Source organism: Planktotalea sp. (assembly GCF_965659345.1).
In the GTDB taxonomy this organism is placed as follows: Bacteria; Pseudomonadota; Alphaproteobacteria; order Rhodobacterales; family Rhodobacteraceae; genus Planktotalea.
Map to the genome: position 1 here is coordinate 115,344 of NZ_CBFHVK010000004.1, position 100,510 is coordinate 215,853.

The following is a 100,510-nucleotide window of genomic DNA, read 5'->3' on the forward strand; positions in this document are numbered from 1 at the left end:
AGGATGCCGCTAAAGCGATGATCACCGCCGCAGCGATGAGAATAATGATAATCCAAGCCAGTGCAGACATGATTTGGCCTCCTTTAAGATGACAGCCCGTGCATGTCGCACAGGATGTTTGATGACATACCGCCGTCGGCGGGGATATTGGTGCCTCGGATCCATGCCGTCATATCTGACAGCAAGAACGCAACGACGGGTGCAACGTCTTGTGGTGTTCCGGGGCGGTCCATAATGCGCGCATCTTCTTTGGCGCGCGCACCAAGCGTTTCAAGAAAATCACCCAAGATGGGGGTGTCGACTGGCCCCGGGCTCACCGTGTTCATACGGATACTGCGATCGCGCCACGTCCAGCGATTTTGCATGGTCCAAGCGATCAACGCTTCTTTGGAAAAGAAGTAGCTGCGCCCGCCCTCGTTTGTGATCTGGTTGTCAGCAGCAAAGCGGGCGGCATCATCAACGTGGATGTTTTCACTAGCGCGGATGGCCGAAATGGCCTCTGGCCAACCGAATCCCGCAAGTGAGGCCAAATTCACAATGCTGGCCCCGTCGTTGAGCTTTGGCATTAAGCCAAGCGTCAGGTGTTTGAGGCCAAAGAGGTTGACCGCGAGTACTTTATCCGCGGGTGCTGTCGGCGGCAGGCCCGCGATATTTGCGATCCCGTCAATACCCTTGGGCAGCACATCAATCAGGGCATCGATCGTTGCCCCGTCCGTCAGATCAGCGCGGTAGAACTCCTCAACATGATCAAACTGTTTGGTCACATCAACGCCAAGAACCTTAGCGCCCAACGCGGTGCAAAGCCGTGCCGTTTCCATACCAATGCCCGAGGCAGAACCGGTCACCAGAATGGTTTTTCCCTTCAGCAAGGGTGCGCGTTCCCAACTCATCTTAAAACACTCCCATCAAAACACCGGCGGGTAGGGACGCTCGCCACGATCCAGCGTGATCCAGCGCGTTTCGGTAAAGGTTTCCATCGACCATTTTCCTCCGTGTTTGCCCACACCAGAGGCTTTGCTGCCCCCGAATGGCACATGCGGTTCATCATTCACGGACGAGCAATTCACATGGCACATCCCCGTTTCTAGCTTGCGCGACATCTCTAGGGCGCGGTTTTCGTCTGCGGTGATGATCCCCGAACTCAGCCCGTATTCCGTGTCATTGTTCAGCGCGATGGCTTCGGCGTCAGCCTTGAAAGGCACCACGACCGCGACAGGACCAAAGGTTTCATCCTGCCAGACCGCCATATCAGGGGTAACGTTGGTCAGGATCGTGGGTTCTACAAAGCGATCCCAAACGCGTCCGCCCAGCACGGCCTTTGCCCCTTTTGCCAGCGCGTCTTCGATTTGGAACTTCACACGCTCGACCTGACGGTCATTGATCAGCGGGCCGATCACATTGGCCTGATCTGCCGTATCGCCGGTTTTCAGCTTGGCGGCACGTGCCACGAACTGGCGAAGGAAATCAGGGTAGATGCTTTCGTGGACTAGCACTTTTTCAACGGACATACAAATCTGGCCTTGGTGCATAAAACTGCCAAAACTGGCGGCCGAGGTGGCGCGCTCCATATCCGCGTCCTCAAGCACAATCAGGCTGTCCTTGCCGCCAAGTTCCACGCAGGCTTTCTTCAGATGTGCGCCTGCCTTGGCCGCGATCTGACGGCCTACAGGTGTGGAGCCGGTGAAGGATATGCCCTTCACCATCGGGTTCTCGACCAGCTCATCCCCCATCTCGGCAACCCGGTCGCGCGAACAGGTCACGACATTGAACGCGCCTTTGGGAATGCCCGCCTCTTCCATGATTTCAGCAAAGAACAACCCGCCAGCATATGGCGTATCCTCAGACGGTTTCAGAACGATTGTGTTGCCCGCAGCCAGCGGAAAGGCAAAGCCCCGCGCGGTTAGAATACCCGGCATATTCCACGGGCTGATCACACTGACAACACCCATGGGAACGCGTTCAACCATCGACACTTTGCCATGTTGCGAGGGTAGCATTTCACCGACCGCATTGTAACACATCGCAGCTGCCGCACGGAACACTTCTGGCACATAGCCCGCCTCGAACATGCCCTTGCCAAACCAGCCGCCCCCTTCGGCTTGGGCAGCGGCAACATAGTCCATCTTGCGGGCCTCCCAGACATCGGCGGCTTTCAGCAGGATTTTGGCACGGTCCTGAAAATGCAAAGCCGACCACGCCGGAAAGGCAGTTTGCCCCGCTGCAATCGCTTCGCGCGCTTCGGTACGGCCGCCATCGGGAACGCGGGCCCAAACCGCCCCCGTTGATGGATTGATGTCTTCAAATGTAGGACCTGAAGTCACCCAATTCCCACCAATAAACATGCCTTTGATCTGTATCGTCGTATCAAGCATCCTATTTCCTTTCAAACCCGCTGCCATCTGGCTGGCGGCGGTACACTTCGACGCGCGGGGCGCGGTAGACTTCGATGACGGGGCGCGGCTTTGCCTCTGGTTTGGGGTCAGGGGCAGGCGGCAGCGCGTTGCGCATTTGCAATGGCTTGAGCTTTGGGCGGTTTCGCGCATTCACCGCACTGCGCTCAATCTCGGCCAGTGCGGCGGCAAGACGGTCTTGCGGGATTTCAGCGTGTGGGGTCGGCGTCGGTGGGGGACGCCTTTGCACGCTTTGACCGGCAGCTGCAGCAACTAGATCATCCACGGACCGGCCAAGGATCGCATCTGCTGACCGTGTTTTCTGACTGCGTGGTTTGATCGCGAAAGCCTCTGCCACGGTTTCAGGCATTTCGGGCATGGGTGCTGGCGCGGCTTCATCCTTGCTGCCGACGCCCAGATAAGCCGCCTGCACCGCCGGATCCAGCATCAGGTTTTCGGCGCTGTCCTCATGCACAACATGAGCGTTTTCAATCAGATAGCCCCGATCCGCAATCGCCAAAGATTGCTTGGCGTTTTGTTCGACCATCAGCACACCGATGCCAAGATCACGGACACGTGCAAGGTTTTGGAACAGTTCCTTTGACAGCAGGGGCGACAGCCCGAGCGAGGGTTCATCCAGCGTCAGGATCGTTGGGTTTGACATCATCGCGCGGCCAATGGCGACCATTTGCTGCTCGCCACCCGACATGGTGCCGACGATCTGTTTGGCGCGCTCGGCCAACTTAGGAAACAGACTATAGACACGGTCAAGGGTTGACGCCTCGTCGCCGCGTGCCCGCGCGGCATAGGCCCCAAGGGTCAGGTTTTCACGCACTGTCAGTTCGGGAAATACACCGCGCCCTTCGGGTACGAGCGCAAGTCCCGCATCGACGATCTTGTTGGCGGAAAGCCCCGTAAGATTGGTGCCTTCAAGACGGATTTCACCCGTTACGTCGCCTTCGCAAATGCCGCTGGCGGCCTTGAGCAGTGTTGATTTTCCGGCCCCGTTGGCCCCGAGGATGACAACGATTTCCCCTTTGTCCACTTTGACCGAGGCGTTTTCCAAGGCAGGGTGTTGGCCATAGCGGACGGATATGTTCGAGAGTTCAAGCATCGTCGTCCCCCAAATAGGCCCGAATGACCTCTTTGTCGGACAACACCTTAGTGGGCGTGCCTTCAGCAATTTTGGTGCCTGCCGCCATCACCACACAACGATCACACAAGGACCGGATCGCATCCATGACATGTTCGACCAGAATGATTGTGCGGCCCTCGTCGCGCAGGGATTTAATCAATGTGATCCCGATTTGCAGCTCAGTCGGGTTCAGACCCGCCAGCCATTCATCCAGCAGTAAAACCTTGGGGTCGCTGGCGAGCGTGCGGGCCAGTTCAACCCGCTTGGTGTCGATATAGGTAAGCTGGCCCAAAGCCATATCGCCTTTGCCGCCAAGGCCAACCCTTTCCAACAACTGTTCTGCGTGGTCCTGTGCATCCTGTCCCCATCGACGCCGATGTCCAAAAACGGCACCCGCAACAACGTTTTCGCGCGCATTCATCGACGGCAATAGCCGAACCAGTTGGAACGTCCGGCTGACGCCTTTGCGGTTGATCGTTTGCGCAGGTAGGCCGGAAATCCGGTTGCCCCAAAGCGAGATGTTCCCAGAAGACAGCGGTAGTGCGCCGGAAACAAGGTTCAATGTGGTCGATTTGCCGGACCCGTTGGGGCCAAGAAGGCCCACGACTTCACGCTCAACCACATCGAAATCCATCGCATTGACGGCAACCAGCCCGCCAAAACGTTTGGTCACTCCGCGTAATGACAAAACAGGCGTTGCCATACTATGACCCCTCCCTTGTGTTGATGCGGCGCGTGATTTTGCCAATCAATCCGACAAAGCCACCCGGCAGCAGATAAACGATAACCAAGAAGGCGACCCCGATGACCAGAGTGGTCTGGTTTGGGAAATTGGAGGACACGGCCTCTAGCAGGAACGTAAATGGAATTACCCCGACCAATGGCCCCCAAAGCCGCGACGCCCCGCCCAGAAGAGCCATGATGACGACTTGGAACGACAGGATTGGCGCAAAGGCAAGCGATGGTTCAATATACACATATCGCGGCGCGAGGATTGCGCCTGTCATGGCGGCCACAGCGCCGGGTACCATAAACAGTAGCACCTTGGCGCGGGCCGTATTGATGCCTGAATGGGCGGCAACTGTTTCATCATCACCGATGATCCGCAATGCAAAACCAAGGCGGGAACGCCCAATCAGCCAGCCTACAAGGAAGACCATTGTGCAAAGGCCCAGAAGCCACCAATAGATACCTGCTTCATCCAGATCCGTCAGGACATACAACCCTTTCTGGCCTGTATTATTTTGAACCCATGTGATGACTTGGCGGACCAGTTCTGCCAGCCCAAGGGTGAAAATCACGAAATAGACCCCCGATAGGCGCAGCGTTGCAAGACCGACAAGCGCAGCAAGAATAGCTCCGATCAAACCAGCAAGGCCGACCAAGGACCAGAATGGGAGGTAGTCGATGCCAAGGCCTGTCGCATAGGTTCCGACGCCAAAGAAGGCGGCAGTGGCAAGGCTGATGTAATGGGTTGGCCCCGAGAACAACGCCCATGACGTCGCAAGGGCCGTGAACATCGCAATGGTTACACCAAGCCCAAGCCAATAGCCGTTGTCGCCCAACGGTAGTAGAGCGCATATCGCAAGTGCCAAAGCGGCAAAGCAAAGGTTGCGGATATCTGTTCCAGTCAGACTCATGTCGGTTTCTTTCCGAACAAGCCTTGGGGACGGAACAATAAGATGCCAAGGAACATAACATAGGCCGCAGCAAGCGTCAGGCCGGGGTCAAGCAGGCTGGCCACAACCGTTTCTAGGATGCCCAGCAACAAAGCCGCAACAATCGTGCCGCGCACGTCGCCAACACCGCCCATGATGACGATAATCAGGGCCTTGAGTGTGAACACAACTCCCGTCGAAGCATCCAGCGTCAGATAGGTCGATATCAGCGCTCCGCCCACTGCGGTCACTGCGCCACCGAGGGCGAAGGCCAGCGCGGAAAGGTGTTTAACATCGATCCCGACCAACCGAGCCGACGCTGGGGCCGTTGCAATCGCGCGGATCGAAAGACCTGCGCGCGACCAATTGAGCCATACATAAAGCGCCCCGCAAATCAGGACCGCCATGACAAAAGACAGCACGCGGTTCGCGCCGTAAGTACTGCCAAGTAATTCAACAGGGACGGCCATAAAACTGTACGAAAAGTAGTCTCCACCAAAAAAGCTCAGCATCAGGCCAACGCCGATGAAAGACAGTCCAAAAGTGGCAAGAATACTGTCCGTCTCCAACTGCCCGCGGTTTTTGGCACGGTTGACCAAAGGTTGAAGCATCACGCGGTAAATCAGCCAGTTCAGCGCGAAGGCCAGAGGGGCGACCAGAAAGATCGTCAGGATCGGACTAAGCTGGGTCGCGGTATAGGCGATAAAGGCAAAATACCCGCCGGCCACCAGAATTTCGCCGTTGGCCAGATTCATGATCCGCGCAACGCCGTATTGCAGGTTTAGACCCATCGCAATCAGCGCATAGGTGCCGCCAAGCAAGATACCTGTGATCAGAATGTCCAAGGGGGTGGTTCCTTTGTCGTATGGATTGGGGCGGCAGGTATGCCGCCCCGTTTGAGATTACTCCCAGCCGTCTTTCAAGATGACAGGCACCGTGCCGTCGCGGCCGCGAGATGCGACACCTTTGAACACGCCACCTTGCCATTGACCCACGGTCCAGAAATCAGCGTTGGAATTGTTTTCGTCAAAGCTGATCGGGCCCAGAATCGTCTCAAAGGTGCTTTCCTTGAGATGCGCCGTTACATCTGCTCGGTCCAGACCGACGGCTTCGATTGATTGGGCGAGGATTTCAAGTGACGCGTAGGTCGTCGCAGACGCCCAATAGTCGGGCTTAGATGCTGTGACGGCCTCATGTGCCGCTGCATATTCCATGAAAGCGGGGCTTTCAGGGTTTACGCCACCGGCACCCAACACGCCCTCAGCCGCAGCACCAAAGCGGGCACCATAGCCAGGGAATGGCGTGGCAACGGCTGTATAGAACGCTTTGACGTCGAGGTTTTCAATCATCGCTTGTTCGGTCAGACCAAACGTATCGGGCGGATAGGACCATGCCACGAAGGCATCAGGTTCAGCCGCCGCCGCCCCTTTGATCACAGGCGACAAGTCCTGCGTGCCAAGTGGATAGGATGTTTCATAAACGATTTCGAATCCGGCTCCTTCGAACAGAGGTTTTGCAGCAGTTGCCAGTTCGATCCCAAAGGCATCCGCCACGTTTACCATGGCAACTTTATCGCCCATCTGGCCCGCATCGCGCATGTCGCTCAAAACTTTGACGACATCGGCAGCAAGCGCTGTCGTTGTGCCCAGCGTGAAGAACATATTCGGGAATTTGTCAGATAGATCGGCCTGCTGATCGGTGATCGCAGACACCGCGATCTGGGGATAGCCATAGCGATCAAACAAGGGCGCCGCAGCAAGGTTCAGGCCCGTGCCATAGGGGGCGATGATAAAGTGCGCGTCGTCTTGCGTTGCCAGGCGCTGCACGGCTTTGATCGTTTCACCAGGGTTGGTCTGATCGTCATATTCGATCAGTTCAATCATCATCTGTTCGCCATCAACGGTCAGGCCGCCAGCCGCGTTAACCTGCTCTACCCAAAGATAAATCGACGGCCACTGCGTGACTGTCGCACCGCCAGCAAGCGGGCCGGTCTTGGGTGCAACCGCACCGATGCGGATTGTATCGGCGCTGGCAGCACTTACTGCCAAGGCGCTTGCGACTGTCAAAGCACTGACAAGTTTCAAAAATGGTCTGCGGTTCATTGCGTATCCTCCATTTTGCAATTGATCGTTTGGGCAGATGCCCGTCTAGTTTCAAAGCGTTGGTGTGTGTCCCGTCTGATGGGTTGCGATCCAACGCAGTTCGGTAAACTCATTGATGGCCTGTTCGCCGCCAAAGCGCCCATAGCCGCTGTTCTTCATGCCGCCAAAGGGCATCGAAGGGTCATCATGGACTGTCGGTCCATTGATCTGCACGACGCCGTATTCCAGCCGATCAGCGATGGCTTGGGCGCAATCCAGATCGCGGGTGAACACGGCGGCGTTCAAGCCAAATTCAGAATCATTGGCGATGGAAACTGCCTCATCGGCATCATGAACCCGCATGATACTGGCCAGCGGCCCAAATGTTTCTTCGCGGTAAATCCGCATATTGGCGGCAATACCGTCCAGCAAAGCGGGTTGCATCACGCAGCCGTCGATTTGGCCGCCAACCAGCAGATGCGCACCTTTTGACACCGCATCTTCGATAAGCCCGTTGACGCGCAGCGCCGCATCTTTTGATATCATGCGTCCCAACGTAGAGATTTCCACGACAGGGTCTGCGGCCCTGATTTGTGCGGTGCGGGCCTGCAATTTAGCGACAAATGCGTCAGCTATGGATTTCACAACAATAATCCAATCGGTCGACATGCAGATCTGGCCTTGGTTGAAAAAGGCCCCGAAACAGGCCGCCTCTACAGCCGCATCCAGATCGGCATCGTCCAAAACGATCAACGGAGCCTTACCGGACAATTCAAGTAACACGGGTTTCAGGTAACGGGCCGCTTCCAATGCAACATCGCGGCCAACGCGGGTAGAGCCGGTAAAGTTGATCCGGCGAATGCAAGGATGTGCAATCAGCTGCACCATAGTATCGTGCGCTTTTTCTGGATCGCTGACCACACAAGTGAGCACACCATCGGGCAGACCCGCACTGTTCAAGACATCAACCAGATGCTGATGCGTTTTGGGACAATGTTCCGACCCTTTCATAACAACGGTATTGCCGCACATCAAACCACCCGCGATAGCCCGAACGCCGAGAACAATCGGTGCGTTCCAAGGCACCATGCCTAAAATGACACCAGCAGGTTGACGGCGGATAATGGAGCGTTTGCCAGTCCGGGGATCAACGACTTCGCTATCTTCCAGCGCAGGGGCAAGGCCTGCAACATGAGCAAGCATACCTATCGCCAGATCAATGTTAAACGACGTCCATGACGATGACGCGCCAACTTCTTTTGCGGCAAGATCAAAGAATTCCTCGCGATGGGCATCCAATGCAACCATCATGTCTTGCAAAATTACAACGCGGTCTGCGACCGGCATGCGCGACCAGAACGGGAACGCCGATGCCGCAGTGTTTACCGCAGCATCGACCACACCGGCCGACGTGTCAGTTTCGACAATCAGACCAAATTTGAACGCCTGACGTTGCAACAATTATTCCCTCCAAACCCGCGTAGGCGACCCTTGGATCGTCCACGTAGTCGGCGCACTGATGCGACCGTCCGATCAGTTTAGAGAAAAAAATTCGCGAAAAAATATTGATATCTGGGTTTTTAATGTCAAAATCCGGCCATGAAGAAGGGCTTGGACAACTTTCTATTGTTAACTCCACATCAAACGACGGTCCATGCGGATGTTTTTCGCAGTGGTTTAGACGACCGTTTCGTGGGCGGGCTGGTCAATTTTCCCGGCCGAACAGTGCAGTGCATCATGGTGCTGTCTGGCTGTGCTCTGCGGCTCAAGCCTGAAAGCGAGGAGACGATCGTCGGACCCGCAATCAGTTGGGGGCCCAAATCGCTTGATACACGCATAAAAGCAAAAGCTGGCAGCAACGGCATCATTATGACCATTGGTGAAGCGACACTCAGCAATGCCATCGGGCACAAACCAGAGGCAGCAGCGTTGCGCCTTATGTCTGCGCGTGAATTCACGCTTGGCCTGACCGAAAAACCTGACATCGCAAAATCAGTTACAGCCTGTTTCGATGCGATTTTCAAAGAATTGGAAGCGGAGCAGACAGGCATGGAGACCGTGATCGAGGCGCAAATCAGGATCATGCTTGTGTCACTTTGGCGTGCAGGTGTGAACGAGATGATCGAAGATCAAAGCTATAAGTCTGCAAACTCAACGCTTGAACGCTTCCGTCACCTTGTCGAAGCACATTTGCGCGAACGCTGGCCCGTCCATCGATTTGCGAAAGAGTTAGACGTCTTGCCGGATCGACTACATGACATTTGCACGCGCACTTTGGGAAAACCCCCACAGCGCCTTATCCGGGACCGCCTAACCCTTGAAGCGCAGGCCTTGCTCCTGCGTTCCCACCAAACACTTGATCAGATCTCGGACCATTTGGGGTTTCGCAGCACCTCACAATTTAGCGCTTTCTTCAAAGCTGAAGTTGGGGTTCCACCTGGATCGTTCCGGCGCGCAAGCAAACAACCAGGATGGGATGAAAAGGCTGCACAGGCAGGAAGCTATGCAGATTGGCCGTAGTTACTGCCCTATCGCGGGACGTATGGCCGATATCGTTCGCAGCCAGAAAGAACCAAAAACCATTTCGAATGAATTCATGCCAAAACCAACACAGCGGACATTTGGACAAGGCGCAACAAAATGTAAAATGGGCTCGTTGCGGCCCAATGCGCTCGCAGAAACACCACTTGCTAGCGACTTCGGACACCAGCCGTTCAACAGGATGCTATGCTCTTGTTGTCAGCGCCGTGCTGATGTTTGGGTTTGGAGGGAGGATTGGAGGGCATATTATGCCAAGAGTCCAACTACCCGCGGTCACCCCAAAACGCAGAGCCTGGAACAAGGGTCGGATCATCGGTCAGAAACGACCGTTGCTTCCCAAACAGGTGTGGGCCATTCGTGCCCGGCTCGAACTTGCGGGCTACCTACGCGATCTTGCACTGTTCAACGTTGCCATCGATAGCAAGCTGCGCGGCTGTGATCTGGTCAAACTCGCCGTCACGGATTTGGTCAAAGACGACCGCGTTCGTGAACGGGTTGCAATAATCCAGAGTAAAACCAAGAAGCCAGTTCAGTTTGAACTGACTGAAAACACGCAAGATACCGTCATTGCGTGGGTACGATCACCTGAGATGATTGGGTGCCGCTACATGTTTCCAAGCCGTTTCCATGACCGCCCACATATCTCAACACGTCAATACGGGCGACTTGTGCATGACTGGGTGACCGCGATTGGTCTGGAACCCAGCGGATACGGAACACACTCGATGCGCCGCACCAAAGCTGCGGAGATTTACCGCAAAACGGGCAACCTTCGTGCCGTGCAACTTCTGCTCGGCCACACGAAGGTCGATAGCACAGTGCGTTATTTGGGCGTCGAGCTAGAAGATGCGCTAAGCATCGCGGAACGGATCGACATCTGAACGTCGTTGGCGGGCGGTTGCTGCCGTTCGCCAACCCAGAACGGACCTAGGAATTTCATGCCGCGGTCGGCAGTAGCGAGCCCATATGGACTGATGCTGCACCTCTCATTAAGGTCTGCCTTTCAGCAGCAAATAACGCCCGGAGCGGACGAATGGGGTCACCAGAAGAAAAAAGAGTGCATTGCAATCAGCATGGTTCAACAAAACCAGCTTACGCTTGTTGTCACTCCATCGTGTCATTGCGCGATAACAGCAAACGAGGCCTAATATTCGTTCGAGATGAAGACGGGCAGTACAATGGGTGGTGTGATGACTGCGACAAGTTTCTCATGAGTCACGGTGAAAAGTGGAACGACGAAACGGAAGGATTTGCCAAGATTAACCTTCTCTGTGAGGTCTGTTTTGAGCGACTAATTGAGATGAACAAAGATTCCTAAGAACGGACCTTGGCGCAACTGCAGCGAAAGTCCGCACAGCCGACTTTCGTGGCGTTCAGACGCTTCAAATCCTTCACCAACAAATGCTGCACCTGCACAACTTGAGATTTCCTCGCACCACTGCTAAACCCATTGAACCCAGCACCGGGGCAGAATCGGTGTGTCTTTTTGGAGGGCAGTGTTCTGTCTGTTAACACCGATGCGGCAGCGGCCGCGGATCAAGGGTCTGCTACGATGACGGGCCCTAGCGATACCAGCAGCGACGCGCTTCTGGCTTTTATCCTGAACTCGCTTGAAGAAGACAAAGCCGAAGACATCGTGCAGATCGATCTGCGCGGGAAAACGGCGATTGGCGATTACATGATCGTCTGCTCTGGTCGCTCCACGCGTCAGGTCGTGTCGATCTCTGAAAAGCTCTCGGATCGGATGAAGCAAGAGCTTGGCCGTGCGTCCAAGCTTGAAGGTAAAGGCAGCGGTGATTGGGTGCTGGTCGACACTGGTGATATCATCGTGCATGTGTTCCGCCCTGAAGTGCGCGAGTTTTACCAGATCGAAAAGATGTGGATGGATGGCGAAGAGCCGATGCCAAGGCCAACGGTCTAGCATTCGAGTTCAACCCGAAAAGTGGGCAACGGTTTTCGGACCAAGTTGAGCATAAACAAAAGTCATTAATGCAATGCGATTGAAATCAAAAAGTCAGGAATTGCTTTAATGAAAGTCCATATCTGTGCCGTTGGGCGTATGCGCGCAGGCCCGGAAAAGGTTCTTTTTGACGACTATCAAACGCGGTTTGATCGAACAGGTCGGGGCTTAGGTCTCGGCCCTTTGTCCGTTATAGAGGTCGAGGACAAAAAGAGCCTTGGCATGAGCGCGGAAGCCGCTCTGCTTGAGCGGGTTATTCCCAAAGGCGCTGTGATCTGCGCGTTGGATGAGCGCGGCACGGTTATGACCTCCCCCAAGTTCGCAAGCAAACTTGGCGATTGGCGCGATGCGGGGCGCTCTGACCTTGCACTCATTATTGGCGGTGCAGATGGGATTGATCCAGAACTGCGCAAACGCGCTGATTTCAAACTTAGCTTTGGATCTATGGTCTGGCCCCACATGCTCGCGCGCGTCATGCTAGCGGAACAGTTATATAGGGCGGCATCAATCCTCTCAGGTAGCCCTTATCATCGGGTTTAGCTTTACCTTGGTCCCTTGCTTCTTCTAAACAAAGAAAAAGCCAAGGAAATTACTCGTTATGACCACCCCAAAACCCGTTGTTCTGTGTATCCTTGATGGCTGGGGTTTGAGTGATGATACGACGGCCAACGCCCCTGCTATGGCACACACGCCAAACTTTGATCGCATCATGCGTGACGGACCTTCTGCGCAGCTGATCACCCACGGACCTGATGCAGGCTTACCAAGCGGACAAATGGGTAATTCAGAAGTGGGCCATACCAATATTGGTGCGGGGCGCGTGGTTGCGATGGACCTTGGCCAGATTGATCTCGCAATTGAGGATGGCAGCTACTTTGAAGCGGAAGCTTTGATTGAGTTTATTGGAAAAATGAAGATGAGCGGTGGCACTGCACATGTGATGGGCTTGCTCTCTGATGGCGGTGTGCACGGGATGCTGACCCATATGATCGCATCAATCGATGTGATCGCCAAAGCAGGCGTTCCCGTTGCGCTTCACCTGATCACCGATGGCCGCGACGTCGCGCCCTCTTCCGCGCTTGGCTATTTAGAAACGCTGGAAGCCGTTTTGCCTGCTGGCGCTAAAATCGCAACTGTTTGTGGCCGCTACTATGCACTGGACCGCGACCACCGTTGGGAACGAGTGAGCACTGCATTCGAGGCGATTGTGAATGCCAAAGGCGACGCGCAGCCAAATGCCAAAGCGACCATCGACGCGGCCTATTCAACAGACATCACAGACGAATTCATCAAAGCCACGGTCATCAATGACTACGCAGGTGCTAAAGATGGCGACGGCCTCTTTTGCCTGAACTTTCGCGCTGATCGCGCACGTGAAATCTTGGCCGCGCTCGCGCAACCAGACTTCACCGCGTTCGAGACTGGCCCGCGCCCCGACTGGGCAACAGCGCTGGGAATGGTCGAATACTCTCAATCGCATAACAGCTACCTGCAAACAGTCTTCCCCCCCCGCGATATTCCAAACACGCTGGGCGCATGGGTCGCCAAACAAGGCAAAAGCCAATTCCGCTGCGCTGAAACCGAAAAATACCCCCATGTCACCTTCTTTATGAATGGTGGGATCGAAGTTCCTGAAAAGGGCGAAGACCGCTACATGGCCCCCTCCCCCAAAGTCGCAACTTATGATCTGCAGCCCGAGATGAGCGCCCCAGAGGTCACTGATGCTTTCGTCGGTGCGATCACTGATGGGTATGATTTGATTATCACCAATTACGCTAATCCTGATATGGTGGGTCACACAGGCGATCTTGCTGCTGCCATCAAAGCCTGCGAAGCTGTAGACGCAGGTCTTGGCCGTGTTTTGGACGCCCTTGAAACTGCTGGGGGCGCGATGATCGTCACAGCTGATCATGGCAATTGCGAACAAATGCTCGATCCCGAAACAGGCGGCCCACACACCGCGCACACGACCAACCCTGTACCTGTCGCGCTTGTCGGCGGACCTGTCAGCGCAACACTTTCAAACGGACGTCTTGCTGATCTTGCTCCGACACTGCTGCACCTGATGGATTTAGAACAACCCGCTGAAATGACGGGCGAAAGCCTGATCAAATAATGCAAATGCTGCGCGCCCTTTTGATGGCTCTTACGTTGGCTACACCTACGCTGGCGCAAGACAATCCTGGCGCAACGGCGCAAGCGGCAGCGGATCGTTTGCGCGCAGCATCCGCGCAGCTAGAGCAAGCAAAATCGGCGCGCGACCGTGTCAAAGCGCTGACAGCAACGATCCAAGCATTTGAAACTGGGCTTGATGCCATGCGCGAGGGACTACGCCTTGCTGCGACGCGCGAAAGCGTGTTGACCCGTCAGCTTGCCGCGCGCGATGGTGAGGTCGCAGAGTTGCTCGCTGTTTTGCAAACTATTTCACGCGCCCCCGCGCCTGTGCTCATGGCGCATCCTGATGGTCCTTCCGGCGCGGTGCGATCTGGCATGTTGGTCGCGGAATTGACCCCCGCGCTGACAGCGCGTGCCAATGCTTTGCGCCGCGATGTCGAAGAGATGACACTCTTGCGTACGCTTCAAGAAACCGCAACAGAAGAGCTGCGCACGGCCCTTTCTGGCGTTCAAGACGCGCGCACCTCCTTGAGCCAAGCGATGGCTGATCGCACAGACTTGCCACAGAAGTTTAGCGCAGACCCAGTGCGCACCGCCATCCTCATTGCGTCGACAGAGACACTTGATGCCTTCGCAGGCGGCCTGAGCAAGATCACCACGTCAGAGGCACTTGGCCCGCTTCCCGACATTTCCACGCTTAAGGGTGCACTGCCTTTTCCCGTTGAAGGCCGCATTCTGCGCCGCGCGGGTGAAGCTGATGCTGCTGGAATTGAACGCCCCGGCATTCTTGTGGCGACGCGTCCGCGCGCGCTCGTGACAACGCCGACAACCGCGACGATCCGCTATCACGGCCCGCTTCTTGACCTCGGAAATGTTGTCATCCTTGAGCCGCAAGCTAACTTGCTGTTCATATTGGCGGGACTAGACACGTTGTACGGTGAAATCGGTCAGGTGCTTCCTGCAGGCTTCCCTGTAGGCCTAATGGGCGGAAATAGTGACCAAATTGATCAGATCGTCTCACAAGGCAGTGATGGGGCTGGAAACACCCGCTCAGAAACGCTCTATATAGACGTAAGAGAGAATAACACATCTGTGGACCCGCTTTCGTGGTTCGCGGCAAACAAGGAATGAGCAAATGAAGAAATTCATCATGGCCGCAGTGGGGGGCACATTGGCTGGGGTCATTATGACCACTCAAGTTGCCGCCCCACTTCTGGCACAAGAAGCTGACAAGAAGGTCAATGTTTACGAACAACTTGATCTCTTCGGCGATATTTTTGAGCGCATCCGTGCGCAGTATGTTGAAGAAGTCGATGAGGGTGATCTGATCGAAGCGGCCATCAACGGCATGCTCACCTCTCTTGATCCGCATTCTTCTTATCTGTCGCCCGATGATGCGAACGACATGCGCGTGCAAACCCGTGGTGAATTTGGTGGTCTCGGTATCGAAGTCACGCAGGAAGAGGGCTTTGTCAAAGTCGTCTCGCCCATTGATGGCACACCTGCTGACGAAGCTGGTATCGAAGCCGGCGATTTCATCACACACGTTGACGGCGAAAGCATCCTTGGTTTCGCGCTTGATGAAGCCGTTGAATTGATGCGCGGCCCCGTTGGTTCAGAAATCATCGTGACCATCGTGCGCGAAGGCGAAGACGAACCATTTGACGTTTCAATCGTACGCGACACGATCAAACTTACTGCAGTGCGTTCACGCACAGAGGGTGAAACAGTCGTTCTGCGCGTCACAACGTTTAATGATCAAACAACTCCCAATCTGGAAGCGAAGCTCGCAGAGGAAGTCGAAGAGCTGGGCGGCATCGACAACGTCAACGGCTTTGTTATCGACCTGCGCAACAACCCCGGCGGCCTTTTGACCCAAGCGATCCGTGTTTCTGATGCCTTCCTCGAGAAGGGTGAAATCGTGTCCACCCGTGGCCGCGATCCGGCTGATGGGGATCGTTTCAACGCTACACCTGGTGATTTGGCCTTGGGCAAACCTATCGTTGTCCTGATCAACGGCGGCTCTGCCTCCGCGTCTGAAATCGTTGCAGGTGCGTTGCAAGACCACCGTCGCGCGATTGTGATCGGCACAAAGAGCTTTGGTAAAGGATCGGTCCAAACGGTTATGCCATTGCGCTCCAACGGTGCAATGCGTTTGACCACAGCGCGCTATTACACGCCGTCAGGTCGTTCCATCCAAGCGTTGGGCGTTTCGCCTGACATCATCGTGGAACAGCCACGCCGCGCACCAGACGCAGAGGACGAAGCAGAGGATGAAAGCATCTCCAACCGTCGTCGTTCTGAGAGCGATCTACGCGGCTCGTTGAACAACGACAGCTTGTCTGAGGATGAAATCCGCCAGATCGAAGCTGACCGTGAGAAAGCAGAAAATGCGGCAAAGCTGCGTGAGGATGATTATCAACTGGCCTATGCCATCGACATCCTCAAAGGTCTCAGCGCCTTGGGTCCTAACGAGTAAGTTTCGGTCACATCAAAATCTGCAAGGGCAGTTCTGAAACGAGCTGCCCTTTTGCATTTGCGCCCAGTTACGGTATGGTTTTTCGAAACCATTAATACTGGAGCTTCCCATGAGACTTGCCGCCCTCGCGCTTATCGCGCTCATTGCGTTGCTGCATTTCTATATTGCTTGGTTTGAAATCTTTGCATGGACAACAATTGGCGCGCGCGTCTTCGATATGTTCCCGCCCGATCTCTTCGCGCAAACCACCCAACTCGCGGCCAACCAGGGAATCTACAACGCGTTCCTCGCCGTGGGCCTTGTCTGGGCACTCCTCATCAAAGACCCAAGCTGGCAAAAGAACGTCGCGAACTGCTTCCTTGGCTTCGTCCTCGTTGCAGGTGTATTTGCCAGCATCACCGTCGCCTTCAAATCCGGCCTGCCGCAAATGGTACCCTCCGCGATTGCACTCGTGCTTCTCAATTTAAATAAATCATCGAAAGACACATAAACTCATGCGCAGACTTATCACATTCCTCACCACTCACGCTATCGCCGTTGCAATCGGTTTCGCACTTGGTGTTTACCTTCTTCCCATTCTCACCGCGCCTAGCAGCCCGGACGCCGCAATGCTCGAAGAAAAGGCGCAAAGCGCTTTGTTCACAGCTGAACTTACCCGCGATCTCAAAGGCAGCGATTTTCTACATTGGGGTGAAGGCACCATCAGTGTGAGCGCAGGCGAAATTGTCCATGAGGGCAAACTCGCACCCGGTCCGGACTACATGGTCTACCTTACGAATGAATTTGTCGAGGACGAGGCTGGATTTGAAGCAATCAAAGACCAAGCACGCCTTATTGGGCCAGTCAAAACCTTCAGTGGCTTTTTGCTCAACGTACCAGAGGGTGTTGACGTCAACGCATATACCTCTGTCATCGTTTGGTGCGAGAGCTTTGGTGAATTTATCACCGCTGCAAAATATCGCTAAACACGGTCTTTCAAGCGGCCCTGCGCCTCGCTCAAGGTCCCATCTGCGGGCAGCAATTCTCCCACACGGCCAAGCCCGTGAGGGGGCATTCCTGAATAGACGTTTTCATATTCTCCCGCGCGCACCAGATAGGTCTCATGCCAGATGCCTATATCACCGCGGGTCTGCTTCATATTTTTGTTAAAGGCGCGCCAAGCCGGAAAATGCGCGTGCTCTTGCGACTTGGCGTAGGTCTCCAAATGCTCAAAGCTGCGCCAATATTGCACGATCAAACCAGGGCCAGCGTTGGTATGACCCAGAAACCCAGTCTCTTCTCTTGGTTGAACGGACAACTCTTTCAACATCCTCAGCATCGCCATGACAACAGGAAGCCACTTGTGAACCTTCCACCAAGCGTTGATTTTTATGCCTATGAGAAAAACGACAAAATCGCCGTCAAGTTTCGCTGTAACGCGTTTGTCTATGATCTTTGACATTTCACCCACTCGCTGTGTTCTGTGAAGACCCTAGTACACCGCGCCGCCAACAGATACACAAAGCCTAACGTATATCTAAAAGGCTTCTAACATGACCCCCGAGCAAATCAACGCCCTGCCATATCGCCCTTGCGTTGGCATCATGCTGGTCAACGCAGCCAATGAAGTTTTCACCGCCCAGCGCCTCGATAGCAGTGCAAATGCATGGCAAATGCCCCAAGGCGGTATCGACAAAGGCGAAGCACCAGACGTTGCGGCCCTGCGCGAGCTAGAGGAAGAAACAGGCGTCACCCCTGATCTCGTCACAGTTCTGGGTGAAACACAGGGCTGGTTTCCCTATGACTTGCCTCACGCACTTGTGCCAAAACTTTGGAAAGGGCGCTACAAAGGTCAGGAGCAAAAATGGTTTCTCATGAAGTTTCACGGCACCGATGCGGACATCAACATCGACACGGAAATCCCAGAATTTTCCAAATGGCGCTGGACACCGTCCGATCAACTGGTTGCCAATATCGTGCCTTTCAAGCGCGACGTCTACGCGCGGGTCTTGCAGGAATTTGCGCCGCTCTTATAACCACATCGCCACTACACGCCTTGTCTTGTATCCCTTACGGAATTCCGGACGCACTCGATGAAGTCATTAACGCGCAAGAGGGCTATGTCGCCGCTACCGGCACGCTCAGACTGAATGAGGATGATCTGCCATGGCCTGATCCTGACACGATGATCGGGCCCGACCTCACTAAAGTCAAAGCGCGCATCAACGGCAAAGCCCTGTCGCGTGCTGGCTTCAAAAACAAATTCAAAACAGATCTAACACTCGAAGTCGCGTGCCTTGGGCAATGGTGCGCGCGGGCCAAGGATAAGTCTCGCGTACTCGTTTTCCTCAAACAAACCCCACAAGGCTATACGCTCGGTCTCAACCCCTGTGGTGATCACCTATTCTTTGAGCCCACGAAGGCAGACCTCAAACAGGTCGAGCAATGCTACCTCAAAGGTGATTGTCCGAAACCAGAGCTGCGCTAAGCGCTTCCTCTCTCTAAAAATATCCCCGCCGGAGGCTCTTCAACCCGCAATCAGCGCAAACGGTTGAGCAGGTTCAGCGATGCATATCCATCAGGGATCAACCCATTGGCTTTTTGAAAGCCTCTTATCGCGGCAACTGTATTCGGCCCGATTTTCCCATCCACACCACGTGTGTTAAATCCAGCAGCACTCAAAAGCCGCTGCATTTGCTGGCGCTCCTTGAAGGTCAAAGCGCGGTCCTCACGTGGCCACTCAGTCTTGAAAGGACCAGATCCGCGTATGCGATCACTCAGGTGCCCTACTCCAATCACATAAGCATCCGCAGCGTTGTAGCGCTCTATGACCGAAAAGTTCTTAAACACCATAAACGCGACGCCCTTTGCGCCCGCAGGCAGCAAAATAGAGCCAGACCCATGATTTGGCACCACGGTGCCATCAATCCCTAACACCCCGAGCGCCGCCCAATCGCTTGGGGCTTTCTTAATCTTGCGGCTGGCCAATCCATAGTCGAACCCCTCAGGCAGCTTCACTTCCACTCCCCAAGGTTGCCCTGTGACCCAGCCAAACCGGCTCAGATAAGCGGCGGTAGAAGCTAATGCATCCGCAGGATCATCGCTCCAGATATCGCGACGCCCATCGCCTGTGAAATCAACGGCATAATCAAGATAAGAGGTCGGAATAAACTGCGTGTGCCCCATCGCGCCGGCCCAACTGCCCGTCATGTTCTCGGGTGTCGTATCTCCAGCTTGCAAGATCTTCAAAGCAGCGATCAACTGGCTTTCAAAGAACCGCCCGCGTCGTCCATCATAGGACAGTGTCGCCAAGGCCGAGACGATAGGGGTTTCGCCGCGAAACTCACCATATGCGCTCTCAAGGCCCCAAACAGCGGTCACAACCTCTTTTTCAACCCCGTATTTGGCTTCAATCGCTTCCAACTTGCTCATCTGCTCTGCCATGGCAGCCTTGCCATTCGCGATCCGCGTATCGGATGCAGCACTGTCCAAATACTCCCAAATCGTCTTGGTGAACTCAGATTGATTGCGATCCCGCTCAATCACTTTGGGCAGATATTGTACGCCCCGGAAAGAGCGTTCAAAGACCGCAGGGCTAATCCCAGCACTCACGGCGCGGCTGCGAAATCCTGATACCCACCGCTTGAACCCCGCATCCGAGGTCGCCGCGAGGATCGCAGCGGGGGTTACCGCACGTTCTTTCTTGATGATCACAGGTCGCGCATTGGGTCTTATCTTCGACGTCACCGCCGCCGTTTTCACAGGGGCCACCGCTTCACTATTTGGACGCACTTCTGGTCGGATCGAACGTTCGACGGCCTGTGCCAACACAATCTCTGGCAGAGGTAAGGCGCAACAAACAACAAAGGACAGCACACGCATAGGGAAACCTTTTGAAATCAATAGGGGTAATCTTAGCCTGATTGTTTCCAATTCAAAAGAAATCACACGAAGGGATTGCGAGTATTCGCCGATGCAAAAGGATCGCTGCGAATGCGTTCTATGAATTCTCGCAGCATCGGCACACGTTTCGGACGGAAACTATCATCGCTCACCACAAGGTCACGCATACGATCCAAGCGGAACGCGCGGTAGTCCTGACGCAGATGACAATAACCGAGCAAGCATTGCACCTCGTCCAGTGCAGTAATCCCAAGTGGATCGACGCTGCGTTTCGTTGCGAAACCCTCTTTGTCCACATACGCAAAGGCCACGCTGAATTCATCCCAAGCCGCTTGCCTCAACGCGCGCGGGTCAACGCCTGGTTTAACGCGCTCTCTAAATCGCCTTGTTGACAAGACAGCATGTTGCAAACGATGCGATTGACTTGGCGGCAAACGACCTTTGAGCTTGCTCAACGCGCGCCCTGCCGCGTCAGACAGTGACGGATCACCCGTTTGCTCAACCTCGCGCAACCCCAAAACCAGCGCTTCAAGTTCCTCATTGTCAAAGCCCAACGGCGGCAGTGTCGCGTCCTCGATCAGCGTATAGCCAAACCCTGCTTCGCCATCGATCACAGCGCCCAGCGCGCGCAGGCTATCTATGTCGCGGTAAATGGTTCGCAGCGAAACCTGCATCTCACCTGCCAAATGTTCCGCCCGCACAGGCGGCGCAGATTGGCGAAGGGCTTGCATCAATTGGAACAGGCGGGCGGTACGGGACATGGGGTCACTCTAGTGTGCTCTACTGACAATAACTGTCAGCAGGCGGTGTTAGCAAGAGTGTAGCAAAACAGGAGAAAACCTATGCTCACCCTACTCACCTTTCCCGGCAGCTTTAACGCGCCAAGCCACAGCCCTTATTGTGTTAAAGCGATGTGTTTGTTGCAAATGTCAGGCTTTGATTGGCAACCAGAATATCTACATGACCCGCGAAAAATGCCACTTTCGCGTTTGCCCGTCTTGCGCGACGCGGGACAGCTGATCCCCGACAGCGCTCATATTCAAATCCATTTGGAACGCAAAGGCGCTGACTTTGGCACTGGTCTGAGCACGGAACAAAAGGCACAGTCCCACGCGCTTATTCAGATGAGCGAAGCAGGGCTTTATAACATTCTCGTCCATGACCGCTGGCTCATCGATGAAAGCTGGGCGCACACGCGCGCGGCTTTCTTCAGCGGTATTCCATTTCTTATTCGTGGTCCTCTGACCCGCAAACTTCGCAAATCCGTGCGCAACAAGATGATCGCCCAAGGCACAGCGCAATTTTCTGAAGAAGAGCGGCTTGCTCGGATGACGCGCGATCTAGATGCGCTGAGTGTTCAGCTTGGGGATCAACCCTTCCTCTTTGGGACACACCCTACCGCCGCTGATGCAGCGATAGCGCCGGTTCTGGATATGATATTGAACCTGCCTGTCGCCACGGGTGCGCGCGAGCTCCTGAAAGGATGGGATGGCTTGCCTGAATATGTCGCCCGCCTGCGCGCTGCGGCATATCCAGCATTCTAACGGCTGCGCTTTACTTTACGCTTCACCTTATCCGCTTTGCGCTTGGCGCTTACCACCTTGCGTCGAGCGGGTTTGCCGCGCCCTTTATAGCCACCACCGCCACCCTTTGGCATTTCTTTGCCATCAAGCGTCAATAGCTCCAGCTCAACCCCGCCAGTTTGTGGCGTGGCTGACGCCAATTTGACCGTTACACGTTGACCAAGACCAATCATCAGACCCGAATCCGTGCCCATCAAAGTCGAGCTGTCTGCATCAAAATGGAAAAACTCACGTCCCAAAGAACGCACGGGAATAAGCCCGTCCGCCCCTGTCGCATCAAGCTTAACAAAGACTCCAAATTTCACGACGCCACTGATGCGGCCACCCAACTCTTCGCCAACATATTCGCTTAGGAAAGCCGCAAGATAGCGGTCTGTCGTATCACGTTCGGCTATCATCGAACGACGCTCTGTCTGCGAAATATGCTCACCCGTTTCCTTGAGACCATCCGCATCCTTTTGGGTCAAACCATCCTTACCCCAGCCATGCGCTGTGACCAGCGCACGGTGCACGATCAGGTCAGCATAGCGACGGATAGGCGAAGTAAAATGACCGTAGTTACGCAGTGCCAAGCCAAAGTGACCAAAATTCTCGGGCGCATAATAGGCTTGCGTCATGGAGCGCAGAGTTGAGATGTTGATCAACTCCGCCTCGTCTGTATCGGCCGCTTGTTTCAGCAACTGATTAAGATGACGTGTTTGCAGCACTTGCCCTTTGGCCATATTTAAACCCGCGCTTTGCGCCGTTTCACGCAGAGCATTGAGTTTTTCTTGTGTGGGCTCTTCATGCACGCGAAACAAAAGCGGCTGCTTCTTTTCGATCAAGGTTTCAGCGGCGCAGACGTTCGCAAGAACCATAAATTCTTCGATCAAGCGGTGCGCATCAAAGCGTTCCGCAAAGGCAACAGAGGTAACCTTGCCATCCTTATCCAGAATGATCTTGCGTTCTGGCAGGTCCAATTCAAGCGGCTGGCGTACTGCACGCGCCTTTTTCAGCGCTGCATAAGCTGCGTAGAGAGGTCGCAAAACAGGACTAACAAAGGGCTCCGTCTTCTCGTTTGGATTGCCATCCATGGCCTGTTGCACTTCGGTATAATTGAGCGATGCGGGGGATTTCATCAAACCGCGCATGAATTCATGGCTTATCTTTTGGCCCTCGCTGTCAATGACAATGCGCACAGCGATACAGGCGCGCGACACTCCCTCATGGAGCGAACAGAGATCACCAGACAAGCGATCGGGTAACATCGGCACAACGCGATCAGGGAAATAGCTAGAGTTGCCACGATTGCGTGCCTCGCGGTCTAGCTCTGAGCCGGGCGTCACATAGTGGGCCACATCCGCAATTGCGACCCAGAGGATATGCCCCCCCGCGTTGGCAGGATCAGTATCCGGTTCAGCATAACACGCATCATCATGATCACGCGCATCGCTTGGGTCAATCGTGACAAGCGGCACATCGCGCAGATCAGTGCGACCGTCTAGACCAGCAGGTTCTTTTGCGTCGGCTTCGGCGATCACCTCATCAGGGAAATGATCGGGGATACCATGCTGATGAATCGCGATAAGCGATACAGCTTTCGGCGCAGTCGGGTCGCCAAGTCGCGTAACAATTTGCGCGCGCGGCAGGCCCATGCGGGCTTTCGTTCCGGTTAATTCAGCTTCAACAAGCTCGCCGTCTTTGGCGCCACCTGCAGCGCCTGCAGGCACTTCCCATTCTTTTGATGCGCCTTTGTCGATGGGCAGGATACGCCCGCCTTCGTGGCCTTGTCGGAAGATACCGATAATATGCTCAGGATTTGCGCCGATATGGCGGATCAGGCGTGCTTCATAGAGGTTGCCAGCACCTTTGATTTTGGTGACGCGCGCCAGAATACGATCCCCCGCGCCCAGCGCTTTGTCGCCTTCTTTCGGGATGATCAGGATTTCAGGTTCGGGGCCTGTGCCCTCCCACTCCATCGCTTTGGCGAGAAGATCACCGTCATCATCTGGACCTATGACCTTTAGAACCGACACAGGTGGCAGGCTATCAGGATCGCGGAACGTCTTCTTGCGTTTGGTCAGATGCCCTTCCGCTTCGAGCTCTTTCAAGATCCGCTTGAGGTCAATGCGTTTCGCACCCTTGATCCCGAACGCCTTTGCGATATCACGCTTGGCGGTCTGGGTGGGGTTGTCAGTGATCCACTGTAGGATCGCGGCTTTTGTGGGTAGCTTGCTCATGCGCGGGGCTTAACATGCGTTTGCGCCAAGCTACAGGTGTTTCAGATCATCCGCTGTATCCACATCACGCAACGTAGCAACATGGGCGATGCTCACATTCCCAAGGCTATGGGCGCTATCTGCCAAAGCGTACTTTGACGACCAGCGCACATTGGTGAGAATGTCAGCACGCGGAGGGCGGGCGCGTTTCATGCCGATGAGCCAGTAGCCCCCATCAGGCGCAGGGCCAAAGACAGCTTCATGATTGCCAAGCGCTTTGAAAGCTTCGGCAATGCGAGGACGCGTGATGCCCGGAATATCGGCACCGATGATGCACAGGGGCCCATTGGAAAGACCACGCAAGATGCGCGACATGCGTTGGCCAAGGTCACCGCGACCTTGCGCAACACGAGGAAGATGAGCAGGCCAAGTGCGGCTGTTCAGACCCTCTCGATCAGGGGCAACAGCAAGCACTGTATCCCAACGCGGGCCTTCAATACGACGCAGAAGCGCTTGTGTTTGGTGCCGGAACCACCATGCGGAATTGGTAAGACCAATATCGCGGCCAAGGCGGGTTTTGACACGGCCAGGGCGCGGTTCCTTCACCATAATGACCAGCGTGGGCCTCATAAAATGAGTTCCATATGGCGGTGATCGATGCCAGCATCATTGAACACCTCGCCATAGGCGGTGAAGCCCAATCCTTCGTAAAAGCCAAGCGCATCGAGTTGCGCACCGAGGACTGCACGTGGGTGGCCTTGCGCGCGCGCCCAATCCAAGCAAGCTTTGATCAAGGCTTGGCCCTGATAGGTCCCGCGCGCGCCCTTGAGCACACAAACACGGCCGATTTTAGCAGAGCCATCCTTGATGAACACACGCGCTGTGCCGACGGGTTTGTCGTTCAGGTAGGACAGGAAGTGAACGGAGTGTTCGTCCATACCATCGACCTCGTCGGCGGTGCTGACGCCTTGCTCATCAGTGAAAACTGTTTTGCGGATGGACTGACAGAGCGCGATGTCAGTTGTTTGAACAACGCTCATGCGAAGTAATCTTTGAGGATGCGGGAATAGATATTTTTAAGCTGCTCAATCTGCTCCACGGGCACGTTTTCATCAACTTGGTGCATGGTTTTGCCAACAAGGCCGAACTCAACGACAGGGCAATGGTTCTTGACGAAACGCGCATCCGACGTACCACCCGTTGTAGACATTTCAGGCGTTACACCCGTTTCCGCATGGACCGATTTCGCGACCAGATCAGACAGAGCACCAGGAGGAGTGATGAAACTTTCGCCTGAAATTTTGATTTTAAGCTCAATGGGTGTGTCGAACTCAGCCGCAACCTTGTCAGCTTCCGCTTGGAGCCATTCGCTCAAGCTTGCGCCCGAATGCAAATCGTTGAAGCGGATATTCACCGTGGCGCGGCAGTTTGCTGGGATTACGTTGGTCGCGGGGTTACCTGTGTCGATGGTGACGACAGCAAGAGTAGAGGCATCGAAGTGATCCGTGCCTTGATCCAACTCATGACTGGCGAGACGATCCATTAGACGCGCGATCGCAGGAAGCGGGTTCTTGGCCCGATGTGGATAGGCGGAGTGACCTTGCTTGCCAGTCACCTCGAACCAGCAAGTCAGCGAGCCACGACGGCCAATTTTCATCATTTCGCCCATGGTGTTCGGACACGTCGGTTCGCCTACAAGGCAAACGCTCATCTGTTCATTCTCGCGCGCCATGTAGTCAAGCAGCGCTGTCGTCCCGTCGAGCGCATCACCCTCTTCATCACCTGTTATCGTAAGGATCACGGCACCATCAGGAGGGGTTTCAGAGACGAAGTCGATGGCAGCAGCCGCAAAAGCGGCAACGCCAGATTTCATATCCGTCGTGCCACGTCCATACATTATGCCATCAACAATATCGGCGCTGAAAGGGCCGTGGGTCCATGCGGCTTCGTCCCCCACAGGGACAACGTCCGTGTGGCCATTGAAGCCAAACGTCATGTGAGCACCTTTATCGCCCCAGCGCGCAAAGAGGTTAGAAATGCCGCCACGATCAACGCGCGTACATGCAAATCCCGCGTCGCTCAGCAAGCGTCCCAACAAGAATAAAGCGCCGCCCTCTTCAGGTGTGACCGAGGGGCATTGAATCAAATCGGCGGTAAGTTTGATAGGATCGATTTGGGGCATAAGCTATTCCTCTGGGGCGCGGGTGTTTGCCGTCCTTGCTAGCGTTCTGTGCTAAGTGATGCAATTGGCACGAGAAATTGTGACCAAAAAGGGACGCCCAGATCGCACACATTCTGAGATTTTTGAAAAGGTGGTTCCCGAATACCCCAAGCCCGTGTTAGCGTTTTGTTAATAAATTGACCCGAGGCAGGGCAAACAGCAGTACAGGTCCAACGTGGCCACCCCAAAATGATCCGCAAAAATGCGGGCGTAGAGCAGTTTGAACTGTCTCAATACGAAAGGTATTGAGGCATGCCAGCAACCGGCGCAGAGCTAGGTTACACCACCAATGCATCCGCTTTGGCGATGGCGAACACCATCTTCGGAAGTGGTGTCACCGTAACAAGTGCGAGCTATACAGGCGACAATCGCTCTTCGGCCATCTACTCAAATGGCGATGCTTTATCCCCTGATGCGACACCGGGTGACACAGGCGTTATTTTGTCTACAGGTCGTGCAGATCGTTTTACCCAAAGTAGTGGTGACCCTAACCGCTCTGGCAGTACATCTACGAACACAAGCGGCGTAAACAACGATTCCGACTTCAACGCAGCGGCAGGCGCAAGCACCTATGATGCGTCCTTTCTTGAGGTAGATTTCACCTCAGCAACGGCTGGGTTTATGACGATGCAATTCGTCTTTTCGTCAGAAGAATACCCTGAATACGTAAACTCACTTTATCAGGATATGGTGGGAGTTTGGATAAACGGATCTCAAGTTGATCTGAGTATCGGCAACGGTGACGCAGATCCCGGCAACATCAATGCTGGCGACAACGGCAACTTGTTCATCAACAACACCAATGATGATTACAATACCGAGATGGATGGCTTTACGGTCACCATGTCGATGAAAATACCAATCAATGCCGGTACAAATTCAATCAAGATTGGTGTCGCCGATGTTGCGGATAGCAGCTACGATTCCAACCTTTTGATCGCCGCAGGTTCTATTCAAAGTGCTCTTCTTGCCAACGACGACAGCGCGAATATCAATCCAACCGGCTCTAAAACGATCGACGTTTTGGCCAACGACTCCAACAACACCGGCGGCACGTTGACAGTCACCCACATTAACGGACAGGCCGTTGTCGTGGGTAGTATCGTCACACTGGGCTCTGGTCAGACAGTAGAGCTGAACGCAGATGGTTCGTTCACTGTTGTGGGGGACGGCGATACAGAAAACGTCAGCTTCACCTATGGCATCGAAAGCTCCACAGGCGAGTCGGACACTGGTTTCGTTCTCTTGAACATGGTGCCGTGCTTTGTCGCGGGTACCTTGATTGAAACGAAACTTGGCAAAATGCCAGTCGAGGTGCTTGAAGCAGGCGACATGATACTGACACGCGATCAGGGCTATCAGCCGCTGCGTTGGATTGGACAGCGCGATGTAGCAGCCGTTGGCGCAATGGCTCCGGTTGAAATTGCTGCAAATACATTCGGCGAGCATAGCGTTTTGCGCGTCTCGCCTTTGCACCGTATTTTGCTTCAGAACGAGATGGCGGAATTGCTGTTTGGTGAAACCGAAGTGTTGGTCGCTGCGAAAGAACTGGTGAACGATAAAAGTGTGCGCATACGTGAGGGTGGAGACGTGACTTATGTTCACCTGCTCTTTGATCAGCACCAGATTGTTGTTTCGAACGGCTTAGAGAGCGAGAGCTTTCTACCAGGTGGACAAATCACCAACTTGTTTGAAGAAGACGCCATCGCGGAAATTTGCTCGATCTTTCCGGAACTCGACCCACAGACAGGCGACGGCTACAGTGGATCCGCGCGTCGCATTTTGCGCAAGTTTGAAGCAGAATTGTTGCTAGGGAGTGCCGCCTGATGGGTTGGCTTGCCTATAGCGGCGGCGGTGAGACAACAGATGTTCACGCCTCGATCACACCTGAGAGTTTGATCGAAACAGGCGCTTTGGTAATCGAAGCGCCGCTACCGTCCAATTTGCGCGCGGTTACTTTACTTGAGGTAGCAAGCCTACATCCAACGCCAAGCCTGCTACGCGTACAGTCAATCCCTGGTGAGGGATTTTCGATCCTGATCAGTTCAGGCGGAGATGTCTTTCACGCATTGATTTCACACACTCTTGTGGCCCGCACAGATAGTTTTCGACTAACACTGAATTGGGACTCGATTACAGGCGATGGTCTTTTATCCATTGAACATCCCGGCGATGATGCGCTTTTCACAAGTGAGCTGACCGGATGTATCGCAATGTCCGGCGCACTTATTCTTGGAGCTTTGTCCGAAATGCGTGTGGCTGACGCCCAGAAAGCGCTGGACTACATTGGATTCCACCAAGGTCCGCTAAGTGTTGGACCAACCCCGACACTGGATTACCATACACCAGTTTTGACCGCTCAGGGTTATCGTAAAATCGGGATTATGAAACCGGGTGACACGGTGATAAGCGCAAGCGGTGATATTGTTCCCGTATTGGGCGTATTCAAAAAGGTGACCCCTGCATTTGGCAGCTACGCCCCCGTGCGTTTGCGTGCGCCTTATTTTGGTTTGCAGTCTGACTTGGTCATGGCAGGTACGCAGCGTTTGATCGTTGGTGGTTCGGATGTGGAATATACGTTTGGCTGCGACGAAGTTTTGATCCCAGCACAGCATTTGATCAACGGCACCGCCGCAATTGCACAGCCAGTGGGCGGAACAACAACTTACTACCAACTTTTGCTTCCTGAAAACGAAGCGTTCGTGGCCTCGGAACTTCTGCTTGAGAGCCTGTTCATCGGGCGATTGAGACGACGCAAGGCGATTTTCAAACACACATCGCTCTCTGCTTTGCCAAGAAATTTGCTGCCTGAACATGCGGCAACTGCTAGCCAAGTCCTGAGGCCATATGAAGCTATCACCTTGGCAGCAATGCGCGCAGCGTAATCAGCTAGTGCGCCGGCTTGTCGTCAAAGAGTGGGGTCATCTGCGCGATGATCACCGAGTTTTCATCTAGCGCGCGCTGCATCAGTTCGCGCTCATCCTCTGAAATGTCGTGACCCTCGGCGAGCCGCTCATCCAAAGTACCGTATCCAGTGACATCGAGCGGCGCGACATCGGCCTGCTTCAAAATCGCGACGGTTTCGCGCACGGCTTCCGCTTCATCTACGCCGGATGCGTAAATCATTAGGGCAGCACCACTTGATCCTTCGGGAAAACCGTCGCCATTTGAGCGGCCTGCTTGCACCAATAAGGTGAAGACCTGTTGCTTTTTACGAGGTTTTTTGGGCTTCTCAGTCATAGGTTGCGGCGTATCTGCTGCACTCCGTTGCGTCAAGCATCCCGTTTGGTTGACGACAGGGGGGTAAGTATATCAGAGTTTCGCAACTATCCTCGCATTGGCGGAGCCTACCAAGATGAATATCCTAAAACGTATCGCTCTGGTATTTTTGACCCTTTTGTCGCTGGCACTACCAGCCACTGCGCAATCAGATGACCCTATGGTTTTCGCCACGGTCCATCGCCCCCCGTTTGCTGATACTAAGGGCGATCAGATCACTGGATTTAGCATCGATCTAATGCGCGCCATTGCAGATGAGTTGGGACGCGAAGTTGTCTTCGAACCAAACGAGCGTTTTGGTGATATGCTTGGCTCTGTTCGCGCGGAACGGGTTGATGGGGCAATCGCCAATATTTCCATCACCGCGGACCGTGAACGTGCAATGGACTTTAGCCAGCCGATCTTTGGCAGTGGCATTCAGATCCTGCTACCGAAAGAAGCTGCGCTGAGTGATCAATTCTTGTCACTCATGGGTGGGGACACACTGCTTTACGTGCTTGGTGCTGTTTTATTGGTGGTCATCGGCTGGTTCTTGATGCGTGCAGCGACTGGTGTGTCTGGTGGTGTGATCGGCGTCGTCGCAATGATGGGTGGATTCGCATTGTTGTTGGTGGCTGCGGGCACAATTACAGCAAAAGTGACGGTAACAGCGTTGCAATCGGACGTTCAGACAATTTCTGATCTGCAAGCGCGGATTGTTGGTACGGTTGCTGGTTCAACGAGCGACAGTTTCCTCGACAAACACGGAATCCAGTTTCAAGGGTTCGGTGACCCTGATGCAATGTTACGCGCGTTTGAACGCGATGAAATCAACACTGTTGTGTTTGATGGTCCGATCCTCGCGCATTATCTGCAAACCGACGGCATCGGGTTGGCGCGTTTGATCGACAAGGTCTATCGCCCCGAAAACTACGGAATCCTATTGCCATCTGGCAGCGCCTTGAAAGAGGACATCGACCTTGCGCTTCTCCAATTTCGCGAAGACGGGACGTATGACACAATCTTAACACGATGGTTTGGCAACAGCTTCATCGCAGAATGACATAAACAACTGTTTTTATTCAGTATCCCGACAATTGGGTCTGTTACCTTGTATATCTCTCAAGTACCTCAGCGCAGAACCTGCGCCCAGTTTAGATAGATCATAGGCAACGAAATCATGATTCAGCTCAGATCCCTCTTTTTGTCAGCTTTGCTTCTGATGTCTACGCTTTTGCCGGCGTTTGCACAAAACGCTGACCCGCTCACAATCGCGACTGTGCATCGACCACCCTTTGCCTTTACGGATATACCAGAGCCTCGGGGCTTCAGCATCGATTTGATGCGTGCCATTGGCGCTGACATCAACCGGGAAGTCACCTTTGCACCGCAAGGCTCTTTTTCAGACATGTTCAGCAACGTCATGAACGGCGAGGTGGACGGAGCAATCGCGAATATTTCCATCACAACCGAGCGCGAACGCGAAATGGACTTTAGCCAACCTATCTTTGGCAGCGGTATAAAGATCATGATTCCGAATGAAGGATCAGCCACCAGCATATTCGCCGCATTGTTCACATGGGACATTGCAGTCGTTGTTTTAAGCGGTCTGGCGCTGTTGTTCTTTGGCGGCATGCTGATGTGGGTTTTCGAACGACGCGTGCAACCCTACTTTGACAAAGGTGCGCGCGAAGCATTGTTCCCGTCTTTTTGGTGGGCTTTGAATTTGGTTGTAAATGGCGGCTTTGAAGAACGCGTGCCGCGCTCGGCCTTCGGTCGCATATTTGCTGTTTTATTGGTCGTCTCTAGCTTGTTTATCGTTTCCATCTTCGTCGCTTCAATTACCGCCGCGATGACTGTGAACGCGCTGAGTTCTAACGTGAACGGCCTGCGTGATTTGGAAAACCGCCGCGTGGCAACTGTGACTGGATCAACCAGTGCGGCCTTCCTTGAGGCCAATGGATTGGTGTTTGCGGATTACGCATCGCCTGACGAAATGTTCAACGCATTTGAAGCGGGCGTGGCGAACGCGATTGTTTTCGACAGCCCGATCCTTGCCTATTACCAGCAAACCAAAGCACAAGGCACAGCCCGCGTGTTAGAGCGCACGTATCGTCCAGAAAACTATGGGATTGTGCTTCCAAGTGGCAGTCCACTGAAAGAAGAAATTGATCAGGTTCTGCTGAAGTTTCGCGTCGATGGAACCTACGATGACCTTTTAAGAAAATGGTTCGGCAATATTTTCACGCCGAGATAAGCATGTGCTGGCAAAGGCGCGGATCATACAAGCCTTTGCCAAATTTACTTAGTCGCGCAGCAACTCATTGATACTTGTCTTAGAGCGTGTCTGCGCATCGACGCGCTTCACGATAACAGCACAATAGAGGTTCACACCGTTCTTAGACGGCATAGAGCCGGCAACCACAACCGAGCCTGCTGGGACTTCACCATATGTGAATTCGCCTGTTTCGCGATCAACGATTTTTGTCGACTGGCCAATAAATACACCCATGCCCAGAACAGAGCCTTCGCGCACGATGCAGCCTTCAACCACCTCAGAACGCGCACCGATGAAGCAGTTGTCCTCGATGATTGTTGGACCCGCCTGCATCGGCTCAAGCACACCGCCGATACCAACACCGCCAGAGAGGTGAACATTCTTACCAATCTGCGCGCAGGACCCAACGGTGGCCCATGTGTCAACCATCGTGCCCTCATCGACATATGCGCCAAGGTTCACGAAAGATGGCATCAGGACCGCGCCAGGTGCAATAAACGCGGATTTGCGAACAACACAGTTCGGGACCGCGCGAAAGCCTGCGGCTTTCCACTCAGCATCGCCCCAGCCTTTGAACTTGCTGTCAACCTTGTCCCACCAGCCAGCGCCTTGGGGACCACCCTCGTGCTGTTCCATATCTTTGATACGAAAACCAAGAAGAACGGCCTTTTTCGCCCATTGGTTTACGTGCCAGTCCCCGCTTGCCTGCTTTTCCGCAACGCGCAGCTTGCCGCTGTCGAGGGCGTTAAGCGTGTCTTCAATTGCTTCGCGCTGTTCGCCGGTCGTGGCGGGTGTGATGGTGTCGCGTGCCTCCCAGGCCGCTTCGATGGCAGTTTCTAGCTGTGCATTAGACATGGGATTCCCTCGCTGCGTTGAATTTGCGGCTTTAGACATGAAATAGGCGCGCCGCGCAATCGTGATCGTGACTGGTGTGCTGGCAAATGCCTCGTTAGACATGGGTTAAGCCGCTTTATAGGACGAGAACGATGAAAGACGAAAAGAAAAGCCCGTTTCGCGATGCAGGTACTGATCGTGATGCGACAGAGCATGTGCCTGATACGCCCCAAACACGTGCACCCGCATATAAACTTGCCTTCGCAGATGAGGAATTTCTGTGTCGCGATGAGCTGCGTTCCGTACGTTTGCAATTAGAGCTACTCAAACCTGAGTTGATCATGGACGAGCGCGGGATCGAAAGCACGATTGTGCTGTTTGGTGGTGCACGCATTCCAGAGCCCGCCAAAAAAGCGACGGCGCGTACGAAAACCTTAGCGGATTTGTCAAAGTATTACGATCAAGCCCGTGAATTTGCGCGCTTGATGACCGAAAAATCGATGAAGTCTTATGGCAAGGAAGATGTCATTGTAACTGGTGGTGGACCCGGTGTGATGGAAGCGGGAAACCGTGGTGCGATGGATGCTGGCGGCGCGTCTATCGGGCTGAATATCGTACTGCCCCATGAGCAAGCGCCTAACGAATATGTGACGCCTGATCTGTGCTTTAACTTCCACTACTTTGCGATCCGTAAGATCCACTTCTTGATCCGCGCGAAAGCGATTTGTGTGTTTCCGGGCGGCTTTGGAACATTGGACGAAACTTTCGAAGCGCTGACGTTAATCCAGACCGGCCGCATGCAACGCGTCCCTGTTTTGCTTTTTGGTCGCAAGTTTTGGGAAAGTATCATCAACTGGGATGCGCTCTCCGAAGCAGGAACAATTTCGGCTGAAGATTTGGATTTGTTCCGCTTTGTCGAGACGGCTGAAGAAGCGATTGATGCGATTGAAAACTGGGATGGTGCAGGTGAACGGCGCGGCGAAATTCCAGGGCGGTAAATAACTCTTTGCGAAGAGTTTTTGGAAAGCCCTTTGCAAAGGGCTTTCTCTAAGGAGGAAAGTGTATGTCTGAGAATGGATACGAAACGGGTCGTTTGAACCTGCCATTTGTCGGGATTTCGACGTTTGCCAAAAAACCCTATGTGAGCGATTGGGATTCCATCGATGCTGACGTTGCTGTCTTAGGGGCACCCTTTGATTTTGGCACCCAGTGGCGACCCGGCGCGCGGTTTGGCCCACGCGCCGTGCGAGAGGCGTCAACTTTGTTTAGTTTTGGCCATGCAGGTGCATATGATCACGAAGATGACGCAACCTATTTAGGCGGCGACGTTCGCATCGTAGATCTGGGTGATGCGGATATTATCCACACCAAAACCACACAAAGCCATGATAACATCGAATTTGGCGTGCGCAAAATTTTGGATGCGGGGGCAATTCCAGTAACGATCGGTGGTGATCATTCAATCAACATTCCTTGTATCAACGCTTTCTCCGACGTGTGCGAGCGTGACGGGCCAATCCATGTGGTTCAAATTGATGCCCATCTCGACTTTGTTGATGAGCGCCATGGCGTCACAGAAGGTCACGGCAATCCCATGCGTCGCGCAATTGAGAAACCCTATGTTAGCGGTATGACGCAACTGGGCATTCGCAACGTTTCTTCCACTGCAAAAGAAGGGTACGTCGATGCGCGAGCACGAGGGTCTGATATTTTGTCCGTGCGCCAAGTGCGCAAACTTGGAACAGATGCAGTATTGGATCGTATCCCCGAGGGCGCACGGATTTATGTAACCATAGACATCGATGCTTTTTGTCCGTCTATCGCTGCGGGAACCGGCACCCCCAGTCATGGTGGATTTTTGTACTATGATGTTTTGGAAATTTTGCAGGGCCTGGCCGCGCGCAATGATGTTGTTGGCATCGACCTTGTGGAAGTCGCACCCGCTTACGATCCAACTGAAAGCACACAGATTTTAGCGGCGCAATTGTTACTGAATTTTCTGGGGTTTATCTTCCATGCCAAAGCACAGCGCTGAATGAAACGCAGGATTTGAGTTTATTTAGAAAAATGAAGTTTAGAGCGTTTTGAACATGACCAAAGCGTCGATCATACCATCCTTGGGGTGATTGAAAGCTTTGGGAAGCCGCCCGACGGTATCGAACCCGGCACGCTGCCAGATGTCGATGGCGCGGGCGTTATTGGCAAGCACAAAGTTGAATTGCATCGCTTTGTAGCCCGTCTCTTTTGCCCGTCGCAACGCATCCACGAGCATTGCGCGCGCAACCCCTTTGCCCTGAGCCGTAGGTCCAGTGACAAAACCGCAATTGCAGACATGCGCGCCGCCGCCTTGGGCGTTGGTTTTCAGGTAATATGTGCCGAAAACTGTGCCATCCTCTTCAATGACAAAGCAGCCCGCATCAGCACCAGTCCAATAATTCAGCGCGTCTTTCTCTGATATGTCGGGGTCTATCGCGTAGGTTTCACCAGAGCGGAACACTGGTTTAAGCATTTGCCAAACAGCGGCATGATCTTGATGCGTTGCAGCGCGAATGAGCATTGGGCGAGCCTTTTATCCGATCGAGGGTGCGACATGCTTGATTTACATCGCAAAGGGCGCAAATGTAAACTCATGACAGATCAAACACCTATCCCGTTGCACCCCAAACCCGCACAATTGCAAGTCGCGTTTCATCGCACTGAATTGGGGCCAATCATGTCGCTTTACGGACAAATGGTGGCAGCAGGCGAATGGCGCGATTACGGGATCTCTTGTTTGAAGGATCTGGCCGTTTTTTCAGTGTTCAAACGCACTGCTGAGAACCCGCTCTACAAGATCGAAAAGCGCCCCAAATTGCGCAACAAGCAAGGGCAATATGCGGTCGTTGGCATGGATGGTCAGATATTGAAACGCGGGAATGATCTGAAGGCTGTTCTGCGTGTCTTAGAGCGCAAACTGATCCGAGCCGTTGATTAAAGACGTACGTGACGTGTGACTTCGCCATCACCTTGTTCAGATATCCGCGAAAGCGCCACATCAAGGCCTTCTAGAACAACAGCCATGTGATGCGCATTTGCATGTATCAGTGTCTTCGCATCAGCCAACATCGCAACGTGGCCTTTCCAAAACAACAAATCCCCTGCTTTGGGGTTGCCATTCACACTGCGTCCGAGATTTGCTTCTTGTAGATCACTGTCGCCGTCACATGCGATGCCGCAGGCCGTTAGCGCGGTCTGAATCAGGCCAGAGCAATCGATACCAAACCGCGAATTACCGCCCCACAGATAGGGTGTACCGAGAAAAAGACGCGCGACTTGTGCGGGCGCGCGCTCCACCTCGCCGCTTTCGCGAATATGTTGGCGTGGGACATAGCCGACGGATGTTTGCGCAAACCGAGCGTGCATTTCGATAACGCGCAATTTGCTCCCAAAGCTCAAGGGTGCCAAATCGCGGGATTTGAAATTCGGTTCTGAATAAATGTGACTTGAGGGTGCACTGATCCAGTGGGTCGCCGTTTCAACATCTGCCAGATGCGCACTTTTAACATAGCCGCAATAGCCGTCTTTGTCGGCTTGAATGAACGCCACACCGCCCTGATCCTCAAACACACGAAGGGTTTCGCCCATTAGCAACTGGCGGTCCCGTGGGCCATCCGGCGCGCGCAAGAGTTCCGCAACGGGCACTGACACTTGACGCGCAGCGCCATTCAAATAAGCGTCTGCCGCGATTAAACCGCGCAGGCTTTCACAAGCGACACGGCCATTCGAAGGGGTAAGGCGTGGGTCGCTCATGACTTCAGGATGTCAGGAAGGGCGGCAAGCAAAGCGCGCGTAGCTTGCCCAACACCGCCCTGAGGCCGTGCAGGGGCGGCGCTTGGTTGCCAGCCATAGATGTCAAAGTGCATGTAGTTTGATGTTTCCGTAACGAACCGGCGCAGAAAAAGCGCCGCTGTGATAGAGCCCGCAAACCCACCTTTGGGAGCGTTGTCGAGATCAGCAATGCCCGGTTCTATCATCGCCTCATAAGGGTCCCAGAACGGCAATCGCCAGACAGGGTCTTGCACAGTAGCGGCGGCGATTTCGAGCGCCCGTGCGCTGCTATCGCTTTGCGCATAAAACGGCGCAAGATCAGGGCCTACGGCAACGCGCGCAGCGCCTGTCAGGGTGGCCATAGAAATAATCGCATCTGGGTTTTCTTCGTCTGCGAGCGCGAGTGCATCCGCCAAAACCAAACGACCTTCAGCATCGGTGTTGTTGATTTCAACCGTGAGGCCCTTGCGGGAATTCAAAATATCGCCCGGCCGGAAGGCATCAGCGCTGACAGAGTTTTCAACGGCTGGGATGAGAACACGCAATTGAACAGAGAGGCCAAGCGACATGATCATGCCGGCAAGACCAAGGACGGCAGCGGCACCGCCCATATCCTTCTTCATCAAACCCATTGACGCACCGGGTTTCAAGTTCAAACCACCTGTGTCAAAACACACACCCTTTCCGACCAATGTGAGTTTCGGGCCAGCTTTGCCCCAGCGCATATCTATAAGACGCGGCGCGCGCGATGCAGCACGTCCAACCGCGTGGATCATAGGAAAGTTATGAGTCAACAGGTCGTCACCTTCGATCACCGAGATGTTGGCACTATGTGCGCTGGCCAAATCGCGCGCGGCGTTTTCGAGATCGGGCGGGCCCATATCGGACGCAGGCGTGTTTATTAGATCGCGTGTGAGCCTTTCGCCTTTTGCGATCGCTTCGATCTGGGCAGCATCTACGGAGTCAGAGCAAACCAGCTGCGCCAGTCCGCGCGCGTTCGTTTTATAGCGATCAAACTGATATCCCGCCAAAAGCCAGCCTAAAAGCTCCGCTTTCAAGGCATTATCATCGAGATCACTGACCAAGTAAAACGTCCGCGCAGGCAGAACCGCACGCGCCGCCGCGAGGGCAAAGCGGGTACGAGTGCGCGCTTGTGTCGAACCAAGACCGACGAGCGCACCTGCGGCATCACCATCCTCGGACGGCAAAACAAGGCAGGCTCCAAATCCGGCTGTAAAGCCCGATGTCTTTACCCATTTTTGAACACGTGCAGGCTGGCTTTCTAACCAATCGCTTAGTCCACTTGCATCAAGCAAACTAAGTGGAAGGCTGGCATCATCACGCGCGACAAAGGTGAGGGACATGGGGCATTACTTTCGCAAGTTTCGAATATTGCCAAGCTATAGCCTTCCCTCGGTCCTGCAAGCGCAGAATGCGCCGCGCGCCAAACCTTGCCCATGACGGCGTGGCGTGCATGTTCAGACCGTGATATCTTGCAAATCCCAAATTGCCGTCAGCGATTGATCTGAGCAGCGCACTAAGCGGGCAAAGGTTGCCCCCAGCGAAATCCAATCGCCACGATCAAGACATACCAACACATCACCAGATACACGCGAGACAGTGTGCATTCCCACTTGATCAGCGATCCTGATCAGCGAGCAAATGGTACGTCGCATTTCCAAAGAGCTTCCTGCATCAAAAAGCTTTTCACTTTGTTCGATGCGAAGGGCCATTTCTTCCATTGCACGGCTAAGCACATTATCGGCTTCGACTTCACCCAAGGTGGTATAGAGTCTTTCAAGTTGCTCAGCATCCAAGCGCGCGCTTTCGCGCGGCAACATTGTTGTAATCCGTTCCATTGTTTAACCCCGATTTCGCCCCCACGGCAAAGTCTCTATGGACGAGCGTCCTTCCTAAAAGGTTTACGCGGCGCACTCTTTTCTCTCGAAATTGGTTCAAATTCGGCGTATCCACGGGCACGTACCGAACAGAATGGACCTCTCTTTGCCTTACGTTAAACCTCTGCCCCCGTTTCTCGCCCAGCGTTATCACGGCTGGAAAGCGACGACTTATTCGCAAAACAAAGCTTGGTTTCGCAAACTGGCGACCGAAGGCCAACATCCTAGGGCGATGATCATTTCGTGCTGTGACAGTCGCGTACATGTCGCATCGATCTTTGGTGCTGACGCTGGTGAGTTCTTTATTCATAGAAATGTCGCTAATTTGGTCCCCGCTTTTGCACCTGATGGCGATCATCATGGCACAAGTGCTGCGATTGAATATGCGGTGACCGCACTTCACGTGTCACATATTATCGTGCTGGGTCACTCCCAATGTGGCGGTGTTCAAGGATGTTTGGACATGTGTACCGGCAATGCGCCAGAGCTCGAAGAAAGCAGTAGCTTTGTGGGTCGCTGGATGGATATTTTGCGCCCCGGTTACGAGCGCGTGCGCGACAAGTATGCACCCGAAGATATGGCAGCCGCGCTAGAGAAAGAAAGCGTGATCGTCGCGCTGGAAAATCTGATGACTTTCCCCTTTGTCAACAAAGCTGTTGAAAACGATATGCTTACACTTCATGGCCTTTGGACCGACATTGGCGAAGGTACTTTGGAGTGTCTGGACTCAAAGAGCCGAGAGTTTTATTCAGTTTAATCGTGCGATCCGATATACAAATTTCATCTGACTTAAACTTACTTTAACACCTACTCGTAACATGCATTGGGGGCCTTGTTCATGGACGTCTTTTCTTTGGCGGCTGAAACGCTTGTCACGCCTATCGTTCTTTCGTTTGTGCTTGGTCTTTTTGCAGCTCTGGTCCGGTCCGATCTCAGCATCCCTGAGGCAGTCGCCAAAGGCATGTCGCTCTACTTGCTTTTCGCAATTGGTTTTAAGGGCGGTGTGAGCCTTGCAGATCATGGCATTGATCTTACCCTTGGCCTGACGCTGCTCACGGGTGTTATCTTATCTGCTGCAATTCCGCTGATCGCTTATGTGGTCTTGCGTACGCTCAGCCGTCTTAGCGCGCTCGATGCCGCGGCAGTTGCGGGACATTATGGTTCGATTTCTATTGTGACCTTTGTGGCGGCGAGTTCTGTGCTGGACAGCCAAGGCATAGCATACGATGGCTACATGGTGGCTGTAGCGGCTGCGATGGAAGCACCTGCCATCTTGTCCGCGCTCTGGCTTGTCACGCGCTCAAAAGGTGGCGGCAAGATGGAGCCGGGGCTTTGGCGTGAAATTATGCTCAACGGCTCAATCGTGCTGCTGATCGGCTCATTCCTGATCGGCATGATCACGGGCGAAGAGGGCCTGAAAGAAATCGCGCCCCTCGTGATTGCACCGTTCAAAGGTGTGCTTTGCTTGTTCCTTTTGGACATGGGCATCATCGCGGGTCGCGGGTTGCGCAAGGGGCGTGGTGTGCTGGACGCCGGCGCACTGGCATTCGGTATTATCATGCCGCTACTTGGCAGTCTGCTTGGCCTTGGAGCAGCCGTTGTGCTTGGTCTGCCGCTTGGGTCTGCATTGCTGTTGATGGTACTAAGCGCCTCTGCTTCCTATATCGCGGTGCCTGCCGCGATGCGTGTGGCGCTGCCAGAAGCAAACCCATCCGTTTATCTCACACTCTCCCTTGGTGTGACATTCCCTTTCAACCTAGTCATCGGCATCCCGCTTTATTTAGCGCTTGCCAGTGCCGTGATCGGAGGCTGATCTGATGCAAACCCACAAAGCTAAACGTGTTGTTATAACGATTGAGAAAATAATGCTCTCTCGTCTGACAAATGCAATCGAAAAGGCGGATGTATCCGGTTATTCCATTCTGCCTGTCTTTGGTGGTTCTGGCCGCTCCGGTTCTTGGACGCGCGAAGACAATCTTGGCCGCGGTGATGGCATGGTTCAGGTCATTTGTATTATTAAGCCAGAGCGCTTGGACACACTGCTCGACTCCGCCTTTGAAGTCGTTGACCGCCATATTGGCGTTGTGACGATCACCGATTGCGAAGTGCTGCGAGCAGAGCGGTTCTAGTTGAATTTTAATTGATGTGACTACTTGGCCAAAGTGTAAGCGACGTTCGCATTCAGAGAATGATCCAAACCACCTAAATTGGCCATGATGCTAAAACGACGACACCCGCGCGCGCTGTAATTCCAGCAAGCGAACCGTGCGCGCCAAAGCACGCCGCTCTAGCAAAAGAAGCGCTCGTTTGTCACTGCTGTCTTCCGCAACAATTTTTTGCTCTAGCTCATCAATGCGGTACTGCGTTTCGTTGATTTCATCGGTGTAAGCGTGAAACTCCAAACCAGTCTCATTTGCGGCACGCAAACGAGCGATCTGGCTTGCAGGGCAAACAGGGCGTAGCTCATTGCCCTTCTTTCCTTCTGAATAGGCTTTCGCGGGGACACAATACGCAGGTAAGCCCCGTTGACGCCCCTTTTCCCAAAGACTTTGCACAGGGCGCACGCCGCTTTTTTCGCAAGCTTTCGCGTGGCTTTGCAAATAGTCACTGGTGCGCCCGTTTGTGCCGTCACGAAAGCCAATCTCTTCCCAATTGCCCGCGAGACATTCTTCCTTCGAGAGCGTTGCACAGCCTGAAACTGCGACAGACAACAACAGCATGAAAACAACGCGCATAAAGATATCCCTGAGTATAAAGCGTGATCAAACACTGCACGCGAACAGGATTGTTATGCAATAACACAACCCTTAAACGAAAAACCCCGCCCAAAAAGGACGGGGTTTCATCAGATCTTAGAACAGGGTGTTAGCCTTTTTTCAGCACACGATTGCCTAGCGTTTCCGCAATTTGTACTGCGTTCAAAGCAGCACCTTTTCGCAGGTTGTCAGAAACGCACCACAGGTTGATGCCGTTGTCGATAGTGCTGTCCTGACGGATACGCGAAATGAATGTCGCATAATCACCGACACACTCAACAGGTGTGACGTAGCCACCGTTTTCACGCTTATCAATCACCATAACGCCGGGTGCTTCACGCAAGATATCGCGTGCTTCATCTTCATCAAGGAAGTCTTCGAACTCGATGTTGATCGACTCCGAATGACCGACAAATACTGGTACACGCACACAAGTCGCTGTGACCTTGATTTTTGGATCAACAATCTTCTTGGTTTCCGCGACCATCTTCCATTCTTCTTTGGTCTCGCCGCTATCCATGAACACATCGATGTGCGGGATCACGTTAAACGCGATCTGCTTGGTAAAGGCTTTTGGTGGCTTGTCATCTGTCGGGTTGTAGATCGACTTGGTCTGATCCCACAACTCATCTGCGCCAGCTTTTCCCGCACCAGAAACAGACTGGTAGGTCGAGACGACAACACGCTTGATGCGCGCGCGATCATGCAAAGGCTTCAACGCAACAACCATCTGCGCGGTAGAGCAGTTGGGATTCGCGATAATATTCTTCTTGGCGTAATCATGAACCGCTTCGGGATTCACTTCCGGCACGATAAGCGGCACATCAGGATCATAGCGGTAGAGCGATGAATTATCGATCACAACGCAGCCCGCTTTCGCAGCAATTGGCGCGTATTTCTTGGTTGCCTCAGAGCCAACAGCGAACAACGCCATATCCCATCCCGTGAAGTCAAACGTATCCAAGTCTTTCGTTTTCAACGTTTTTTCACCAAAGCTGACTTCTGTGCCCATGGATTTTCGGCTTGCCAGAACGGCCAGCTCGTCCACTGGGAACTTACGTTCATCCAGGATGTTCAACATTTCACGGCCCACATTACCGGTGGCGCCAACAACGACGACTTTATACCCCATCGGGTTACTCCTTTACGGGTTTGAAAATGTGCGGGCGCACATCAACGCGGCCGCTATACGCCTATCTTGTGCGGTCGAAAAGGGGGACACGCTTTGAGGGCATGTATTTGTGACTTAATCGAGCCGATCTTCGCAAAATGCATAGATCACGAGGCCAAACACCAACAAAGCAGCATAGAGCAGAAAAATTGCATGATAAGAAACAGCGGGGCTCAATGCGTCGACAGATAGGTTGGCGTGCATCCGCCCAGATATCATCTGAACCAGTCCGACGCCCCCAATCCCGAAGAGGTTCATCAGGGTGACGCCGCGACCGGCAAGATGCGGTGGCACGAACGCTCGCCCGTGCGCCATCATCAATGGAAAAGACATGCCAAAGAAACCCACAAGGCTGAACAACAACACGGCCTCCCAATATCCACTGGCAAAACCCAACCCAAGGGCAAGACAGACAAGCGCACCAAAGCTATTGCCGCCAAAAATCGCCCATTTCCGCGTCCCAAGCAGACGATCCAGCGGACCATAACATAGCGTCCCAACAATCATCGCGCTCGCCATGATCAACGACGCGGTGCCAGCATTGCCACCAAAAATCTCCGTTACATATGGCCCGATCCATAATCCCCTTATCGCTCCTGCGGGCGCATAAGCGACAAACATCAGCGGAATAATCAACCATAGTGCAGGCATCTTCAGAAGCGTTAGGACAGAACCACCTGCGTCACTCTTGACCTGCTCAGGGTCTTTAATCGCAAAGAACAATCCTATCGCAATCAAGCCTGTTACACCTGCTAAAACAAACACGGTTTCGCGCCAACCAAACGCATCCACCGCAAGTGCAAGGGGCACGGATCCCGCAAGATTGCCCAATGATCCAACGCCAATCATCACAGATGCAAGCGTGGCAAACATTGCTGCGGAATAGACCCGTGCAAAGACGAAAAAACTCGCCATTAAGACAGGTGCACAGCCAATGCCGATCAACAGCATCGCAATATTAAGATGCAGCGGCGTTGTGGCCATCGCAAAGACCAGCGCGCCCCCAGCCCCACCCAAAAGCAATAGCGATGAAGCCGTGCGCCGTGGTCCCAATGTATCAAGCGCCCAACCAACCGGGATTTGCATCGCTGCAAAAGAGAGAAACCAAAGGCCCGATGCCATGGCAAGATCATCCGGCTTTGCGCCAATATCGGCACCAAGAACATCGGTCATAACAGCTAAAAAAGCGCGGTAAAACTGACTTAGCACATAGGCCAAACACAAAAGAAACAGACCCGCCTTCATAGTATTCTCACTTTTAATATTCAGACGCGTGAGTGTCAGAGAATACAGGCGTCAGCAAGCACGCCGCGCTCAATTCCTCTTTCGAAAAATATCCCGTGGGGGTCCGGGGGAGCAGCGCTCCCCCGGTTAATCGGATTGCGTTCGCAATTCGAAAACACCTTGTCAGTCGTTGTCTTCACCCAATTTCGGTGAAGGCCGATCTAAGGCAAGCTCTGCATTTGAGAATATATAAGGCGCGCGCACACCTGGAATGCCACCCAGCTCGATCTGCATACCCCGCGCTTTGATTTGCGGATCATCCAACATCTCGCCCATATCATTGATCGGACCTGCTGGCACGCCTTGAGCTTCGCAAGCTGCAAGCAACTCAATCTTCGACATTTTTGACGTTTGCTCGGTCAACAACCGTGTCATCTCATCCCGATTGGCAATACGGTCTGCATTTGTCGCAAAGCGTGTTTCAAATCCCATCCCTTCAACACCAAGCAAAGCACATAAACGTTGGTATTGAGGGTCATTGCCCGTCGCGATGATGATGTGACCGTCTTTGCAATCAAACACCTGATAGGGCGTCAAATTCATATGGGCATTGCCCATCATGCCAGGTGCATCACCAGTCGCCAGATAGTTCATCGCCTGGTTCGCAGTTACGGCCGCGGCTACGTCTAGCAAAGCCATATCAATGTGTTGTCCTGTGCCTGTTGTATGCCGCTGATGCACTGCAGCAAGAATACCAGACACAGCGTAAACGCCCGTAAAGATGTCTGTGATGGCAACGCCAGACTTTTGCGGCTGACCTCCGGGTTCACCGGTGATCGACATCAAACCAGACATGCCTTGAATGATGAAATCATACCCTGCGCGGTGCGCATAAGGGCCAGTCTGCCCAAAACCCGTGATCGAGCAATAGATAAGTGCTGGAAACTCATCTTTGAGCGAAGCGTAATCAAGGCCGTATTTCGCCAAGCCACCGACTTTGAAATTCTCAATCAAAATATCTGCATCCGCAATCAGCGCTTTCAGCTGCGCTTGCCCTTCAGCGTTGCGAAAATCAATGGTGACAGATTGTTTGCCACGATTACAGGCATGAAAATAGGCAGCGGATGTGTCGCCCTCACGTTCTATGAACGGAGGACCCCAGCGACGCGTGTCATCACCTGCTGGGGCTTCAACTTTGATCACCTCGGCCCCCAAATCGGAAAGTGTCTGGCCAGCCCAAGGGCCAGCCAAAATACGCGCCAGTTCGACGACTTTCAGACCTTGGAGCGGCGCGCTCATTCGGCCAGTTTTTCGTCAATGATCGCGGAAAAATCTGCGTAGTTCATGTTGGAATATGGTTCACCGTTGATCAAAAATGATGGCGTTGAGCGAATATTATCGCGTTCCGCATTTTCCTGATACCAAGCAACCAGCGCCTGCGCATTGTCGGCGTCCTCTAGGCAGGCATCAAGCGTGTCGTTATCTAGACCACCTTTCAGACCAATCTTGCGCAACTCAGCAACAATCGCCGCAGGATCACCTGCGCGCGACCACAATGATTGCTCTTTGTAGATCAAATCCGTCATGCCAAAAAAGCGATCCGGCCCAGCGCAACGTGCAATCATGGATGCCCAAAGACCAAAGCGGTCGAAATAGACTTCGCGGTAAACAAACTTCACTTTACCCGTATCGATGTAATCTTTCTTTAGATCCTTGTAGGGACCAGCGTGAAACGAAGCACAGTGTGGGCACGTAAAGGATGCGTATTCGATGATCTCGACTTTTGCATCTGCGCTACCTTGAACCATGTCGGGGATTTCGCTCTCTTGAGCGGTGGCCACTGTCAGGCTCATCATGACCGCAACTGCGGCAGAAAATAGGGTACGAAGCATTCGGCTTCTCCTTAGGTTTTTGATTTGGTTAATACGTTTTGTGCAAGTCGCTCAAGAGCCGCGCGTAAGTCATCGCTTTTTACACCGCCCGCTGATTGCGCTGCGGCTTGTTTGATTTCCGGTGTTGGTTCGGGCTTTTTGGGCGTCACTTCACGCTCAAAAACAGCACGACCTTCTGCAAAACCGATAGGTGCGGTTTGTGTGATTTTGATACGGCTGATCGCGTTATATCCATAAACAGCGTTAACTTTGGCGCGAATTTGTTCTTTTTGCATTTCCAAGATCGGCGCGTTCGCGCCGGTCGTAAGAAGCGTCAAGGACGCCCCGAAACCTTGGCGACCGTAGCTGACATTCACAGGACGCGCGATTGCGGCAATGTCCTCACCTACAACTTCTTCCCAATGGGTCAGCAAACGCGATTGTGCAAAACCACGCGATTCAGACGCCTTACGGATACGCTGCGTAAGCAGGCTCGATGTACGAGCGAAACCTTTAGAGGTTGCACGGCGTTGCGCCATAGGGTTTGTCCTGCCTTGCATCTTACGATTCCAGCCTATCTTAGAGCGCGGGGCGAGAGGTGCCAGCGAAACCATCCATTAAGGTATATAAAGATTGCGTGAACCAGTTGATCCTTTAACGCTTTTACAGTGGTACGATCGCCATGCCCGCATGATGCCTTGGCGGGTCAGTCCAAAGGATCGTCGCGCTGGTGTGATGCCAGATCCCTACCGCATTTGGATGTCAGAAGTAATGTTGCAGCAAACGACAGTTGCAGCCGTGAAAGAGTATTTCGTCCGTTTCACGAACCGTTGGCCAACTGTGCGCGATCTGGCTGCTGCAAAAGATGCCGATGTCATGGGTGAATGGGCGGGTTTGGGGTATTATGCGCGCGCGCGCAATTTGCTAAAATGTGCACGTGTTGTTGCAGAAGAATACGACGGCATCTTTCCCAATACACACGATGAACTGCTAAAATTGCCTGGAATTGGCCCCTATACGGCGGCAGCCGTGTCTTCGATTGCTTATGATTTGCCCGAAACGGTTCTTGATGGCAATGTAGAGCGCGTGATGTCGCGACTTTATGACATTCACACTCCTTTGCCCTTATCAAAACCAGAATTGATGGAGCGTGCAGAGGCTTTAACACCTCAGACGCGCGCTGGTGACTATGCTCAGGCCGTGATGGACTTGGGCGCAACCATTTGCACGCCAAAGAACCCCGCTTGCGGGCTATGCCCTTGGCGAGATCCCTGCAAAGGACGCTTGGCCGGAACACATGTAGAATTACCAAAGAAGGTACCAAAGAAGAAAAAACCTATCCGTCTAGGTATCGCTTACGTGGCTCGACGCGTTGATGGCGCCTATCTGCTAGAGACGCGACCAGATCAGGGCCTGCTGGGCGGAATGCTTGGCTGGCCCGGTAGTGAGTGGATCGAAGGGACGCCTGTTGAAGCACCGCCGATGAAAGCGCAGTGGAAAGTGTTGAATGAGGAAGCACGTCATACATTCACTCATTTTCATCTTAGGTTAATTGTAAAAACTGCACTTGTTCCGATGGACCGCGCGGCAGATGTGGGGGAATTTGTGGCGTTAGAGGACTTTCGTCCTTCTGATCTCCCAACTGTGATGCGCAAGGTCTTTGATTTAGCGGCAGGCGGCAATAAAAAGACATCTAAAGAGGCACCAAGGAGCAGAGCAAAATGATTTCATCTGACGCAGCCGCGAAAGTTCAAAGTGCTTTACCGTTTTGGGTGTCGCTTCTCTTGATCCCCGCGATTTGGCTAGCCGCATATGTCGGCGGTTGGTGGGTTCTAATTCTCCCAGTGATAACCTGGTATTTGTTTTCCGCACTCGATGTTGCAGGAGGCTTAAACCTAGAGAATGTAGACCCGGATACCGATGATGAAAATCTGTCGCTTTATATATTGCTCACCAGCCTTTGGGTGCCTGTTCAGTTTCTGACGATCTTTGGCTTGATCTATTATGTTGGTCAGGCCGCGCACTTAGGCACATGGGAAAAAATCGGATTGTTTTTTAGCGTAGGTGTCGGAACTGGGACGATTGGAATTAACTATAGCCACGAATTGATGCACCAAAAGAACAAGCGCGAGCGGTTCTTGGCGGATGCTTTGCTCGCTATGGTTCTTTATTCGCACTTCCGATCAGAACATTTGCTCGTACATCACCGCTACGTCGGAACACCGCGTGACCCTGTTACGGCGCGCTACGGAGAAGGGTTTCATCGCTACTTCCCACGTGTTCTGCGCCAATGCTGGCTGTCTGCGTTCGGTGCAGAAAAAGCAATGCTTGCGCGTAAAGACTTGCCATGGACAGATTTCAGCAATCCGTTCTTTAAATATTGGGCCTTACAAGTTGGGTTCTTAGTTCTTGCGGTTTTACTTGGCGGTCTGACGGGCTTACTGCTATTCATCTTCCAAGCCTTCATCGCAATCTGGCAACTAGAGCTGGTAAATTACGTCGAACACTATGGGTTGACGCGAAAGCACCTAGGCGATGGCAAATACGAGCATGTGCAGCCACGGCATTCTTGGAACGCAGCGCATCAGGCCTCAAATTGGCTCTTGATCAATTTGCAGCGACATTCAGACCATCATTATAAACCAGATCGCCGTTTCCCGCTGTTGCAGACCTACACAGAAGCAGACGCGCCGCAGTTGCCATATGGGTATCCTGTGATGACAATGGCGGCGCTTTATCCGCGTTTATGGAAGCGGATCATGAACCCGCGTGTGCAGCGCTGGCGCGAGATGTATTATCCTGAAATCACCGAGTGGCGCGCGTATAACAAAGCGTTGAATCCATTGCCGAAGTAGGGCTTGCGCCGCGTTCCGCGTCGCTAAGGAAGGGGGCCAGCCCCCTCTTGGCCTTTGGCCAATTCACCCCCGGGATATTTATAGAGAGAGGAAGCTAGGGCGTTTTGCTTTTAATCTCCGGTGGGTTGGGAACAGCGAGATAATCAGCCGCTGGAATCTTTACCAGTGATTTGAGATGAAGCGCAGCTTTGTCTTCCGGCGCAAGGCGCGAAATCGCGTTCTGCACTGCTGAGAAAATTTTTTCAGGGTCGTTGGTTTTGGCAGTGATCAGCGGCAGCCCCGGTGTGGGTGAGGTCCATTCCAGTACACGCAAGTGTTTGGCAAACGCTTCGTATTGCGTAATCAAACGCCACGTCATGCCATCAAGTGCTGCAATATCCGCGCGGCCATCAGCCACAGCGGCTGCAGAGATATTGTGAGAGCCTGTTTGCAAAAGCTTATCAAACCAAACGCCTTTGCTTGTCGCATGTGCATAGGGGGCGGCGTAGCCAGATTGTGAATGGGGTTGGTTAAATGCGAATATCTCGTTTTTGAAATCTGCCAGCTCCTTGCGCGGATCGTCGGCGCGCACGACAAATGGACTGCGATAGTAGCCCGACTCACACGCGGGAAGGCCATAGTCGGGAGTACCAACCAACGTGACCTTGTCTTTCAGATGCAAACGGTAGGGCATGCCGCAGGTTTGACTAAGGACAAGATTGGGGTTTTCCCAAACCTCAAAAGCTGGAGCGTTCTGGGAGAGCGTTTCAGGGGTGTCGATGCCCACGTCTGCAAGTTCTTCGCGGATCAGCGCCCAATAGCGAGAATGTGCACCCTCAAGCTCAGGGCGGGCATACATCATCAGGCTGGCAATCATTGTTGCGACTTTCTTAGACAGGAATCAGTTAGCCGTTTAAGATCAGATCGCTCGCCTTTTCACCAATCATAATTGCAGGCGCATTGGTATTGCCGCTTACGATTTCGGGCATGATGGAGCAATCTGCAACGCGCAGTCCTTCGATGCCATGCACGCGCAATTTATCATCCACAACTGACATCGGATCGCTGCCCATTTTGCAAGTGCCCGTGGGGTGGTAGATTGAAGCCGTGTTGTTGCGCACCCAATCGAGCGTTTCGTCATAATTGTCCATGTCTAGGGAAGCGTGCGGGCGGAACTCTTGCGAGATCTTGGAGGCAAGTGGTTCTTGACGCGCAATTCTGCGTGCAATGTTGACGCCGGCGACAGCTGTGCGGCAATCAGTTTCTGTTGAGAGATAATTGGCGTGGATCTTGGGGTAATCCATCGGGTTAGAACTGGCGAGTTTGATCTCACCCTTTGATTCTGGGCGTAGCTGACAGACCGACATCGTGAAGGCAGAGAACTTATCTGCGCCCTTACCCGGATTTTCGGCTGAAAGCGGTTGAACATGGAACTGGATATCTGGCGTTTCAAGATCATCACGGGTCTTCAGAAAACCAGTCGCAAGGCTGGCAGCCATCGTCATTGGGCCTGAGCGCGACGTGATGTACTTTAGGCCAATCTTGGCTTGGCCAAACATAGAGCCGACTTCATCATTCAGCGTTGGTTCATGACATTTATAAACGAGCCGCGCTTGCAAATGGTCTTGCATATTCTTTCCCACACCTTTGAGCGGCACGACGACCTCGATACCATGTTGCGCGAGTTGCTCAGGATCACCAATGCCGGAAAGCATCAAAAGCTGAGGCGAATTAATTGCGCCACCGGAGATCACAATCTCTTTGCGCGCTTTGACGATCTGATCTTTGCCAGAGCGGTCTTTATACCGAATGCCACTCGCGCGCTTACCCTCGAAGATAATGTTCTGTGCTTGGGCGTGTGTGACTATCGTCAAATTCTCGCGCGACTTCGCAGGACGCAAGAAAGCCGCTGCAGAAGAACAGCGCAGACCGTTCTTGGCTGTCAGCTGAAAAAAGCTGACTCCCTCTTGATCCGCGCCATTGTAGTCAGGGTTGAACTTGTAACCCGCCGCTTGCGCCGCTTCGATCCATGCATCTGTAATCGGGCGTTGAATGCGCATGTTGGAGACAGAGAGCTCGCCGCTATCGTTATGAAACTCGTCTACCCCACGCTCATTGCTCTCTGAGCGCTTGAACAACGGCAGGACATCGTCCCACCCCCATCCAACGTTGCCCATCTGACGCCAGCGGTCATAGTCCTGTGCTTGACCACGGACATAAAGCAATCCGTTAAGCGAAGATGAACCGCCCAAGACTTTGCCACGGGGCCATTCAATCGAGCGTCCATTCAAGCCTTCGTCAGGTTCCGTTTTATAACACCAATCAACTTTAGGATTATGAATGGTTTTGAAGTAGCCCACGGGAATGTGGATCCACGGGTTGTTATCTTTGCCACCCGCTTCGAGCAGAATCACGCGATTCTTAGGGTCTGCGCTGAGGCGATTGGCGAGGACACAACCGGCAGAACCAGCCCCTACGATGATAAAATCAGCCTCCACGACGAGTCCCTTTCAAACTTAATTCAAAAAAACTCTATGCAGATTACAAATTGTAAGCTAGCCTTTTTTTGAAACAAAACGTCTCAATAATCATCAATAGGGAGAAAATGATGGGAACGAGTGATAAAATCAATCACCTGACGCGTCGTGACTTGTTTAAAGTTGCGGGTCAGTACGGCATGAGCTCGACGCTTATGGCGGCGGGTGCATTCGGTGGCGCGATGAGCCTTGCAAACTTGGCTTCTGCAGCTGAGTCCACATATGAAAAGCGCTTTGCGAAAGAGCCTAAGCACACGCTTAAGTTCGGTGCGGCTGGCTTTAACGCTCGCAACCTTCTGATCGAACGCGCTGGCGCTTTGGAATTTGCTCGTGACCTCGAATCACGCTCCGATGGTGAGATTCGTGTTGAGTTCATCGGCGACAACCAAATCTGTGGTCAGGTTTCCTGCGTTGAGAAGTGTCAGCAGGGCATCGTAGACATCTACGCGGCCTCTACACAGAACTCTGCGGGCGGCGCGCCGTACCTCAACGTTCTGGATTATGCGTACCAGTTCCGTACACGTGCGGACCAGTATCACTTCCTCTATCACCCTGAGTCCCAGCGCCTGCTGCGTGACCCATATGAGAAGCGCCACGGTCTGAAGTTCCTCTTCTCTCATGCTGAGCTTCGCGGCATCCAGCTGGGTCTGAAGTGGGAAGATAAAGAGACTGTCACATCTGTTGAGCAGCTTGCTGGCACGAAGAACCGTGTAACAGGTACACAGCTTGGCCGTATCGCCATGACTGCGATGAACTTGAACCCAGTTCCAGTTGCTTGGGAAGAGACGCTTGACGCGCTTAAGACAGGTTTGATTGACGGTGCGGAGACATGGTCTTCTGCGGTTGCTTACGCAAACATGAGCCCTGTTGTGTCTCAGTCTGTTTATCTCGACTTCTTCTGCGGTACAGAGCACACAGCGATGAACGCAGGCGTCTTCGACAGCCTCTCCGGCGAATTGCAGGACGTTGTCATGGAAAGCTCCTACTGGGCGCAGACACATGTTCAGGCAGCAAACGAAGCAGCGCTTGTTAAGACGGTTGGTGTTTCCGATCCGATCTTGCCAAACACAATCTTCGCGAAGAACAACGTGCGTAACGCGTTCCTCTCCAAAGAAGAGAAGCGTAAAGCTGAAGAGATGTGCTCACCTGAGTTCCAGCCTCAGCTTTGGGAAGAGTGGCGCGAGCGTCTTAACGGTTGGTCCGGTGGTCACGACACATACCAGGACATCTACAACATCTCCCGTGAGATCGACGAAGATACGCTTCCAGAGAACGTTGAGCCACGTCGCTGGTGGAAAGCATAAGTCTAAATCGGCTTATCGACTAAACGAGCCGGTCCAAGGAATTTGGGCCGGCTTTCTTGTTCCCAGAGCGCGAAAAAGCGCCATAGTGGGCGAACATAATTCATAAGGGAGGGTGCCAGATGTCAATCTGGTCAGACATGTCGATGATCGTCAGTGCGACGCTCAGTGGCGATATTACATTTAAAACCGTGCAGGCCTATCGCTCTGAAGCAGCTTGGTTTGTGTTCGGGCCTTTGACACTATTAGGTGCCATCGCGTTTTACTATCGCGAGCGTTTCGCCGAGCGCCTCGAAGAGCGGCTTGGCTATTCCGCGACCAAGATCACGCACCCTATCATTTCCGTTCTTATTCTGCTTGGACTGCTAGCTGCATTCTTGCCGCCAATAAACGCATTGTTAGGCACGCTGACTTTGGGTCTTCTCCCGATCTTGGTGGTCTTTGGCCCCATCCTATTGATCATGTTCGAGCGCACACCAGAACGTACAATCGTGATCTACGCCTACATCGTCATGGCGACGATCATCTTTGTTGGTGTGGTCCAGCGTTTTGTCTTTTCCGTGCAGGTGCCTTGGTCCACGACCATTCCACCGCTGCTCTTTATGATCATGGCTTGGTTCGGCGCAACGTTTAACATTCGCCTGCGCACGCACCTGAGCTTTTCCGAATTCCGCACAAAATATGGCCCCAAAGGCCAGCTTTTCTGGCTGACATTCGACAACTTCCTATGGCTCGTTTTCTGCGTCATCTGCGTCACAACAATGTCGCGCGTAACAGTGAACACTTACGACAACTTCGCGATTGTTCTGGGCACAGACGACACAATGCGCTGGTGGTTCTTGGCCACAATGCCTGTGTGCTTCATCTTGCTTGCGACACGCGCAATCGAGAACGTGATTGAGGACCTCGCCAACTACAAAGCAGGTGAGCCACTCATCAAACAAGCTGTTATCGGGGGGGATGTATAATGGCCGATTCAACTATCATTACGATCATTTCATTGGCCTGTACGTTCCTGTTTATGATGGGAACACCGGTATTGTTGGTGATTTTCTACTGGGTCATCGGCTGTAGCTTTGTGATTGAGCTAACGCTGGACAACACAGGCGGCGAACTCTTGAACGTGTTCAAGGACGGTTTTGCCTTGCTTGCGATGCCACTCTTTATTCTAACGGGTGACTTGATCAACAAATCAGGTATCGCCAAACGATTGTCCGACTTCGCATACTCCTGCCTTGGCTGGATCCGCGGTGGTCTGGCGATGGCGGCGATTGGCGCTTGCGGATTGTTCGCGGCGATCTCTGGTTCCAACTCAGCAACGACAGCAACCATCGGTTCCATGTTGCACCCTGAAATGGTCAAAGGCGGCTATGACGAACGCTTCTCGGCAGCGACTGCTGCGGCGGGCGGTACCGTGGGTATCATTATTCCACCGTCGATCATCTTCATCGTTTACGGCTTCCTGATGAACTTGCCGATCTCTGATCTGTTCATCGCGGGTATCGTGCCGGGTTCCTTGATGGTTCTCGCTATGATGGCGACGTGTTTCGTCGTTTGCTCTATCAACGGTTGGGGCATCATCATCGCACTGTCATTCAAGCGCGTCTTGAAAACGGCAGTCGGCGCATGGCTTGGCTTCTTCGCAATCGGTCTGGTTCTTTGGGGGATTTACACAGGTAAATTCTCACCCACGGAAGCGGCGGGTGTGACTGTTGGCTTTGGTATCATCGTGGCCCTTGCCAGTTATCCGCTGAACAAGATCATGGGCACGACTGAGGAAACACCAATCGAGGAACGCTCCATCAGTTCGATGTTCGTTGTTGAAGGCTTCACGCTGAAAGACATTCCATCGGTTGTTGTACGCTCTGCTCAGATCTCTGGCATCTTGGCACCGCTGATTGCTGTGTCTGTTGTGATGCAACAGATTCTGTCGCTTCTTGGTGCACAGGAAGTCATCGGCGGGTTTGTGACCGGCATGGGTGGCTATTACCCTGTTCTGTTCACGGCAATGGCGATTGTTTTCGTGGCTGGTATGGTTCTTGAATCCCTGCCTGTGACGATCATTCTGGCACCGATCTTGGCGCCTATCGCAGCAAGCGTTGGTGTTGATCCGATCCACTTCTCGGTGATCTTCCTTGTCGGAGCCTCCATTGGCTTTATCACGCCACCCTACGGTCTAAACCTTTATGTCGCATCCGGTGTAACTGGGGTTCCGTATTTCAGACTGCTTCGGTACTCTACACTGTATCTTGTGGCATTGATCACCGTTTGGATCACAGTCGCACTTGTCCCAGATTTGGCACTATACTTGGTGCCAAGTAGATAAAGAGTTCTGATGCCTGACGACCTTCAAAAAACGCAAGAGACGCAGATTCCCACGAACCTGCGCCTTTTGCTAGTGGTTGAAGAGATCGCCAAAGCAGGGACACCTTTGAAGCCTATGCAGCTCAGTGCAGCGCTTGGGCTTCCTAAACCAACCATCCACCGGCTTTTGCAAACCGCAGAGGCCGAAGGATTTCTACAACGCGATCTTGATGGGCGTTCTTATGGGCCGGGTCCGCGACTTCGCCAGATCGCAGTGCATACAATGTCGTCCGAACGTCTGCGCACGGGTCGGCTCGCAATTCTGAAATCCGTTGCCGAAGAGATTGGTGAAACTTGCAACCTCGCCACGCCTGATCGCGAAGGGATGACTTATCTTGATCGTGTCGAAACAAAATGGCCCCTGCGCATTCAGCTTCCTATCGGCACGCAAGTACCATTCCATTGCACTGCTAGTGGCAAAATGTATCTCTCGACTCTGCGCGAAAGTACCTTGGATGCTGTTTTGAACTCTCGACCGTTGAAAAGCTTGACCGAGAAAACCATCGTTTCACACGATGGATTGCGACAAGAATTGGCTGACACACGAAAGCGTGGATACTCGCAAGACGATGAAGAGTTTATGTTGGGCATGACAGCTATCGCCGTGCCAGTGAACGACAGCACAGGCCGCTTGATGGCGACTTTATCCGTTCATGCGCCCGAACAACGCCATTCGGTCGCGGATTTGGCGAGGTTTTTGCCGGACCTCGAAAATGCGGCAGAGAAATTGTCAGAATTGCACAGCAATTAACTTACGGGCGCCGCGCCGCCTGCTTCAGTAGCCTTGGCAATGTATTTCTTTAGATCACCAACTGCTTCGCCATCCAGCTTCAAATCATTTGGCTGCGCAAGAATATCCTGCCAGATTCCAGTCGCACGGGTAGTCGCATCAAGTTCACCGCGTTCTTGCCACGTGCCGTAGTTGGAATAATCCGCAACAAGGGGCTCATAAAACTCGGTTTGATACCGCTCCATCGTGTGTGGTGTGCCAAAGAAATGTCCGCTCGGCTGCACTTCGGCTATGGCATCAAGGCCAAAGTCGGCACCCGCAGTCTCGCCCGCAGCGCAAAGCTCTGCCACCATCTGCAGCACTTCCATATCTGTGATCAATTTCTCGTAGGACACGGTCAAACCACCCTCAAGCCAACCCGCGGCATGGATGATCACGGTCGCCCCCGCCATAAGGCACCCCCATGTGCCAAACTGCGTTTCATTGGCCGCCTGAACATCATTGAGGTTCGCCGCACTTCCCGAAGCAGAGCGCCAAGGCAAACCGATCAAACGGGCAAGTTGTCCCGCCGCCAAAGACGCGCGAAAATGTTCGGGCGTGCCAAAAACAGGTGCGCCTGACTTCATATGAACATTAGACGTGAATGTACCGTAACACACAGGTGCCCCCGCATTGCTAAGCTGGGTTAAAGCAATTGCGGCGAGCGCTTCTGTGTGGCTCAGCGTAATCGCCCCTGCTACCGTGATAGGGGCCATCGCACCCATCAACGTAAAGGGCGTCACGATACTGAGCTGACCTGCCTTCGCAAAATCGATCAAGCCTTGCGCCATTGGAATATCAATGGTGCGCGGTGAATTGGTGTTGATGATCGTGTAACATTGCGCACCACTGGCGAATTGAGCATCTGATAATCCACGAAAATTACGCAGCATTTCAAAACTTTGTTCTACTTGCGGGGTGCCACGCGAAAACACGAATGGAACTTTGTCCGTAAGTGTCATCTGCGCTTCCATCGTCGCGTAGTGACGCAAATGGATTGGAATATCCTGCGGTTCAATCAAAGGCGGGATCATGTGCATGACATCGAAATGCTGGGTCAACCGCGTGAGATCTTGGTAGTCTTGCCAAGTGCCTGGGCGACGCCCTTTTACCCGATCCGTTGCGTGGGGTGCACCGGCACCAGGTTGAAAGACCAGACTGCCCAGTTCAAGAACGATATCACGATCCCGCGCACCACCTTCAACTGCGATCGACTTGGGCGCACTTGCGAGAGCTGCCTCGATGATCTCACGACCAATGAAAACCATCTCAGTGCTGTCATCGACCTTCGCGCCACCTGGTCGAAAAATGTCACGCGCCTCGGGTAAGAGTACTTTGATGCCTAGAGTTTCAAGCATGTCCAAAGCCGCATTATGCATTTGCGCAATATGATCGTCGCTGAACGCTTTCATCGGTGGGAAAGGGTTTTTCAAATTGCGATAGTCAACTTTGCGCTTTGGCGTCGCATCAGCAGCACGCCGTGCTTTGCGTCCCTGCCTCACACGCGCATCGCTTTGCCAGCAGGGTCATAAGGCGACGGCGCAATAACTTTTGCCGCGCGCTCAACACCGACAATATGCACACTAAGCTCAGCGCCGATATTAGCACTACCAACATCTACCAACGCCATTGCAAAGGACTTTCCAAGCGTGTGGCCGTAGCCACCAGAGGTCACAAATCCAACCTTCTTGCCCTGATCCCAGATGGGTTCATAGCCACTTGCGTCTGCACCATCCGCGTCCACCTCAAGGGTGACTTGGACCTGTGCAGGGCCATTGCTGTCACGCTCTGCAATCGCAGCGTCGCGGCCTACAAAACCGCCTTTCTCAAAGTCGATCCAACGATCCATCGCGGTCATGCCGGGCGTATAGCCTTGGGTGAATTCCGCAGACCAAACGCCATATGATTTCTCCAAACGCAAACTCATCATCGCGTTAAAGCCGATCTCTTTGATGTTCAGATCAGCGCCAGCCGCCAACAGGGTTTTGCGCAGCGTGATGTGATCGCCCATGCGGCAATGAATTTCATACCCCAGCTCACCCGTTACCGACATGCGCCCAACCTTGCAGCGCAGCATACCGATATCAAACGTGCCACATCCCATGAAAGGCAGCGCACCCACAGGACCGTCACTCAGCTTTTCGATAACCTTGCGTGCATTCGGGCCAGAGAGTGAGAAGCCACACATTTCATCGCCCAAGTCTTTCACCTGCACATCAGCGCCCATGTGATCGTCAAACCAGCGCATGTGCCAACGGCGCAGGTAGTAACTGCCCATGATCCACCACGTGCCATCACCCCAGTTGAACAAGGTAAGATCGCCTTTGAGACGACCATCCTCGCCCAGCGCGACAGCCAGTCGGGATCTACCTGGCTTGGGTAATTTAGTCGCAAAAATGGTATTGAGCCACGCCTCGGCGCCATCGCCCGAGACTTCAAAGCGAGAAAAGCCTGAGATATCCAAAAGACCGACATTTTCGCGCACGGCTTTGCATTCTGCATCGACAATATCAAATGCGTTCGAGCGTTTGAGCGAAGGCGTTTCTTCAAACCCTTTGCCCCCGAAATATAGCGGCACTTCTAAATCCCAGCTTTGACCCCACTGACAACCCGCTTCCGTCATATCACTATACGCAGGCGCCATTTTCAAAGGACGACCCGCAGGAAGTTGCTCATTGGGATAGGTCATCACGAAACGGCGCGTGTAGAACTGACCCGTTGTCTCTTTGATGTATTGCTTGTTTTCTGCCCAGATACCGTACCGTGCGACATCCATACCGTAGACATCCGCCTCCGGCTCGCCATTGATGATCCACTCTGCAAGCGATTTACCGACACCGCCGCCTTGCAAGAAGCCCGCCATAACAGCGCAAGCACACCAATAGCCACGCTTGCCCGGAACCGGGCCAACCAATGGATTTCCATCAGGTGAGAACGTAAACGCGCCGTTGACCCATGTTTTGACACCCACATTTTGCAAGTCTGGATAGCGTTCAAAGCCTAAGATCAGCTCTTTCTCGATACGATCCGTATCTTCTTGTTGCAGCTCGAAACCGTATTCCCAAGGTGCGCCGTCCATCATCCAGTGCTGATGGTCAACTTCATATATGCCAAGCAACAGACCTTTCTGATCTTGCCGCATATAAGTAAAACCTTCGAGGTCTACGGTCATTGGAACCTCGAAATCCAGTTCTTCCAGCGTAGGGATGGTATCGGACACCAAATAATGGTGATTGAGCGGTGACACAGGTAGCTCAATGCCAGCCATGCGCCCAACTTGCTTGGCCCAAAGGCCAGCAGCATTGACCACATGTTCGCAGGTTATCGTGCCCTTCTCAGTCACAATTTCCCAGCCTTCAAGGGTCTGGTTCAATTCCAGAACACGGTTGTGCTCTACAACTTCAGCGCCATATTTTTTAGCGGCCCCTGCATAGGCATGTACTGTTCCAGTCGTATCAACATATCCTTCGCGATCTGCCCACATACCACCAAGCAGACCCTCACCTGACATGATCGGATTAAGCTCCACCGCTTCTTCGACTGAAACCAGACGACAGTCCTCAATCCCGATAGATTGGAAAGTGCGATACGCAGATTGCAACCATTCCCAACGATCTGGCGTGCCCGCCATTGTCAGACCACCTGTCATGTGCAGCCCAATGTTTTGACCACTTTCTCGCTCGATCTCGCTGAGCAGATCAATCGTGTAAGCCTGCAGTTGCGCGATATTTGGGTCGGCGTTGAGCGCATGAATGCCACCTGCGGCGTGCCAAGACGAGCCAGCTGTCAGAACAGAACGTTCAATCAGACACACATCAGACCAACCCATTTTTGCTAGGTGATACAGAACAGAGGTGCCAACGACGCCCCCACCAATAACAACAACTCTGTAATGAGACTTCATGATATGGCCCTTTTCAAACGTCGCTTTCAGTGGACATGTTCAAAGGTCGTCTGCTTCCACTCTAATCCAAAAACGACACATGGCGTCGCTAACTTTTCCTCCACGCTTCAGGCGTTTGACCGCTCCACGCGCGAAACGCCCGAAAAAATGCGCTGGGTTCAGCGTAGCCCAATCGATTGGAAATCTCGCTCACCGGTAGATGGGTTTCGCGCAAGAGCGTCTGCGCGCGCTCCCGTTTGAGATCGGCCTTGAGGCTGCGATAGCTATGCCCTTGCTGCGCGAGCTGACGTCGCAATGTCGCCGCAGACATATCAAGGCGCCGCGCAAGATCTGGCAACGTCGGCCAGTCCATTGGTTCTTCTGCCTTGAGCACTTTCATCACAGCGCTCACCGTTCCCTCATTGAATTTGTATCCTATCAAAAACGTCCCCGGCGCAGCGCGTAGGAAACGCTTCAAAGCAGCCTCGCTTCGGTTCACGGGCCGCTTGAGATAACTCGCGTCAAATCGGAGCGCGCCAATCGGTGCTTTAAATTCGACAGGCGCGCCAAAAAATTGGCGGTAGTCTTTTTTGTGCCATGGCGCGATGCATGTAAAACTAAGCGATTTCAACGGGATACGTGCATCAGCCAACCAGCAGGTTAAACCATGCAAAATCACCCAATAAGTGCGATAGGCAAAGGCACTGCGGTTGTTTCGGCTATCATGAAGCGTGATTTGAGCCGTGCCTTGGGTCACATCTAGTGTGCCATAAGGCTCATCAATCGCAACTTTGAGAAACCTCAGCGCACGCTGCAAAGCGACTTCGACAGTGGGCGCGGCACGAACAGCATGGGCCATAAGGGTGAAGCTGCCCGGGCGCATCGGGCGCGCGGCGTTGCCGAAAAACTCATCGTTCATCGCCTCCGCTATTCCAAGCCACAAGCGACCAAACGCCTCTGGACTAACCTTCCCACCACTTGGGGCATCAATCTGTGCCTGTGCGAGAAGTGCAGCGATATCAACGTTGCCACGCCGTGCGCAGTCAAGTGCTTCACTGACAAATGCGTTGGAAATGAACGTTTCAGACACGTGAATATCGCATGGTATAATAGCTCACTCATTTGGACTTAATTGATCATAGTTTGCCACTTTCACCTCGTCTATAGTCACGCGACACACCGCAAAGGAACGCACCCATGAGCGCCATAGACCCAATCGTTATCGTCTCTACCGCACGCACACCTATGGGCGGATTTGAGGGTGATTTCGCCTCCGTGACCGCTGCTGAACTTGGATCTGCTGCGATCAAAGCCGCTGTTGCGCGCGCAGGTATCGCCCCTGAGGATGTCGAAGAAGTCGCCTTTGGCAATGTCTTGAGTGCAGGCCAAGGCCAAGCTCCTGCTCGACAGGCTGCTCTAGGCGCGGGCCTTCCTCTTGGTGCGACGTGTACGACCCTGAACAAAATGTGTGGCTCTGGCATGAAAGCCGCGATGTATGCCCATGATATGTTGGTTGCTGGCTCCGCTGATGTGATCCTGGCGGGAGGAATGGAGAGCATGTCAAATGCACCCTACCTGATGCCCAAAGCGCGCGCAGGTTTGCGCATGGGTCATGCCGAACTCAAGGATCACATGTTCTTTGACGGGCTAGAGGACGCATACGACAAGGGACGCCTCATGGGGACATTTGCAGAGGATTGCGCTGAAAGTTTCCAATTCACCCGTGATGCACAGGATGATTATGCATTCGCGTCGTTGGATCGCGCAGTCGCCGCAATTGACGGTGGGCATTTCGATGCAGAAGTCACACCCGTTTCGGTCAAGTCCCGCTTTGACGAAGTGCTGATAACAACCGATGAGCAACCCGCAAAAGCCAAACGCGATAAAATCCGCAAGCTGCGCCCCGCCTTTCGTAAAGATGGTACAGTGACAGCAGCGAACTCCTCTTCGATCTCCGACGGTGCCGCTGCACTGATTATGATGCGCGCATCAGAGGCGGAAAAACGAGGGCTCACCCCTCTCGCACGTATGGTAGGACACGCAAGCTATGCGGACAAACCAGGGCTGTTTCCGACTGCGCCGATCGGCTCATTGACGAAGTTGGCAGACAAAACTGGATGGGCGTTGTCTGATGTCGATCTGTTTGAAATCAACGAAGCCTTCGCAGTCGTCCCGATGGCAGCGATGCACGCACTAGATTTGCCACATGATAAAGTAAACGTGCACGGCGGTGCCTGTGCCCTTGGCCACCCCATTGGAGCATCCGCCGCGCGCATCATGGTGACGCTCATCGGCGCTCTACAAGCAAAAGATATGAAACGCGGCATAGCCTCCGTCTGCATTGGCGGCGGCGAAGCAACAGCAGTCGCATTGGAGATGATGCAATGATCCTGAACGAAACCCAAGACGCGATCCGGGAAATGACCCGCCAATTTGCACAAGATGTGCTTTGGCCCACTGCGCATGAGCGTGACCGCACAAGCGCCTTTCCACGTACAGAAATCGATCAAATGGGGGAACTTGGCCTCATGGGCATGTTGGTTCCCGAAGAATACGGCGGCTCTGAAACAGGCGCTGTCGCGTATGCTTTGGCGCTTGAAGAAATCGCGGCGGGCGATGGCCCTGTATCTACAATTTTGTCTGTGCATAGTTCTGTCGGCTGCGTACCAATTTTGAATTACGGGACAGAGGCGCAAAAACAAAAATACCTGCCTAGATTAGCAAGCGGCGAATGGGTTGGCGGCTTTGCATTGACCGAACCGCAGGCAGGCTCTGACGCCTCTAATCTTCACACGACCGCCGTGCGCGATGGAGATCACTATGTGCTTAACGGAGCCAAACAGTTCATCACCTCTGGCAAAAATGGCAGCATGATCATCGTTTTTGCTGTCACGAACAAAGACGCAGGCAAACGCGGCATCAGCGCTTTCATAGTTGAGACAGATACGGCCGGCTATGAAGTTGTCCGCGTGGAGGATAAGCTGGGCCTGAATTGCACCGATACGTGTCAGTTAGCCTTCAATGATATGCGCATCCCTGCTGAAAATATGCTGGGCGAAGAGGGCCAAGGTTACAAAATTGCGCTCGCCAATCTGGAAGGCGGGCGCATAGGCATCGCCGCGCAAGCAGTGGGCATGGCGCGCTCCGCGCTAAAAGCCGCGCGTGATTACGCGACAGAGCGCACTGCGTTCGGCACTGCCATTGCCAACCACCAAGCCGTTGGTTTCAAATTGGCGGACATGGCGACGCAAGTGGAAGCAGGGCGTCAACTCGTCCTAAACGCAGCCGCATTGAAAGAGGCGGGCACCCCCTGCCTCAATGAAGCGTCCATGGCGAAGCTTTTCACCTCAGAAATGGCAGAACGTGTCTGCTCAGATGCGATCCAAATTCATGGTGGGTATGGCTATTTGTCCGACTACCCTGTTGAACGCATTTATCGCGATGTACGGATCTGCCAAATTTATGAGGGAACCAGCGACATCCAACGCCTTGTCATCGCGCGAAACTTGGATCAGGTCGCCTGATCCTCGCTTTTATCCTTAGCAAAATCTCGTTTCACAAACGTCTCAACGCCGCGCTTGATGTCCTCGATCTTGGCTTTGGGGCCGCTCAAGTCAGACGTTTTCGCTACAACGATGTTGCCACTTTTAAACAAGGGTTTCGCGGCGCGCGCTAGCCCACCAAACAGGGGCGCACGAACGACACCATTCGCCACCATGCTTGCATAAAGATCCGCTGCGACAGCTTGTGAAACACCAAGCTGTTGCGCAAGCAAAGCAGGCGATGTCCTGTTTTGTGCGCGCGCGATTGCGACCGCCCAAGCATACAAAGGGCCCGTTTTTACAGCGCCCGTCGCCTTCGCTGCTACAGGAAGCGGCATGGCCGCCGCCATAGCGCCACCAATGAGAGTTGTATTGAAAGTTCGTCTATTCATACTGATGATATGGGGACGCCACCCATCAATTGCGAGTCACTCGCAAAAACTTCTGCCTCTTTCACTAAATATCCTCGGGGGTCTGGGGGTGAAACCCCCAGCCGGTCGGAATGCTCAAGCAATCCGAAATACCTCAAAGAACCTTAATGACGTCCTTATCAATCGCGAGCATATATCCCTTGCGCGCGATGTTCTTCACCAACAGCTCACTCACCATCTGATTGCCAAGACCGTCTCGCAATCGCTTGATCCGCGTCGCACCCGCTGCTTCTTCGCAATCTGTGCTGCTACGCCCAGAAATGACAGCTTCTATCTCAACGCCGGTCATCACTTCGTCATCCATGCGCGCCTCTGCCAAAACCGACAAAGTCTCCATCGCGGCGTCGGTCAGCTTGAACCCCATGTTGTTGAGGTAGACCGTCTTCTCTTCACGAGAGATCAAAAGCGAAGACACTTGAATCCCTGAACGTTCAATTTGCGCCATTCGGCGATTTAACACAATTAGCATCACCAAAAACACAACTGCCGCGATAAGCAATGACGTCGCAAAAAGCAGCAAAACGAAAATCACAAAACGGTACGACGCAAGAGTTTCTGAAAACGACGTGCCCGATTGTGCCAAGATCTCAAGCAGCTTGATCTCAGCCTGACTGCTCAGATCGTCATTCTCGACAAAGATCTGTTCCACCCGCAGATTAAACGCATTCGCATCTGGCAGGGTCGCAAATAGGATGATCGCTGCGATCAACAAAATACCAACAATCGCCGCCAAACCAACGACGACGATCCGATTACCTGTCCGCCGCGATGCGGCCGCTGTTGCTGGTTCGTCTTGCAAAACTGATCTCCTGCTTAGCTCTCGGAGACTGACAAAACCTTCAGCAATGTCCAGCCTTTTGCAGCCAGTTCTGCTTTTACTTTCGCCTCTGCCGCCGCGATCGTGCAAGGGCCGGATACAATGATCGAGCTTTGTTCAAGGCGCAAAGGGTTATCCTGCTTGGCCTTATAAACGGCTGTACAATCAGCCAAAGCTGCGCTTGCAAAAAGCGAAAGCACGCTGGCCAGGACTAGGAGTGTGATGCAATGTTTCATAACACCTTAAATGCGCCGTGCAGCAATGTTTTTCAATAACATTGGGTGTTTAGACCTCTGCTATTCGATAACACTGCGATGATATTGCCTGCCAAAGCGGGTTGCCCCCAGTTTGATCCCATCAAGCCCGCCAATCACTGGCAGGCACCAACCAAGTCAGGATCAAACACATGCATCGTGCTTTCATTTCTACAGTTGTCGCAACGGCTCTTGCTTTCACAGGCATTACATCGAGCATGGCTCAAGCGGGCGAATACCGCTATGTACAACCACGCTCTCAAAACCATGTCGATCCGGTTGCCGCAACCATTGCAGGGATCGCTGCGTTGGTGATTGTCGGTAAAGCGATCGAAAACAACGGTGGTTTCAAGAAGAAACAACACCACAAGCCGAAAGCTCATATTTCAAACAATCGCGGGCATGGTCATAAAAGCCATCGTAGCCACCGTGGGCATGGACCAAAAGCGCACAAAGGTCATCGCGGTCACCGCGCGCACAACAACCGTCGTGGACACGGCTGGCACCGCCACGGCAATGGTCACCGTCACAGCCACGCTTATGGCCCGCGTCACCACCGTGGTCGTAACTAAACAGGGTTGAGCAGAGCTTGGCACCCCCCTCTAGTACCGCCAAGCATCAAAGAAGCGCGCAGTTGGACATGGCTGCGCGCTTTTTTATATATCTACGTGGTATGTTTGGACACAAACTGCGCGATTAAGCTGAACGCGTCTTCAGTTTCGGGTGCATCTTCAACCACCATCGGCCACGCATGCGGCGCGAAGTTATGTGCATGAAACTCTGCCTCGACACCAAAGCCGTTAAGGATCTTTTCAAAACTCTCAATCTCGTCCCTAAAAATTTCCACCTTACTGTAAAGCACAAGATTAGGCGGAGCGCCTTCAAAACTTCCGTTTTCTGGCGATATCTCAGGCGTATTGATCGCAGTCTGCCCAGCGTACATCTTTGCAGCGCGCGTGGTCCAAGCGCGTGTGAGGATCACATCCTTTGCACTGAGCTCATCGACAGATGGATAAGACATGCTTAGATCAAGCCAAGGCGACAACGTCACCACGCAAGCAGGCATTGGCCATTGTTTTGCAAGCAAGCGATGGAGTAAGGCAAGTACCAAACCCCCACCCGCGCTTGTCCCAGCGAGAACGATCCTGTCGGCAACGACCCCACTCGCACACAATGCTTCGTATGCTGCTTCAGCATCATTCACGGCCGCAGGGTAAGGCGCATAAACCGCTGTCGTGTACTTCACAGAGATCACCGGAATGGCGCAACTGATCGCAAGTCGACGCGCATCGTTCTCATTCGCGCTCGGACTACCAATCGTATAAGCGCCACCGTGGAAATAGAGGATGCAGACGTCTTGATCCCCAGTCGTGTTTCCTCTGACGACGTCCGGCGTGACGCGCAAACACTCGACTTCACCCAATTTCATAGCGGTAGTTGTCGCCGCATCATAATGCGGACCCCCTGCGCGAGGGCGTCTTTGCGTCAACCAATTGATTAAGCGTTGTGAAGGAATGAACCTCAACATCGGTTTTAGGGTTTGCTGAAGATTTTTGTTCGCAGCCTGCAGTTCTGTTGAATGTGAGTCCGGGTTCATATGAAGATCACTCTTTGCTTTTAGTTCCAACAGCGACGTCTTAGGTGGAACGCGCAGCACAATTCGCGAGAAAGACACCGCATGAGCATCGTAGGGCCAGACTATTCGTTTGAACAGAGAGCACGCGCGCGAGGCTTACCTATTGTGGCTGGCGTGGATGAGGTTGGTCGCGGACCGCTTGCAGGCCCTGTGACGGCTGCGGCTGTCATCCTTGATCCTGCGCACATTCCCGATGGTTTGAATGACAGTAAAAAGCTCTCCGCAAAGAAACGCCAAGCGCTGCATGACGAACTTTTGCTTTGCGCGGACGTTAGTATTGCCCACGCATCTGTCGAAGAAATTGATGAGCTGAACATCTTACGCGCCTCTCATCTTGCGATGGAGCGCGCAGTTGCGGGGTTGAAACAACGCCCTAATCATCTTTTGGTTGATGGAAACATGATCCCACGCGGCTTGACCGGCTCGTCTGAGGCAATTGTGAAGGGCGATAGCCGATCTGTGTCGATTTCTGCTGCCTCAATTGTGGCCAAAATCTGTCGAGATTATGTCATGTGGGATTTGGCGCAACACTACCCTGGATATGGCTGGGAAACGAACGCCGGATACCCGTCAAAAAGTCACAAATCTGCGTTGGAAAAACTGGGTGTCACCCCTCACCATAGACGTTCGTTCAAACCGGTACACAACATCTTGTATCAAGAAAAATAACTAACATATTGTTTAGAAAAAGAAATTGACCGCGAATCAGGTTTGAATCACATTGGGTCTCAACCACAGAGCGAAAAATCGCCGGGACATGAGGCACGATATGACAGACCAAAAACTGGCGCAGAGCACAGCTGCGCTACCCCTAAACACGATTCAATCTGGCGATTGCATCGAAGTGATGAACAGCCTGCCAGAAAATTCGATCGATCTGATCTTCGCTGATCCACCCTACAACTTGCAGCTCAAAGGCGATCTGCATCGTCCCGATAACTCCCGCGTTGATGCGGTTGATGATCATTGGGACCAATTTTCCTCATTCGCCGCCTACGATAGGTTTACCCAAGACTGGCTCAAAGCGGCGCGCCGATTGCTCAAACCCAATGGGGCTATTTGGGTAATCGGCTCTTATCACAACATCTTTCGGGTTGGCTCTGCGTTGCAGAACGAAGGTTACTGGATCCTGAATGATGTGGTTTGGCGCAAGTCGAACCCGATGCCAAATTTCCGTGGCAAACGCTTTACGAACGCGCATGAAACGATGATCTGGGCTTCAAAATCCGAAGGCGCAAAATATACGTTTAACTACGAAGCGCTGAAATCGTTGAATGAGGGCATTCAAATGCGCTCTGATTGGGTTCTTCCAATTTGCACCGGTCACGAACGTCTCAAGGATGAATCGGGTGACAAAGCGCATCCGACGCAAAAACCAGAAAGCCTGCTGCACCGCGTAATCGTTGGATCAACAAACCCAGGCGATGTTGTCCTCGATCCATTCTTTGGAACAGGCACGACAGGCGCAGTGGCCAAAATGCTCGGTCGTGAATACATCGGGATCGAGCGTGAGGAAGCCTATCGAAAGGTCGCAACACAACGCATCAAAGCAGTCCGCAAGTTTGATCGCGAGGCACTACAAGTTTCGACTTCAAAACGCGCTGAACCACGCGTTCCATTTGGCCAACTTGTTGAGCGTGGCATGCTGCGCCCTGGCGAAAATCTTTATTCGATGAACAACCGTCACAAGGCAAAGGTACGCGCTGACGGCACTCTGATCGGGGATGATGTCAAAGGGTCAATCCACCAAGTTGGTGCCGCGCTAGAAGGCGCCCCAAGCTGCAACGGTTGGACATATTGGTCATTCAAACGTGATGGCAAAATGGTTCCAATTGATTTGCTACGTCAGCAAATCCGATCCGAGATGGCTGAAAAGCCGACTTAAGCAAAGCAACACTTTTCAAAGAACACCGCCGGTGCCTGTGTCCTGACTTCGCAGCACCTACTAACCCCGCCTTGTCTACAGGGCGGGGGCTTTTCGCGTTTTGAGACTTGCCTGCTTAGGTCACTTTTCAATATTTCTCGAGCTTATCAGTGATTCCAACTCCGAATGTGAATCAAACCGTGTTTGAATCTCTGACGACTGATAGAGTTCATTCATGATCTCTCGATCAAGTTTGTCACAAAACGTAATAATGCTGAACTCACTTACAGCGCTCAGCAAAGAGGCCAAAAACTCCGAAGTTCCGACGACCAGTCGCACGTTTCCCGGCGTTGTTTGTATGTTCAAAACACCCGTCTCAACGGTTTCATAAAGCGGAACAAACCGAGCAGCGGATGAGCCTAGAATGGTAATGTGCCCTGCGATTTCTATGTCTCTTACAATCAGCACAGCTAGAATTTTGCAGTATCTTCTATTGTCCAAGAAAGGGAAGGCCAGCACATAAGCTTTCCAAAAGAACACAATCAAACTGATCAAGCCAAGTAACACAAAAAACACGAGTGAAAGGTTGAAGTAGGACCTTGCATCCGCGCCCGTCCAGCCGCGGAAGGGATTGGTGAAATTGAACTCAAACCGCTCAAGAATGAGCCGTTTGTTCACACCGATAGACGCCTGATTTATCAATTGAGGACTTGCGCAAAGCTCTTCAAATATTTGCGCTGCTTTTTCGATATTTCGCGCGCTTGGCACCTGCGCGTTGCGACGTCCTGAAAGCTGCAGGACCGCAAACTCATCAAGAATTCGGTTCAAAAAGGGTGCATGCATGGTTTGGTTGTTGGCTGCCAAAACCGGAAAGATGGTCAATAAATTTAGCTGTGAAAGCCCGCGCCCTAAGAGCCTGTTTTGCGCTTCACTCAGCGGAGCACCTGTCACAAAAAACGCTTTGGTCTGAGCGCGCACTTGATCAAAAGCGCGTTTTTCTTCGCACAGCGCCGCTGCGATCGACCCAAGTACCGACGATACGCTTAAAAACACTACAAATGTAACAGCTTGAAATTTTCTCACAAATTTCCTTTCAACTCACCGATGCGCTTTTCATCGCTCATAAGCGTGAAATTCGGGTAAACAGTCTTCGAAGCTTCAAAAACAGAGCCTGAAGAATGCAGAAAATTGATTTTAAAAAGACGCTAAAAGAACTCTATGCTCCAAAGTCGAAAGAGTTCGTTTTGGTCGACGTTCCAAAGATGAAGTTCATCATGATCGATGGCCATGGGGTTCCAGAAGGAACGATTTATTCGGATGCTGTATCATGGCTCTACAGTGTGAGTTACCCACTGAAATTCATGTCAAAACAGCTTCTTGAGAGAGACTATGTCGTCCCTCCGCTTGAAGGGCTGTGGTGGGCAGAAGACATGAGCGCATTCACACAAGATCGCAAAGAAGAGTGGCTTTGGAGCATGATGATCATGCAGCCTGATTGGATTAGCGAAGACATGTTTGAGCAAGCCGTCGAGAAGGCCATCAAAAAGCTAGGACAGAAACCCAAAACGCTTCGCTTGGAGAGCTTTGAAGAAGGGCTTAGCGCGCAAATTTTGCATGTTGGACCGTACAGCGCTGAAGGTCCGACGCTCGCGTATCTGCATGATGAATTCATGCCTGCCAATGGATTGGATTGGAACGGTCAACACCATGAGATCTATCTCGGAGATCCGCGCAAGACAGCGCCTGAAAAGCTGAAAACTATCTTGCGACAGCCCGTCAAACGCGTTTAACGGTTGCGCGTTTCCATAGACTGGTAATTCACCGAAATTGTCGGGTACTTCCAATCGTTTTGCCCTTTGCGGTCACGCCCGACAACCGCGCCAGCAAGAGCACCAGCAAGCGCGCCTGACAACGCACCGCCCAAGGTCGTGTCTTCTTGATCACCTGTTGCGTTTGCAACAGCCTCCGCCCGAGTTGCGTCAAAGGCATTCGCAGTCACGCTGCGTGTGATCCCCTGATACGTACAGGTCACTTTGACCGGCTGAGATAAGTTACCATAGTCAGGCAACAACACTTTACCCGGTGTTCTGAAACTTGCCGAAAAATTCGCGCCTTGTAACTGACATGGCACTCCGCTTTGGGGTTCAATGATCGAGATGACCTTAGACATGTCACGCGGAGCGACGACCTGTACCAGCGTTTCGTCATAGCCAAACAATGCATTGGAACTTTGCGATGAGAACGTCACTTCTGTCACCGCCTGACGGGGGCCACCGGAGGACACACAGGCCGAAAGAGCGATGCCTGAGAGAAGAAGAAAGGCGTTTTTCATTTGAAGCTCCAGTGGTCGTTTGGAAGGAGCGTAAGCGAGCATATCCAACAAAGCAATAATTTCGCGCTAAGGAAGCTCAGTAAGCCCTGTTTGCGCCATGGCAATGCTAAGCTCGTCGCTGAAAACATCCCATAGCTTGGCAAGACCTGCTTCACCGCCAGCCGCGATTGCAAACTGTAAAGAGCGGCCAAAGAATGTGTAACTCGCACCCGCATGCAAAGCTTTCAAAGCATCTTCGCCTGAGCGCAAGCCACTGTCAAAAAAGATCGGGTAGTTGGGCCCAAGAGCCGCGCGCATGGCGGGCAACAGGCTAAAGGGAGAAGGCGCGCTTTCGAGTTGGCGCGCACCATGACTGGACACTTGCACGGCGTCGACACCAGCTTTCTGCAGGTCCACAGCGTCCTCGACGTCAAGCACACCTTTCACAACCAGATTGCCGTCCCAAGCATCGCGCAAGCGTTTCAGTGTATCCCAATCCGCGCGTGCGCGACTTTCTGTGCGGTCAAACGCGTAGCCGTCCATCTCAAAATTCGCCATCTGCGGCTTGCCAGAAAAGAGTGCTGATAAAGACCAATGTGGGTGAAGCGCGAAGTCGATAAATTGTTTGGGCCCGATCTTGAAGGGCATCTTGAAGCCATGACGCAATTCGCGTGGGCGACGCCCAACCTCAGGTACATCCGCAGTCAGCACCAGCGTTTGATATCCCGCAACTTTCGCGCGTTCGACCAACTTAAATGTGCCAATTCCATCACCACTGAAATAGAGCTGAAACCAAGCGTGCCCTTCAGCAACTTCAATGATCTTTTCCATAGGGGTCGAGGCAACGGTTGAGACGCCATGGGGCACTTCATACTTCGCGGCCAAGCGCGCAAGCATCAGGTCGGCGCCAACACCAGACAGGTTACACATGCCCATCGGCGCAATCCCAAAAGGACGTTGAGAGGGTTTACCAAAGAGGCTGGTAGAGAGAGAACGCTCGCTCACGTCTCGTAGAATACGTGGGCGCAACGTTGCAGCGTCAAGTGCTGCACGATTGCGCAGAGCGCCCGTCTCTTCCCCAGCTGATCCATCGATGTAGTCGAAAATCATCCAAGGCAAGCGCTTCTTGGCAAGCCGCCGCGCATCACTCGCAGAGTGGATATGCGCGGCGGCCCAAGTCATTAGGCTTTCACAGCTTCCATGAAGCGATGACGGATCACAACAGGGTCAAGCGTAATCACAGGTAGCTTGATGTTGCCGCTGTCGCACTTGCACACGATGATCGTCATCTCGTCACTATCAATCGCGTCTTGCAACACAGGACCAAGGTCCTTGTCCTGCACTTCAACCACATTCTCGCAGCCACAGGCGCGCGCAACATCCGTCAGGTTTGTCTTCATACCCGCATATGTCGGTTGATCGCCAGTCGAGCCGTAGGAGCCGTTATCGATGATCAGCAGCGTGTAGTTGCCCGTCGCGTTGTTCGCGATTGTGGGCAGCGTGCCGAGGTTCGTCAAAACTGAGCCGTCACCGTCGATGGAGATCACAGGCTTGTCCTGCGCGAGCGCCAGACCGAAACCGATGGAAGAGCTAAGACCCATCGTGCCGAGCATGTAGAAATTCCGCTCATTATCATCGATCATGTGCAGCTCTTGGCTGGGCAGACCTATGTTACACACCACGAGGTGCGGGTTAAGGATCGGGGCGATTTCTTTTAGGATTTCTGAACGGATCATTGGTCGCCGTAGCCTCCCCAGAAGTTAGCATCTGTCAGGATCGCGACAGGCTTGTTGCACATGAATGTGTATTTCAGAATGTTGTCGAACTCTTCGACGTCCTTCTGCCAATGGAAGTGGTACGTCGGGATGTTCATCTGAGCGAGCAACGCTTTAGTATGAACCGCCATTTCAACTTGGCATGCCACAGGCTCACGCAACTCACCACGGTAGCTAATGATCATCGGCAAAGGCATACGGTAGAACTGTGTCAGTGTCGCAAGGGTGTTGATGGTCACACCGATCGCTGTGTTCTGCATGATGATCGCAGGGCGTTTGCCACCCATGAATGCACCAGCGCAAAGGCCCATGCCTTCGTCTTCTTTGTTAGACGGAATGTGGAAGATTTCATCGCGATTTTCGACTTCTTCAATCACACCAGCCAGCTGTTTACAGGGCACTGTTGTGACGAAGGAGACATCGTTCGCGACAAGATCGTCAACGATCTTCTTGTCGATATTCATGGGTGGGTTCCTTTGTTAAGCGTCATTCGGTTGTTCTTTTAAATCCAGGGATCAAGGATGATCTTTGGTGCAGCGACCCGACCTGCGCGCAGGTCTTCAAAAGCGTTTTGCCCATCATTCAGTCCACGTGTTTCTGTCCAATCCAACGCACCAAGGCGGCCGTCAAAGATTGCTTGCGCGGTGTCGCGGAAGTCTTGCGCGGTGTAGGTGTAGGTGCCGATAAAGGTGATCTCTTGCAGTGTCATGCGCCGGACATCAAGCCCACCTGTATCCTCACCAAGTCCAACGTGCGTGATCACACCACCGGGCATGACGCAGGCGGATGCTACGGCGCGTGTCGCAGCATATCCGACCGCATCGATCACAACTTCAAACTGACCTTCAGCTTTAGCAAGCGTGACTTGTCCACATGTCTTGTTTAAGTAGTAGCGCCTCGCAGAATTGGGTTCTGCAATCGTCACGTCATTTGCACCCATAGCTTTCAAAGCCAAAGCCGCCGCAAGGCCAATAGCGCCACCACCTATCACCAGTGCGCGTTTCTCCATGCTGGGATGAAGCGCTTCCAACGCAAGGCGCGCCGCATGCCAACTGACTGCGAGCGGCTCCGCCAGCGCAGCTTTGGCCAAAGATACATTCTCAGGCACGGTTACAAGGTTGCTATCTGGCATTGTAATGTATTGTGCAAACGCCCCTTCACGCGGCATCATCGAGATGATTTCGCGGTTTGGGCACAGGTTTACACGCCCTGCTTTGCACGCATTGCAACTCATACAGGTTACAAGCGGATTAACTGTCACGCGGCGACCGTCCATATCACCGCCAACGATAACACCAGCAGCTTCATGCCCAAGAATGAGCGGGGCGGGGCGACGTGCATCATGCCCTAAAAAGGCATGCATGTCAGAGCCACAAATGCCAACAGCTTGGACTTTAATCAGATGCTCATCCGTGCCGGCGACAGGGTCTGGCATGTCGCGGAAGTTAAGCGTTTCAACGCCATCATACACCAGTGCTTTCATTTTGCAGTGAATCCCCCATCAACCATCAGTACCTGACCAGTGACATAGCTTGACGCGTCTGAGCACAGAAAAAGCAAAGGGCCATCCATATCCTCAAGCCGTCCATTACGACCTGCACAAGTTTGCGCTGCGTTTCGCGCAGCACGCGCGGGATCATCGAAAACTGCGGCTGTTAGCTCTGTCGGAAAGAAGCCAGGTCCAATCGCATTGGCCGTGATACCATCACTAGACCACGCTTCTGCCATCGCACGAGTAAGTTGCCCGATACCGCCTTTACTCGCACCGTAGGCGATGCCGCCCGGAAAGGCGCGTGTGGTTTGTAAACTCGCAAAGTTCACGATGCGCCCCCAGCCCTTGGCCTTCATCGCAGGAACTATGGCCTGGCTAATAAAGAACGGCGCCGACAAGTTCAGCGCAAGCGTTTGATCCCAACCCTCAGCGGTAACTTCATCCGCCGCTTCGCGCGTATTCACACCAGCTGCGTGCACCAGAATATCAGGCGCGCCGAAGGGCGCTGAAATAGCTTCAACCAACGCCTTGAGACCATCGCGATCCGCAACATCGGCGACAACGTAACCCACACCTTCACCAATTTCTTCCCGGAGGCTGAGCAAAGCCGCTTCACGCCGCGCCACACCGACGACAAACGCCCCTGCTGCCGCAAGTGTGATCGCGACGCGGCGACCAATGCCAGAACTGGCACCGGTCACACAGGCGACACGCCCAGTCAGATCGAAAAGATCGCGCGGATCAGTCATACCTTAGCCTTGAGCGCTTAGGTCAAAGTTTTCACCTGGAAAGTACTTCGCCAAACGCACATCAGCTGCGCGTGCGTGACCTTCCATGCCCTCAAGTCGCGAAATACGCGCGGTTGCTTCCGCAACGCGCTTGGACGCGTCACGGGTGGAGCGCTGCCACGTCACAATTTTCATGTATTTATGCACAGACAGACCACCCGTATACCCAGCCGCGCCAGATGTTGGCAGCACGTGGTTCGTACCAGAGGCCTTGTCACCATATGAGACCGTGGTTTCTTCACCCAAGAAGAGTGAGCCATAGCAAGTCAGCGTGTCGAGCCACCAGTCAAGATCTTCTGCCTGAACGGTAAGATGCTCTGGTGCGTACTCGTCAGAACATTTCGCCATATCTACGCGGTCTTCGCAAACGATAACCTCAGCATAATCGCGCCACGCAGCAAATGCATTATCACGGTTCAATTCTGGCAGATCATCGATCAAGGCAGGAACCATATCCATGACAGTCTTTGCCAAGTCGCGATCATCAGTTACCAGCCAAACTGGTGAATTGTAACCATGCTCTGCTTGTGACACGAGGTCGGTTGCAACGATGTGTGGATCCGCTGCTTTGTCAGCCAAGATCAAGCTATCTGTCGGTCCCGCAATCATGTCGATTCCAACACGACCGAAAAGGATACGCTTTGCTTCGGCAACGAACTGGTTGCCCGGCCCCACAAGAATGTTGGCTTTTGGCAGGCCAAACAAACCAAAGGTCATCGCAGCAACACCCTGCACACCGCCCATCGCCAAAATGTTATCCGCTCCACAAATATGCGCGGCATAAATGATTGCAGGCGCAATTCCAACGCCCGGACGAGGTGGGGAGCATGCCGTAATGCTATGACAACCCGCGACTTTCGCAGTTGTAACAGTCATGATCGCAGAGGCGATGTGGCTATAACGACCTCCAGGAACGTAGCATCCTGCTGCATCCACTGGGATCGCTTTCTGACCTGCAACAAAACCTGGTTCGATCTCCATTTCAACATTCGTAAGTGTCGATTTTTGGATCTCGGCAAAGCGCTTTACGTTGTCGTGGGCGAAACGGATATCAGCTTTCAACTTCTCAGGGACCAACGCAATTGCTGCGTCGATGTCTTCTTGGGACAAAAGCACAGCCCCATCATACTGATCAAACTTCGCCGCATACTCTAGCGCTTTTGCATCACCGCCGGCTTCGATGTCATCGAGAATACCTTTGACTGTGTCATGAACCTCAGACGCACCAGAGCTTGAGGTCAATGTAGCCTTTTTCAAATATTCACGGGTCATGGGCAAAGGTCCTATCGGGTATGAGAGTTTGATTCTTGGGTCGAACATACTGCTGCCGCATCAAAATGCAAGCGCTTACATTAGGCCGTAAAATCTTTGATTCCAGCGCGAATGACACGCGTCTTGCAAAGGTACATTCCATCAGGCATGGCTGCCTTGAAGGGTCTTTAGCGGCCAAACTACAATGAACAACAGGAAAGGGATTTAATATGATTGAACGTATCGGAACGGGCATTCGCTCTTCAAAAATCGTGAAACATAATGGTGTTGCTTACATTACAGGCCAAGTCGGCGAAGGCGCGACAATACAGGAACAAACCATAGAATGCCTAAGCCGTGTCGATGCTTTACTCACTCAAGCAGGATCATCCCGCGAAAAGATGTTGCGGGTTACGATTTGGCTTGCTGATATGAGCGACTTCGACGGCTTGAACGAAGTGTGGAACGCATGGGTGCCAGAGGGTCATTCCCCTGCCCGCGCTTGCGGTGAAGCCAAACTCGCACGGGCCGAATTAAAAGTCGAAGTCATCGTAGACGCAGCTTACGATTAAGCTGTCTTCAATGCGCTTGCTTTTAGATGGCGCATTGTTAGCCTACGCCCCAAAAGATCAGAATAAATACGGAAGGATTACCTATGAGAACGCGCGCTGCCGTGGCTGTTGCCGCCGGAAAACCTCTTGAAGTGATGGAAGTGAACCTTGAGGGCCCGCGCGCCGGTGAGGTTCTCATAGAGATCAAAGCGACAGGTCTTTGTCATACGGATGAGTTCACCCGTTCAGGCGATGATCCCGAAGGTATTTTCCCTGCGATCCTTGGCCATGAGGGCGCAGGCATCGTAATTGAAGTGGGCGAAGGCGTCACAAGCCTAGAAGTCGGTGATCACGTCATCCCGCTTTACACCCCTGAGTGTCGTGAGTGCGAATACTGCCTGAACCCCAAAACCAACCTATGTCAAAAAATCCGCTCTACCCAAGGTGCGGGTCTGTTGCCTGATGGCTCCACGCGTTTTTCCATGCTCGATGGCACGCCTATCCATCATTACATGGGCTGTTCGACCTTTGCGAACCACACGGTTGTGCCAGAAATTGCGTTGGCAAAAGTGCGTAAAGACGCTCCATTTGACAAGATTTGCTACATTGGCTGCGGTGTCACAACAGGTATCGGCGCTGTGATCAACACAGCAAAAGTCGAAATCGGCTCGACCGCGATTGTCTTTGGTCTTGGTGGTATTGGTCTGAACGTAATCCAAGGTTTGCGCCTTGCGGGAGCAGATCAAATCGTCGGCGTTGACTTGAACGATAGCAAAGTCGAAATGGGTACACATTTTGGCATGACTGATTTTGTTAACCCTTCCAAAGTTGACGGCGATCTGGTGGCGCATCTGGTCGAGCTTACAGGTGGCGGCGCAGATTACACTTTCGACGCGACAGGTAATGTGGGCGTGATGCGCACTGCACTTGAAGCCGCTCACAAAGGCTGGGGAGAAAGCATCATTATCGGTGTCGCACCTGCCGGCGCCGAGATTTCTACAAGACCGTTCCAACTTGTGACAGGACGTTCATGGCGCGGAACTGCCTTTGGCGGAGCCTCGGGGCGGACAGATGTTCCAAAGATCGTAGACTGGTACATGGATGGCAAGATCGAGATCGACCCGATGATCACGCACAAGCTGACATTGGACGAGATCAATGAGGGCTTCCATCTGATGCATGAAGGCAAGTCCATTCGTGCTGTCGTTGAATTTTAGTAAACGCCTTTAGTCATATAAGAACGAGCCGCCGAACCAATTGGATCGGCGGCTTTCTTTTGTCTTTACGTGTTTTGACCAACTTTTTCTCAGTTGCTTAACATTGTTAACCTTTTGTTAACCTTTCTTTCCGATTGGTGACCGAGAAGAGGACAACGCGAGATGCAAGCCCTACTTTTGGAAGATGACGAATCCACTCGCACGCTCTACGGAGAATGCATCACAAGTGCAGGTCATAAGGTCATTGAATGCGACACACTTGAAAGCGCTTATACCGCGCTCAGAAGCCATCAGATCGATGTGCTTGTTCTGGACTTAGTGATCGGCGATTCCAACTGTCTCAGTCTTGCACAATTTGCAGGCTACGCAGCACCTGATGCAGAAATCATTCTCGTAACCGGGTCAGGACGTTTTGCCCAAGGGGAAGTGCTTTCTGAATATCCGGGCATTAACTGGATGCTTCATAAACCAATCGCAATTGGTGATTTGGAAGCTTTGATCGAGCACGCTGCGCGACGAAGTGCAAAACTTAACTAGCTAAATCCACTCTTAAGTTGTATGTCTCGATATGACATATCAAAAAACGGTAGTAATCGACTGCCTTTGATTGACATGCCTTTATTGTTCTCTCGAAGGACTTGGCAATGACTATCGACACGACCGCGGATGCAGTAACTCAATACTCTCAAAACATTGATCCCGAGTATGTCGAGCGCGAACGTCGCTCCCTTAGTAAATACAGCAAGCTTAGAGCAATACATTGGTTCGCGGTTTTCATGTCGCTGGTTCTGACGTTTTCAATTTGGCAATATTCTCGGATGCAAATCACTTTGCGGACAGAAGCAAGGTTTGCGTCAGCTGCTGATCAAGTCGCAGAACTGATCGAAGAGCGACTACAAAAGTATGAATTGGCACTTTGGGGCGGCGTCGCAGCGATGCGCACCCATGACAATCTTTTAGACTTTGAAAAATGGCAAACCTTTGCAGCCAATCTGGAAATCGAAGACCGCTATCCCGGCATAAACGGCATCGGGGTGATCCATCAAATCAAAGAAGAAGACCTAGAGTCTTATCTTAATGAGCAACAACGCAGCCGACCATCCTACCGCATCCACCCACCCCATGACGGTAACATCTACCAGCCAATCACTTTGATAGAACCTGTCGACATCAATATTGAGGCTGTTGGACTTGATATGGTCCATGAAGCCAATCGCCACACGGCACTAAACCAAGCACGCGATACGGGCTCGGCACAAATCACCGGACCTATCGTTTTGGTTCAAGACGCAAGCAAAAAGCCAGGCTTCCTCTTTTTTGCACCTTATTACGCAACTGATAGCCATGACACTTTAGAAAAAAGGCGCGCGCAATTTACAGGCGCTATCTACGCGCCTTTCGTTGTGCACAAACTCTTGGATGGCGTCTTGAATAAAGACAGGCGCACCACAGCGATCAGGATCACAGATGGTGATCAAGTGATCTACGATGAAATCAACAATGAAGACGCTGACTATGACGTAAACTCATTGGGGGAACGAAAGATCTCGATGAATTTCTATGGACGCGAATGGGTTCTCGACATTCGTGCAGGTCTGAATTTTCGCGCTGATAACTCCGGAATTGAGTCTATCGCGCTGCTGTGTGCAGGTCTTTTAGTCGATCTGTCTTTGCTAATGATATTTATCGTTCTGACCCGTGCTAATCGACGTGGGATTGCATTTGCCGATATGGCCACTTCTGCATTGGATGGTGAGGCGCGCGCGCTACAAATCACCAACGCCGAACTCATTGTCGCACGCAAGGAAGCTGAAAACGTAAGCGAGATGAAGTCCCAATTCCTCTCAACGATCAGCCATGAAGTACGCACACCTTTGACGGCGATTAGTGGAATTTTAGTCCTCCTCGCGCGCGCCGATTTGCCCGCAAAACAAGAAAAGCTGGTAAAGGCTGGCAAGACTGCGTCTGAAAACTTGATAAAGCTGCTTACAGATGTGCTCGATTCTTCTCGTCTGGAAGCAAACGCAGTCGAACTTCTTGAACGAGATATTGCGATCAAGCCCCTCGTTACGGAGTGGCAAACCCTTGCACGGGGGATGATTAGCAAGCTTGAAAAAGACATTAGCATCGTGGCTCACGTGTCCGATGATACACCTGCAAAAATCTACGCCGATGATATTCGCGTCTCGCAACTACTGAACAATCTTATGGACAATGCGATCCGCTTTACCGAGCAGGGTGAAATTGCGATCAAGACCTACCCGATCGCTGCAACTCAAAACGATCCTGAAATGCTTGTGATCGCAATTGAGGATTCTGGGATCGGAATTGCACAAAGCGATCTTGGACTCATCTTTGAGCGCTATCGCCAAGTCGATGGCTCGATAACGCGCGAGCGCGGTGGCGCAGGGCTTGGCCTCGCGATCAGCTATGATCTCGCTCAGCTGTTGGGTGGGGATTTGAAGGTTACCAGCGAACTTGGGAAAGGCACTGTGTTCGAACTGCACTTGCCAACACGCGGGTATAACGCGAGAGGAAAGCACCTTGAATAACGTAGTACTTGTTGTCGAAGATGACGCGCTCTCGCAATTTGTCATCGTCGAAATGTGTAAAGAGTTGGGGTTCGAATGCTTAACCGCCGATGACGGTGCAGAAGCACTTGATTTGATTTCCCAGAACGCACCGAAGATCGGTGTTATTCTGATGGATATTCACATGCCAAAAGTGTCAGGTCTTGATGCCACGGATGCCATTCGCCGCAAGTGTGAAGATCCGCCAAAGAACCTTCCTGTGATTGCAACGACGGCAGACAGCAATTGGCACAGCGTTGAACGCTGCCATGAGCATGGTTTTACATCCGTACTCCCGAAACCCGTGAGTCTGAGCAAATTATGCGAAACTTTGAATCATTTCAGCGCGTAGAACGCGCTTCAACACACTGCCACAAAGGACGCAGAGAGGTCTGAATGTACTAAATCATCATTAAGTAATACGTATTATACAGTTATTTAAGCCGCACACTGCTCCCCTCAACATCTCAAAAATCGCAATAAATCATTGTTTTTAAATATAAATTTCTGAAATTGAAAAATTCCCTCATCCATCAACTGTAAACAATTGAGCTAAAATTTGATTTTTTGCAAATTTCGTATATCAGAATGTAGAAATCGTAGTAGATCGAGTCGCTAAGTATCTCCGATAATGATTACAAGAACCTGTTCTGGGTTCGATTCTTTAGACTTCTGGGAGGAAGATAATGAAATCTCTACGTAACACAGCTCTTGGCCTGTCCATGGGTATCGCAGCGGCGACAACTGCATTCGCAGACGGTCACGCGAAAGAACTTACAATTGCGATCGTGAACAACGGTCACATGATCAACATGCAGAAAGTTGCTGAAGCTTACACAGAAGAAACAGGTGTTAAGCTGAACTGGGTATCCTTGGAAGAAGGCGTTCTGCGTGATCAGGTCACTTCTGACACGGCAACTGGTGGCGGTCAGTACGACATCATCAACATCGGCATGCAGGAAGCACCTATCTGGGGCGCAGCAGGCTGGATCGAGCCACTGAACTTCGGCGCAGACTACGACGTCGACGACATCCTGCCAGCTATGCGTGCTGGTCTGTCCGCTGACGGTCAGCTTTATGCTGCACCATTCTATGGTGAATCTTCCATGGTTATGTACCGTGGTGATCTTGCAGACGCTGCTGGCGTAACAATCGCTGACAACGACAGCTGGGACAATGTCGTCGCTGCTGCTGCTGCTATGCACGACCCGGACAACGGCGTTTACGGTGCATGTCTGCGCGGTAAGCCAGGTTGGGGCGACAACGGTGCATTCATCGGTACGATCGCTAACTCCTTCGGCGCGGCCTATCTTAACGCCGACATGACGCCAGCATTTGACACACCTGAGTTTAATGCTGCGGTTAGCATGTACGTTGACCTGCTGCAGAAGTATGGACCTCCAGGTTCTGAAGGTAACTCCTTCAACGAGATCTTGGCTTTGTACAACGAAGGCAAGTGTGGCCTGTGGATCGATGCGACGATCGCTGCGTCATTCCTTGAGAACGAAAATGTTCGTTACGCTCAGTCGCCAAACGCTGGTAACCCAGTAGGCGCGAACTGGCTGTGGGCATGGGCAATGGCCGTTCCAACAGGCACAGAAAACACAGATGAAGCAAAAGCATTCATCGAGTGGGCAACGTCCAAAGACTACGTACAAGCTGTAGGTAACCACCCAGACTTTGGTTGGGGCAAAGTTCCAACAGGTCAGCGTGCATCTACATATGCAATCCCCGAGTTCCAGGCAGTCGCTAAATTTGCCGAAGCTGAACTTGCTGCGATCAACTCTGCTGCTCCAGAAGCAACAGACATCAAGCCATACGTTGGTGTTCAGTTCGTAGCGATCCCCGAGTTCCCAGAAATCGGTACTGCTTTCGGTCAGGAAATGGCAGCGGCTTTGTCCGGCTCCAAGTCCGTAGAAGACGCACTTGCAGCAGCACAGTCTGCAGCTGACGCGATCTTGAAAGAAGCTGGCTACTACGAGTAAGCCCGTTTCATCTGAGTAAAGCGTTTTGGGCCCGATCTCATCTGGTCGGGCCCATTGCTTCACATAAAATAAAGCTTGTTTGGCTTTGATCGCGGCACACTAAAAGCTGCTGGTCGCCAGACACAGCCCCGCCAAAACAACCCGATGCCTAGAAATCCCTACTTTGCGAGGTGACTCGAGCTATGTCCTCTTCGAACAGAACGCTCCCCCGAATTCTTCAGACACCTGCGGTGATACTGCTGCTGATCTGGATGCTTGTTCCCCTCAGCATGACGCTGTATTTTTCCTTCATCCGCTATGTTCTAAACAACACGCGACGTCCTGAATGGACAACGCCAAGCCCAAGCAACTGGCGCGGCTTTGGCAACTACGAATACGTTCTGAACGCCAAGGATTTTTGGTTCGCCATCCAGAACTCTGTCTTCATCGTCGCCAGCATTTTGATCCTCACGGTCATTCTCGGGCTCGGTATCGCGGTTCTGGTGAACAGGAAATTCCCGGGTCGCGGCATTGTACGTGTCCTATTGATCTCGCCCTTTTTCGTTATGCCAGCCGTAAACGCCGTTCTTTGGATCAACATGATCCTCGATCCGGTGCTTGGTTTGAACGGTATCGCGGTTAGCGCACTGAACGAGCTCGTCGACGGTCTTCGGACTTGGCCCGTGATTGGTAGCTTCTTCAATCTATGGCCAGAAATTCAACCGATCTCGTTCCGCTCCACTCAAAACTCTGCCTACGCTGTTATCATGATGGTCGCTTGGCAATGGACACCTTTCGCTGTTCTGATCTTCATGACCTCCCTCCAGTCTGAGGACGAGAGCCAGAAAGAAGCCGCGACACTCGATGGTGCAAGCCCGTGGTCGCAGTTCATCAACCTGACTGTGCCGCACCTGGCGCGCCCTATCGCGATTGTTGTGATGATCCAGTCGATCTTCCACCTGTCGCTTTATGCAGAGATCGAAATCGTCTCCCGCGGCAGTGGTAACAAGAACCTGCCCTACCTCATTGGCGAATTCGCGAATAATAACATTGGTGCCGCGAGTGCCACAGGCATCTTCGCAGTCATCCTAGCCAACATCATCGCAATCTTCTTGCTGCGGATGGTTGGCAAGAGCTTGATGGATTAAGGAAAAAGACAATGGCAACAGTTGCTCAACAATCCCGTCTTAGTAATATTCTTTGGCCCGTCGCTGCATGGGTGATCGCACTGATCTTCTTCTTCCCGATCTTTTGGCTCGTGTTCACCAGCTTCAAGACGGACGCGGATGCGGTAAAACCGGAATTGCTGTTCTCCTTCACACCTACGCTGGAGAACTATACGAACATGACCGAAAACTACGATTACTGGCGCTTCGCCATTAACTCGGTCATCACGTCTTCCTTCGCGACATTGTTCGCACTGGTTGTCGGTGTTCCAGCTGCCTATGCAATGGCCTTTAATCCTAGCCGTCATACCAAAGATATCCTAATGTGGATGCTCTCTACCAAGATGCTTCCAGCGGCGGCGGTTCTTTATCCGATGACCTTCCTGACCAAGAACTTCCTTGGCATCTATGACACGCACTTCTTGGTGATCTTGGTTCTATGCTTGATCAACCTGCCCATCGTGATCTGGATGCTCTTCACCTACTTCAAAGAGATCCCGAAAGAGATCATCGAAGCGGGTAAGATGGACGGCGTCTCCACATGGGGCGAGATCAAGGACATCCTGATCCCACTCGCATGGGGCGGTATCGCATCCACAGCGCTTCTAACATTCATCTTCTGCTGGAACGAAGCTTACTGGACTGTACGCCTAACAACCATCGACGCGGCAACACTGTCCACGTTGATCGAAGGTAACCGCGCACCAGAGGGCTTGTTCTTCGGACGTCTGTCTGCGGTCTCTACCGCTGCAATCGCGCCAATCGTTGTCCTCGGCTGGTTCTGCCAGAAGCAACTTGTTGCCGGCCTTACATTCGGTGCGGTGAAGTAAAATGCTCAACGCGGCCCCAACAGATCTAACAGGTAAAACGGTTCTTGTGACCGGTGCCGTTGGTGGCATTGGGGCCAGCGCTGTGGAACATTTTGTCGCCCTCGGTGCGACGGTTTATGCAACAGATATCGCCGACAGCTTTGACGACGATGCCATCTACAAACGGTTCGATCTGCTCAGTGAAGCCGGTCTTGCAGATTGCCAAACATGGATCGCTCAAATCAAACCAGATGTGCTGTTCAACAACGCTGCCTTGTTCGATATGGGCTCTGTTTTGGATGCTGATCTTGGTCAGTTCGACCGTCTCTTTGGCCTCAACGTGCGTGCGTTCTACGCCGTCATGCAAAGCACCGCTCAGTCCATGGTCGCAAACAAACAACACGGCTCCATCATCAACATGGCAAGCCAAGCTGGCCATCGCGGCGAAGCCCTTGTGGCGCACTACTGTGCCACCAAAGCAGCCGTAATCAGCTATACACAATCTGCTGCCCTCGCGCTTGCAGAGCACAAAATTCGCGTTAATGCGATCAGCCCCGGTGTGATCGATACGCCAATGTGGAAATCCGTAGATGCCCTCTTTGCCAAGTTTGAAGGTAAAGAAATCGGTCAAAAAAAACGCGAAGTAGGCGAAGAAGTCCCGCTTGGCTACATGGGTGCGCCCGCAGACGTAGCACGCGTAGCGGTGTTTCTCGCGAGCGATCAGTCCAGCTACATGACCGCGCAAACCATCGGTGTCGATGGTGGAAATGTGTTGAGGTAACTGTATGTCGATAATCCTTCCTCAAACAGAATTCGTTGATCGCACAACACGCTCCATCCGCTATTTAGAGCATGGCTGGCCAACGGACCTATGTCGTTGGCACGCACATGAAGAATACGAATTGCACCTGATCACAGAAACCCGCGGAAAAGCTTTTGTTGGGGATTACATCGGTGATTTTGAGCCGGGGTATTTGTACCTCACAGGTCCTAACTTGCCCCACAACTGGGTTACGGATGAACAAGTCTCCGAACCTGTGCATATCCGCGATATGCTGGTTCAGTTCAGCCACAGCAGCGTTGAAAGCTTGGCCAAAGGCTTCACCGAATTTGCAGAGGTGCGCAACATGCTGATGTCCGCCCAATCCGGCATCCTGTTTGAAGGCTTTAACGCGACTTTCGCACGCGGCCATATGGAATCCATCCGGGATCATCAGGGACCAGAGCGCATTCTAGCCTTCATCCGTTTCTTGGTGCGTTTGAATGAACATGCAGAAAAACGGCTTCTGTCCGTCACACGCTTGAAACAGCCAAGTGATGGTAGCAAACACGCAATGATCGGCACGGTCGTTGACTATGTGGTCGAGAATTACCGCGAAGAGCTATCCGTCAAACAAGCTGCGGATATCGCGGGCATGACGCAAGCCACATTCAGCCGAAATTTTCAAACTGTCACAGGCCATAATTTCGTCGAGTTCGTGAACCGCATTCGCATCGGTAAAGCTTGCGGTATGCTCTATGCGTCTGACGCGCCGATCATGACAATCAGCGGTCGTGCTGGTTTTCAGAACATCGCAAACTTCAACCGTCACTTCCTGAAAATGAAGGGCATGACCCCTTCAGAATATCGAGAAGCGGCTCGCAAAGATCTCTTTTCTCAAACGGAGGCGAACTCATGAACAGTGCAGCCCACATGCACATCGCCGCAACAGGTTTCGCGCGAAGCGCCTGTTCCATTGGTGTCGTGCACCTTGGCTTTGGCGCGTTTCACCGTGCGCATCAAGCTGTCTACATTGACGACTACATGCAGCAAACCAACGATCTGCGTTGGGGCATTGCCGCTGTGAATTTACGAGGGTCTGAAGGTGCACAGTTTGAAGCTGCCACCAAGGATGTCGATGATCACGATGGTTACTTTTTAAAATCCATCTCCTCTGAAGGTCAGGTCGAATTGCGCCGTGTGCGCAGCCATGTCGCCTTCCTCGATTGGGCCAGTGACACGTCCAAAAGCGAAGCGCTATTGGCACAACCTACCGTGCATCTTGTCACGATTACTGTGACCGAAAGCGGCTACTATACTGATCCAAACGGTAACCTGGATACAACGCATTCTGTGATCGCGGGTGAGATCAAGGGCAACGCGCCAAGCAGTGTCTACGGTTATCTGCGCGCAGCGTTGCAAAGGCGGAAGGATGCAAATGGTGCGCCTTTGACAATCGCCTGCTGCGATAACATTCGCCAGAACGGCAAGATGCTGCACCGCAATTTGTTGGCCTATCTGAAGGCTTGTGATGACCAAGCTCTCGCCGATTGGGTGTCAGCGAATGCGACGTTCCCATGCTCCATGGTGGACCGGATCACACCGCGCAGCCCTGAAGCGCTAGGTGAAGAATTGACGCAACTTATTGGTCGCGAAGTCACGTCACCTGTCATGGCCGAGGATTTCATCCAATGGGTGTTACAAGACAACTTTGCGGGCTACATGCCCGATCTTGCGAAGGCGGGCGTCACGATCACACCCGACGTTGATCCTTATGAGGAAACCAAGATCCGCGTTCTCAATGGTGGTCACACAGCGATGTGCTATTTCGCAGCGCTTGAGCAGATCGAAACCTTTGATGAAATCATGCGTACCCCGCATTTGCTCGCGCATTTCAACGCCTTCGAAACTGAAGAAGTTCTGCCTGCGATCACGCTGGATTTGCCCTTCTCCAAAGAAGCCTATCTGAGCAAGATCGCAGCGCGCTTTAGCAATACTGCCATTGGTGACACTGTCGCGCGGATTTGTGCAGATGGCATGGTGAAGTTCCCAATCTTCATCCGTCCCACGCTCGCAGGCTGTCTCGCGCAAGGTATCATGCCGCTTCACAGCATTCGCAGTATCGCGAGCTGGTACGTGTTCGCGCAACATGTCGCCGCTGGGAACATCCCTTTTGAATACGTCGAACCAAGCTGGGACGACTTGAAAAGCTTGTTGGGAACTGATGACTTTATCACCTCCCCCCTACTCTGGGGCGAGCTTCCAACAGCATATCCTGAATTCGCAGACACCCTGCGTAAAGAAATCTCTGAATTGGAGCTGAAATGGCCGGTCTAACTCTACGCGATGTGCGCAAAAGCTATGGTGATGTTCAAGTCATGCATGGCGTCGATCTTGATATTGAAGACGGCGAGTTTGTTGTTTTCGTTGGTCCTTCGGGCTGTGGTAAATCCACGCTGCTGCGTATGATCGCAGGGCTTGAAGAAATCTCCGACGGCACAGTCGCGATTGGCGAGCGCGTTGTAAACGACGTTGCCGCCTCCAAGCGTGGTGTTGCGATGGTGTTCCAAACCTACGCGCTTTACCCGCATATGACGGTCTATAAAAACATGGCCTTTGGTCTGAAGCAGGCGAAAACCGACCCTGCTGAAATCAAGCGTCGTGTCGATGCCGCGGCTGACATCTTGCAGATCACAGATTACCTTGATCGCAGCCCACGCAATCTATCTGGCGGTCAGCGCCAGCGTGTTGCGATTGGCCGTGCGATTGTGCGTGACCCAGATGTGTTCCTCTTTGACGAGCCGCTTTCTAACCTTGATGCTGCTCTGCGTGTTCAGACACGCCTTGAGATCGCGCGCCTTCACCAGCGTCTTGGCACCACGATGATCTATGTGACACACGATCAGGTCGAGGCGATGACGCTTGCGGACAAAATCGTCGTGCTGCGCGATGGTCGTATTGAACAAGTGGGTTCGCCTATCGAGCTCTATGAGCGTCCGGCGAACGCGTTTGTTGCGCAATTCATTGGTAGCCCAAAGATGAACTTCTTCGCGTCGGCTGATATGCCTGCGTCTGCCGCAGCTGTTCTTGGTCGTGAACTTGGCGCGAACGATCAGGTTGGTCTGCGCCCAGAGCACCTCACACCTGCGGACGCCGCAAGTGCGGTGATCCAAGGCAAGCTTGAGCTGGTTGAGAACCTAGGTGAGTACGCTTTGGTCCACATGGTCACATCAAACGGCACAGAGTTCATCGCAAAAACTGAAAAGCCACCCGTTGAGGCACTGGGCGAAACACTGAGCTTCACGATCAAGCCAGAGCTCGCGCACTACTTTGACAAAGACAGCGGTCTGCGCGCTTAAGCGACACGGATCGGCACGCTCGCGAACGAGTGAATGCTGCTGTTCACAGAAGAAACGACTGGACCGGACAGTTCAAACTGTTCGATCCGGTCGGCCAAAGCGTTCAAGAGGCAGCTGATCTCTAAACGCGCCAAGTGCATCCCAAGACAGGCATGCACACCATGCCCAAACCCCACATGCCCACGTACTTTACGCTCGATATCAAAGCGATCAGGGTCCGGGAATTTGTGTGCATCACGATTTGCAGCGCCAAACACCATGAGCACTCGCGTATCCGCCTTTAGCTGCACGCCATATGCTTTGATGTCCTCAGCAACATAACGAGAGAAAGCCTTGATAGGTGTGTTCAAACGCACGACTTCCTCAATCGCATTGGCGATCAATGAGCGGTCAGCACGCAGTTTTTGCCACTGATCAGGATGTTTCGCGAACAGCAGCATCGCGTAGCCAATCGCTGAAATCGTCGTGTCTAGGCTTGGCGCGATGTAGTCGCGCATCAGCTCAACCGCTTTGTCTGGCGCAAGTCCATGCGCGATACCCCCGAGCGTCGCTCGGTTCGCCCAACCATCGGGTTTCAGAGCACCCAGTGTTTCAGGATCGTCCAGGAACGCACGCAGCTTTTTCATATTCGCCAAAGCAGCATCGCGACGTTCACGTGGATCACCCATCAACTCAAACGTAGCTGCACCCCAATCGAGCATATTGTTCGATCCGTGCTCCCCTAGCCCCACAAGATCGCGCACGATGGTAAGCGGGAGATAGGGCGCAAGGTCACTTGCTGCATCAAATTCGCCTGCGTTTGTCATCGTCTCCGCTAGCTTCTGCGCTTCGTTCTCAATCCGGTCCTTCACATCTTTAAGCGACCTTGGCGTGAGCGGTGAAAACGTAATTGCGCGGGTTTCATCGTGACGGGGCGGATCGGAATTCAACGTACTTCCCACAAGGAATGGATTTATCTCCTCATTGATCGACACGCCCTTGCCCGACTGAAAAACTCGGTGATTGCGCAAGGATGTTGTTAGCTCTTCAAATCCGCATATCGCGTGAAGCTTGTTTTTTGGCAGCCAGACCACAGACCCGAGCGAGAGCATTTTGTGATATGCATCCACTGGGTTTTGGATATTGACGTCATCATAGAAATCAACATCGCAAATTGGAGCACCGCTGGTGTGAGTATCAGCCATTAACCTAACTCAAGCGAGCCGCGTCGCGCGCGGGCTTTCATCCATTTGAAACGTCAGATGATCGAGCAAGCGCATCGATAGCATGGCTTTGGTGCTCGCGTAGTCTGGATCATCCCACAGGTTCCTACACTCACGCGGATCAGTTTTGAGCTCATAAAGTTCACCCCAATCTTCACCCGCAAACACCGTCATGCGCCAATCGGCAGAGCGGAGTGTACGTGCGCGCACGGCTTTGCTGAAACCCATGCGCGGACCGCCATCATTATGCTCGATCATGACTTCATCACGATGCGCAGCAGTACCATCCAATGCGCCCAGAAAACTCTGCCCTTGCATGCCGTTGTAAGGTGCCAGACCTGCGCGTTCGAGAATGCTGGCAGAGATATCAATGGTCGAAGCCATCGTCTCTGTCTGCACTTCAGCACGCGTCTCAGGGTCAGACCAGATCATCGGAACCCGCGTGATAGAAGGCAGCATGATCGGACCCTTCAGCATCAGATTGAAGTCACCCAGGTAGTCCCCATGATCCGAAGTGAATATGATCACCGTATTATCATATTCGCCCGACGCTTTCAGCGCTTCGATCACGCGGCCGATATGATCGTCGATCATAGTTATCATGCCAGCGGTCAGCGCTTTGGCTTCGCGGATGTGTTGATCGCTCGCGCGGAAAGGCATTTGGGGGATCGCTGGCTCGATCCCTTGTTCAAACATCTTGCTCTCGTGCTGCATCGGCCGCGTTGGGTTTTCGTGCGCGTCATAAGGCAGATCCACATCGAAATCATTGGGGTCATACATATCCCAATATTTGCCCGGCGGATTAAACGGGTGATGCGGATCGGGGAAGGACACAAAAGCAAAGAACGGGTCATCTGCGTCTTTGCGCCCCTCTAGATATTCGACCGCTTTATCTGCAACCCAAGCTGTCGGGTATTTATCCTCAGGAACTGGCGTTCGATAGGCTTGTGGGCAGGTATAGTCATGCGCAAGCTCGTTTGCAGGAGCGTGCAGCTCTTTCCAGTTCGGAACCGTCTCACGGAACCATTGACCATATTGACCGCCACACTGATCCCCGTGGCTTGTCACCATATCAACGTGCTGGAAACCGTAGTAGGGCGTTTCAAACGGTGCATCAGAGGGTTTATCAAAGCTCGCGGGTTCTTCCTTCGTGTAACGACCCACGTCGTCTTTCCAAGCTTCAGGCACCAAACGCTCCACACCATCCGGTTTGCGCAAAGGCGGCTCATCCGTAAAAGGTTGCAAATGGCTCTTCCCGATGCTCGCCGTCGCATAGCCACCCGCAGCCAGTACATCGACGAACGTATTTGCACGTTCGGACAGCAAGCAACCATTGTGGCGCAATCCATGCACTGACGGCATACGCCCCGTGAAGAGCGACGCACGATTGGGCATGCACACTGGCAAAGCAACATGGAAGTCTTCGAAACGAGTCCCCTGCGCTGCAATCGCGTCGATGTTGGGGGTCTTCACCACAGGATGCCCAGCGCAGCCAAGCCAATCCGCACGATGTTGATCTGTAATGAACAGAAGGAAATTTGGCTTCTTTATCATCTCAGAACTCCATTATGCAGCGGCACTTTGACGTTGCGAAAAGCGGTGCAAAATCAAGACACCGAAACCAACTGCAATCGCACTGAAGTGGATCATTTCAGGCTTCGCCATAATCATCCCCGCAATCACAAGGCGGATCACCACCCAAGGAAGAGGCAGGGGACCAGTATCAAAGCGCGCCAAAGCGCTGGCCACGAAATAAAGCGCAAAGATCAATCGCGCGAGCAACCAAAGCAACGATGTAAACACCACGCCATCCTCATAACCCGGTAGAAAATCCTTGTTTGGGCTGGCTGGATCAATCAGCGCTTGATCAATCAACAAAAGCTCTGGGTAAAATGCGAAGACAAACGGGATAACAAACATCACAATTCCAGAGCGCACAGCACTGAACCCTGTCGCCATTGGTTCTGCTTTGGTGATAGTGGATGCCGCAAATGCGGCAAGCGCAACCGGCGGCGTAATCGCAGATGCAACAGCAAAATAAAAGATGAACATATGCGCGGTGAACGTCGCAATTCCGAGCCCGATCAGCAAAGGCCCCATCAAAAGCGCCACATTGATATAGGCAGGCACAGCAGGCATGCCCATGCCAAGTAGAACGGCCAACAGCATGGTAATGCCCAGCGCAATGAATTGCATATAAACGCTATCGCCACTGCCGAGATCAAGCGCCAGCAAGAAGCGTAATACATCAACTGCAACGAACTTGGAGAGGCCTGTGAAGTTCAAGCAGACGTCGATTACTGTGACCGCAAGGAACATAAGGTAAAGCGTAGACAGTGTGATCCCCGACTCCGCCAGCGCATCCAGTACAAGGCGCGGCGTCTTGCGAAAGTCTTTGTCTAAAAACAGGAGCAAAATCACGAAAGCTGCGCCCCACCATCCAGTGGCACCAGCATCGCCAGCTGCATTTTGATAGAGCTGTAGGAACCAAGGCAGACTTGTTGCGCGACAGACACCATCATTGATAACCGTCTGCGCGCCCAGCAACCAACCAAGCGGGCCACATCCAACAGCATCTTTTGGTGTCAAAAGCAGAATGAGGATCAGCAAGATTGGCAAGAAGATTTGCATGAGATGCAGAATATCTTTGCGATTGATGTGCATGTCCTCGGTGAGCTCACCGTAAGCTTCGATCCCTTGTTTGCGAGATTGGAACATCGCGGTCAAAAAGAGACAGAAGAAATATGCGATTGCCGGGATGGCCGCCGCAACAATCACATCCCCATATGGTGTGGCCGTAAGCGCCGCGAGAATGAAGGCTGCAACCCCCATAACAGGCGGCATGATAGAGCCACCAGATGATGCAGCTGCCTCAACACCACCCGCAAAAGTCGGGCTAAACCCACGTCTGAGCATCATTGGAATAGTCAAAACACCCGTAGAAAGCACGTTGGTAACCGGGCCACCGGTGATTGTTCCAAACATAGCAGACGACACAATCGCAGCATGCGCCGGGCCACCGCGCAAATTGCGCGTCCAGCGGAACGCAAGTTTGATCAAAGCTTGACCCCCAGCTGATTTGCCAAACATGGCACCCAAAATAATGTAGGGGAATACAACGTTCATAATCACGTGCATGAACCGTCCAAGCATCCCGGACGCGTTGTTTACCAGCGCATCATGCACATTGGGACGACCGTCCAAGAAAGTGCGCGGCTCACCACCGAGCTTTGTCATCAGGTACTTGTTGATGTCATCAGGACCGTGGAAATACCAAACAAACACCGTGCCAATCGTGTAAAGCGCCATCGCCAATGCAACGAGCACAAGCGGCAAACCCCAGACTTTGATATTGTACCCAAGAAACACTAGCATCGAGACACCCATGATAAGCACCAACCAAATGCCTGTCGTAGACACACACTTAGGATCATCCACCGTTTGGGGAACCGGCAATCCAAAGTCCTCTGCGAACTGAATTTCTTTTTGCAAAGACTCTGCGATCAATCGTGCGCGATCACCGTTGGCAAGATCGATCAGGCATACACTGTCGATTTCGATCAGATACGTTAAGGATATCAACAGCGCCGAAACCACCAGTGCGACGTCCATAAACAGGCCAAAAGCTGAGCGATTGGTTCCTTGCCACGCGCGCCACATTGAATGTTTGAGCGCGACAATGACCATCATCACAAAGAACACAATCGGGTAGAACCACTCGGTCGCGAAGGATTGTGCCTTCAAATCTTTATAGCCCGTCACACCACGCCACAGCTCTTCCCAACCCGGAATGAAAGGGGTGCTATTCACAATACCCACAAACACGAAAATCAGCGCTAGAATATAAAGCGTTCTGTTAGGAAAGACGGCTTTACTCGGAGTGGAGTGATCAGGAACTGATGTATCAGTGCTGGACATGGGGCAACCTCAATGGGTGGACGTGGCAACGCCGCCCCGAGAAGGGGGCGGCGCGCGTTTACTTTTCAGATGTTAAGATCACATCTTTTCTTTGGCGCAATCATCAATCTCGAATCCGGCTTCTTCCCATGCACGCACAGCGCCGTTGTGATACACCATTGGGTTTGCGCCACACATGCCAAGCATAGGATTGTCAAAAGCAACAGTGTTACCAAAAGGGGCTTTCGCCTTTAGCGCGTCAAGCGAGCCGATGTAGGCGGACACGAGGTTGTAAACCAACTCTTCATCCATGTCCTTGTGGACGACATCGCCGCCAACCGTCGCAAAACCGCGGAATGTGTCATCCTCAGAAACGACCGTGAATTGATCGCCAAGTGCTGCAGCGGCTTCGGCAACAGGCATAATGATTGGCGCACTGCCTGGTGCTTTGATGTACTTCTGCATAGCATCTGATTCAAAGACGTCTATTGGAAGCGACCAAGCTGTCATTTTACCAGCTGCGCTCAGCGTGGATGTCCGACCACTTGGGAACACCTCAGGCAGAACAATCGCGTCAGGACCACCGCCACCGATGACTGTTGTCGCCTGACCCCAGTTGGACTGGATGCCTTCATAGCCTTCGCCCTCTTTCAGGCCAGCAGTGATCTGAATCATGGCACGCGCATTAGTCAATGCACCCCCACGTGGCGGACCGTTGAAGATCTTTTTACCCTCTAGATCATCCCAGCCACCAATTCCTTTGGAATCGTATGCAAACAGCATGAAGTTACCCAAGATATAAGGATAGATAGAGCGCAGATTGCTTGCGAGCTCAGCGCCTTTTTCGCCACCCAATTCGCCATATGGGCCCACGCCACGCTGCATCAAGAACGGCAAAATATGCGGCGCGCTTGCGATATCTGTTTTGCCCTCTGCGACGTTCTGTAGCGAGTTGGTCAACGTTTGCCCATCAGCAAGCTGAATATTCGCGATGCCTTGCGTGCCTGCGATTTCGACCAAGTGGCTTGGTGCGAGGTGAACAGAGCCACCAGGGCTTGCTGTTTCAGCCGTCAAATTGACCTGCGCCATCGCTGGCGTTGTCAGAATTGCACCAGTCAGTAGTGCTGCGTATGCAGTAAATTTCATAGTTTCCTCCCAAAAACTGTTATCCTCTTCAACCTTCACTACTTCAAAAAGCTTAGCAAGGAACATTTGCTGTATGTTGAATAGAAAAGTACATTTACAACCCAAGAACGAAATCAGCGACGCGCCCTGCAATCATCATTGTCGGTGAATTTGTGTTACCTGACACCAATGCTGGCATGACCGAACAGTCCGCAACCCTCAGGTTTTCAATTCCGTTCACTCTCAATTCGTGATCAACAACAGCACTTGGACTATCACCCTTGCGACCCGTCCCAGCTGGATGAAAAATGGTGCGCCCATTTTTTGCGAATTGCATCATCAAGCGAGTTAGAACCGACACGCGTATCAAGGGATGGATCGAACCAGACCTCTTCGCTCACAACATCGCACAAATCAGCTGGCTCAAGCGTAGGATATTGCCTTCTCTCCTCGCAGGATATCCCATAGGCTTTTTCAAAATAGTTTTTCGGGAGAACTTATATGCGCGTAGCACTGACAGGCGGAGCCACAGGAATTGGCGCAGCGATCGCCCAAAAGCTTAAAGCCGCGGGCCATCATGTAACAGCGTTTGATATTGGCGATCCTGGGCCAAATGCGGATCACTGGATCAAAACCGACCTAAGCGATCCCAATTCTATTGCCAACGCGCTTGACGCTGCTGAGGGTCCGTTCGATGCACTGATAAACAATGCTGGACTGCCCCCGCGCGAAGGGCTGGCTGAATTGGTGCTAAAGGTGAATTACATTGGTCTTTGCACGTTCCTTGATGGGATGCTCGATAAGCTTGCAAGCGATTCAGCCATCGTGAACACCGCGTCGCGTGCTGGGGCTGCATGGCGTGACAACCTTGATCAAATCAAAGCACTTATGGCGCTCTCCAACTCGGATGTCGCACGCTTTGTTGTAGACCAAAATATGGATGCGACCCGCGCCTATAATCTAACAAAAGAAGCGGTGATCGTGATGACCATGGCACGCGCAGAAGAAATGACCCGTCGTGGTTTGCGCATGAATTCCGCTAGTCCTGCTGCTGTTAGCACAGGAATATTGGATGATTTCATCACAGCCTTTGGTGAAAAGGTTGCCAAGAATATCGCGCGCGCAGGCCGCGCAGGTCTGCCCGACGAAGCAGCAGACGTGATCATCTTCCTAGCCTCGCCCGAAAGCGCGTGGATCAAAGGGCAAGACATCGTCATTGATGGCGGCATGAGCGCAATGGCGATGTCCGACGCTTTGGAACTGACCTAAGTTCATTACATTTGTGTCAGGGCCTGCTTGCGAAAATCAGTAGGCGATTGCCCCGTCGTTTCGCGAAACGCTCGGTTGAATGGCCCAAGGGAGCTAAACCCAACGTCAAACGCAATCTGAAGGATTGTTTCTTCGGATGCTTCCGGCGCTTGCAAGCGTTTGATCGCCGCATCAATGCGCGCGCGGTTAATGAAACTCGCAAAATTTCGGTGTCCCAAGCCACGATTGATCGCTTTGCGCACTTGATGCTCAGGCGCGCCGACTTTTTGGGCAAGGCTGCCGACTGTTAACCCTTCGACCTGCCAAACACCTTCGTCCATTGCTTCAAGAATGCGGCGCACCAGCGCTGTTTGCTCCGTCGAACGTTCTTGTGGCGTTGGTTTGTCGGTAGCGTCTGGCACGGTTTCACCCGGCCAGTTACTCAAGTTCGCTTTCAACGCCCAAATCGCAAAAGTGGTAAGGAAAAACCAAAATACAGTGGATTGCGCCAGCGCAACATTGGTCGATTGAAACCCTTTCAAAGGCGTCGCTGTGATGGCTTGCACCATTGAGTAAACGAGCAGGAATGCTGACATCAAAGGTCGCAAACGACGGCGTGCGTCTTGTAAATCGCCCCGTGCAGAATACAAAATAAGCGTCAGCAAAGCCAAAAAGTGAAGGACCGCATAGCCGCGCAAAAACGGGGTGATCTGAGGCCAGAGCGGCACTGACAACAAGGCCATATTGATCAGCGCAGCTGACCCGAGCCAAAGCCATCTATATCGCTTTTCATCAAGAAAGATCGTGAGCGCAAACCACGTGATGCCCAAAGCACCAAGCGTTCCTATAATTTTCAGCACCCAAACAATATCAGCCGATGCCCCTGCATTTTCGACGAGGTGGCTCCAACTTTTTGCAGTTGATGCAATCGCGAGCAGAGTCCATGCAAACTGAGCTTCACGCGCGATGCGACTAAGCCAGATAAGAACAGTCAGGATTAATATCGTTCCAAGGGTTGACCCACGAACCGCAAAATCAAGTATGTTTAAATCCAAACGCGCCCCCGGGTTTCATGCGTACATGATGCCCAAAAGCGCGTATTTGTCTAGATTTTTGACACTTCGGACAAAGCCCTTAAGCAGGCAGTTGTGCGCCCTGTGCAAGCTCGCGCGTTGCGGCGTGGCGCTTCATCGCTGCGTGAATCACGAAGCCCATTTGCGGCTCTACCTTCATCAACAGCGCCGCAAGCCAACCAGGAATACGGGTGACACGCTGCATGCCAATCGCGCAACGAAAGCCTTCGATCCCGAGCGAGCATAGCGGCGAAGCAACAAGATCCTCGATACGTACATCAAACCGCTGACGTGCTATAAGCAGATCACGCGCTGTGCTTTTAACAATATCCCATTCCTGACGAACTGCACGACGCTCTGCCCAGCTTGCTTTAGCGCGCTCCATTGCTTCAAATGGATCGCTGCAAGACGCATGATATCCGCACTCTTTCGTAGGTGTGAAGACCATCCAGAGCAACTCGCCCTTAAGCGTCACTGCGCGATACGCCGCCATCTGGCCATCATCAGATGTTACTTTGTTTCCCCGATCAAAATACAGCGGTACCCAGTCTGCTTTGGTGAACACCATGTCTGTGCTGTGGGACAAAATCTCTTGATCAATCAAGGACGTCATCTGACGCTGTTTTGCAAGCTGAAGGCGGGCAGCTGTGTGTGTAATTTTTGTCATGGTCATCATCCTGTTGCGTTGGGTCATGTGTTGTTTTGAAAAGTGATGACCTCTTCTCGCTAACACTTGACCTCAACACGCGCCGTTTTTCGAAAAAGCGTAGTTTTTTCCAAAAATGACGCGGTTTTTTCAGAATCGACGATGATTTCCCGAAGGGGGAAGCAATGGTGCCTCGTCGCTTCCTTAGCGACTTGGATTCGAAACACGACAGAAATATCCGGCAATAGCTAAATTGAGCGCTTGGCTAAAATCGATACTCAAACTACCTGACAAGTGTCTGTGCGGCACCTGCAAACACTAAGCTTTCACAAAACTTAATACCTTTACGTATCGCGTGCTTCTTCTCAGCTTGACTGCGAAGTTCGCTTTTTTGTCAGATCGATTTGCTTTTGGCGCTCACGAAAACGCGCTTTATCCTGCTCAGTGGTCTCATCAAAGCATTGATGGCACGAGACACCAAGCTCAAAACCGTCCCGCTTGACGTCTTCTGGCATGATCGGACGTCGACATCCGAAACACATCTGATGAGGTCCAACTTCCAATCCGTGCCCAACGGAAACACGGCCATCAAAAACGAAGCACTCACCGTTCCAGGTCGACTCCTCTTGCGGCACGTTTTCAAGGTACTTCAAGATGCCGCCCTTCAGGTGAAAAACGTCCTCAACGCCTTGGCTTTTTAAATAGCTCGTCGATTTTTCACATCGAATGCCACCCGTACAAAACATCGCGATGCGCTGGTTCTCGAAACGTTTTTTGTTTTGCTCCCACCACGCAGGAAACTCTCGAAAACTCTTGGTTTTGGGATCAACCGCTCCTTCGAACGTGCCAATCGCCACTTCGTAATCATTGCGTGTATCTATCACGACGACATCATCGGCGTTGATAAAATCGTTCCAGTCCTCTGCTTCAACGTACTGGCCGACAGCCCCACGGGGATCAACATCGGGTTGACCCATCGTTACGATTTCCTTCTTCAGTCGAACCTTAAGCTTACTGAAGGGTTCATCAGGGCTTTCGCTCAGTTTCCATTCCAAGCCAGAAAATTCGGGACGCGACTTCAGAAATTCTAAGAGCTGGCTTATGGACGCCTTTGACCCAGCAACGGTGCCATTGATCCCCTCACGCGCAAGCAAAAGCGTGCCTTTGATCTGCAGGCTCTCGCATTTATTGCGAACCAACGTCTGCATTGCAGGCAGGTCGGTGATTGGGGAAAAGTGATAGAGCGCGGCTATAGTATACATGCGCGCACGCGTAGCTGATTTTGACCCCTTAAAGCAAGTAAACTAAGAAGCTAATACAACGTTTTGCCAATGACTGGATAATCACATGACCGCTACCACTGCATTGCTTGTAATCGATGTTCAAAATGACTTTTGTGAAGGTGGCGCACTGGCCGTTACCGGCGGTTCAGAGGTGATTGCGCCCATAAACAAAATGATGGAAAGCTCGGAAATCATTGTACTTTCTCAAGATTGGCACCCCGAAGACCATCAGTCTTTTGCAACAAACCATCAAAATCGAAGCCCTTACGAGCTCGTGGATATGCCCTATGGACCGCAAGTTTTATGGCCCGCACACTGTGTCATTGGGACAAGCGGCGCAGACTTTCACCCAGATTTAAAGACGGGCTTGGCCCAAATGGTAGTGCGCAAAGGGTTTCGCCGCGAAATTGACAGCTATTCCGCGTTTTTCGAGAACGACAAGACGACCCCAACAGGCCTTGATGGATATTTGAAATCGCGCGGCGTGACGACTGTCACCCTTGCCGGTTTGGCCTTGGATTTTTGTGTATATTACAGCGCCATGGACGCGCAGGCCCTTGGATATAAGGTCGTGGTCGAAACTGATGCGTGCCGAGCAATAGATCTGGATGGCAGCCTTGATGCTGCATTGAGCGCGATGCGAAACGCGGGAATCCACATCAAATAAAAACGTTGTCCGATTCGTTAAGGTTTTGATGTGATCACTGCCGCGATTAGCGACGTGAGTAACAGGGGATGCCCCAACAAAACCAAGATCAGAAACTGACGTCAAAGCCACTGAACGCATCCATTGCGCGTTTTCAAAAATACGCGCGTGGACGCATAAAGCACTTGGCAAAACGGCAGATCTTGACCGTCATTGGATCAGGCTTTGTCGCGCTTCACACCTCCGTTTTTGTTGGGCTTCTGGCAGCATGCATCGCCTTAATCGGTGAAATCATCGATTTTATTTGTTTGAAACGACAATTGAAGGCGCTTGAAAACGGAAGACAATTTTCGTTGGTTAACACGCGCGCGAGCATTAGTGCCGGCTTTCAAGCAATCTGTACTGCAATTTGTATCCTGATGGCCGAAAGCTTGCCCCAAGACGGCATTGGCATCTATTTCGCACTTGTTTTTCTCATGTCGGCAACCCTGAATGCAGGTCTGGTGCTCCCCTACCACAAACTTAGCGCTCATGTGCGGCTATGCATTTACTTCACGACTTTCCTTATAATCTTGATCCAGCAATATTTGCGCTCTGGCCGCGCATTTGACGCCTTTTTGACTGACGCACTTACGATGACGATGATGGGTTATATCGTATATGTTGTTTTGCAATTTGTGGTGTCCAGTCATGAAAAACACCTCTCGAACACGAAGCAGATTCTAGCAACGTCCCAGGCGCTCGAAGCCTCAGATAAATTGAAGCGTGAATCCCAAGAGTTAGCGCGAAAGTTATCTTTGGTCGCGCGGCACGCCAACGACAGCATCGTTATATCGGACCCTACGGGCAGCATTACTTGGGTCAACGAAGCCTTCACCAAGATAACGGGCTACAAGTCCTTTGAAGCGATTGGTAAGACACCTGCCGAATTGCTCAATGATCCTAACACCAGCCCAGAAGTGACAGAGCGCATCGCGCATCACATTCGGCAAGGAAAACCCGTGCGTACAGACGTTTTGAACCGACGCAAAGATGGGACATCAATCTGGGTTGAAACAAACATAGTCCCTATCAAAACTGAGGACGGTCAGGTCGAAATGATTGTCGCGATTGAACGCGATATCACAGCCATCAAAGAACACGAAAAACAGCTCGCTGAAGCCAAGATCCAAGCAGAACAGGGGGAACAAGCAAAGAGCGAATTTTTAGCGACGATGAGTCATGAAATCAGAACACCGATGAATGGCATTTTAGGGCTTTCCGATCTCTTGTTTGAGTTGCCTTTGCCCAAAGAGGCACATTCTTACGCTGCCACAATAAGGGACTCTGCTGACGCCCTACTGACGATAATGAACGACGTTCTCGACGTTTCAAAATTGGATGCGGGTCAACTCAGCATTGATCCGGCCCCTTTTGATTTAGCATCATGCTTTCACAAATGCATCGATCTGCTTGCACCTCAGGCGAGCCAAAAGGGAATTTACCTTGACGTGGTGCAAGACACAGAGCTTCCAATAGATGCCCTAGGCGATGATGGTCGCGTCCGGCAAATCCTTTTGAATGTGATTGGGAATGCTGTAAAATTCACTGCTTTTGGCGGCGTAACAGTCCGACCTAAAATAGAAATGGCAAAAAACGGCTATGTGTTTATCGTCGATGTAATCGACACTGGGATTGGCATCCCAACGGATCGCGTCAATCAGGTGTTTGATAAATTTCAACAAGCAGACGGGCTTTGTTGCACAAATCGGTCTGAGGCCGATCTCCCCCTTACCCCAGACGGATTTAGCCTACAGCCACGGTAC

General features: G+C 52.7%; 101 protein-coding genes and 1 pseudogene (1 of these 102 running past the window's edge). 49 read left to right on the forward strand and 53 right to left on the reverse strand.

Features of this window, described 5'->3' with window-relative positions; translation table 11 throughout:
- The 9 genes in view from ACTG3Z_RS04185 to ACTG3Z_RS04225 are tightly spaced (at most 57 nt apart) and all read right to left on the reverse strand, a layout consistent with a single transcriptional unit that may run on beyond the window.
- Positions 1-70 carry the beginning of a flotillin family protein gene (locus ACTG3Z_RS04185; protein WP_439141433.1) on the reverse strand. Its footprint begins 1,496 nt before the window's first position, so the window shows 70 of its 1,566 coding nt (coding positions 1-70); it begins with the start codon at positions 68-70; its stop codon lies off the left edge, out of view.
- 13 nt (positions 71-83) lie between these two features.
- Entirely contained in the window at positions 84-890 is an 807-nt protein-coding gene (locus ACTG3Z_RS04190) for a coniferyl-alcohol dehydrogenase (RefSeq protein ID WP_439141435.1), read from the reverse strand.
- A gap of 15 nt (positions 891-905) precedes the next feature.
- Positions 906-2,372: an aldehyde dehydrogenase family protein gene (locus ACTG3Z_RS04195; protein WP_439141436.1), complete on the reverse strand. Its 1,467-nt coding sequence runs from the start codon at positions 2,370-2,372 to the stop codon at positions 906-908.
- Position 2,373: 1 nt separating this feature from the next.
- Entirely contained in the window at positions 2,374-3,504 is a 1,131-nt protein-coding gene (locus ACTG3Z_RS04200; RefSeq protein WP_439141437.1) for an ABC transporter ATP-binding protein, read from the reverse strand.
- Complete coding sequence (locus tag ACTG3Z_RS04205) at positions 3,497-4,228, reverse strand: ABC transporter ATP-binding protein (protein ID WP_439141438.1); 732 nt, start codon at positions 4,226-4,228, stop codon at positions 3,497-3,499. The genes ACTG3Z_RS04200 and ACTG3Z_RS04205 overlap by 8 nt, the downstream gene beginning before the upstream one ends.
- Position 4,229: 1 nt before the next feature.
- Entirely contained in the window at positions 4,230-5,165 is a 936-nt protein-coding gene (locus ACTG3Z_RS04210; protein WP_439141439.1) for a branched-chain amino acid ABC transporter permease, read from the reverse strand.
- Positions 5,162-6,028, reverse strand: a complete 867-nt coding sequence (locus tag ACTG3Z_RS04215) for a branched-chain amino acid ABC transporter permease (RefSeq protein ID WP_439141441.1) — start codon at positions 6,026-6,028, stop codon at positions 5,162-5,164. The genes ACTG3Z_RS04210 and ACTG3Z_RS04215 overlap by 4 nt, the downstream gene beginning before the upstream one ends.
- Positions 6,029-6,085: 57 nt before the next feature.
- Positions 6,086-7,285: an amino acid ABC transporter substrate-binding protein gene (locus ACTG3Z_RS04220; RefSeq protein ID WP_439141442.1), complete on the reverse strand. Its 1,200-nt coding sequence runs from the start codon at positions 7,283-7,285 to the stop codon at positions 6,086-6,088.
- A gap of 51 nt (positions 7,286-7,336) precedes the next feature.
- Positions 7,337-8,725: an aldehyde dehydrogenase gene (locus tag ACTG3Z_RS04225; protein WP_439141444.1), complete on the reverse strand. Its 1,389-nt coding sequence runs from the start codon at positions 8,723-8,725 to the stop codon at positions 7,337-7,339.
- A gap of 165 nt (positions 8,726-8,890) precedes the next feature.
- Here ACTG3Z_RS04225 and ACTG3Z_RS04230 point away from each other — a divergent pair, with 165 nt between their 5' ends.
- The 9 genes from ACTG3Z_RS04230 to ACTG3Z_RS04270 all read left to right on the forward strand — a co-directional run bounded on the left by ACTG3Z_RS04230 (position 8,891) and on the right by ACTG3Z_RS04270 (position 17,324).
- Positions 8,891-9,784 (forward strand): helix-turn-helix transcriptional regulator, encoded by an 894-nt coding sequence (locus ACTG3Z_RS04230; protein ID WP_439141445.1) that lies wholly within the window; start codon positions 8,891-8,893, stop codon positions 9,782-9,784.
- A gap of 269 nt (positions 9,785-10,053) precedes the next feature.
- Positions 10,054-10,686: a tyrosine-type recombinase/integrase gene (locus ACTG3Z_RS04235; protein ID WP_439141446.1), complete on the forward strand. Its 633-nt coding sequence runs from the start codon at positions 10,054-10,056 to the stop codon at positions 10,684-10,686.
- Between the two features lie 605 nt (positions 10,687-11,291).
- Positions 11,292-11,726: a ribosome silencing factor gene (gene rsfS, locus ACTG3Z_RS04240; RefSeq protein ID WP_375264800.1), complete on the forward strand. Its 435-nt coding sequence runs from the start codon at positions 11,292-11,294 to the stop codon at positions 11,724-11,726.
- A gap of 108 nt (positions 11,727-11,834) precedes the next feature.
- The gene (rlmH, locus tag ACTG3Z_RS04245) at positions 11,835-12,305 is read left to right on the forward strand and encodes a 23S rRNA (pseudouridine(1915)-N(3))-methyltransferase RlmH (RefSeq protein WP_439141449.1); all 471 of its coding nucleotides are present in this window, start codon (positions 11,835-11,837) and stop codon (positions 12,303-12,305) included.
- Between the two features lie 58 nt (positions 12,306-12,363).
- The gene (gpmI, locus tag ACTG3Z_RS04250; RefSeq protein ID WP_439141451.1) at positions 12,364-13,881 is read left to right on the forward strand and encodes a 2,3-bisphosphoglycerate-independent phosphoglycerate mutase; all 1,518 of its coding nucleotides are present in this window, start codon (positions 12,364-12,366) and stop codon (positions 13,879-13,881) included.
- On the forward strand, positions 13,881-15,011 hold the full coding sequence (locus ACTG3Z_RS04255) for a murein hydrolase activator EnvC family protein (protein WP_439141453.1): 1,131 nt from the start codon (positions 13,881-13,883) through the stop codon (positions 15,009-15,011). The genes gpmI and ACTG3Z_RS04255 overlap by 1 nt, the downstream gene beginning before the upstream one ends.
- A gap of 4 nt (positions 15,012-15,015) precedes the next feature.
- On the forward strand, positions 15,016-16,359 hold the full coding sequence (locus ACTG3Z_RS04260) for a S41 family peptidase (RefSeq protein ID WP_439141454.1): 1,344 nt from the start codon (positions 15,016-15,018) through the stop codon (positions 16,357-16,359).
- 109 nt (positions 16,360-16,468) lie between these two features.
- Positions 16,469-16,849: a DUF1304 domain-containing protein gene (locus ACTG3Z_RS04265; RefSeq protein WP_273509044.1), complete on the forward strand. Its 381-nt coding sequence runs from the start codon at positions 16,469-16,471 to the stop codon at positions 16,847-16,849.
- A gap of 4 nt (positions 16,850-16,853) precedes the next feature.
- Positions 16,854-17,324 carry a DM13 domain-containing protein gene (locus ACTG3Z_RS04270; protein ID WP_439141455.1) on the forward strand — a complete coding sequence of 157 codons (471 nt, stop codon included), beginning with the start codon at positions 16,854-16,856 and terminating at the stop codon, positions 17,322-17,324.
- Here the strand turns inward: ACTG3Z_RS04270 and ACTG3Z_RS04275 are convergent.
- Positions 17,321-17,800 carry a DUF4188 domain-containing protein gene (locus ACTG3Z_RS04275; RefSeq protein ID WP_439141456.1) on the reverse strand — a complete coding sequence of 160 codons (480 nt, stop codon included), beginning with the start codon at positions 17,798-17,800 and terminating at the stop codon, positions 17,321-17,323. The genes ACTG3Z_RS04270 and ACTG3Z_RS04275 overlap by 4 nt on opposite strands.
- Before the next feature lie 91 nt (positions 17,801-17,891).
- Here ACTG3Z_RS04275 and ACTG3Z_RS04280 point away from each other — a divergent pair, with 91 nt between their 5' ends.
- Both ACTG3Z_RS04280 and ACTG3Z_RS04285 read left to right on the forward strand, forming a co-directional pair.
- On the forward strand, positions 17,892-18,374 hold the full coding sequence (locus ACTG3Z_RS04280) for an RNA pyrophosphohydrolase (protein WP_439141458.1): 483 nt from the start codon (positions 17,892-17,894) through the stop codon (positions 18,372-18,374).
- A gap of 20 nt (positions 18,375-18,394) precedes the next feature.
- Positions 18,395-18,826, forward strand: a complete 432-nt coding sequence (locus ACTG3Z_RS04285; RefSeq protein ID WP_439141459.1) for a hypothetical protein — start codon at positions 18,395-18,397, stop codon at positions 18,824-18,826.
- A gap of 50 nt (positions 18,827-18,876) precedes the next feature.
- Here the strand turns inward: ACTG3Z_RS04285 and ACTG3Z_RS04290 are convergent, their stop codons facing one another.
- Both ACTG3Z_RS04290 and ACTG3Z_RS04295 read right to left on the reverse strand, forming a co-directional pair.
- The gene (locus ACTG3Z_RS04290; RefSeq protein ID WP_439141461.1) at positions 18,877-20,220 is read right to left on the reverse strand and encodes a lytic murein transglycosylase; all 1,344 of its coding nucleotides are present in this window, start codon (positions 20,218-20,220) and stop codon (positions 18,877-18,879) included.
- A 62-nt stretch (positions 20,221-20,282) separates the two neighbouring features.
- Positions 20,283-21,002, reverse strand: coding sequence for a helix-turn-helix transcriptional regulator (locus ACTG3Z_RS04295; RefSeq protein ID WP_439141462.1), 720 nt, complete (start codon positions 21,000-21,002; stop codon positions 20,283-20,285).
- A gap of 81 nt (positions 21,003-21,083) precedes the next feature.
- On the opposite strand from ACTG3Z_RS04295, the gene ACTG3Z_RS04300 reads away from it, so the two are divergent.
- The gene (locus ACTG3Z_RS04300; protein ID WP_439141464.1) at positions 21,084-21,785 is read left to right on the forward strand and encodes a Tom37 metaxin N-terminal-like domain-containing protein; all 702 of its coding nucleotides are present in this window, start codon (positions 21,084-21,086) and stop codon (positions 21,783-21,785) included.
- Here the strand turns inward: ACTG3Z_RS04300 and rnr are convergent.
- The 4 genes from rnr to dapE are packed head-to-tail and all read right to left on the reverse strand — an operon-like array spanning position 21,782 to position 26,204.
- The gene (rnr, locus tag ACTG3Z_RS04305) at positions 21,782-24,043 is read right to left on the reverse strand and encodes a ribonuclease R (RefSeq protein WP_439141465.1); all 2,262 of its coding nucleotides are present in this window, start codon (positions 24,041-24,043) and stop codon (positions 21,782-21,784) included. The two genes, ACTG3Z_RS04300 and rnr, sit on opposite strands and share 4 nt — an antisense overlap.
- 30 nt (positions 24,044-24,073) lie before the next feature.
- Entirely contained in the window at positions 24,074-24,652 is a 579-nt protein-coding gene (locus ACTG3Z_RS04310) for a TIGR04282 family arsenosugar biosynthesis glycosyltransferase (protein WP_439141467.1), read from the reverse strand.
- Complete coding sequence (locus ACTG3Z_RS04315; RefSeq protein ID WP_439141468.1) at positions 24,649-25,062, reverse strand: GNAT family N-acetyltransferase; 414 nt, start codon at positions 25,060-25,062, stop codon at positions 24,649-24,651. Before ACTG3Z_RS04315 ends, ACTG3Z_RS04310 begins: the two co-directional genes overlap by 4 nt.
- Positions 25,059-26,204, reverse strand: coding sequence for a succinyl-diaminopimelate desuccinylase (gene dapE / locus ACTG3Z_RS04320; protein ID WP_439141470.1), 1,146 nt, complete (start codon positions 26,202-26,204; stop codon positions 25,059-25,061). Before dapE ends, ACTG3Z_RS04315 begins: the two co-directional genes overlap by 4 nt.
- Before the next feature lie 291 nt (positions 26,205-26,495).
- On the opposite strand from dapE, the gene ACTG3Z_RS04325 reads away from it, so the two are divergent.
- The gene (locus ACTG3Z_RS04325; protein ID WP_439141471.1) at positions 26,496-28,070 is read left to right on the forward strand and encodes a Hint domain-containing protein; all 1,575 of its coding nucleotides are present in this window, start codon (positions 26,496-26,498) and stop codon (positions 28,068-28,070) included.
- The gene (locus tag ACTG3Z_RS04330; protein WP_439141472.1) at positions 28,070-29,128 is read left to right on the forward strand and encodes a Hint domain-containing protein; all 1,059 of its coding nucleotides are present in this window, start codon (positions 28,070-28,072) and stop codon (positions 29,126-29,128) included. The genes ACTG3Z_RS04325 and ACTG3Z_RS04330 overlap by 1 nt, the downstream gene beginning before the upstream one ends.
- Positions 29,129-29,132: 4 nt before the next feature.
- Here ACTG3Z_RS04330 and ACTG3Z_RS04335 read toward each other — a convergent pair whose 3' ends face one another.
- Positions 29,133-29,483 (reverse strand): hypothetical protein, encoded by a 351-nt coding sequence (locus tag ACTG3Z_RS04335; protein WP_375264819.1) that lies wholly within the window; start codon positions 29,481-29,483, stop codon positions 29,133-29,135.
- 115 nt (positions 29,484-29,598) lie between these two features.
- Between ACTG3Z_RS04335 and ACTG3Z_RS04340 the strand changes: the two genes are divergently transcribed.
- Together ACTG3Z_RS04340 and ACTG3Z_RS04345 are read left to right on the forward strand one after the other, a co-directional pair.
- The gene (locus tag ACTG3Z_RS04340) at positions 29,599-30,564 is read left to right on the forward strand and encodes a transporter substrate-binding domain-containing protein (RefSeq protein ID WP_439141474.1); all 966 of its coding nucleotides are present in this window, start codon (positions 29,599-29,601) and stop codon (positions 30,562-30,564) included.
- 117 nt (positions 30,565-30,681) lie between these two features.
- Complete coding sequence (locus ACTG3Z_RS04345; protein ID WP_439141475.1) at positions 30,682-31,758, forward strand: transporter substrate-binding domain-containing protein; 1,077 nt, start codon at positions 30,682-30,684, stop codon at positions 31,756-31,758.
- A gap of 48 nt (positions 31,759-31,806) precedes the next feature.
- Here ACTG3Z_RS04345 and dapD read toward each other — a convergent pair whose 3' ends face one another.
- Positions 31,807-32,634 carry a 2,3,4,5-tetrahydropyridine-2,6-dicarboxylate N-succinyltransferase gene (gene dapD, locus ACTG3Z_RS04350; RefSeq protein ID WP_439141556.1) on the reverse strand — a complete coding sequence of 276 codons (828 nt, stop codon included), beginning with the start codon at positions 32,632-32,634 and terminating at the stop codon, positions 31,807-31,809.
- 131 nt (positions 32,635-32,765) lie between these two features.
- On the opposite strand from dapD, the gene ACTG3Z_RS04355 reads away from it, so the two are divergent.
- Positions 32,766-33,611 carry a TIGR00730 family Rossman fold protein gene (locus ACTG3Z_RS04355; RefSeq protein WP_375264824.1) on the forward strand — a complete coding sequence of 282 codons (846 nt, stop codon included), beginning with the start codon at positions 32,766-32,768 and terminating at the stop codon, positions 33,609-33,611.
- Between the two features lie 65 nt (positions 33,612-33,676).
- Entirely contained in the window at positions 33,677-34,648 is a 972-nt protein-coding gene (gene speB, locus ACTG3Z_RS04360; protein WP_375264825.1) for an agmatinase, read from the forward strand.
- Positions 34,649-34,687: 39 nt separating this feature from the next.
- On the opposite strand, the gene ACTG3Z_RS04365 is transcribed toward speB, so the two are convergent.
- The gene (locus ACTG3Z_RS04365; RefSeq protein ID WP_439141477.1) at positions 34,688-35,170 is read right to left on the reverse strand and encodes a GNAT family N-acetyltransferase; all 483 of its coding nucleotides are present in this window, start codon (positions 35,168-35,170) and stop codon (positions 34,688-34,690) included.
- A 72-nt stretch (positions 35,171-35,242) separates the two neighbouring features.
- On the opposite strand from ACTG3Z_RS04365, the gene ACTG3Z_RS04370 reads away from it, so the two are divergent.
- Positions 35,243-35,587: a DUF2794 domain-containing protein gene (locus tag ACTG3Z_RS04370; protein ID WP_375264861.1), complete on the forward strand. Its 345-nt coding sequence runs from the start codon at positions 35,243-35,245 to the stop codon at positions 35,585-35,587.
- On the opposite strand, the gene ACTG3Z_RS04375 is transcribed toward ACTG3Z_RS04370, so the two are convergent.
- The 3 genes from ACTG3Z_RS04375 to ACTG3Z_RS04385 form a co-directional block, all read right to left on the reverse strand.
- Positions 35,584-36,402, reverse strand: a complete 819-nt coding sequence (locus ACTG3Z_RS04375; protein WP_439141479.1) for a C40 family peptidase — start codon at positions 36,400-36,402, stop codon at positions 35,584-35,586. The genes ACTG3Z_RS04370 and ACTG3Z_RS04375 overlap by 4 nt on opposite strands.
- Entirely contained in the window at positions 36,399-37,784 is a 1,386-nt protein-coding gene (locus ACTG3Z_RS04380; RefSeq protein WP_439141481.1) for a leucyl aminopeptidase family protein, read from the reverse strand. Before ACTG3Z_RS04380 ends, ACTG3Z_RS04375 begins: the two co-directional genes overlap by 4 nt.
- A 114-nt stretch (positions 37,785-37,898) precedes the next feature.
- The gene (locus ACTG3Z_RS04385) at positions 37,899-38,279 is read right to left on the reverse strand and encodes a hypothetical protein (RefSeq protein WP_439141482.1); all 381 of its coding nucleotides are present in this window, start codon (positions 38,277-38,279) and stop codon (positions 37,899-37,901) included.
- A gap of 145 nt (positions 38,280-38,424) precedes the next feature.
- Between ACTG3Z_RS04385 and ACTG3Z_RS04390 the strand changes: the two genes are divergently transcribed.
- The 3 genes from ACTG3Z_RS04390 to ACTG3Z_RS04400 all read left to right on the forward strand — a co-directional run bounded on the left by ACTG3Z_RS04390 (position 38,425) and on the right by ACTG3Z_RS04400 (position 40,447).
- Positions 38,425-39,075 (forward strand): carbonic anhydrase, encoded by a 651-nt coding sequence (locus tag ACTG3Z_RS04390; RefSeq protein ID WP_375264829.1) that lies wholly within the window; start codon positions 38,425-38,427, stop codon positions 39,073-39,075.
- An 81-nt stretch (positions 39,076-39,156) separates the two neighbouring features.
- On the forward strand, positions 39,157-40,131 hold the full coding sequence (locus tag ACTG3Z_RS04395) for a sodium-dependent bicarbonate transport family permease (RefSeq protein ID WP_439141483.1): 975 nt from the start codon (positions 39,157-39,159) through the stop codon (positions 40,129-40,131).
- Between the two features lie 4 nt (positions 40,132-40,135).
- Positions 40,136-40,447 (forward strand): P-II family nitrogen regulator, encoded by a 312-nt coding sequence (locus ACTG3Z_RS04400; RefSeq protein WP_375264831.1) that lies wholly within the window; start codon positions 40,136-40,138, stop codon positions 40,445-40,447.
- Positions 40,448-40,537: 90 nt separating this feature from the next.
- Here the strand turns inward: ACTG3Z_RS04400 and ACTG3Z_RS04405 are convergent, their stop codons facing one another.
- From ACTG3Z_RS04405 to ACTG3Z_RS04430, 6 genes are all read right to left on the reverse strand, one after another.
- The gene (locus tag ACTG3Z_RS04405; RefSeq protein ID WP_439141485.1) at positions 40,538-41,053 is read right to left on the reverse strand and encodes a DUF2799 domain-containing protein; all 516 of its coding nucleotides are present in this window, start codon (positions 41,051-41,053) and stop codon (positions 40,538-40,540) included.
- Between the two features lie 130 nt (positions 41,054-41,183).
- Positions 41,184-42,206: an aspartate-semialdehyde dehydrogenase gene (locus ACTG3Z_RS04410; RefSeq protein ID WP_439141486.1), complete on the reverse strand. Its 1,023-nt coding sequence runs from the start codon at positions 42,204-42,206 to the stop codon at positions 41,184-41,186.
- 114 nt (positions 42,207-42,320) lie between these two features.
- Positions 42,321-43,490 carry an MFS transporter gene (locus ACTG3Z_RS04415; protein WP_439141487.1) on the reverse strand — a complete coding sequence of 390 codons (1,170 nt, stop codon included), beginning with the start codon at positions 43,488-43,490 and terminating at the stop codon, positions 42,321-42,323.
- Positions 43,491-43,652: 162 nt separating this feature from the next.
- The gene (locus ACTG3Z_RS04420) at positions 43,653-44,768 is read right to left on the reverse strand and encodes a CaiB/BaiF CoA transferase family protein (RefSeq protein ID WP_439141488.1); all 1,116 of its coding nucleotides are present in this window, start codon (positions 44,766-44,768) and stop codon (positions 43,653-43,655) included.
- On the reverse strand, positions 44,765-45,361 hold the full coding sequence (locus tag ACTG3Z_RS04425; protein WP_439141489.1) for a DsbA family protein: 597 nt from the start codon (positions 45,359-45,361) through the stop codon (positions 44,765-44,767). Before ACTG3Z_RS04425 ends, ACTG3Z_RS04420 begins: the two co-directional genes overlap by 4 nt.
- 11 nt (positions 45,362-45,372) lie before the next feature.
- Entirely contained in the window at positions 45,373-45,879 is a 507-nt protein-coding gene (locus tag ACTG3Z_RS04430; protein ID WP_439141490.1) for a DUF721 domain-containing protein, read from the reverse strand.
- A 151-nt stretch (positions 45,880-46,030) separates the two neighbouring features.
- Between ACTG3Z_RS04430 and ACTG3Z_RS04435 the strand changes: the two genes are divergently transcribed.
- Together ACTG3Z_RS04435 and ACTG3Z_RS04440 are read left to right on the forward strand one after the other, a co-directional pair.
- Positions 46,031-47,065 (forward strand): A/G-specific adenine glycosylase, encoded by a 1,035-nt coding sequence (locus tag ACTG3Z_RS04435; RefSeq protein WP_439141558.1) that lies wholly within the window; start codon positions 46,031-46,033, stop codon positions 47,063-47,065.
- Entirely contained in the window at positions 47,062-48,195 is a 1,134-nt protein-coding gene (locus tag ACTG3Z_RS04440; RefSeq protein WP_439141491.1) for an alkane 1-monooxygenase, read from the forward strand. The genes ACTG3Z_RS04435 and ACTG3Z_RS04440 overlap by 4 nt, the downstream gene beginning before the upstream one ends.
- 94 nt (positions 48,196-48,289) lie before the next feature.
- Here ACTG3Z_RS04440 and ACTG3Z_RS04445 read toward each other — a convergent pair whose 3' ends face one another.
- Complete coding sequence (locus ACTG3Z_RS04445; protein WP_439141492.1) at positions 48,290-49,051, reverse strand: phosphate/phosphite/phosphonate ABC transporter substrate-binding protein; 762 nt, start codon at positions 49,049-49,051, stop codon at positions 48,290-48,292.
- Positions 49,052-49,079: 28 nt separating this feature from the next.
- The gene (locus ACTG3Z_RS04450) at positions 49,080-50,672 is read right to left on the reverse strand and encodes a GMC family oxidoreductase (protein ID WP_439141493.1); all 1,593 of its coding nucleotides are present in this window, start codon (positions 50,670-50,672) and stop codon (positions 49,080-49,082) included.
- A 110-nt stretch (positions 50,673-50,782) separates the two neighbouring features.
- Between ACTG3Z_RS04450 and ACTG3Z_RS04455 the strand changes: the two genes are divergently transcribed.
- The 4 genes from ACTG3Z_RS04455 (at position 50,783) to ACTG3Z_RS04470 (ending at position 55,127) form a co-directional block, all read left to right on the forward strand.
- On the forward strand, positions 50,783-52,015 hold the full coding sequence (locus ACTG3Z_RS04455) for a TRAP transporter substrate-binding protein (RefSeq protein WP_375264842.1): 1,233 nt from the start codon (positions 50,783-50,785) through the stop codon (positions 52,013-52,015).
- A gap of 119 nt (positions 52,016-52,134) precedes the next feature.
- Positions 52,135-52,980, forward strand: coding sequence for a TRAP transporter small permease (locus tag ACTG3Z_RS04460; protein WP_439141494.1), 846 nt, complete (start codon positions 52,135-52,137; stop codon positions 52,978-52,980).
- Complete coding sequence (locus ACTG3Z_RS04465) at positions 52,980-54,338, forward strand: TRAP transporter large permease (RefSeq protein ID WP_439141496.1); 1,359 nt, start codon at positions 52,980-52,982, stop codon at positions 54,336-54,338. The genes ACTG3Z_RS04460 and ACTG3Z_RS04465 overlap by 1 nt, the downstream gene beginning before the upstream one ends.
- 9 nt (positions 54,339-54,347) lie before the next feature.
- Positions 54,348-55,127, forward strand: a complete 780-nt coding sequence (locus tag ACTG3Z_RS04470) for an IclR family transcriptional regulator (protein ID WP_439141497.1) — start codon at positions 54,348-54,350, stop codon at positions 55,125-55,127.
- On the opposite strand, the gene ACTG3Z_RS04475 is transcribed toward ACTG3Z_RS04470, so the two are convergent.
- From ACTG3Z_RS04475 to ACTG3Z_RS04485, 3 genes are all read right to left on the reverse strand, one after another.
- Positions 55,124-56,647 carry a trimethylamine methyltransferase family protein gene (locus ACTG3Z_RS04475; RefSeq protein ID WP_439141499.1) on the reverse strand — a complete coding sequence of 508 codons (1,524 nt, stop codon included), beginning with the start codon at positions 56,645-56,647 and terminating at the stop codon, positions 55,124-55,126. The two genes, ACTG3Z_RS04470 and ACTG3Z_RS04475, sit on opposite strands and share 4 nt — an antisense overlap.
- Entirely contained in the window at positions 56,644-59,049 is a 2,406-nt protein-coding gene (locus ACTG3Z_RS04480; protein WP_439141500.1) for a GcvT family protein, read from the reverse strand. The genes ACTG3Z_RS04475 and ACTG3Z_RS04480 overlap by 4 nt, the downstream gene beginning before the upstream one ends.
- A gap of 88 nt (positions 59,050-59,137) precedes the next feature.
- Positions 59,138-60,118 carry an AraC family transcriptional regulator gene (locus tag ACTG3Z_RS04485; RefSeq protein WP_439141501.1) on the reverse strand — a complete coding sequence of 327 codons (981 nt, stop codon included), beginning with the start codon at positions 60,116-60,118 and terminating at the stop codon, positions 59,138-59,140.
- A 107-nt stretch (positions 60,119-60,225) separates the two neighbouring features.
- On the opposite strand from ACTG3Z_RS04485, the gene ACTG3Z_RS04490 reads away from it, so the two are divergent.
- Together ACTG3Z_RS04490 and ACTG3Z_RS04495 are read left to right on the forward strand one after the other, a co-directional pair.
- Positions 60,226-61,416 carry an acetyl-CoA C-acyltransferase gene (locus ACTG3Z_RS04490; RefSeq protein WP_439141503.1) on the forward strand — a complete coding sequence of 397 codons (1,191 nt, stop codon included), beginning with the start codon at positions 60,226-60,228 and terminating at the stop codon, positions 61,414-61,416.
- Positions 61,413-62,552: an acyl-CoA dehydrogenase family protein gene (locus tag ACTG3Z_RS04495; protein ID WP_439141505.1), complete on the forward strand. Its 1,140-nt coding sequence runs from the start codon at positions 61,413-61,415 to the stop codon at positions 62,550-62,552. The genes ACTG3Z_RS04490 and ACTG3Z_RS04495 overlap by 4 nt, the downstream gene beginning before the upstream one ends.
- Here ACTG3Z_RS04495 and ACTG3Z_RS04500 read toward each other — a convergent pair.
- From ACTG3Z_RS04500 to ACTG3Z_RS04510, 3 genes are all read right to left on the reverse strand, one after another.
- Positions 62,540-62,908 (reverse strand): hypothetical protein, encoded by a 369-nt coding sequence (locus ACTG3Z_RS04500; protein WP_439141506.1) that lies wholly within the window; start codon positions 62,906-62,908, stop codon positions 62,540-62,542. The two genes, ACTG3Z_RS04495 and ACTG3Z_RS04500, sit on opposite strands and share 13 nt — an antisense overlap.
- A 187-nt stretch (positions 62,909-63,095) precedes the next feature.
- Positions 63,096-63,800, reverse strand: coding sequence for a winged helix-turn-helix domain-containing protein (locus tag ACTG3Z_RS04505; RefSeq protein ID WP_375264853.1), 705 nt, complete (start codon positions 63,798-63,800; stop codon positions 63,096-63,098).
- A gap of 14 nt (positions 63,801-63,814) precedes the next feature.
- Entirely contained in the window at positions 63,815-63,991 is a 177-nt protein-coding gene (locus ACTG3Z_RS04510) for a hypothetical protein (protein ID WP_439141507.1), read from the reverse strand.
- 233 nt (positions 63,992-64,224) lie between these two features.
- Here ACTG3Z_RS04510 and ACTG3Z_RS04515 point away from each other — a divergent pair, with 233 nt between their 5' ends.
- Positions 64,225-64,644 (forward strand): hypothetical protein, encoded by a 420-nt coding sequence (locus tag ACTG3Z_RS04515; protein ID WP_439141509.1) that lies wholly within the window; start codon positions 64,225-64,227, stop codon positions 64,642-64,644.
- Between the two features lie 92 nt (positions 64,645-64,736).
- Here ACTG3Z_RS04515 and ACTG3Z_RS04520 read toward each other — a convergent pair whose 3' ends face one another.
- On the reverse strand, positions 64,737-65,501 hold the full coding sequence (locus ACTG3Z_RS04520) for an alpha/beta hydrolase fold domain-containing protein (RefSeq protein ID WP_439141511.1): 765 nt from the start codon (positions 65,499-65,501) through the stop codon (positions 64,737-64,739).
- A 237-nt stretch (positions 65,502-65,738) separates the two neighbouring features.
- On the opposite strand from ACTG3Z_RS04520, the pseudogene ACTG3Z_RS04525 reads away from it, so the two are divergent.
- Positions 65,739-66,377: pseudogene (locus ACTG3Z_RS04525) on the forward strand (ribonuclease HII); the annotation flags it as partial.
- Between the two features lie 100 nt (positions 66,378-66,477).
- Positions 66,478-67,593, forward strand: coding sequence for a site-specific DNA-methyltransferase (locus ACTG3Z_RS04530; RefSeq protein ID WP_439141512.1), 1,116 nt, complete (start codon positions 66,478-66,480; stop codon positions 67,591-67,593).
- 120 nt (positions 67,594-67,713) lie between these two features.
- Here the strand turns inward: ACTG3Z_RS04530 and ACTG3Z_RS04535 are convergent, their stop codons facing one another.
- Positions 67,714-68,655, reverse strand: coding sequence for a hypothetical protein (locus ACTG3Z_RS04535; protein WP_439141513.1), 942 nt, complete (start codon positions 68,653-68,655; stop codon positions 67,714-67,716).
- 95 nt (positions 68,656-68,750) lie between these two features.
- Here ACTG3Z_RS04535 and ACTG3Z_RS04540 point away from each other — a divergent pair, with 95 nt between their 5' ends.
- Positions 68,751-69,362 (forward strand): GyrI-like domain-containing protein, encoded by a 612-nt coding sequence (locus ACTG3Z_RS04540; protein WP_439141514.1) that lies wholly within the window; start codon positions 68,751-68,753, stop codon positions 69,360-69,362.
- On the opposite strand, the gene ACTG3Z_RS04545 is transcribed toward ACTG3Z_RS04540, so the two are convergent.
- The 7 genes from ACTG3Z_RS04545 to hisD form a co-directional block, all read right to left on the reverse strand.
- Positions 69,359-69,904, reverse strand: coding sequence for a hypothetical protein (locus ACTG3Z_RS04545; protein WP_439141516.1), 546 nt, complete (start codon positions 69,902-69,904; stop codon positions 69,359-69,361). The genes ACTG3Z_RS04540 and ACTG3Z_RS04545 overlap by 4 nt on opposite strands.
- A gap of 66 nt (positions 69,905-69,970) precedes the next feature.
- Entirely contained in the window at positions 69,971-71,065 is a 1,095-nt protein-coding gene (locus tag ACTG3Z_RS04550; protein WP_439141517.1) for an alpha-hydroxy acid oxidase, read from the reverse strand.
- Positions 71,065-71,619: a sulfopyruvate decarboxylase subunit beta gene (comE, locus tag ACTG3Z_RS04555; protein WP_439141519.1), complete on the reverse strand. Its 555-nt coding sequence runs from the start codon at positions 71,617-71,619 to the stop codon at positions 71,065-71,067. The genes ACTG3Z_RS04550 and comE overlap by 1 nt, the downstream gene beginning before the upstream one ends.
- Positions 71,616-72,122 (reverse strand): sulfopyruvate decarboxylase subunit alpha, encoded by a 507-nt coding sequence (gene comD, locus ACTG3Z_RS04560; protein ID WP_375267320.1) that lies wholly within the window; start codon positions 72,120-72,122, stop codon positions 71,616-71,618. Before comD ends, comE begins: the two co-directional genes overlap by 4 nt.
- A gap of 38 nt (positions 72,123-72,160) precedes the next feature.
- The gene (locus ACTG3Z_RS04565; RefSeq protein WP_439141520.1) at positions 72,161-73,141 is read right to left on the reverse strand and encodes an alcohol dehydrogenase catalytic domain-containing protein; all 981 of its coding nucleotides are present in this window, start codon (positions 73,139-73,141) and stop codon (positions 72,161-72,163) included.
- A complete protein-coding gene (locus ACTG3Z_RS04570; RefSeq protein ID WP_439141521.1) occupies positions 73,138-73,899 on the reverse strand; it encodes an SDR family NAD(P)-dependent oxidoreductase in 762 nt (253 codons plus the stop codon). Before ACTG3Z_RS04570 ends, ACTG3Z_RS04565 begins: the two co-directional genes overlap by 4 nt.
- Positions 73,900-73,902: 3 nt before the next feature.
- Complete coding sequence (hisD, locus tag ACTG3Z_RS04575) at positions 73,903-75,210, reverse strand: histidinol dehydrogenase (RefSeq protein ID WP_439141522.1); 1,308 nt, start codon at positions 75,208-75,210, stop codon at positions 73,903-73,905.
- Positions 75,211-75,419: 209 nt separating this feature from the next.
- Here hisD and ACTG3Z_RS04580 point away from each other — a divergent pair, with 209 nt between their 5' ends.
- From ACTG3Z_RS04580 to ACTG3Z_RS04635, 12 genes are all read left to right on the forward strand, one after another.
- A complete protein-coding gene (locus ACTG3Z_RS04580; protein WP_439141523.1) occupies positions 75,420-75,761 on the forward strand; it encodes a RidA family protein in 342 nt (113 codons plus the stop codon).
- Positions 75,762-75,844: 83 nt separating this feature from the next.
- The gene (locus ACTG3Z_RS04585) at positions 75,845-76,957 is read left to right on the forward strand and encodes an S-(hydroxymethyl)glutathione dehydrogenase/class III alcohol dehydrogenase (RefSeq protein ID WP_439141524.1); all 1,113 of its coding nucleotides are present in this window, start codon (positions 75,845-75,847) and stop codon (positions 76,955-76,957) included.
- A gap of 162 nt (positions 76,958-77,119) precedes the next feature.
- Entirely contained in the window at positions 77,120-77,494 is a 375-nt protein-coding gene (locus tag ACTG3Z_RS04590; RefSeq protein ID WP_439141525.1) for a response regulator, read from the forward strand.
- 107 nt (positions 77,495-77,601) lie between these two features.
- Positions 77,602-79,509, forward strand: coding sequence for a CHASE domain-containing protein (locus ACTG3Z_RS04595; RefSeq protein ID WP_439141526.1), 1,908 nt, complete (start codon positions 77,602-77,604; stop codon positions 79,507-79,509).
- Entirely contained in the window at positions 79,502-79,879 is a 378-nt protein-coding gene (locus tag ACTG3Z_RS04600; RefSeq protein ID WP_439141527.1) for a response regulator, read from the forward strand. Before ACTG3Z_RS04595 ends, ACTG3Z_RS04600 begins: the two co-directional genes overlap by 8 nt.
- Positions 79,880-80,213: 334 nt before the next feature.
- Positions 80,214-81,512 (forward strand): ABC transporter substrate-binding protein, encoded by a 1,299-nt coding sequence (locus ACTG3Z_RS04605; RefSeq protein WP_439141528.1) that lies wholly within the window; start codon positions 80,214-80,216, stop codon positions 81,510-81,512.
- A gap of 182 nt (positions 81,513-81,694) precedes the next feature.
- Positions 81,695-82,639 carry a carbohydrate ABC transporter permease gene (locus ACTG3Z_RS04610; RefSeq protein WP_439141530.1) on the forward strand — a complete coding sequence of 315 codons (945 nt, stop codon included), beginning with the start codon at positions 81,695-81,697 and terminating at the stop codon, positions 82,637-82,639.
- A gap of 11 nt (positions 82,640-82,650) precedes the next feature.
- Positions 82,651-83,487 carry a carbohydrate ABC transporter permease gene (locus ACTG3Z_RS04615; protein WP_439141531.1) on the forward strand — a complete coding sequence of 279 codons (837 nt, stop codon included), beginning with the start codon at positions 82,651-82,653 and terminating at the stop codon, positions 83,485-83,487.
- Position 83,488: 1 nt separating this feature from the next.
- Entirely contained in the window at positions 83,489-84,247 is a 759-nt protein-coding gene (locus ACTG3Z_RS04620; protein WP_439141532.1) for an SDR family oxidoreductase, read from the forward strand.
- Between the two features lie 4 nt (positions 84,248-84,251).
- On the forward strand, positions 84,252-85,145 hold the full coding sequence (locus ACTG3Z_RS04625; RefSeq protein ID WP_439141533.1) for a helix-turn-helix domain-containing protein: 894 nt from the start codon (positions 84,252-84,254) through the stop codon (positions 85,143-85,145).
- Positions 85,142-86,563, forward strand: a complete 1,422-nt coding sequence (locus tag ACTG3Z_RS04630; RefSeq protein ID WP_439141534.1) for a mannitol dehydrogenase family protein — start codon at positions 85,142-85,144, stop codon at positions 86,561-86,563. The genes ACTG3Z_RS04625 and ACTG3Z_RS04630 overlap by 4 nt, the downstream gene beginning before the upstream one ends.
- The gene (locus tag ACTG3Z_RS04635; protein WP_439141536.1) at positions 86,551-87,585 is read left to right on the forward strand and encodes an ABC transporter ATP-binding protein; all 1,035 of its coding nucleotides are present in this window, start codon (positions 86,551-86,553) and stop codon (positions 87,583-87,585) included. Before ACTG3Z_RS04630 ends, ACTG3Z_RS04635 begins: the two co-directional genes overlap by 13 nt.
- Here the strand turns inward: ACTG3Z_RS04635 and ACTG3Z_RS04640 are convergent.
- From ACTG3Z_RS04640 to ACTG3Z_RS04660, 5 genes are all read right to left on the reverse strand, one after another.
- Entirely contained in the window at positions 87,582-88,769 is a 1,188-nt protein-coding gene (locus tag ACTG3Z_RS04640) for a cytochrome P450 (RefSeq protein WP_439141538.1), read from the reverse strand. The genes ACTG3Z_RS04635 and ACTG3Z_RS04640 overlap by 4 nt on opposite strands.
- A 9-nt stretch (positions 88,770-88,778) precedes the next feature.
- The gene (locus tag ACTG3Z_RS04645) at positions 88,779-90,341 is read right to left on the reverse strand and encodes a sulfatase family protein (RefSeq protein ID WP_439141539.1); all 1,563 of its coding nucleotides are present in this window, start codon (positions 90,339-90,341) and stop codon (positions 88,779-88,781) included.
- A gap of 12 nt (positions 90,342-90,353) precedes the next feature.
- Positions 90,354-92,705, reverse strand: coding sequence for a TRAP transporter permease (locus ACTG3Z_RS04650; RefSeq protein ID WP_439141541.1), 2,352 nt, complete (start codon positions 92,703-92,705; stop codon positions 90,354-90,356).
- Positions 92,706-92,783: 78 nt separating this feature from the next.
- Positions 92,784-93,830 (reverse strand): TAXI family TRAP transporter solute-binding subunit, encoded by a 1,047-nt coding sequence (locus ACTG3Z_RS04655; protein ID WP_439141543.1) that lies wholly within the window; start codon positions 93,828-93,830, stop codon positions 92,784-92,786.
- 94 nt (positions 93,831-93,924) lie between these two features.
- Entirely contained in the window at positions 93,925-94,149 is a 225-nt protein-coding gene (locus ACTG3Z_RS04660) for a GMC oxidoreductase (protein WP_439141544.1), read from the reverse strand.
- 161 nt (positions 94,150-94,310) lie between these two features.
- Between ACTG3Z_RS04660 and ACTG3Z_RS04665 the strand changes: the two genes are divergently transcribed.
- Entirely contained in the window at positions 94,311-95,078 is a 768-nt protein-coding gene (locus tag ACTG3Z_RS04665) for an SDR family oxidoreductase (protein WP_439141545.1), read from the forward strand.
- A gap of 5 nt (positions 95,079-95,083) precedes the next feature.
- On the opposite strand, the gene ACTG3Z_RS04670 is transcribed toward ACTG3Z_RS04665, so the two are convergent.
- The 3 genes from ACTG3Z_RS04670 to trhO form a co-directional block, all read right to left on the reverse strand.
- Entirely contained in the window at positions 95,084-96,112 is a 1,029-nt protein-coding gene (locus ACTG3Z_RS04670; RefSeq protein WP_439141546.1) for a helix-turn-helix domain-containing protein, read from the reverse strand.
- Positions 96,113-96,191: 79 nt separating this feature from the next.
- The gene (locus ACTG3Z_RS04675) at positions 96,192-96,797 is read right to left on the reverse strand and encodes a hypothetical protein (protein ID WP_439141547.1); all 606 of its coding nucleotides are present in this window, start codon (positions 96,795-96,797) and stop codon (positions 96,192-96,194) included.
- 344 nt (positions 96,798-97,141) lie between these two features.
- Complete coding sequence (gene trhO / locus ACTG3Z_RS04680; RefSeq protein WP_375264960.1) at positions 97,142-98,038, reverse strand: oxygen-dependent tRNA uridine(34) hydroxylase TrhO; 897 nt, start codon at positions 98,036-98,038, stop codon at positions 97,142-97,144.
- 85 nt (positions 98,039-98,123) lie between these two features.
- Between trhO and pncA the strand changes: the two genes are divergently transcribed.
- Together pncA and ACTG3Z_RS04690 are read left to right on the forward strand one after the other, a co-directional pair.
- Positions 98,124-98,726 carry a bifunctional nicotinamidase/pyrazinamidase gene (gene pncA / locus ACTG3Z_RS04685; RefSeq protein WP_439141549.1) on the forward strand — a complete coding sequence of 201 codons (603 nt, stop codon included), beginning with the start codon at positions 98,124-98,126 and terminating at the stop codon, positions 98,724-98,726.
- Between the two features lie 68 nt (positions 98,727-98,794).
- The coding region (locus tag ACTG3Z_RS04690; RefSeq protein WP_439141550.1) for a PAS domain S-box protein at positions 98,795-100,510 on the forward strand (1,716 nt) is incomplete at its 3' end.

What these genes read in the sequence shown, in the direction of transcription:
- ACTG3Z_RS04190 (WP_439141435.1), bottom strand. Translation starts at nt 890, where the DNA reads ATGAGTTGGGAACGCGCACCCTTGCTGAAGGGAAAAACCATTCTGGTG.
- ACTG3Z_RS04195 (WP_439141436.1), bottom strand. Translation starts at nt 2,372, where the DNA reads ATGCTTGATACGACGATACAGATCAAAGGCATGTTTATTGGTGGGAAT.
- ACTG3Z_RS04200 (WP_439141437.1), bottom strand. Translation starts at nt 3,504, where the DNA reads ATGCTTGAACTCTCGAACATATCCGTCCGCTATGGCCAACACCCTGCC.
- ACTG3Z_RS04205 (WP_439141438.1), bottom strand. Translation starts at nt 4,228, where the DNA reads ATGGCAACGCCTGTTTTGTCATTACGCGGAGTGACCAAACGTTTTGGC.
- ACTG3Z_RS04210 (WP_439141439.1), bottom strand. Translation starts at nt 5,165, where the DNA reads ATGAGTCTGACTGGAACAGATATCCGCAACCTTTGCTTTGCCGCTTTG.
- ACTG3Z_RS04220 (WP_439141442.1), bottom strand. Translation starts at nt 7,285, where the DNA reads ATGAACCGCAGACCATTTTTGAAACTTGTCAGTGCTTTGACAGTCGCA.
- ACTG3Z_RS04235 (WP_439141446.1), top strand. Translation starts at nt 10,054, where the DNA reads ATGCCAAGAGTCCAACTACCCGCGGTCACCCCAAAACGCAGAGCCTGG.
- rlmH (WP_439141449.1), top strand. Translation starts at nt 11,835, where the DNA reads ATGAAAGTCCATATCTGTGCCGTTGGGCGTATGCGCGCAGGCCCGGAA.
- gpmI (WP_439141451.1), top strand. Translation starts at nt 12,364, where the DNA reads ATGACCACCCCAAAACCCGTTGTTCTGTGTATCCTTGATGGCTGGGGT.
- ACTG3Z_RS04255 (WP_439141453.1), top strand. Translation starts at nt 13,881, where the DNA reads ATGCAAATGCTGCGCGCCCTTTTGATGGCTCTTACGTTGGCTACACCT.
- ACTG3Z_RS04260 (WP_439141454.1), top strand. Translation starts at nt 15,016, where the DNA reads ATGAAGAAATTCATCATGGCCGCAGTGGGGGGCACATTGGCTGGGGTC.
- ACTG3Z_RS04265 (WP_273509044.1), top strand. Translation starts at nt 16,469, where the DNA reads ATGAGACTTGCCGCCCTCGCGCTTATCGCGCTCATTGCGTTGCTGCAT.
- ACTG3Z_RS04270 (WP_439141455.1), top strand. Translation starts at nt 16,854, where the DNA reads ATGCGCAGACTTATCACATTCCTCACCACTCACGCTATCGCCGTTGCA.
- ACTG3Z_RS04275 (WP_439141456.1), bottom strand. Translation starts at nt 17,800, where the DNA reads ATGTCAAAGATCATAGACAAACGCGTTACAGCGAAACTTGACGGCGAT.
- ACTG3Z_RS04280 (WP_439141458.1), top strand. Translation starts at nt 17,892, where the DNA reads ATGACCCCCGAGCAAATCAACGCCCTGCCATATCGCCCTTGCGTTGGC.
- ACTG3Z_RS04290 (WP_439141461.1), bottom strand. Translation starts at nt 20,220, where the DNA reads ATGCGTGTGCTGTCCTTTGTTGTTTGTTGCGCCTTACCTCTGCCAGAG.
- ACTG3Z_RS04295 (WP_439141462.1), bottom strand. Translation starts at nt 21,002, where the DNA reads ATGTCCCGTACCGCCCGCCTGTTCCAATTGATGCAAGCCCTTCGCCAA.
- ACTG3Z_RS04300 (WP_439141464.1), top strand. Translation starts at nt 21,084, where the DNA reads ATGCTCACCCTACTCACCTTTCCCGGCAGCTTTAACGCGCCAAGCCAC.
- rnr (WP_439141465.1), bottom strand. Translation starts at nt 24,043, where the DNA reads ATGAGCAAGCTACCCACAAAAGCCGCGATCCTACAGTGGATCACTGAC.
- ACTG3Z_RS04310 (WP_439141467.1), bottom strand. Translation starts at nt 24,652, where the DNA reads ATGAGGCCCACGCTGGTCATTATGGTGAAGGAACCGCGCCCTGGCCGT.
- ACTG3Z_RS04315 (WP_439141468.1), bottom strand. Translation starts at nt 25,062, where the DNA reads ATGAGCGTTGTTCAAACAACTGACATCGCGCTCTGTCAGTCCATCCGC.
- dapE (WP_439141470.1), bottom strand. Translation starts at nt 26,204, where the DNA reads ATGCCCCAAATCGATCCTATCAAACTTACCGCCGATTTGATTCAATGC.
- ACTG3Z_RS04325 (WP_439141471.1), top strand. Translation starts at nt 26,496, where the DNA reads ATGCCAGCAACCGGCGCAGAGCTAGGTTACACCACCAATGCATCCGCT.
- ACTG3Z_RS04330 (WP_439141472.1), top strand. Translation starts at nt 28,070, where the DNA reads ATGGGTTGGCTTGCCTATAGCGGCGGCGGTGAGACAACAGATGTTCAC.
- ACTG3Z_RS04335 (WP_375264819.1), bottom strand. Translation starts at nt 29,483, where the DNA reads ATGACTGAGAAGCCCAAAAAACCTCGTAAAAAGCAACAGGTCTTCACC.
- ACTG3Z_RS04340 (WP_439141474.1), top strand. Translation starts at nt 29,599, where the DNA reads ATGAATATCCTAAAACGTATCGCTCTGGTATTTTTGACCCTTTTGTCG.
- ACTG3Z_RS04345 (WP_439141475.1), top strand. Translation starts at nt 30,682, where the DNA reads ATGATTCAGCTCAGATCCCTCTTTTTGTCAGCTTTGCTTCTGATGTCT.
- dapD (WP_439141556.1), bottom strand. Translation starts at nt 32,634, where the DNA reads ATGTCTAATGCACAGCTAGAAACTGCCATCGAAGCGGCCTGGGAGGCA.
- ACTG3Z_RS04355 (WP_375264824.1), top strand. Translation starts at nt 32,766, where the DNA reads ATGAAAGACGAAAAGAAAAGCCCGTTTCGCGATGCAGGTACTGATCGT.
- speB (WP_375264825.1), top strand. Translation starts at nt 33,677, where the DNA reads ATGTCTGAGAATGGATACGAAACGGGTCGTTTGAACCTGCCATTTGTC.
- ACTG3Z_RS04365 (WP_439141477.1), bottom strand. Translation starts at nt 35,170, where the DNA reads ATGCTCATTCGCGCTGCAACGCATCAAGATCATGCCGCTGTTTGGCAA.
- ACTG3Z_RS04370 (WP_375264861.1), top strand. Translation starts at nt 35,243, where the DNA reads ATGACAGATCAAACACCTATCCCGTTGCACCCCAAACCCGCACAATTG.
- ACTG3Z_RS04375 (WP_439141479.1), bottom strand. Translation starts at nt 36,402, where the DNA reads ATGAGCGACCCACGCCTTACCCCTTCGAATGGCCGTGTCGCTTGTGAA.
- ACTG3Z_RS04380 (WP_439141481.1), bottom strand. Translation starts at nt 37,784, where the DNA reads ATGTCCCTCACCTTTGTCGCGCGTGATGATGCCAGCCTTCCACTTAGT.
- ACTG3Z_RS04385 (WP_439141482.1), bottom strand. Translation starts at nt 38,279, where the DNA reads ATGGAACGGATTACAACAATGTTGCCGCGCGAAAGCGCGCGCTTGGAT.
- ACTG3Z_RS04395 (WP_439141483.1), top strand. Translation starts at nt 39,157, where the DNA reads ATGGACGTCTTTTCTTTGGCGGCTGAAACGCTTGTCACGCCTATCGTT.
- ACTG3Z_RS04400 (WP_375264831.1), top strand. Translation starts at nt 40,136, where the DNA reads ATGCAAACCCACAAAGCTAAACGTGTTGTTATAACGATTGAGAAAATA.
- ACTG3Z_RS04405 (WP_439141485.1), bottom strand. Translation starts at nt 41,053, where the DNA reads ATGCGCGTTGTTTTCATGCTGTTGTTGTCTGTCGCAGTTTCAGGCTGT.
- ACTG3Z_RS04410 (WP_439141486.1), bottom strand. Translation starts at nt 42,206, where the DNA reads ATGGGGTATAAAGTCGTCGTTGTTGGCGCCACCGGTAATGTGGGCCGT.
- ACTG3Z_RS04415 (WP_439141487.1), bottom strand. Translation starts at nt 43,490, where the DNA reads ATGAAGGCGGGTCTGTTTCTTTTGTGTTTGGCCTATGTGCTAAGTCAG.
- ACTG3Z_RS04420 (WP_439141488.1), bottom strand. Translation starts at nt 44,768, where the DNA reads ATGAGCGCGCCGCTCCAAGGTCTGAAAGTCGTCGAACTGGCGCGTATT.
- ACTG3Z_RS04425 (WP_439141489.1), bottom strand. Translation starts at nt 45,361, where the DNA reads ATGCTTCGTACCCTATTTTCTGCCGCAGTTGCGGTCATGATGAGCCTG.
- ACTG3Z_RS04430 (WP_439141490.1), bottom strand. Translation starts at nt 45,879, where the DNA reads ATGGCGCAACGCCGTGCAACCTCTAAAGGTTTCGCTCGTACATCGAGC.
- ACTG3Z_RS04435 (WP_439141558.1), top strand. Translation starts at nt 46,031, where the DNA reads ATGATGCCTTGGCGGGTCAGTCCAAAGGATCGTCGCGCTGGTGTGATG.
- ACTG3Z_RS04440 (WP_439141491.1), top strand. Translation starts at nt 47,062, where the DNA reads ATGATTTCATCTGACGCAGCCGCGAAAGTTCAAAGTGCTTTACCGTTT.
- ACTG3Z_RS04445 (WP_439141492.1), bottom strand. Translation starts at nt 49,051, where the DNA reads ATGATTGCCAGCCTGATGATGTATGCCCGCCCTGAGCTTGAGGGTGCA.
- ACTG3Z_RS04455 (WP_375264842.1), top strand. Translation starts at nt 50,783, where the DNA reads ATGGGAACGAGTGATAAAATCAATCACCTGACGCGTCGTGACTTGTTT.
- ACTG3Z_RS04460 (WP_439141494.1), top strand. Translation starts at nt 52,135, where the DNA reads ATGTCAATCTGGTCAGACATGTCGATGATCGTCAGTGCGACGCTCAGT.
- ACTG3Z_RS04465 (WP_439141496.1), top strand. Translation starts at nt 52,980, where the DNA reads ATGGCCGATTCAACTATCATTACGATCATTTCATTGGCCTGTACGTTC.
- ACTG3Z_RS04470 (WP_439141497.1), top strand. Translation starts at nt 54,348, where the DNA reads ATGCCTGACGACCTTCAAAAAACGCAAGAGACGCAGATTCCCACGAAC.
- ACTG3Z_RS04480 (WP_439141500.1), bottom strand. Translation starts at nt 59,049, where the DNA reads ATGAAGTCTCATTACAGAGTTGTTGTTATTGGTGGGGGCGTCGTTGGC.
- ACTG3Z_RS04490 (WP_439141503.1), top strand. Translation starts at nt 60,226, where the DNA reads ATGAGCGCCATAGACCCAATCGTTATCGTCTCTACCGCACGCACACCT.
- ACTG3Z_RS04495 (WP_439141505.1), top strand. Translation starts at nt 61,413, where the DNA reads ATGATCCTGAACGAAACCCAAGACGCGATCCGGGAAATGACCCGCCAA.
- ACTG3Z_RS04500 (WP_439141506.1), bottom strand. Translation starts at nt 62,908, where the DNA reads ATGCCGCTTCCTGTAGCAGCGAAGGCGACGGGCGCTGTAAAAACGGGC.
- ACTG3Z_RS04515 (WP_439141509.1), top strand. Translation starts at nt 64,225, where the DNA reads ATGCATCGTGCTTTCATTTCTACAGTTGTCGCAACGGCTCTTGCTTTC.
- ACTG3Z_RS04520 (WP_439141511.1), bottom strand. Translation starts at nt 65,501, where the DNA reads ATGAAATTGGGTGAAGTCGAGTGTTTGCGCGTCACGCCGGACGTCGTC.
- ACTG3Z_RS04530 (WP_439141512.1), top strand. Translation starts at nt 66,478, where the DNA reads ATGACAGACCAAAAACTGGCGCAGAGCACAGCTGCGCTACCCCTAAAC.
- ACTG3Z_RS04540 (WP_439141514.1), top strand. Translation starts at nt 68,751, where the DNA reads ATGCAGAAAATTGATTTTAAAAAGACGCTAAAAGAACTCTATGCTCCA.
- ACTG3Z_RS04545 (WP_439141516.1), bottom strand. Translation starts at nt 69,904, where the DNA reads ATGAAAAACGCCTTTCTTCTTCTCTCAGGCATCGCTCTTTCGGCCTGT.
- ACTG3Z_RS04550 (WP_439141517.1), bottom strand. Translation starts at nt 71,065, where the DNA reads ATGACTTGGGCCGCCGCGCATATCCACTCTGCGAGTGATGCGCGGCGG.
- comE (WP_439141519.1), bottom strand. Translation starts at nt 71,619, where the DNA reads ATGATCCGTTCAGAAATCCTAAAAGAAATCGCCCCGATCCTTAACCCG.
- comD (WP_375267320.1), bottom strand. Translation starts at nt 72,122, where the DNA reads ATGAATATCGACAAGAAGATCGTTGACGATCTTGTCGCGAACGATGTC.
- ACTG3Z_RS04565 (WP_439141520.1), bottom strand. Translation starts at nt 73,141, where the DNA reads ATGAAAGCACTGGTGTATGATGGCGTTGAAACGCTTAACTTCCGCGAC.
- ACTG3Z_RS04570 (WP_439141521.1), bottom strand. Translation starts at nt 73,899, where the DNA reads ATGACTGATCCGCGCGATCTTTTCGATCTGACTGGGCGTGTCGCCTGT.
- hisD (WP_439141522.1), bottom strand. Translation starts at nt 75,210, where the DNA reads ATGACCCGTGAATATTTGAAAAAGGCTACATTGACCTCAAGCTCTGGT.
- ACTG3Z_RS04580 (WP_439141523.1), top strand. Translation starts at nt 75,420, where the DNA reads ATGATTGAACGTATCGGAACGGGCATTCGCTCTTCAAAAATCGTGAAA.
- ACTG3Z_RS04585 (WP_439141524.1), top strand. Translation starts at nt 75,845, where the DNA reads ATGAGAACGCGCGCTGCCGTGGCTGTTGCCGCCGGAAAACCTCTTGAA.
- ACTG3Z_RS04590 (WP_439141525.1), top strand. Translation starts at nt 77,120, where the DNA reads ATGCAAGCCCTACTTTTGGAAGATGACGAATCCACTCGCACGCTCTAC.
- ACTG3Z_RS04595 (WP_439141526.1), top strand. Translation starts at nt 77,602, where the DNA reads ATGACTATCGACACGACCGCGGATGCAGTAACTCAATACTCTCAAAAC.
- ACTG3Z_RS04605 (WP_439141528.1), top strand. Translation starts at nt 80,214, where the DNA reads ATGAAATCTCTACGTAACACAGCTCTTGGCCTGTCCATGGGTATCGCA.
- ACTG3Z_RS04610 (WP_439141530.1), top strand. Translation starts at nt 81,695, where the DNA reads ATGTCCTCTTCGAACAGAACGCTCCCCCGAATTCTTCAGACACCTGCG.
- ACTG3Z_RS04615 (WP_439141531.1), top strand. Translation starts at nt 82,651, where the DNA reads ATGGCAACAGTTGCTCAACAATCCCGTCTTAGTAATATTCTTTGGCCC.
- ACTG3Z_RS04620 (WP_439141532.1), top strand. Translation starts at nt 83,489, where the DNA reads ATGCTCAACGCGGCCCCAACAGATCTAACAGGTAAAACGGTTCTTGTG.
- ACTG3Z_RS04625 (WP_439141533.1), top strand. Translation starts at nt 84,252, where the DNA reads ATGTCGATAATCCTTCCTCAAACAGAATTCGTTGATCGCACAACACGC.
- ACTG3Z_RS04630 (WP_439141534.1), top strand. Translation starts at nt 85,142, where the DNA reads ATGAACAGTGCAGCCCACATGCACATCGCCGCAACAGGTTTCGCGCGA.
- ACTG3Z_RS04635 (WP_439141536.1), top strand. Translation starts at nt 86,551, where the DNA reads ATGGCCGGTCTAACTCTACGCGATGTGCGCAAAAGCTATGGTGATGTT.
- ACTG3Z_RS04640 (WP_439141538.1), bottom strand. Translation starts at nt 88,769, where the DNA reads ATGGCTGATACTCACACCAGCGGTGCTCCAATTTGCGATGTTGATTTC.
- ACTG3Z_RS04645 (WP_439141539.1), bottom strand. Translation starts at nt 90,341, where the DNA reads ATGATAAAGAAGCCAAATTTCCTTCTGTTCATTACAGATCAACATCGT.
- ACTG3Z_RS04650 (WP_439141541.1), bottom strand. Translation starts at nt 92,705, where the DNA reads ATGTCCAGCACTGATACATCAGTTCCTGATCACTCCACTCCGAGTAAA.
- ACTG3Z_RS04655 (WP_439141543.1), bottom strand. Translation starts at nt 93,830, where the DNA reads ATGAAATTTACTGCATACGCAGCACTACTGACTGGTGCAATTCTGACA.
- ACTG3Z_RS04660 (WP_439141544.1), bottom strand. Translation starts at nt 94,149, where the DNA reads ATGATGCAATTCGCAAAAAATGGGCGCACCATTTTTCATCCAGCTGGG.
- ACTG3Z_RS04665 (WP_439141545.1), top strand. Translation starts at nt 94,311, where the DNA reads ATGCGCGTAGCACTGACAGGCGGAGCCACAGGAATTGGCGCAGCGATC.
- ACTG3Z_RS04675 (WP_439141547.1), bottom strand. Translation starts at nt 96,797, where the DNA reads ATGACAAAAATTACACACACAGCTGCCCGCCTTCAGCTTGCAAAACAG.
- trhO (WP_375264960.1), bottom strand. Translation starts at nt 98,038, where the DNA reads ATGTATACTATAGCCGCGCTCTATCACTTTTCCCCAATCACCGACCTG.
- pncA (WP_439141549.1), top strand. Translation starts at nt 98,124, where the DNA reads ATGACCGCTACCACTGCATTGCTTGTAATCGATGTTCAAAATGACTTT.